This window comes from Lysobacter sp. CA199 (assembly GCF_052078715.1).
GTDB lineage: Bacteria > Pseudomonadota > Gammaproteobacteria > Xanthomonadales > Xanthomonadaceae > Lysobacter.
This window is the reverse complement of the sequence record NZ_JBQJIL010000014.1, coordinates 57901-173243: the sequence shown is the minus strand read 5'-3', so window position 1 is coordinate 173243 and position 115343 is coordinate 57901. Positions and strand designations below refer to the sequence as shown.

Below are 115343 nucleotides of genomic sequence, written 5' to 3'. Positions count from 1 at the left end.
GTAGACCTTCGGATCGTCTTCGTGCTTGACGATGGCCGGCATGTCGAGACCGCGCACGCCCTGGGTTTCCAGCAGCGCCAGGGTTTTTCGCACCGCGGTCAGCATGCCCAGGGCAAGGCAATCGACCTTGAGCAAGCCCATCGCGTCGAGATCGTCTTTGTCCCATTGCACGACGGTGCGCTCGTCCATCGCCGCGTTCTCGACCGGAACCAAGGTGTGCAGCGGGCGTTCGGACATCACGAAGCCGCCGGGATGCTGCGACAAGTGCCGCGGGAATCCTTCCCCGACCAGGATCGCGGTCAACGCCAGTACGTTTCGCAGCAGCGGCGATTCCGGGTCCAGGCCGCGTTCGCGCAGATGCTCGGCTTCGGGAACACCGCTGCTCCAGCGATCCAGCGTGCGCGCCAGTTCGCTGATCTGATCCTGCGGCATGCCCAGCGCGGCGGCGATATTGCGCACAGCGCTGCGGCCTCGATAGCTGATCGCCACCGCGGTCAGGGCGGCGCGCTCGCGGCCGTAGCGGGCGAATACGTACTGCAGCACTTCCTCGCGCCGCTCGTGTTCGAAATCGACATCGATATCGGGCGGCTCGTTGCGTTCCACCGACATGAATCGTTCGAACAGCATGCCCATGCGCGAAGGATCGATTTCGGTGATTCCCAGGGCATAGCACACGATGGAATTGGCGGCCGATCCGCGTCCCTGGCACAGAATGTCGAGCGAGCGCGCATGGCGGACGATGTCGTGAACGGTCAGAAAATACGATTCGTAATTGAGCTCGCCGATGATGCGCAACTCGTGTTCGATCTGCTTGCGCGATTGCGCCGGAACGCCGTGCGGCCAGCGCCGCGCGGCCCCGGATTCGACCAATTGCGGCAGCCAAGTCTTGGCGGTTTCGCCGGCCGGCACCAGTTCGTGCGGGTATTGGTAGTCGATGCCGCGCCTGAGATCGAAACCGACGCAGCGCTCGGCGATCTTCACCGTTTGCGCCAGCAACTGCGCCGGATAGATCGCTTGCAAGGCCTTGCGGATGCGCAGATGCCGCTCGCCGTTGGGGAACAGCAGGTCGCCGGCTTCGGCGACGGTGGTGCGGTGGCGCACCGCGGTCAGCACGTCCTGCAGCGGACGGCGTGCGCGTTGGTGCATGTGCACGTCGCCGGCGGCGACGGCCGGCAGGCCGTGCCGGGCGGCCAGTGCGGTGAGTGCGGCCAGGCGCGCATCGTCGTCGGGGCCGCGGTGCAGTTCGACCGCGAGCCACAGCCGATCGGCGAAACGTTCGCGCAACCACGCGGCATGGGCATCATCGTGTTCGGCGCCGTCGGGGATCCACAATGCGATCAGGTTGGCGCTGCGCTCGCGGAAATCGTCGGTCAGGCTGAGGTATTCGCCCTTTTTCGCGCGTCGCCGGGCTTGCGTGATCAGGCCGCACAAGTCGGTGTAGCCGGCCGAGTCGGCGACCAGCAGCACGATCTTCGGGCCGTCGTGCACGCGGATTTCGCTGCCGACGATCAGCGCAAGCTCCGTGCGTTTGGCGGCCTGCCAAGCACGCACGATGCCGGCGAGCGAGCATTCGTCGGTGATCGCCAACGCGCGATAACCCAGCGCCTTGGCGCGGTCGAACAATTCGTTGGCCACCGAGGCGCCGCGCTGGAAACTGAAAGCCGACAGGCAATGCAGTTCCGCGTACTCGGGCAAAGCGGCGGCGGACAGAGCGTTCATGCGAACCACCCATGCAGGATCAACGGGCCGTCGCCGCCCGCGTCGCGATAGGCCCAGGCGCGCTGGCCCTTGACGGTTTCGACCAGGTAATAGTCGCGGCGCACGTCGTCGTGATCCCACCAGCCCGATTCGACCCGCTCCGGACCTGCGAGGATGCGTGCGACCGGATCGCGCAACGGTTCGGGTGCGTCGAGCAGCCAGCCCGGGCGGGTCGCGCTGCGCATCGCGGCGTGGGCGGCGGCGCTTTTGTTCGCGCGCGTCGGCGCATCGCCGAGCACCCGCCGCCACGCGCGTTCGGGCCGATGATCGGCGTGCAGCGCCAGTCCGTGCACGTCCTCGTCGCCGAGCCGTGCGCGCAGGCGCTCGCGCAACTGCGCCCACGGCAGCGCCTGCTGCGGGCGCGGGTCGAACAGGTCGCGCCGCGCCGGCACGAACGGCGGCAATTGTTCGGCCAACAGGCGCAGGCCGATCACCGGCGCCGGCAGCTGCGCGTGCTGCAAGCGGCCGCGAGCGAGTTCGAACAGCATCGCCGCCTCGCGTTCGGGCGCGAGCAGGCCGACCACGACTTCGCTGTCGGCGATGCGATCGTGATGCGAATGGCGTTCGTGTTCGAGGATCAGCTTGAACCGCGCCACGCCGCCGTCGCGGCCGGACAGATACGCCGACAGATCAGCGGTGAGCCGGCGCAGCGGAAACAACAGGGCCAGACTGGATTCGACCTCATGACCGAGCTCGATGCGCGCGTCGAACACGTCCGGCGGTTGGAAATAGTTCAACATCGGCGAAGCTTCGCCGCGCAGCGCGTCGAGCCGGGTCAGCACGTCCTGTCCGAAACGCCGCGCCAACGGCGCGCGCGGCAAGGCGAACACCGCACCGAGCCTGCGCAGGCCCATGCGTTGCAGGGCCTGGACCACGTCGGCGTCGAGGCCGCAGCGCTCGATCGGCATCTTGGCCAGCGCCGGCAGCAGCATGTCGTCGTCGAAGAACAAACCGTCGGCGAGGTTGGTCAAGGCGCGCGCCGCATACGGATTCGGCGCGGCGGCCATGCGGTAACGGAAGCCCAGTTCGCGCAGTTCCTCGCCCAGGCGTTTGTACAATTGCGGCCACAGGCCGAACAGACTGCGGCTGCGGCCGATCTCCAGAACGATGGCGTGCTCGAATTCGATGCTGACCTGCGAGCTGTAGCGATAGGCCCAGGCGGCGAGCAACCGGCGCGCGTGTTCGACCGCCTGCGGATCGTGTTCGACCATCTGGAAACCGTCGACGATGGCGTGCGCGGCGATCAGCGTCATCCCCGGCTTGAGCCCGATCGCGCGCGCGGCGGCGTTGACCGCATACAGCCGGCGGCGCGCATGCGGGCCGTCGACCAGCACCAGCGGCCGCTCGGGATGCGGGTGATTGCGAAGGACCACGTCCATCGCCATTTGCGGCAGCAGCAGGCAGGCCCAGCGCATGGCGTTCGACTCAGCGCGGGGCGGTCGGAGCTGTTGCGGGAAGGCTTCCGGGCACGACGTTTTGCGGCCCGATCGCGGTGTCGGATCGGATGGCGTCGGGGCTGAAGCCCCTCCCACAAAAGACCTCGTCGCTTCGGGGTTCGTGTGCGAGCGACTTCGGGCTTGCGCTGTCGAGCGCGGCCGAGGGAGGGCTTTCGGGCACGATGTTTTGCGGCCCGATCGCGGCGTCGGATCGGATGGCGTCGGGGCTGAAGCCCCTCCCACAAAAGACCTCGTCGCTTCGGGGTTCGTGTGCGAGCGACTTCGGGCTTGCGCTGTCGAGCGCGGTCGTGGAAAGGCTTTCGGGCACGACGTTTTGCGGCCCGATCGCGGTGTCGGGTCGGATGGCGTCGGGGCTGAAGCCCCTCCCACAAAAGACCTCGTCGCTTCGGGGTTCGTGTGCGAGCGACTTCGGGCTTGCGCTGTCGAGCGCGGCCGAGGGAGGGCTTTCGGGCACGATGTTTTGCGACCCGATCGCGGCGTCGGATCGGGCGGCGTCGGGGCTCAAGCTCCGCGCACTGAAGAGGATGACGGAACTGTCGGCAGGGGGCGCGATGTCGACTGCGCCGCGTTCGCGCGACCGTCGCGCGAATGCCGATGCCGGCGCCTGCGCCTGCGCGGTGGACGTGGACGGAAACGGAATCGGTCGGGTCGGTACATTGCCGCCGCGGCATTTGAGCACACGCAATTGCCGCGGTGCGGCGTCGATGGCGATGCGCAGCGCGGCCGGCGAAGGGTTGAGCGCAGCGCGCGCGTCGCGCACGGCGAAGCCCAGACATTGCCCGGTCTCGGCGGCGACCTGCAATCGGCGCAGCGCGCGATCGTCGGCGCGCTGCGGCCAGCACAGCACCGCCGCGCAGGCGCCCGAACGCAGGCATTGCTCGGCCGCCCACAAGGCATCGCGGCCGTGCGCGCGGATCACCTGCAAACGCGGCAAGGCCACGCCGGCGTCGCGCCAGGCCGGCGCGTAGGGCAGGTACGGCGGATCGATCAATACGATCATGCCGCCATCGAGCGCATGCGCGGCCTGCGCCGATGCCGACTTCGACGGCGCGCCTTGCAGCGTCGGCCGCGACAGCCGCGCCAACGCCGGCCACATCAGTTCCAGTTCGCCCACGCCGTGCATCGGCAGCAACAGTTCGGTCAGCGCGGCCTCGGGCCATCCGCCGGTCGGCAGCGCGGCATCGAGCGCGGCGTGGCCGGTGGGCTGCGAGGACGGCGCCAGGTTCGCCGGCTGGCCGCGCCACAACCGGCGCGTGCCGATCAGATTTTCGATGGAGATCAACTGGCTCATGGCCGCGCTCAGGCGCTGCGTACCAGGCCGCAGTAGAGGCCTTCGATCGCGAAGTCGGCGTCGCGCGCCACCAGAATCGGCGCGTAATCGGGATTGCGCGGCAACAGCGCGATACCGTCGGCATCGATGCGCAGGCGCTTGACGGTGATTTCATCGTCGATGCGCGCGACCACCACCTGGCCGCTGCGCGCCTCGGTGGTGCGATGCACCGCGATCAGGTCGCCGTCGAAGATCCCGTCCTCGCGCATCGAATCGCCCTTGACCCGCAACAGGTAATCCGGACGCGGCGAGAACAGCCGGCGGTCGATCAATACATGGTTGTCGGGATCGGCGTCGGCGCCGATCGGCGGGCCGGCGGCGACCCGGCCGAGGATCGGCAGGGCCACGCGGCCGTCGTCGTTGGCGGCATGCAGGACGGGCGAGGGCGTCAACGCGCCGCCGCCGGTCTCGGCACGGAACCGGGCCACCTCGCGCACCCCCGCCTCGCGCAGACGGATCCCGCGCGCGCGTCCCGGCAGCCGCTCGATCAGCCCCTGCGCCTGCAAGGCCTGCAGGTGGTAACCGGCGGAACGGTTCTGGCGGAAGCCGAAACGCGCGGCGATCTCCTGCTGCGACGGCGGCAGGCCGTCGGCGGCGATGCGCTCGTGCAGGTAGGCCAACAAGGCGCGGCGGAGGTCGGTCAGGCTCATGTACTAATATTAGTAATAAAAGGGCGTGCCGGTCACCCGGCGTGGACATCGCCGACGGACGGCGGGTGCCGTGGGGTGGGGTGTTGGTGCAGATTGAGCGCCCTCAATCTCCCTGCCTGCGACGCCGGGCGCCGTCTGTAGGAGCGGCGCGAGCCGCGACCAACCGAAGCGACGTAGGTAAGCGCAGCCCTCCGAAGACCTAGAAAACGGCCGTAAATTCAAGTACCTGTGGAGTATCGGCTGCGGAAAATCGCGCTCTCGTACGTCACTGCGGTTGTCGCGGCTCGCGCCGCTCCTACAGTCTGAAACCGACTCGCCGACGAACGGACGCTGCGGCATATTGACGCGCTGCGGTTTGTTCTTTAATTTCTGTCTAAACAGAAATAAGAGAAGTCCATGCCCCTCAGCCCGCTCCAAGAACGTTTCATCCTGCACTGGGGCGAGATGGGCAGCCGTTGGGGCGTCAACCGCACCGTGGCCCAGATCCATGCGCTGCTGTTCCTCAGCGAACGCGCGATCACCGCCGACGAGATCTGCGAAACCCTCAATCTGGCGCGCTCCAACGTCAGCACCAGCCTCAAGGAACTGCAGGGCTGGAATCTGGCCCGGGTCAGCCACGTGCTCGGCGACCGACGCGACCACTTCGAAACCTACAAGGACGTCTGGGACATCTTCCGCGCGGTGGTCCAGGAGCGTCGCCGGCGCGAGATCGAACCGACCCTGAGCATGCTGCGCACCGCCGTGCTCGACGGCGACAACGCCGCCGTGGCGCCGGATCAGAACGATCCGCGCGACCGCCGCACGCTCGAACGCATGCGCGAAGTGCTGGAGTTCATGGAGACCGGCACGAGCTGGATCGACGAGATGAACCGGCTCGATCCCAAGACCCTGATCAAGCTGCTCAAGATGGGCGCGCGCATCCAGCAGTTCGTGCGTGGCCCGGTGCAGCCGTTGCCGCCGGCGCAGTCCGTGATGTTCGAGGACGAGGCCGACAACGATGCGCCCGCTCGCGACGAACCCGCCCAGGACGCAACCGAATCCAGGCCGGGCGAGCGCTCGCCCTGAGCGCTCGCCGGCCTTTTTTTGCCTATCAATTTCTGTAATTACCGAAATAACTGTAGGAGACGATCATGAGCAACGACGCCGTCCCGCTCCAAGTCATCGCCCTGTACGACCGCGCCTGCCCGCTGTGCCGCACAGAAATGCACCGGCTCAAGGCCGGCGACCGCCATAACCGTTTGCGGCTGGTCGATATCGCCGAGCCGGACTTCGATCCGGCGCAATGGGGTTTCGAACTCGATGCGCTGCGCAATGCCTTGCACGTGCGCTGCGCCGACGGCGAATGGCGGATCGGCGTGCCCGGCATCGCCGAGGCCTATCGCGCGGTCGGCCTGGGCTGGCTGACCTGGCCGCTGCGCGTGCCCGGCGCCGGCCGCCTGGCCGCGCGCGCGTACCGCTGGATCGCGCCGAACCGCCATCGCGTCTCGCGCTGGCTGGGCTATCGCGAAGCCGGTCAGGACGCGGCGCCGCATTGCGACGACGGTCATTGCCCCACGCACTACTGAGGCAGACGCGCCATGGAACGTTTATTCATCGCCTTGTTGCTGTTGCAGATCGTGTTGGGCGCGATCGACACCATCGCCCATCACGAACTGATGGAAAAACTCGCCAACCGCCGCAGCGCCGCGCTGGAGTTGAAGCTGCATTCGGCGCGCGGCTTCGTCTACGGTTTTCTGTTCCTGGTGTTCGCCTGGATCCAGCCGCAAGGCGCGTGGCTGGCAGCGGTGTGGGCGCTGGTGTCGATCGAGGTCGGCATCACCTTGTGGGACTTCGTGGTCGAAGACGCGACCCGACTGCTGCCCAACACCGAGCGCGTGCTGCACACGATCCTGGCGGTCAACGGCGGCGCAATGTTCGCGGTGTATGCGCTGGCGACCCGGCAGGACTGGTCGGCGCCGAGTGCGCTGCAGACGCATTCCTTCGGTTGGATGTCCTGGGCGCTGACCGCGGCGGCGATCGGTATCGCGATCTCGGCGATGCGCGACGGTCTGGCCGCGCGCGCCAACGCCGCCGAGCCGGAACCGCGGGCCTTGCTGCGCGATCATCCGCAGCAGGACTTTCTGATCAGCGGCGGTACCGGTTTCATCGGCACCGCGCTGGTCGAAGGGCTGCTGGCCGGCGGCCATCGGGTCACCGTGCTCAGCCGCGATCCGCGCCGCGCCGCGTTGCGCTTCGGCGGCCGCGCGCGCTGTATCGCCGATACCGCCGAACTGCGCGACGACGAAGCCGTCGACGTGGTGATCAACCTGGCCGGCGCGCCGGTGGTCGGTCCGCGCTGGTCGCCGGCGCGCAAGCGCGCGCTGCTGGCCAGCCGCATCGGCACCACCGATGCGCTGCGCGCTTGGTGCGAGCGTTCCCGGCGCAAGCCGGCGCTGTGGCTGCAAGCCAGCGCGGTCGGTCTGTACGGCGCGCATGCGCGCAGCGCGCCGGAACTGCGCGATCCGCAGCCGGTGCGCGGCGATTTCCCCAGCGAGTTGTGCGTGGCTTGGGAGCGAGCGGCGGCGAAAGTATCGGCGCAGGGCGTGCGTGTGGTGACGATGCGCCTGGGTCTGGTTCTGCATCGCAGCGGCGGCCTGCTGCCGATGTTGTCGCTGAGCGCCGCGCTCGGCGCCGCCGCTCGGCTCGGCGACGGCAGGCAATGGTTCGCCTGGGTACACCTGGACGATGTGCTGCGCTTCGTCGAACAAGCCGTCGAGCACGTCGGCATCCGCGGCCCCTACAACCTGGTCGCGCCGGGCGGTTGCACCCAGGCGCAATTCACCCAGGCCTTGGCGCATTCGCTGCATCGCCCCGCGTTCTTGCGCGTGCCCGCCGCGCCGCTGCGGCTGGCGTTGGGCGAGATGGCGACGATGCTGCTCGACGGCCCGGTGGTCGCGCCGCAACGCCTGCTCGATCAGCGTTTCAGTTTCCTCCATCCCGGCCTGGACAGCGCGTTGCGTTCCGGTAACGCCGGTTTGGACATCGATCCGCGTTCTTTCCATACGGGTGAGGGACACCCAAAGGACCAACATGGAACTGTTGCAACCCATTGACTTGCCTTGCGAGCGCATTGAAGGCGCGACGACCGCCGGCGGACTGGCCGGTGCCGACGACAAACCGCGTGGCCCGGCGGCATCGCACGATCTGGCCGCGTTGCTGCGGGCCGTGCTGGGCACGCGCTGGTCGCTGTTGCATCCGCATATCCAGGCGCGTTTCGAATTACCGCCCGGCCAGGCCCAGGCCGAATACGTCGGCAACATGCATCAGGTGCGCTGCACCCGATTGGGCGGCGTGTTCGCACGCTTGATCCGCTACGCGCGGGTGCTGCCGCATCACAACGCCGACGAGGTGCCGTTCCGTTTCGACGTGAAACCGATGGCGCGCGGCCTGGGTTGGATCAAGACCCGCACGTATCACTTCGTCGATGAAGTCTTCAGTTTCCGTTCGCGCATGTTGCTGGGCGAGAACGGCCAGCTGTTGGAGCATTTCGGCGGCGGCCTGGGCATGCGCGTGCGTCTGGAGGTGCTGCCCAACCGGCTGGTGTTCGTCGACGACGGTTATTTCCTGCACTGGCGCGGCCTGCGCCTGCCGCTGCCGAAACCGTTCTGGCCGGGACGTTTCGTGCTGGTGCACCGCGATCTGGATGCGGAGCATTTCGAAGTCAGCATCGACGTATCGCATCCGTGGTTCGGGCCGCTGTTCCATCAGGACGGCAGTTTCGAACGCATGGGTGGTCGGGTCGATTGAAGATCGTCGAGTCGTATCGGCAGGGACGCGAACGCGGCATGGAGGCCGGTGTGACAGGGAGGCGAGTGAAGCAGGGATGCAGGGATGCAGGTGGACCGGGAAGGTCGCGCGCATGGATGCGGCAGGTAAGGATGAAGCAAGCAAGGATGAAGCGAGGGCCATGGACGGCCGGGCAGGGAGGCAGATGGCGGGGTGGCTGCTTCAGCATCATCCTTCGGCCCGACATTTCCGCGAAGGCGGCTCCGCTTTACTTCGGCGGAGCAGAATATCCAGAGCCTTTAGCGTCATCCCTCCAGGCCGTCATTCCCGCGAAGGCGGGAATCCAGGGCCTTTCGTGCGAGAACGCTTGAAGTCACTGGATTCCCGCCTTCGCGGGAATGACGGTAGGTGAGTACGCTGTTTCCGAATTCCAACTTCCAGTTCCGTTCCGCCCCGACTGTGGACCTCATCCTCCAATCCCCGATCCCGCCCCCTCAAGGCGCCCGAAACACCACGTTGTACTGAAACTTGCGCCCCGCCGTAGCCCGCAGCTTCTTCGCATCGCGGTGCTCGGGATTGATCAATGCGTTGTACTCCTCCGGCACGATCACCGATGGCACCAGCAGCAGCGCCGAGGCGCCGCCGCTCAGCCATTGCGAGCCGATCCGCACGCTGGCCATGCCGGCCGGCACCGCGTCCCATCCGCCGGGCAGATCCTGCGGGGTAAGTTGGATGCGCGCCTTCCACACCGCCGAGGGCACCTCGATCGACACCACGTGCCGGTTCAACGGCAGGCCGTGCGAATCCACATAGGCCGCGGTCTCCAACGCCGCCAGCGCCAACGAAGTGGCGGTATAGAGCACGCGCTGGCCGTCGTCGTTCCAACGGCCGGGAAATTTGGCCGCGCCCGCGCCGCTCATGTCGTCGGCGCGATAAGCGCGGGTTTCGCCGGCGATACGCCAAAGTTTCATTGAAGCCTCATCCTTGCGGCGATGGTCCGGATTGTCGCTGCGGTGGCCGATCCCGGAGCGGGCCCACGCGAAGAAAGCGGGCGCGCGATCGACCGCGCGCCCGCGAGGGAGGAGTGCCGCGCCATCACTGGTAAGCGCCGCTTTCCAAAGAACCCAGCAAGCGCGCGACCACGCTCAGGCCGGTCGGCGTATCCAGCAGGTCGGCCGGCTTCTGTCCGCCCAAGGCCGCTTGCGGTTGCTCGATCCAGTTGCCGAGCCAGCGGGCCGAGTCGAAGTCCTGCGCGTCGGCATCGGTGCTGTCGGCGACGATGGATTCGGCGATGCCAAGCAAATGCATCACCCCCAGCGCGGCCTGACCGCTGGCGCCGGTAATGCGCGCATGCTGCGCGGCCTTGCTTTCGGCGGTGGCCTTGGCGACGCCGAGAATATTGAACATGCGCATCGCCGACAGATCCATGCTGCTGGCCATGTGCTTGACCACTTGCGCCGGCACGCCTTCGCGTTCGGCCTCCACGCGTTGCAGCGGGCTGGCGGTGCGCAGATAGGCGACGTACCCGTTGAGCGTGCCCGGGGCGTGGTACGACTCCAGCGGCCCGGGTTCCTTGACCGAGGCTCCGCGCTTGCGCCACGGCGGCTTGGGGTAGGCCGCTTCCTGCGTGCCGAGCCGGCTCTCGCGCAGCTCCGGCTTGGCGCGGTCGCTGCTCTTGGCGGCGGATTTTGCGGCGGAGCGGGGCGCGGCCTTGGCCGGCGTGGGGGTCTTGGCGGCTTTGCTCATGGGGGCTCGTCCTGTCCGATCAGTCTTAATCTGGACGGATCATAGCATCAAAATGTACAAAATGTGCGCGGCGTCGCGAACCGGGGCCCGGCCGCTGCATCCGTTCGCGGGCCCTGCGACGTAGATGGGTCATGCTGCACTCCTCGGCGACAGGGGGCGGTCGTCGCCGACACGAAATGGGCCATTTGCGGTTGCTATGCTGAGCATCCCCAAGGTCCCGCGGACCCCTGCCCATCCGCGCCGGGAATCGCAACTCGTCTATCGCAAGGAGTCATCCATGAACCGTCAATCGCGCATCTTCGGATCGTGCCTGGGCTTGATCGCCGCAACCGCCTTACCCGCCCAAGCACAGAAGGACCGCCAGGTCTACGAAGACGCGATGGCGCAATCGGCCGAAGCCTGCCCCGACCATTCCGCCGACCGCACCCGGCCCGGCGTCACCGCCGTTCCGGCCGCCGCGCTGAAGGCGCTGAAAAGCCACGACATGGTCTTGTGCCCGGACCGGCGCCTGGACACCACCACGCCGGTGGTCTGGTACGGCAGGCAGGGCGTGTTCGCCTGGAACCCGTCGGTCAAGGGCGCGCCCAAGGTGTTGGCCGCGCGCGTGGTCGCCGCCACGCGCAGCGAAGACTTCCCCAAGGAAACCATCGTGTGGAAGGCCAACGGCAAGCTCGCCGAAGGCGCCCTGGTGCCGGCGTTCCGCAAACGCTGAAGATAGAGACGATCGCGCGATGCGGCGCAGCGATGGCGCTGCGGAGCGGTCGCGATCGATACAGCGAAAGGCCGGCGTATGCCGGCCTTTTTGTTTGAGTCACGCGCCCCGTCGGAGCGAGCCGAGGCGAGCGGCGGCGCTTGGCGCCTTCGCCGGATCATGAACGCACGTTACACCGGCGGCACGCGCATCGCCGATGCAACGGAATTTTTATTCTCCCGCAGGTATCGCACTGGGTATCGTCGCGCTCACCGATCGGACGCCCGCATCGTTCGCGCATTCGGCCTGAACGGCGAATGCGCCGACGCGCCGCATCCACGGCGATCGCGTTCGTCGCGCCGCGCCGGTGATCCCGCGCAGCGCGCTGCACCGTGTCCTCGTCCCACCCGAACGATCCCGCGCGAGCGCGGACACGGCCGCCGCCGCGTCCGGGCTTGAAGCGATCGAACGCACGCTCCCGTTACCGCCTCGAAGGACGAATGAACAAAGCCGCTGCACCGCAAGAGGCCGGAATCCATGCGGGCGCGTTGCTGATCGCCATCGCGGTGACGCTGTTCACCGGCTGGCTGTTGTTCGCGGTGCCGGCGCCGTTGCCGCAGGCGGAGGAGATGGAGGTGGTGCTGATCGAATCGATTCGCGCGCCGCGCGCACCGGTCGAGCAGGCCGAACCGGTGGCCGCCGTCGAGCCGCCGCCGCGTTCGTCGCGATCGCCGTCTGCGCTGTCGCCGCCGGTCGCGCGTCCGCATGTGGCCGCGACGCGTTCGCCGCCGCCATTGCGCGCCGATGCCCCGCCTGCATCGACGGCCGCGCCCAGTCGGCTCTACACCGCCGACGGACGGGTCGCGTTGGGCGTGGCCCCGGAGTTCGATCCCATGCGCGCGCCGCAAGCGCGCCCGCCGGGCGATCCGGACGATCCGAAACTGGCGCGGGCCAAACGCCGCTTCGAGCGTTCGGTTCCGATCGAGCCGCAGGATTCCGCGTTCGCGCAGGACTGGGAAAGCGACGGCAATCTGGCCGGCGTTCTGTTGGAACGCGCCGGCAAGCGACTCAAGAAGATCGCCGACAAACTGCCGGGAAAAAAACAGATCCAATCGGCGCGGGCGCGGCCGCCGCCGGAGTTTCGCTTCAATCCGGCGCTGCACGAACGGCCTTCGGACCTGGGCAGCGAGGCCACCGGCGATGCCTACAAGGCCGCGCCGATCGCGTTCGAAAAAGCGCCGGGACTGCAAGGCGAGGCCAGCCGGCGCATCCGCCGGGCGATCGGCGATGTCGAAGCCGGCCACGCCGGTTGCGATCGCTCGCGGTTGCGCGATCTGCTGGCACCGGCGATCGTGCGATTGACCGAGTTGGAGCAGATCGAGCGCGCGATGGCCAGCGGGGTCGATCCGATCCGCGCCGAGCAATTGCTGCCGCGTTCGGCCGACATGGCCTACGACCAGGCGCGGCGGGCGATCTGGTACGCGCGCCAGCAGTTGGCGACCTGCGCCGCGTAGGACGGCGCGGCGCGTGCGACGTTGCGCGCGTAGTCGCGACCGATGCGATCTAACCGATGCGTTCGATGGGCGTATCGAGGCGTTTACACGCGCTATACGCGGGCGGCCGAGGGCGGAATGGAATGTTTACGGCGCTTGCGTGGACACTGGCATTTGTTCTGCGGGCCGCATCGAATCCGCGTCCGGGGTCCGCTCGTCGTCGTTTAGCTGGAGACACCCATGTCGATCGTTCTGTTGCGCGGGCCCAAGCGCCCCAACGGTATGTTCCGCGATCAATGCGACATCGATCGCCTGCTGCTGGTGCAGCTGATCATTCGCGCCAACCGCGCAGGCCGCCGCATCGCCGTGCACAATCTGGCCAGCGACAAAGCCCTCGTCGCCGCGATCGGAGCGCTGCGCACGCCGCAGACCGAGGCGATCTTGCTCGACACCGGTGCCTGCGTGCGCGACCGCCGCATCGTCCAGGCGCTGCAATCGAGCGCGTTGCCTTTTGTCGAGATTCGGCCCAGCCATCTTGCCGACGCGCGCTTGTGCGAACCCGAAGGCATCGAGAACCGCATCGCTCTGGTGCGCGGCGTGCAATCGCAGACCTATGTGCTGGCGCTGTCGATCGCATTGGAGCATCTGTGCCGCGGTTCGATGGACGACGCTCGCGCGATGGCGTGCTGATATCGCGTTCGCGCCGGATCGTCGCGGCGAGCCTCGACCGCGGATCGAGCGTCCGCGTCGCGAGCGGGCCATTCACAGTTGCACGCCGACGTGCACGAAAGTGGCGGCCCGCGAGGCCGACAATCGCATCCGATGGCATCGATGAACGCGTCGGACACGTTGAACTGAATGTGTGACACCGCGATGCTGCTTGTCCGCGACCATGGCCAAGCACTACACTCCGCCAGCCACAGGTGCCTTGCCGTCGGTCCATACCGGCACGCAGGGTGAAACGGGAAGCCGGTGCGGACGTGATCGTCCAATTCCGGCGCTGCCCCCGCAACGGTAGGCGAGAACACCCGACGTAACCACTGCGCTCGCGCGGGAAGGAGTCGGGGTGATGCCACGGCATCGCTCGCAAGCCCGGAGACCGGCCCGTGGCGGACATCGGGAGATGTCCTCCTCGGGTGTTGCGGCGGGCAACCGGACGAGCTGATGCGATGCGGCGTCCGTTTGCCCTCGTCTCGCCTTGTCTGATGTCTCCGCGGCACCCGCTTTCGCGGGTGTGCGATACGGAGACCGACCATGAACGAGATGCATCGCGTTGCGACCCAGGTCGCGACGGTCAAACTTTTGATCGACGGCGAGTTCGTCGAATCCACCAGCACCCAATGGCGCGACGTCGTCAATCCGGCGACGCAGGCGGTATTGGCGCGCGTGCCGATGGCGACCGCCGATGAAGTGAACGCCGCGGTCGAGGCCGCCGCGCGCGCCTTCAAGACTTGGCGCAAGACCCCGATCGGCGCGCGCGCGCGGATCTTCCTCAAGTATCAGCAATTGATCCGCGAGCACATGAGCGAGCTCGCCGCGATCCTCACCGCCGAGCAGGGCAAGACCTTGCCCGACGCCGAGGGCGACGTGTTCCGCGGCCTGGAAGTGGTCGAACACGCCGCGGCGATCGGCAATCTGCAATTGGGCGAGTTGGCCAACAACGTCGCCAATGGCGTGGATACCTACACGCTGCTGCAACCGCTCGGCGTGTGCGCCGGCATCACCCCGTTCAATTTCCCGGCGATGATTCCGCTGTGGATGTTCCCGATGGCCATCGCCACCGGCAACACCTTCGTGCTCAAGCCCTCCGAACAGGACCCGCTGGTGACCATGCGTCTGGTCGAACTGGCGTTGCAGGCCGGCGTACCCAAGGGCGTACTCAACGTCGTGCACGGCGGCGAGGAGGTGGTCAACGCGATCTGCGATCACCCCACGATCCAGGCGGTGTCCTTCGTCGGATCGACCAAGGTCGGCACCCATGTGTATCGGCGCGCCACGCTCGCCGGCAAGCGGGTGCAATGCATGTTGGGCGCGAAGAACCACGCCGTGGTGCTGCCCGACGCGAACAAGGAACAAACCCTCAACGCCATGGCCGGCGCCGCATTCGGCGCGGCCGGACAGCGCTGCATGGCCGCGTCGACCGCGGTGTTGGTCGGACAGGCGCGCGAGTGGATTCCCGAACTGGTGGCCAAGGCGCGCACGCTCAAGGTCAACGCCGGCACCGAGCCCGGTACCGACGTGGGACCGGTGATTTCCTGCGCCGCGCGCGAGCGCGTCGAGGGCCTGATCGCCTCGGGCGTGGAGCAGGGCGCGGTGCTGGAACTCGACGGCCGCAAGCCGACGGTTCCCGGTTACGCGCAAGGCAATTTCGTCGGGCCGACGATCTTCTCCGGGGTCAAGCCCGGCATGCGCATCTACGACGAGGAAATCTTCGGGCCGGTGCTGGTGCTGCTCGGCGCGGATACGCTCGACGAAGCGATCGCGCTGATCAACGCCAATCCCAACGGCAACGGCACCGCGATCTTCACCCAGTCCGGCGCGGCCGCGCGCAAGTTCCAGGAGGACATCGACGTGGGCCAGGTCGGCATCAACGTGCCGATTCCGGTGCCGGTGCCGCTGTTCTCCTTCACCGGTTCGCGCGCGTCCAAGCTCGGCGACCTGGGACCGTACGGCAAGCAAGTGGTGATGTTCTACACCCAGACCAAGACCGTCACCGCGCGCTGGTTCGACGATGAAACCCTGGGCCACGGCGTCAACACCACGATCAGCCTGAAGTGATGGCCGCCGTCATGGACTGGCAGGTCGCGGCGGCGTTGCCGACCGGGCTGAGCGAAGAGCAGGCCGCGTTCCGCGAGGCCGCGCGCGATTTCGCGTTGGCGCAACTGGCGCCGCACGCGGCGCATTGGGATGCGACCAGCGAATTTCCGCGCGAGGCGATCGCGCATGCGGGCGAGTTGGGTTTTTGCGGCCTGTACGTCGATGAAGGCGCGGGCGGTTCGGGCATGACCCGTCTGGATGCGGCGATCGTGTTCGAGGAGCTGGCCGCGGTCGATCCGTCCACCGCGGCGTTCATCAGCATCCACAACATGGCGACCTGGATGCTGACCGCGCACGCCGGCGAAGCGGTGCGCGCGCAATGGGGCGCGGCGCTGGCCAGCGGCCGACGCCTGGCGTCGTATTGCCTGACCGAACCGGGCGCGGGCTCGGACGCGGCCTCGCTGAGAACGCGCGCGGTGCGCGACGGCGACCATTACGTGATCAACGGCGCCAAGGCCTTCATCTCCGGCGCCGGTTCCACCGACATGCTGGTGGTGATGGCGCGTACCGGCGTGGAAGGCGCGCGCGGCATCAGTGCGTTCGCGGTACCCGCCGACAGCGACGGCATCGCCTACGGGCGCAAGGAAGAAAAGATGGGCTGGAACAGCCAGCCCACCCGCGGCATCGCGTTCCAGGACGTGCGGGTGCCGGCGCAGAACCTGCTCGGCCGCGAAGGCGACGGTTTCAAGATCGCGATGAAGGGACTCGACGGCGGCCGGCTCAATATCGCCAGCTGCTCGCTCGGCGCGGCCCAGGGCGCGCTCGACGCGGCGCGCCGCTACATGGGCGAGCGCCGCCAATTCGGCAAGAAACTGGCCGAGTTCCAGGCGCTGCAGTTCAAGCTCGCCGACATGGCGACCCAACTGGTCGCCTCGCGGCAGATGGTGCATACCGCCGCGCGCAAGGTCGACTCGGGCAGCAGCGACGCCACCGTGTGGTGCGCGATGGCCAAGCGTTTCGCCACCGACGCCGGCTTCGCGATCTGCAACGAGGCGCTGCAGATCCACGGCGGCTACGGCTACATGCGCGAATACCCGATCGAACGCCTGCTGCGCGACTGCCGGGTGCATCAGATCCTGGAAGGCACCAACGAAATCATGCGCGTGATCATCGCGCGCCATCTGCTGAACACCGACGAGGAATTGCGATGAGTCTTTCCGACAACGCCTACACCGGGCTGAAGCTGGAGATCGACGGCCACACCGCCGTGGTCACCCTGAGCAAACCGCCGGCCAACACCTGGACCCGCGACAGCCTGGCCGCCTTGCGCGACCTGGTCCGCGACCTCGACGGCGAGCGCGATGTCTACGCCCTGGTGATCGTCGGCGAAGGCGAGAAATTCTTCTCCGCCGGCGCCGACCTCAAGCAGTTCGCCAGCGGCGACAAAGCCCTGGCGCGCGACGCCGCGCGCCGCTTCGGCGAAGCCTTCGAAGCCTTGAGCGCGTTCCGCGGCGTGTCGATCGCGGCGATCAACGGTTACGCGATGGGCGGCGGGCTGGAATGCGCGCTGGCTTGCGATCTGCGCATCGTCGAGGAACAGGCGCAACTGGCGCTGCCCGAAGCGACGGTCGGCCTGCTGCCGTGCGCGGGCGGTACCCAGAATCTGCCGCGTCTGGTCGGCGAAGGCTGGGCCAAGCGGATGATGCTGCTCGGCGAGCGCGTCGATGCGGCCACCGCGCTGCGCATCGGTCTGGTCGAGGAAGTGGTCGGCAAGGGCGAGGCCAAGGCGCGCGCGCTGGCTTGGGCCAAGCAGGCCGAAAAGCAGAGCCCGACCAGTGTCGCCGCGTGCAAGGCCCTGGTGCAGGCCACGCGCGCGCAATCGCACGTCACCGCGCTGGTGCGCGAGCGCGAGGCGTTCGTCGATCTGTTCGACAGCGCCGATCAGACCGAAGGCGTGGCCGCGTTCCTGGAAAAGCGCGCCGCGCAATGGAAGAACGCATGAACGCCTCGATCCAGGAAGCCGTGACGCCGGCACCGGTATTGTTCGAGGAGCGCGCGGCCGCGGGCGGCCGCCGGATCGGCCTGGCCACGCTCAACGCCGCGGCGACCTTGAACGGCTTGTCGCTGGAGATGGCGAGCTTGCTCGACGCGCAATTGGCCGCGTGGGCCGAGGATGCCGCGATCGCCGTGGTGGTGCTGCAAGGCGCGGGCGAAAAGGCGTTCTGCGCCGGCGGCGATCTGCACGGCTTGTATCGTGGCATGCGCGAGTATCGCGACGCCGGCGGCGGCGATATCCGCAACAACACGCAGGCCAGCGAATTCTTCGCTACCGAGTACCGCCTGGACTATCGCATCCACACCTATCCCAAGCCGCTGCTGTGCTGGGGCCACGGCATCGTGATGGGCGGCGGCATCGGTCTGATGTCCGGCGCCAGCCATCGCGTGGTCAGCGAGCGTTCGCGTCTTGCGTTTCCCGAGATCACCGTCGGCCTGTATCCGGACGTCGGCGGCAGTTGGCTACTCAACCGCGTGCCGCGTCGCGCCGGACTGTTTCTGGCCCTGACCGGCGCGCCCTTGAATGCGGGCGACGCCATTTATGCGGGCCTGGCCGATCACTACCTGCCTGAAGCGCGACGCGAGGCGGTATTCGCCGATCTGGCCGCCCAGGCGTGGTCGGGCGATGCACGCAGCGATCGCGAACGTCTGAGCGCATTGCTGCTGGCGCAGGGCGAAGCCGCACCGGCGGGCCCGTTGCAACAGCATGCGGCGCTGATCGAAGGCCTGTGCGATGCGCAGGATCTGGACACCGTGGTATCGCGCATCGAAGCGATCGACGCCGACGACGCCTGGCTGCAGACCGCGCGCAAGACTTTGGCCGCGGGCGCGCCGGGTTCGGCGCGGCTGGGTTATGAGTTGCAGCATCGCGCGGCGGCCTTGTCGCTGGCCGACACCTTCCGTCTGGAGTATCTGGTCTCGCTGCGCTGCGCCGCGCACGGCGATTTCGCCGAGGGCATCCGCGCCTTGCTGATCGACAAGGATCGCAATCCACGTTGGAACCCGGCCGCTGTGCAGCAAGCCGATGCGGCCTGGGCCGCCGCGTTCTTCACCGCCCCCTGGTCCGACGGCGCGCATCCGCTGGCCGGTCTGGAACTGTCCACGGAGACTCGCGCATGAGCCGCATCGCTTTCATCGGTCTGGGCAACATGGGCGGGCCGATGGCCGCCAACCTGCTCAAGGCCGGACACGCGTTGAGTGTGTTCGATCTGTCCGCTCCGGCGGTCGAAGCCGCGGTCGCGGCCGGCGCCACCGCCGCGGCGAGCGCCGCCGAAGCCGTGGTCGGCGCCGAGGTGGTGATCTCGATGTTGCCGGCCAGCCGCCATGTCGAAGGTTTGTACCTGGGCGAGAATGGCTTGCTCCGTGCGATTCCGACCGGTGCCCTGGTCATCGACTGCAGCACCATCGCGCCGGCATCGGCGCAGAAGGTCGCGCAGGCGGCTGCCGCGGCGGCCATCGACATGATCGATGCGCCGGTGTCCGGCGGCACCGCCGGCGCGGCGGCGGGCACGCTGACCTTCATCGTCGGCGGCGAAACGGCCGCGCTGGAGCGCGCGCGCCCGGTGTTGCAGGCGATGGGCAAGAACATCTTCCACGTCGGCGCCAGCGGCGCCGGCCAAGTCGCCAAGCTGTGCAACAACATGGCGCTGGGCGTGATCATGGCGGTGACCGGCGAAGCGCTGGCGTTGGGCGTGGCGCACGGTCTGGATCCCAAGGTGCTATCGCAGATGATGGCGGTCAGCACCAGCCGCAGCTGGGCCACCGAAGTCTGCAACCCGTGGCCGGGCGTGCTCGACAATGCGCCGGCCTCGCGCGGCTACAGCGGCGGCTTCGGCAACGATCTGATGCTCAAGGATCTCGGCCTGGCCGCCGAGGCCGCGATGGGCGTGGGCGCTTCGATTCCGCTCGGCGAACTGGCGCGCAATCTGTATGCGATGAACAGCCGCGCCGGCCACGGCGGGCTGGATTTCTCCAGCGTGGTCAAGCTGGTCGCCAAGGACGCATGAGCGCGCCGCGCAAACCGGTGAGCCTGCCGGGCGAGGGCGGCAAGCTGCTGTTGCATTCGTGCTGCGCGCCGTGTTCGGGCGAGCTGATGGAGGCGTTCGTGGAGTCGGGCCTCGAGTATTCGGTGTTCTTCTACAACCCCAACATCCACCCGCTCAAGGAATACGAACTGCGCAAGGAGGAGAACATCCGCTTCGCGCAGAAGCACGGCGTGCCCTTCATCGATGCCGACTACGACACCGACAACTGGTTCGCCCGCGCCAAGGGCATGGAGAACGAACCCGAGCGCGGCATCCGCTGCACCATGTGCTTCGACATGCGCTTCGAACGCACCGCGCTGTACGCGCACGAACACGGCTTCGAGTGGATGACCAGTTCGCTGGGCATCTCGCGCTGGAAGAACATGGCCCAGATCAACGACAGCGGCCATCGCGCGGCCGCACCTTACGCCGGCTTGGCGTACTGGGACTTCAACTGGCGCAAGGACGGCGGCAGCCAGCGCATGGTCGAGATCAGCAAGCGCGAGCGTTTCTATCAGCAGGAGTACTGCGGCTGCGTGTACTCGCTGCGCGACACCAACCGTCATCGCAAGGCGAAGGGACGCGAGCGGATCAAGCTCGGCGTGATGTTCTACAGCGACGAGCCGCAATCCGACTGAGCGCGCGATCAAGCGGGCGCGAGAAGCAAGGGAACCGCCGATGAGCAAACCGACGTTCTTTGTCGAGGTCGTGCGCGCCGGGCGCGAACAGGACCATCACGATTACTGGGTGCTGGGCCGTCGCGCCAGCCGTTCGGGCGAGCCGCTGAGTGCGGACGCGGTGAGCTTCGTCGAAGCGGTCCGCGCCAGCAATCGCAGAGAGGCGATGGTGCTGGTCCGGCGCAAGTATCCCGGACACGCGCTGGCCGGAAAAATCGACAAGGCCTGAGGCCTTGCCGCGACGCGGCGGCGGCTTGTTACCATGCGGCGGCGATGCGGAGCGCCTCCGCGCCCGCGCAGCACCGCCGTCCGGTTCGCCAATCGCGCCGGCCGCATTCGCACTCGCACTCGCCCCTCGAGCCGCCGCCAGAGGACCGATCGTCTTCTACCCAGGTTCTTGAGTCATGCACATTCCCGTACCGATGGATCGACGTCGCAGCCGATGCCGTTCGGCCCGATACCGTTCGGCCCTGTTCGGCGTGATGTTCTCGCTCGGCGCGTGCCTGGCGTTGTCGCCGGTAGCCGCGCAGCCGCGCGATCCGCGCCAGACCATCGGCCCGACCGTCGCCGACGCGCCGTCGGCCGCGTACCGCTTCGAACGCTTCGTGATCGAAAGCGCCGACGGCCGACGCCGCTGGCGGGTGACCTTGGGCATTGCCCTGCAACGCGCGCCGCGCCACGGGTTTTCGGCGCTGTACATGCTCGACGGCAATGCGGCGTTGATGGAGTTCGACCAGGCCTTACTGGCCGAACTGGCGCGCGGCGCCGCGCCGGTGCTGGTGTTCATCGGTCACGACAACGATCTGCGCATCGACACGGCGGCGCGTACCCGCGACTACACCCCCAGCGCGGCCCTGGGCGAGGGCGGCGTGCGCAGCGGCGGCGGCGCGGATGCCTTCGCCGAGGCGATCGTCGAGCGCATCCAGCCCGAAGTTCGGCGCCGGGTGCCGCTGGACCGGTCGCGCGAAGCCGTCTGGGGCCATTCTTTCGGCGGCTTGTTCGTGTTGAATCTGCTGTACACCCACGGCGATGCGTTCGCGACTTGGCTGCCGGCCAGCCCTTCGCTGTGGTGGGATCAGGGCATGCTCCTGGGCGCGCCGGAGCGGGGCTTTTTCGAGCGCAAGCGACAGCGGCCGGTGAGCGTGCTGCTCATGCAGGGCGAACGCGAGCGCCGACCCGACGAGGCTGGGCGCGACCGCGGCGATCCGCGCGTGGCCGCGCATCTGGCGCGCATCGCCGCCGCGCCGGCCGACGCGACGCAGCGGTTGGCCGAGCGCCTGGATCGCAAACGCGGCGCGCAGGCCTGTTATCGATCGTTCGCCGGGCTCGATCACGGGCCGATGCTGCGCGCTTCGGTGCGCGCGGCAGCGCAGATCGTGGCAGCCGATGCCCGCGCGCCGTGCCGGCAGGGGCAGGCCGTGTCGCAGCTGCCCAAGGCGCGCGGCGCGTAAGCCGCCGCCGCCCTTCGCCAATGGCGTGGTGTGATTTATCCTTGCGCGCCATCCCTCAAGGAACAACGCACCGTGGATTTGGAAACGATCGGAACCGTGCAGGAAATCGACAGCGTCCAGGAAGTCAACCGACTGCTGGAAGAGGGCTGGGTGATCCTCGCCATCGCCACCGGCAAGCATAACGAAGGCGAGCCGTGGATCCGTTACTCGCTCGGTCTGGAATACGAGGACGAGGAAGAAGACGAGGACGAAGAGGGCGAAGCGGAGGAGTGATCCGCGGTGAAGGGGGTGACGCGCGTGGACCGCGCGCGTTCGGTCGCCTCTGCCCGCCGGCGGGGCTGCGCGCCCCGGCGGTGCCGGCGCGAGCAAGATGGCGGTGTTAACCGCCGTGCAAGATCCACCTGGACTCGTTCCAGAAAAAGGCCGGCATTCGCCGGCCTTTTGTTTGGCGATCCAACCACGGCGCGCGCGCCGGCGATTCAACCGCCGTGGCGATAGAGCTGAACCGGCTTGCCGGATGCGCGCTTGATCGCGCCCTTGGCTTCCAGGTCCAGTTGTACCGCCTTCAACCACCAGCCGGCGGTCTTGCCTTGCGGAAACAAGTCGTCCGGCAGCAAGGGCAACAGCGCTTGCTTGGCGTCGGCGACCTTCAGTCCGGGTGCCTGTGCCGGCAACACGGCCAGCAGCGCATCGCGCATCGCAGTGTATTTGGCGCGATCGACTCGCTCGGTCCGTCCCGGGCTGTTGACGTTCTCGATCTCGATCTTCTGCTCAGGCATCGATCTTCTGCGCGACTTCGATCTTCGGGTTGCGAAAGCCCATCGCGATCCACGCCCACAGCAGCTTGGCGTAGAACGAGGGCGTATGCGTCTTCAAGTTGGGAATGTCTTGCGGCAGCGCGCAGGCATCGGCCAGATCGCCGGTCATGGTCCGCAGTTCGGGTTTCGGCCGCGACTGGCTTGGCCACAGATGCAGATACAGGCTCAGCCAATGCGCACCCTTCATTTCCAGGAACACCGGCGTGTTGCAGCAGCGGGCCACCACCCGGCGCGAGCCCGCGCTCGGCGACAAGCGGAATTCGCCCAACTGCTCGGCGCCCGATACGATCCGCACCCGGTCCTTTCGGTATTCCGCGCTGGCCGTGGCGCCGTAAGAGGTCAGCAAATTGCCGGCGCCCGGAAGTTCGGCCAGACGCGCCGCGGCGGCGCGGCAGCTGTCGCACAGGCATTCGGAAACCAGGATCGGCGCCTGCCTCACCTCGAGTCGCGTTTGTCCGCAGGCGCATCCGATGTTGGTGATGGTCGTGGTTGCGTTCATTCCGGCGCGCCCTGCGCGATATGGAACAGGTGGCGGATGTATAGGTCCAAATGGTCCAGGCTTTCGCACGCAAGCTGAGGATCGTTGCCGGCCTTGGCCAGCACGAAGCCGCCCTGGATGACGGTCTGGGTGTGCCGGGCGAGGCTTGCGGCGCTCCATTCGGCGTCGATGCCGCGTTCGCGTCGCGCCGCCTCGATGTCGGCTTCCAGCGTGGCCGCGTGGCCGAAGATGCTGCGCCCGCAGGCATCGCGGATCTGCGGAGCGCTGGCGTGCACTTCCTGCGCCATGGTTCCGACCAGACAGGTGAACTGGGCGAAGTCGCCGGCGATGATCGCCTTGCGAAACGCGACGTATGCCAGCACGCGCTCGAGCGGATCGGCCGGCGCGTGATAGGGCGCGGCGCGGAAGAACGCGCTCGTGGTCTGTGCCCAGAACTCGGCCGCCGCGACGCCCAGCGCGTCCTTGCTGCCGAAGTGGTGGAAGAACGCGCCCTTGGTGACGTCGGCCGCCTTGCACAGATCGTCGACGGTGGTGGCCGCGAAACCCTTGGCGCGGACGATGTCGCGCGCCGCTTCGAGCAGGCGGATGCGGGCGCTGCCGCGTTCGGGGGATTGTTTGGTGAGTCTGGCCATGTCCGAAACATACCATACGGTCGGTATGTGTCAATCGACCGGTTCAGGAGGCTCGGCCAGCTTCGGACGCGGCCGGGCATTGCGGCCGATCGGCGCCAGGCGCAGAGTTCGGACAAATCACAGGAGCCGTGGCCATGGACCTGACCGCCGGGCCGAATACCCGATGGAGCGCCGTTCGGATCGCAGCGATGTCGGGGGCCGTGTCGTTGCACGCGGCGCTATTGCTGGCGCTGACCCTGCCGGTGGTCGCGTCGATACAGCACGGCGACGAATTCTTCGTTCCGTATGACGAGCACTGGTGCTATTACGAGTGTCAATTGCTGTCGGAGTTGGAGAGCCCGTATTACCACTACGCCGCCGACGGCGTGACGGTCCGATCGGTCACCGCGGTGCCGCTCGAGACGGAAAATTCAACCGCGTTGCCCGAAATCGCCGCGAGCGCGGACAGGCTTACCGCACCGGTCGATCCGTATACGCGTACCTTCGATGAGCGTGCGCGTACGGTGGAACTTCAGATCCTGGTGTCCGCGACCGGCGCCGTTTTGGCGGTGGACGTCCTGCGCAGCAGCGGCGATAGCGACCTGGACCGCCAAGCCAGAACCAACGCGTGGGAGCGCTGGCGATTCAAGCCGGCCTTCGATGGCGGCCGCGCGGTTCCATCGTCGGTGATCGTCGCCATCGAATTCGATTTCCGCGGCAAGAGCGAGAAAGAACTGCGGCACGAACCCTGGCGCAGGGTGGTTATCTAGGGCGGCTTGTGCGGTTGGCGGCACGAGGATTCGCGGCGAAGCTTGGACAGTGCCTGCACATGCACGGCCGATGCAGGGTCCGCGGCCGGGCGATAGCGAAATTCATGGCGAGGTTGTGTTGCTTGTCCGGCTCGGAGCGCTGGACCTCGACCGCCAACAAAAAAGGGCCGGAAACCCTTGAATTCAAGTGTTTCCGGCCTGTCTTGGACCCTTGCGGGTCAACCAATTGGTGGGGTGGGCTCTACCGAACATTGACCGGAAACGACCAATCTGCGCGGAATTGTCGCGGATGCCGAGGTGGGTTACCGCCAAAGTTACCGCCACGATGGCGCGGCTTGCCTCCTAGGCTCGCCGGGCGATGGCCTCGGCCACCCACTGCTCCACTTCGGCCGACACCCATCGAGTGGTGCGCATTGAGAGCTTGATTGGCTTGGGGAAGCTGCCAAGTCGGCTGCGCTCCCATATCGTGCTTTCGCCCAGTCCGACGATCTGTACGACTTCGGCGATTGGTAGTAGACGAGGGGCGGATCGGTTCGTGTGTTGTTCGTACATAGGTGTCCTCAGAAGTGATGAGGCCCACCGGCAGGGTCGCTGCGGATGGGCCTTAAGTGCTCGGCGGGTGCCGGCTATGGTGCGCCGGGAGGAGAGGGGGGATGGAGTGAACTTTCGAGGGTCAGATGCCCCCACGGAAATTTGCAGCGGATATTTCGGCTCTGCCCGGGGCGCACGCATGTCGGGACGAGGCGCTATTTCTTTACTGGCGGTCCCTTTGTCGCAGCTTGAAGCTCTTTACCCAATCGAGGAACTCGGGAAAGGGCTTGGTAGGAACCGCTTCTGATGCCTTGCCGATGGACGCAGCTTGCTCATCGGCCATCTGATCCATAACGCCTAAAGTTTCAACGGTGCCGTAGGCCACTGGCATCGGGCTGCTTCGGAGTTGCTGCTTGATTTCGTGGTTCCGGCGGACGGCGGCATCGCTGCGCTCGATCTCGAACTCTCGCAATAGCTGCGCGGCTTCTAAAGGATCGAATATCAATGCATCGCCACGGGGTGATGATGGATCAGTCACCGGAAACCCGTTTGGGAGCAGAACGACGAACTGCGATGGGTCATGCGGGTATGGAGCCGCGTAGATGCCGCGTATCAGGTCTGGCGACAGCGCTCCCTTTTTAGCTAGTCGTTCGGCCGTGACATTGGCGATGGTCTGGATTGCTGTCTCTGTGCCGGGCCGTGCGCCGCCGCGGGGGACCATGCGTCCATTCACCTCGATCAGGCCGCCCAGTACGCGACGCTCGGCCATGCGAAGGTTGTCCATGGATGTAGCGTTCGGGTTAGCAAGGGCCATGCGGATTGCCTGCTGCTCGATCTGCATCTGCACTTCGCGTGTACGAACGGAGCCGTTGGGAAGGGTGGGATTGTCCTTGTAGAACTGCGTCGTGGCCTGGCTGATCTCGAGCGCCACGTCAACGCGGCGGCCTTTCGTTGCACCGGTGGGCAGAGCTTGGATGCTCTCTTCCGGCGTCATGCCGAACTTCGACACGTTGTCGTGGTGCTGAGCGAACAGAGTTGCATTGCTCTCCGACAGGTAGCGGTCAGCAGCGATCGGGTCGATCTTCACCAGCTCGGCGTACAGGTTGTAATTCGCGGTCAGGTTGCGCGAGGTCGTGCGACCCAGCATGTCCTTGAGCTGCGGGACGACGATGCCGGCGCGGGTGTAGCGTTCGATGACGGCCTGTTGCACCTTGCGATCACCGCCGGTCACCGCTGCGGCCCATTCTTTCTCGGCCGACTTGTTGAGCTGCGAGTCGGTCAGCGACAGGGCATTGCCTGCGTTGATCGCGGCGATCACCTGCTTGTGCTCCTTGGCGCGGTTCGCCTCGCTCTGCATGTGCTTGAGGCCGGCGTCGTTCTGATCGATCCAGCGGCGCACGAAGGACAGACGGTCCTTGCCGTGCATGCCGACCTTATCGGCCAGTGCGTTGATGTCGCCGATCGCAAGTTGACCCTTCGAGGCCCGCCCCTGGAGCTGATACTCCATGCCGGACAGCATCTCGGCCTGCGCCTCTTCGAACTTGCGGGCACGCACGGTGGAACCAGCGGACACCGCGGTCTCGAACTTCTCGCCCCAGCCGGTGCGATCCCACAGGGCCGCCTTAGCGGAACCAATGGGCTTCTGGAGTGCCGCCTTTGCGTTCTCCGGGTCGATCTGGCCGGTCTCGATCAGGTCGATGTAGGCGCCCGACAGGATGTCGTCGGCGTCATTGTCCTCGAGGTAGGCGAACGCCTCGGTGTTGAGCGCGGCGCGGAAGTTGTTGACGCCCTCGGCCGTGAGCAGCGATCCGTCCTGCACACCATCGCGTGCGATCTGGCGTAGGTTCTCGGCCTGGCTGTCGAAGATTTCGGCCAGCTCGGTCTTTTGGCGGAACTCGACCACACCTTCCTGCATTTTCTGGATGGCCGGCTGCATCTCCTTGAGGATCGCCGCGTCCTGGAACTCAGGGGACTTGAGCATCTCGGCCATGCGTTCCTGCATGATCGGCGCGATGTCCTCGCCCGGCCGCAAGCCCGCCGTCGCCTTGGCGAGTTCGAGCTTGGTGGTGTGGATTCGGTTCGCGGCCTCGGTCAGGTAGTAGCCGCGCCGGTAGCCTGCGGTTTTGTCCGCGAGCGTCTCGGCCGGCTGCGCCGCGGTGCCCCCGAGGGATTCGACGGTGCGATCCGTCTGCCCCTGCGTCTGATCCTCGGCGTCCTTACGGACCGCGCGGTCGGTCTGGAGACGCGATGCAGCGGCGCCGAGGCGGCTGAAGACATCCACTGTGGCAGCACCGAGTGCGGAGTAGCCGCGCGACGAGTCGAGGTCTGCCTGCACATGAAGGGCCGGGTGTGCTGATGCTCGGGATGCGACTGTAATCCTGCGCAATATTTCGTGGCTCCTGATGCGTTGGCTCATGCTTTCGCGTCCTTTCCCGTTGCTTCTGCGCGCTGTCGGCGCTCGTCTATCGCGCGCGCGGCGCGTTGCATGGCTTTACTGCCGTAAGTGACTAGATATCCAGCGCCAAGACGAGAGCTGCGATGGGTGCAACAGCCGGAGTATCCGTATACGGCAATTGCTTCTTTGAGCTGATCCGGTGTCACAAATATCGTTCGCCAATCTGACAACAAGGGTTGCGGGGCTCGCATATTTCGATATTCCTTTTTGGCCGCATAAGGCAATATCCCGTCTGATTAGATCGGGGCTGAAGGGCAAGTAGGGCGACGATCTGGTCGCGGGCAGGTCTTTCAACGGGTAAACCGTCATATGGGTCTACGCATCCCAGCGAAAGAACATGCGTAAGGGCGCGGGGCTTGAGTGGCGAGGCTCAGCTTGTAGCCGAAGGTGTCAAAGGGCGCCTCGTTGAGCGCCTGCTCCGTCCAGAACCACTGATTTATCCAACGTGGTCTCAAAGCGTCTTGACCAGCCTCATTAGGCTGTCTGCGAAACGACGCGCGATTCATGTGGTGTCGATGAAAGCCCACGAAATCCGACGGACCTCTCGCTGAGAGGTTGTCCCATCTAGAACCACCGATTTATCCAGCTCGGTCTTGGAGAGTCCTGGTGGCTTCATCCAATGACAAAGCTAGCGGTTCCCCAAGTAGAAGGCCGTGGCGCATGATGAAGGGGAACGCGCGCCTTTTGCGACTTCAGGCTGAGTTGGGGCGGGCAAAGGGTAAAAGGCGCAGAGAGTTCTGGGCAGATGCAGCAATGAGGCTGTCCGCTGAACGTCCTGGGGCGCGGATGGATTCCAGCAGCAGCGATCGAATGCTACGGAACCTAGCGGTAGTGCCGCTCATTCGCGTGCTTACCGCACGCTAAGCAGGTGCGGTGCGGGCTGTACGGCTCGTACTTCTCTATCCCCAAAGGGCCGCCGCAGCGCGGACACAGGGGGCCGTCGCCACGCTCTGCTTGTACAAGTCGGTAGGTCACCCAACCACCGTAGAGCAATGCGAACCCAAAGCCCAGAAGCGGTATCCAGCGCAGGATGTCGAACATGCCGGCGGTTAAAGCGCCGCTCCTCAACGGAGCCAAGACAACCATCAGGAGACAAGACGTTACTGTGGCCACAACTGCAGGCCAGTAAGCGCGAGCCGTTTTGAACCAGTCCATAACAGCCTCCTTGTGCTAGACGCTATCCCGCCCCAGTCGCATAGACTGAGACAGGATAGCGAGCCATCGTCTTACGGTTCGATGGTAGGCCACTGACTTTCGATGTGCTGCGCCATGTCGTCCAGCATCTTTAAGGTTTCGTGCCTCATGGGCTGACCTTGGAAATACTTGCCGGAGAACAGGTCAATCAGTTCGAATTGATGCGGCTTGGCCTCAACGCTGTTCTGCGTCAATACCCAATACCCGAACTCCAGCGTAAGGCGAGCTTCTTCCGGGTCGCACTGAACACCCTTCTCATGGAAGTAGATGTAGCGCACCTCATCACCGTCGATCGCTACAACGTGCGGCGAGAAACGGACTTCAAGGCTGCGCACATACGCTTGGTAACGATGCCCGGAAATAATCCTCAAACGACGCTTCGCATGCGGTGAAGCGATGAATGACTCCAGCACCCGCATCGAATTGTTGCGGCGTGTTTCCTGAGCGATACCTTGCAGCTTTGCGCGCGCATCGATGATACCGGGGAAACCTCGTTTCATTACGTCACGAATGCCTGCGAGGGCCTTAGCGTAGTACGGCTGCATGAATACCTGAGGTGTGCCCTTGGGGTATTTCTGGTCGTGCAAGAACCGCATTTGCCGGCTAGCGGACATGCGCATGAAGCGCGCGAGGTTGCGATCAGAGAGACGGGGCTTCGGTACAACGGGGGAGAGCTTAGGGATGATGCTCATGTTGTTGTAGGTCCTATAGCAATCTACGAAAAAAAGAGGGGCGACCTTGCGGCCGCCCCTCCAGTTCCTCATTTCCCGCGCGATTTCGACGGCGAAGGCTTCGGAGCGTTGTTGCGCTCAGTGACCGTCGTCGACTTGTGCTTCTCGGCGTATTGCTTCGTTACGAATTCGCCGGTCTTAGCGCTGCGGTGTTGAGTGATCTTCTTGTCAGCCATTGCTGTTCACCTCTGGGTAGTTGGGATTGAGTCATTGCGACTGTCCAACGGGACATCGCCGGCTCCGCAGAAGGAGTCGTGGATGGCCCTGTTACCGGAGAGGTGGAAGACCTACGTAGATGCTTTACGAAGTAGCTCTTTGGGAGATATACTTCTGCGTCCGCCAAGACGCACAGCTTTGTAGGCTTCCACTATCCGTATTTGGACAGCTTTGTCCGGACTTCGGATTGTTGTTTTCTCCTTAAGCTGTGAGTTGCTGTACCCCGAACGCCTCGCCTGCAAGCGAGGCGTTTGCTTTTTGGGATGGATCGTTGCCGATTCTATCACCATTTAACAAGTTGGCAAGTGTGCGGGACGACTGCTAACCACAATATGTAGTCTCATAAATTGAGACTGACCACTACCTGCTGTGTTTTCGCGGAATCTGAGCGCGAAGCTGAGTGCACATTCTGCGACTCCTGCTGTCCCTTCCAGGCAGCCCCTTTTTTCGCAGATTGGGATGACGCTCAAGCTTTTCAAGGGCTATGAGAGGGGCTTGTCATCGAGCTATTCGGTCGCTTCGTCCGGGCACTCGACGACGACCAGGTCGGCGCCCACATCGGCAAGAACAACACCGGCAATATCGGCGTGTGCTACGTCGGCGGCATGTCGAAGGACATGAAGGCACCGAAGTACACTCGCACGCCACTCCAAAAGGTGGGCTTGCGAGACGTCGTGGTCCACTACAAGTGGAAGTGCCCCGGCATGGTCGTCCGCGACCACAACGAGTGGTCCGGCGTCGCGAAGGCGTGCCCTTCCTTCGACGTGTTCGAGTGGCTCAAGGCGGAAGGGTTGTGACCCGCAAGCAGGCGGTCTTCAAGGGCCTGTTGTTCGCACTGGAGCGGGCGCAGCGTTCTTGGCTGCGCTCGCCTTGTGCCGTGTCCTGTGAGCGCTGGTGGGCGCTCAGGGAGTCGTACTGAGCGCCAGCTGTGAGGCACATTGCACGGCATCGCCGTGATAGCTGAGCCATGCACCATGTACATACGTAGAAAACACAATACCCATTCCGAGTAATGCCGGAAGCATGATTGCGGCCAGAGCATAGGGCCACAGTTTCGCAACTTTAAGGGTGCTCAACAGCATGCGATAGGAGGCGCGCTGCACGTGCGTCATGCCTGAATCTTTGTCATCCAGCGCTTCCCGCAGGATCGCGGACGCCGACTTCAAATCCAGCGGCTCAGGCGACTCTAGCAGCCGAGGCGATGATTCGACCTGATTGACAAGCGACATCATCGCGATATTCAGGACTACCAGACCAAAGACCATCCACAGGACGTAAAGAACTGCCGATAGGGTAATACTCGCTCCCGCCAACATGTGCGACGTAGGCGTCGCACAGCCCCCAACGTTCTTCCACAACGCAAAAAACGTCACATAACCAGCTGCAATGAAAAGGGAGTTGAATGAAGCGCCCTTTTCCATGGCCTTAGCCATCAGTTCGAAGTGACGCACCTGATCTTCGTCAAACTTTGGCATGTAAGCCTCCCTGCGGCCACGAACAAGCGTGAGAACTGGCGGTCGAAGTAGGATTCGAGCTCAGAGAGGTATCGCTACTTCACTGGATTTCAAGACAAGACCAATGCCTGAAACCGATCGGCCATCCGTCCGTATCTGACCACCCCTTGGGGCTGTTGACAGCCCTGGTATCATATATAGAAACCTAAGGTGTACCTAAAGGTCTATCTTAGGTTTCCACCTTAGGTCTTCTATTTAGGTTCTAACCGTAGGTGGATCACTTAGGTAACACCTGAGGTACTCCACCGGTTCTCCTGAGGTTCTCTTGTGCTGCCCCGCATCGCCGCCGCCGCCGTGCTGATCCGGATCGTCTCACTCAAGAGGTTACTACGACCGTGGCGATCCCAAGCAAGACCTCGATCCTCGATCTAGAGGACGACTCGCCGGCCAAGCCGCCGAACATCCTTAAGCAGGTCGCCGAGGCCGAGAAGCGCAACGACGGTGGTTCCCGCCGCTCGATACAACGCCGAGCGAAAGAAGCGCGAGCAAGCCAAAGCTGAGGCGCACTGAGAGCCGCTTTACGCGATCCCGAGTGACACCCGCCACCATTTCGTCCGGCGCCGTGCGCGGCTCTCCTGCGCTATCCTGCTGCGATCTACAGGGACGCAGGGGATCATATGGCAGCTCCAGCTGGCGGGGGTACCGATTGGTCGATGTGGGCCGCCTGGGCGCAAATGTTAGTCGCCCTGCTCGCTCTAGCCTTCACTATTTCCGAAAGTAGACGCTCTCGCCGAGAGAGGCGCCTTGAGCGATTAGCTGCTGCTTCTCAACGGCGAGAAGAGCGCGCCGAAGCTGATCGCGACCGGTGCCTACGTTCAAAGCCGAGCCTATTTGGGGATTGGCGTCTTGATCCTCTGCCCGGCGCGGACACGGCGGAATTTATCTTAAAGAATGTGGGCCTGGGGCCTGCGAACGTCGTTGGGTACACGGTGGTCTTCGACGGGCGCCGGCTGGCCGACCTAGACGATGAGAATTTTGATTGGGTCTGCGACCAATTAGGCATCCGTGCCGACTCTGAGGGGCACTACCCCGCACTTGCGCCGCACAGCTCGATCGCACCAGGGGAAACCTTGAGATTAGTGTCCATACGCGTCACGCAGCGTGACGCCGAATCGGCATCGGTCAATGAACTGCCAGATCGCATGCGATTTCACATCGGTTACACGTCGATCTACGGGGAAGTATTCGGTGATCCCGAGTGAAATATTTCACCGCAAATTTCCGTGAGGCTGGGTAGGCAAAGGGCGGGCGCCTCGCAGTAACCAAGATCGAATTCGAAGGCCACTATCTTTCGTAAAGGGCGACTCAGGGCCTCCCAAAAATGTCTCGCGCTCACATTGATGAGGCTATCGGGGACTTCGACCCTTTAGTAAGAGTACGATCGGCTCAATTCTAGACAAATGGTTGGGAATCATCGATTCAGGGGGATCAAAATGAAGAAGCTGACCGTCTTTGCCGGACTGATGCTCGTTTCGGCCACGGCTGGAGCTGTTGTTTTTGGAGGTTCAAACCTCGGTTTGTTCGGTTACCCAGAGGCCAAATGTTACAAACCCACTCGGCCGTATGACCTAAGCGACGAATACGCGGTCAACCGCTACAACTCAGACATAAGGGAATACAAGCGCTGCCTGACTGAGTATGTCGAGAACGCCAATAACGACATGAAGAGGATCAGGGAAGCAGTAGAAGAGGCTCTTGACCAATAACGGGCTGATGAGTTGGCCTACGAGCCTCGAGTTCTTGATCACTACGCGTTACGGCATCGTTCCGCCGCCGCGGTTATAGAGCGGCCCGCTGCCCTGGAGTTACCGGTAGGGACCGAATGTGTTCTACCGCAAACTTCCGCAGAAGCATTGATCAATAAGGGCAGGTGTGCCCCCCCAGCCTCGCGCAGCGCTACATCAAACGCGCCGAAATTACCCCGCAAGCACGTCCGGGCCTAGTTCATCCAGAAGTTCCAGGCTCGCTAGAAATCGTCGTTAGATCATGGATTTATATGCTCTCGCTGGCGACTGTCACCTCTGTGCGCGTATCACTCGCTCGCGTGTTTTTCTTTGGCACTCTGAGTCGCTAGGCTCGCGCCTGCCGACACGTCTCCGGCGTCGAAAACTACAGATAGGGACGGGCAGACTCAGAAGTAAAACAGGGGCAGGCACATGGTCCATGGCGAAGCAGTGACGTTGTTCGAGGGGCTCGGAGTGGAGGTGTTCGTGGAACGTCCTTATCCGCAGCAGCGGGGCTTGTGGTTGGATCGAGAGCCCGGCCGTTGGTTGCGGCTTGGGCTTATTAGCTTGGTATTGGGTGTTTGCCGTCGCACTTGAGCTAGAGGGCTGTGCGCGGTATTGGGTCGCTACGAATCTGAATGCAGAAAGGGCGCCTCTAGGCGCCCTTTGTTGTTCTTGGCTTGCTCGGCCTTGTCTCAGGCGGCCTTAGGTTTGAACGGGACGACTACATTCCCAGCGTCAGCCTTGCGAGCATCCAAGTAGTCCGCCCACGCCTGCATCATCCGCTTACGCTCCGGCAGATGACTCGTGCGGTTGTACGCTCTGCCGTTTGGATCACGAACGGCGTGCGCTAGCTGATGTTCTATCAAGTCAGGTCGCCAGCTCAGTTCTTCGTCCAGCAACGTGCGCGCCGTGGCGCGGAAGCCGTGTGCAGTCATTGTGTGCTTGTCGAAACCCATGCGGCGCAGCGCGGCGGTGATCGCGTTGTCGCTTAAGGGGCGCTTAGGGGAGCGTCCACCCGGGAACACGAACTGTCGATGACCGGTGAGCGGTTGCAGGTCACGAATGATTTCCACGGCCTGAGAAGACAGCGGGACGAGATGTGGCTCTCGCATCTTCATCTTGTGAGCTGGGATGTTCCACTCGGCTTTGTCCAAGTCGATCTCCGACCACTCTGCCTGCCGCAGTTCACCGGGGCGAACAAACACCAACGGAGCAAGCCGCATCGCGGCGCGAGTGGTGGCGTCACCGGAGTAGTCGTCAATAGCTCGCAGGAGGCCGCCAAGCTGCCTTGGGTCGGTGATGGCTGCGTGGTGGCGTTCTACTGGGGACGCCAAAGCTCCCCGAAGGTCGGCCACGGGATTGCGATTGGGGCGGCCGGTGGCGATGGCGTATCGCATCACCTGTCCGCAGTTCTGCATGATCCGGTGAGCTGATTCGATCGCCCCGCGATCCTCGATCCGGCGGGCGACGCGGAGAAAGTCGGGAGCGGTCAGTTCGGCAATGGGGCGCCCACCGATATGCGGGAACACGTCGTTCGCCATCCACGCGATGATCTTTACTCGGTATTTCTCCACCCACGTCTGCTTACCAAGCCACTCTCTGGCGACGACCTCAAAGCTATTGGCAGCGCGCTCAACGCCAGCAACCTTTTCAGCCTTCCGGTGCTCGCCAGGATCGATCCCAGCGGCCAACTGGCGACGTGCTTCTGCGTGACGGTTGCGCGCATCCGCGAGCGAGACCTCGGGGTAGGTGCCGAGGCTCAGGGTGTTGCGCTTACTGGTAACGGGCCTGCGATAGTCCCAGCGCCACCACCTTGAGCCATCCGTGTTGATCAGGATGTATAGGCCGCCGCCGTCGCGGAGCTTGGCTGGCTTGGAGCCGGGTTTGGCCTTTCGTATGGCGGTATCGGTCAGCGGAGCAACGGTGCGCGGCATGGCGGTAACTGTTTTGGCGGTAGGCGAGTTACCGCCATTGTTACCGCCAGGAGGAACCAGATTGCAATAGACTCTGCGGGACTACTACAGGCATAAAAAAGGCCGGAAGCCCTGGTTTTCCAGGAATTTCCGGCCTTTCGTGGTCCTTGTGGGACCGTCTTATGGTGGAGGTGGGCGGAATCGAACCGCCGTCCGAAGGCACTCCATCCCCGGCACTACATGCTTAGCGCTCCGTTGGATCTCATCCCGGGACAGCACGGCGCGCAAAGCGCATCCAAGGACCAGCCTGTTAGAGGTTAATCAGGTGCTGACAGGCAGCCGCTCCCGACGATTCCGTGATAATGACTCTACGCTGCGAGCACGGACACAAGCAGTTTCGAGGCTTACGCCTTAAGCGGCGAGAGCGTAGTTGTCGTCGTTGGCAACTAGAAGTTTGCAGCTGGATTTACGAGGAAAGCTACCCCCTCGGCATGCACCAGGCGATTTCGCGACCCCCGTCGAAGCCAGTGCACCCCCGGGGACAGCATCACGCTGACTGGACCAGTATAGGGGCTGGGGGCGGGTTCACAAGCGCTGCGTGCGCGGCGCTCAGCTTGCGGTGTGGATGTGGTGGGTCGGTATTGGCAGCGTTGCGATGTTGTGTGGCGGCGTCGCTTCGTTCGTCGGGGCTGAAGCCCCTCCCACATAAAGACCTCGCGGCTTCCGCTATGGCGTGTCGACGGCGCTCTGCACGCGACCGCGTTATCTCGGGGTCTTTTGTGGGAGGGACTTCAGCCCCGACGCTCTTTCTCCAGCGAAAGAGCGAGATACCCGCGCACGCGCCAACCTTGCCACGCTCCTGCAAGCGTGGCGGACATCGCATCGAAATCGAACCGCGGCTCAGTTGCCGTCGAGCAGTTCGATCAGCGCCCGGCGCTTCTTGCGCGAAAGTTTGCGCATCAGGCCCATCAGCCGCAGTTCGTCGGGATCGCTGTATTTGGCCGCGTTTTCGCGCACCGACAGCGATTTTCCTTCGATGGTGCCGCGGCCGGTGGCCAGCCATTCGAAGCTGACGTGCTGCTGCACCGCGATCTGCAGCATGCGCTCCAGTTCGGGCAGGGCCAGACCGACCAGCCATTTGCGGGCGGTCTCGCGGCTGACGTCGTAATAGGCCGATAGGGCGCCGGTACGGGCTCGGCCCTTGGCGAATCCTGAAAAATCCAGGGCCTGGTGCAGCCGATTGGCGAATTCTTGATGGGGCGCGTTAGTCATAGGTCTCGCCGGAGCATCCTGCAGGGCTGAAACGTGGGCGCTCGCTCCTCGGTCCCGGCCTTCGGCCAAGCGAAGATAGCGCAACTCATTGTTGCGTATCCCCTCATAAAAAGATCACTCTTTTTGCTGGTTGAAAAGAGCAATTTCAAATGGTAGTTTGGTTCGGCATGGATGCCGAGCGAGAGGAGTTATGGAGCGACTCAAGCGTTTCAACGTCAGTACCCCAGCGGACGGAGACCGCGATTGCGCCCGTCCGCCGCGCGCCAAGGCGAAGGCGGGTGCGCAAACCGGAGAGCGCGTCACGCTCGCGGCCGAATCGCAGGCCGAAAGTGGCGTGGAATCACGCGATCGAGGTGGTAGCGGAGGTAGCGGAGACAGCGGCGGGCGCGGACGGCGCAAGCCGACCAGCCGTTCGCCGAACCCGATCGAGCGCTACATCGCTTGCTTCGCCACCGCGCGCGAAGCCGCGCAGGCGGCTGGGGTGTCCGCGGCGATGCTACGGCGCATGCGGGTGCGCGGTTATGTGTCGACCCGCCAGCGCGCCCTGCTGATGGCGCAGGCCTGCGGCTTCAAGCTCGAACCGGCCGAACTGATGGCGCTGACGGCCGGAGGTGGGTGATGGCCGCGACGGCTTTGGCGCTGTGGCTGCTGGCTGCCGGCGTGGTGTTGTTGGTCGCGGCGTTCCTGGCCTGGAGCTGGGTGCGCCGCATCTCCCATCGCGACCGGCTCGCGCGGCGCGCCGATCGCAACGGTCGCGCCTTGCTGGAACTGGCCGACGAGATCGAGCAGTACCTGCTGGCGCAGCAATTGTCCGGCGCGTCGATCCGGCCGCAACGGCATTGGCCGCGGCTGTGTCGGCGCATGGCGGTGGAGCATCTGGATTGCATCAATCGCCTGATGCTCGACGGCCTGCGCCGCGATTAGCGGCGCGGGCGGGCGCCAACGCGGTGTGATGCGGCACACGCGAGGTGGCTAGTATGCTAGGGCGGATGACGACGACCGATCCGGCCGCCCACGCCCCTGCGCCGAACGAGCCGGACTCCACGCCGGACTATGCCGATGTGTCCGGTCTGATGCCGCGTCGCGGCTATCTGCTCGCCTTCATCGTTTTCATCGTCGCCCTGGTGCTGGTGTTCACCGCCTGGCGGGTCGCGCGCGATCGCGAACAGCGCTCGGCTCAGGCCGAATTCGTCGGACGCACCGTGCAGGTGACCGAGCTGATCCAGCAGCGCCTGGTCAATTACGAACTGGTCGCGCGCGGCGGCGTATCGCTGTTCGCGTCGGTGCAACGGCCGACCGCGTCGCAGTGGAAGGCCTATGTGGAGGGGATGAACCTGCAGCGGCGCTTTCCGGCGACCCTGGGCCTGGGCTTCACCGGTTACGTGCCGCAGCGGTTGCTGGTGCAATTGCAGACCGAATGGCGCGATGCCGGTTATGGCTTGCTGACGGTGCGGCCGTTCGGCCAGCGCGAGATCTACGGCCCGATCCTTTATCTGGAGCCGAGGACGCCGGCCAATATCGAAGCCATCGGTTACGACATGTTCGCCGAGGCCACGCGCCACGCCGCGATGGAGGCGGCGCTGGAATCGGGGCAGGCGCGCCTGTCGGGCAAGATCGAGCTGATCCAGGACAAGCACGACGGCACCAAAAGCACCGGTTTGATCCTGGTGCTGCCGGTGTACCTGGGCGGCGGCCGTCCGCAAAGTCCCAGCCTGCGTCGCGCCGAGATGCAAGGTTGGGTGTACGTGCCGTTCCGGATGGAGAGCTTCGTCGCGACCTCGCTCGGCGACACGCATCGCGACATGCGTTTCCGCATCTTCGATGAGAGCGGCGGGCGCGACACGCTGCTGTTTCAGCCGGCCGGACTCCAGCCCGAGCAGCCGGCGGCGTTCGTGCACAAGGCGACCTTCGAGGTCTACGGCCGGACCTGGCGGATCGAATACGAATCCCCGCCGATCGAGCAAGCCGTGCCGCGCATGGAGAACCTGCGCAACATGTTCGCGCTGGGCATCTTCACCTCGCTGCTGTTGTACGGCATCGCGCTGGTGCTGGCGCACACCGAATCGCGCGCGCGCCAGATCGCCCTGCGCATGACCGAGGATTTCCGCCGCAGCGAGGCCCGGTTCCGCAGCGCGATGCAGTACTCGGCGATCGGCAAGGCCCTGCTCGACAGCGAAGGGCGCATCGTCGACGCCAACCCGTCGCTGTCGACCATCGTCGGGCTGCCGCTGGCGCAGTTGCTGGATCAACGTTTCGACAGCCTGCTCGAAGACGAAGAAGGCGAAGCGCCGGCGCTCGGCAACGAGGAAGGCGATGGCGACGGCGTGCATCGCGCCACCCGACGCCTGCGGCGTCAGCACGGGGTGGCGCGGCAGGTGCAGCTGACTTATTCGCCGGTGCCGGGCAAGGTCGGTCAGGACATCACCGGCCTGGTCCAGGTCGAGGACGTCACCGAGCGGCTGCGCGCGCAGGCGCGCGTGCACGCGCTCAACCGCACCCTGGAAGCGCGCGTGGCCTTGCGCACGCGCGAGCTCAGCCAGGCCAATCAGGAACTGGAGGCCTTCGCCTACAGCGTGTCGCACGATTTGCGCGCGCCGCTGCGGGCGATCGACGGTTTCAGCAAGATCCTCGGCGAGAAATACGCCGACCGCCTCGACGAGGCCGGCAGCGGTTATCTGGGGCGGGTACGCAAGGCCGCCGCGCGCATGGGCGATCTGATCGACGCCTTGCTCAAGATGTCGCGCCTGACCCGCAGCGAGCTCAAGCACGAGACCGTCGATTTGAGCCGCTTCGCCACCGAGTTGATCGACGAGTTGCGCATGGGCGATGGCCAGCGCGCGGTCGAGGTGCGGATCGAGCCGGGCCTGCAGGTGGTCGGCGACGCGTCGTTGCTGCGCAATCTGTTGGGCAATCTGCTCGGCAACGCCTGGAAGTTCACCCGTGATCGCGCGCCGGCGCGGATCGAGTTCGGCGCGGTCGAGGCGCACGGCACCCGCGAATTCTTCGTGCGCGATAACGGCACCGGGTTCCCGCAGGCTTATGTCGACAAATTGTTCCGGCCGTTCCAGCGTCTGCACAGCGTCGAGGATTTCGCCGGCCACGGCATCGGCCTGGCCTCGGTCAAGCGCATCGTCGAGCGCCACGGCGGAACCATCCGCGCCGAGGGCAGCGAAGGCGAGGGCGCGACGTTCTATTTCACCTTGCCCGGTGGTGGCCACGGGGGTTGATCGGGGTGTCGGCTTGCGAGGCGAGCCGCGATTGGGGTTCCGCGTGCGGTGTGAGTTGCGTCGTAAACGCAGTTGCGCGGTCGCGGCTTGCGCCGCTCCTACAAGAGCACGGCGTTGCTGCGATACCGACTGTAGGAGCGGCGCGAGCCGCGACAACCGCAGCGGTGCACGCAAGCGTTCTGACTGAAGCCCGAGATTCCCGCTCCAGCCGCGACCGATCCGATCCGCGGCGCCGTCAGGCGTTGCGGTTGTGTCGCCGCATCACCCGCTGCTTTTCGCGTGCCCAGTCGCGTTCCTTGCTGGCTTCGCGCTTGTCGTGGCTTTGCTTGCCCTTGGCCAGGTGGATCTCGGCCTTGACCTTGTTGCCCTTCCAGTACAGCGAGGTGGGCACCACGGTGTAACCGTCGCGCTGGATGCGGCCGATCAGGTTGTCGATTTCGTTCCTGTGCAGCAGCAGCTTGCGGGTGCGCCGCTCCACCGCCACGACGTGGCTCGAGGCCTGGATCAGCGGGGTGATCTGAGCGCCGATCAGGAATATCTCGCCATGCAGGACGACCGCATAGGCATCGGTGATGTTGGCGCGTCCGGCGCGGATGGATTTGAGTTCCCAGCCCTCCAGGGCCAGGCCGGCCTCGAAACGCTCTTCGAGGTGGTACTCGTGGCGGGCGCGCTTGTTTTGCGCGATGGTGCCGCCCGCGCTGCCCTTTCCTTTATCCTTACCGGCCTTGTTGTTGGTGTTGTTAGCCATGAGCCATTGTCTCCGATCCGAAGGCGGTTTGCGCAGCCGTCGTCGGTTTGGGGTGAAATCGGGCTTGCCGAGCGGTTTGGGCCGTAGGCGAGACTTCGTGTGTCGGCCGTATCGATGCGTGAGTGTCGATGGGCCGCAGCTGCATGGGGTGCGGTGCCGGTTCGGCGGGCGGTTTGCCGGTTCGGCCGTATCCGGTTTACATCACTTCGGTTGGCTTGAATCCCGCGCCGCGGACCACATTGCGATAACCACATGCCGACCATCCGCCGTTCCGCCCTGGTAGAGCACTCCGCCGCGCGCATGTTCGCGTTGGTCAACGACGTGGCGGCGTATCCGCGCCGTTTCGACTGGTGCGAGCAGGCGCAGATTCTCGAAGCCGACGATATGCACATGGTCGCGCGGCTGGACCTGGGCCTGGGCGCGCTGCGCACCTGGTTCACGACCCACAACACGCTGTCGCCGCCGCACCACATCGAGCTCAAGCTGGTCGACGGGCCGTTCCGCAAGCTCGGCGGGCGCTGGGAGTTCCATGCGCTGGACGAGTCCGCGTGCAAGGTGACCCTGACCTTGGAGTTCGAACCGGCGGTGAAACTGCTGGGGCCGGCGATGGCGCTGGGCTTCCAGAGCCTGGCCGATCGCATGGTCGACGATTTCGTGCGCGTGGCCGATCGCGGCGCCGAGCCTGGTACGCCGGTGGCGGGCGGCGCGACGGCGTGAAGATCGAGGTCGTCCGTGCCTGGCCGCACCGCTTCGACGCGGTCGTGCTGGAGTTGGACGAGACCGCCACGGTCGCGCAGGCGGTGGCCGCAGCCGGGTTCCAGGACGATCCGCAGATTACCGGCTACGCCGTGTTCGGGCTGCGCGTTTCGGCCGACACGCGGCTGTGCGAGGGCGACCGGGTCGAGTTGCTGCGGCCGTTGCAGGCCGATCCCAAGGACGCGCGACGCCGGCGGGCGGAAGACCGGCCGCTCAAGAAGAAATAGGCCTGGGAGCGAGGACGCATTACGCAGGACTTTTGTGGGAGGGCCTTCAGGCCCGACGCTTTTCGGCCGCGCCGTGGCGACCGGAACCAAAGGCGTCGGGCCTGAAGGCCCTCCCACAAAAGGTCCCGCACAGGCGAGGCCCCATGCGAAACAGCCGCCTCGCGGCGGCTGTATTCGGTGAGCGCGCAGGAGCGAGAGGGGCTCAGCGGCGGCGCTTCTTGTCCTTTTCCTTGGCCAGATTGCGGCCGAACTGCTTGACCGAGGCCTTGGCGATCTGCTCGTCCTGCTCGGCGAAGTAGTCGCCTTCCCACTTGGTCAGGGCGTCGTTTTCGAACCACAGGGTCAGATTCTTGCGGGTGGTGTGGCCCAGGCGGTCGACGCGCTGGGTCGAGGTGTAGTCCCAGCGGTTCTGGTGGAACGGGTCCTCGATCGACGGCGTGCCGATCAGCACCTGCACCTGCTGCTTGCTCATGCCGGTCTGAAGCTGGTCGACGGCGGTCTTCTCCAGCAGATTGCCCTGATAGATCGGCTGCTTGTAGATGACGCCGCAGCCGGCGGTGAGCAGGGAGAGCGAGAGAACGAGCAGGAGCTTACGCATCGTATGAGGGTCTGCGGCAGTCGAAGGCAACGGGGCCGATGATACACTGAAGCCAGACCCCTCCAAGGGCGGACAGCGGCGCGCGGCGACCCCTCGCGTTCATCCGCCATTCCGGCCCGCCCGCCCGGTGCGCCCCTCGCGGCGACGGCCAGCCGGTCATCATCGGGTCCGGTGCGCCGCCGGACCGAACAGCTCAAGGGACATCGTTTATGGAATCGCAGGATCTGCGTAACGCCGGGCTCAAGGTCACCCATCCGCGGATGCGGATTCTGGAGCTGCTGGAGCAATCCAAGCCGCGCCACATGACCGCCGAAGACATCTATCGGATGCTGCTGGAGAAAGGCGAGGACATCGGCCTGGCCACGGTCTACCGAGTGCTGACCCAGTTCGAGTCGGCCGGTCTGGTGCTCAAGCACAACTTCGAGGCGGGCCAGTCGGTGTACGAACTCGACCGCGGCCATCACCACGATCACATGGTCGATATCGACAGCGGCAAGATCATCGAATTCGAAAGCCCGGAGATCGAGGAACTGCAGCGCAAGATCGCGGCCTCGCACGGGTATGTGATCGAGGAGCATTCGCTGGTGCTTTACGTGCGCAAGAAGCGCTGAGACTCAATCGTGTCGGGTGAGCCGATGCGGCTTTGTTCGTGCTGCGGCGAACTGGTGCCGCTGTCGGAACTGGAATATTCCTTCGCCTATCCCGACGCTTACTACGCGCTGGACGAGGCGGCCCGGTTCGCGCCGGGAACCCGCTGCAACGACAATTTCTGTGTGATCGGGGAGCGTCGCTGGTTCGTGCGCGGCGTCATCCCCTTGCCGATGGAAAGCGGCGATATGTACCGTATCGGCGCCTGGGCCGAGTTGAGCGCGGACGACTGGCGCACGGTCTGGGACAGTTGGGACGAGCGGGGCAGCGATTTACTGCCGCCGCTTGTCGGCACGCTTGCCAACCATATTCCCTCGACCTACGAAGCCAGCACCCTCGGATTGAATCTGACGCTGCGTCTGCATGATCAGACGCGGCCGTCGTTTCATTTCGCCGGCACCGGCCATCCCCTGGAACGCGAACAGCTTCAGGAGATCACGCCGCATCGTGCGCGCTACTTCACCGGTCTGGGCTCGGGCGACAAGGCCTGAGCCGCCGCCTCAAACCACGTCCGCCAACAACCGCTTGGCCGCCGCGCGCACTTCCTTGGTCAGTTCGATGCCGCCGAGCATGCGCGCCAGTTCTTCTTCGCGCTGCTTGGACACGAGCACCTGCACCTCGCTCTGGGTCACGCCTTCGCTGGCGGCCTTGCTGACCCGGTAGTGGGCGTGGCCCTGCGCCGCGACCTGGGCCAGGTGGGTCACGCACAGCACTTGGCGGCCGCCGCCCAGGGCGCGCAGTTTTTGCCCGACGATTTCGGCGACCGCGCCGCCGATGCCCGAGTCGACTTCGTCGAACACCATCGTCGGCACCGCGTCCAGGCCGAAGGCGGCCACTTCGATCGCCAGCGAGATGCGCGAGAGTTCACCGCCGGAGGCGACCTTGCGCAGCGGCCGCGCGGGTTGGCCCGGGTTGGCGGCGACCATGAATTCCACGCGCTCGCCGCCCTGCGGGTCGGGGCGGTCTTCTTCGATCGCTTCGATCGCCACGTCGAAACGTCCGCCGCCCATGCCCAGTTCGCCTATCAGCTCGGTGGTCTTGAGCGACAGCGAGGCGGCCGCGTCGCGGCGCGCCTGGCCCAGCGCATCGGCGGCCTTGCGCCAGGTCTTGCGCGCGGCGTCGATCTCGAGGTCGAGCTTGTCCAGGCGCACGCCGGCGCCGCGCAGTTGCTCCAGCTCGGCGGCGATATGGTCGCGGGTGGTGGCCAGCTGCTCCGGGGCGATGCGGTGTTTGCGCGCCAATTCGTGCAGGCGGCCGATCTTGCTTTCGATCTGTTCGAACGCGGACGGGTCCAGATCGAGATCGTCGCGCACCCGGTCGAGCAGCGACAGCGCCTCGTCGATCTGGATCGCGGCGTTGTCGAGCAGGGCATCGACGTCGCGCAGGCGCGATTCGTGTTCGGCCACGCGCTGCAATTCGCCGCGCACCTGCTGCAGGGTGCGGGTCAGCGACGGGCCCTCGTCGCCGCCGATCCGCGCGAACGCGGTTTCGCACGCGGCGATCAGGCCGGCGGCGTGGGCGTGGCGGCGGTGGTCGGCGATCAGCTTGGCCAGCACTTCGGGTTCCAGCGCTTCGCGTTCGAGTTCGGTGTGCTGGTGTTCCAGCCAGCCGATCCGGTCGGAGACGTCGCCCTGGGCCATCAGCGTGTCGCGTTCGCGCAGCAGCGCGCTCCATTCGCGCGCGGCGCGGGCGACCGGCTCGCGCGCGGCCTCGGTACGGCCGTAGGCGTCGAGCAGGTCGAGCTGGCTGGATCTGGCCATCAGCGCCTGGTGTTCGTGCTGGCCGTGGATTTCGACCAGCCGCGAGGTTAGATCCGCCAATTGGTTCAAAGTCACCGGCCGCCCGTTGACCCAGGCGCGCGAGCCGCCATCTGCGCGGATCACCCGGCGGATCTGGCACACCGGCGTATCGCCGTCGCCGGTTTCGTCGAGTTCGTTGTCGCGCAGCCAGTCGCTGGCCTGCGGGGCGTCGTCGAGGGTGAAGTCGGCGACCAGTTCGGCGCGATCGGCGCCGTGGCGGACCACGCCGCTGTCGGCGCGCAGGCCGCTGAGCAGGCCCAGAGCGTCGACCAACAGCGATTTACCGGCGCCGGTTTCGCCGGAGATCACGGTAAGGCCGGGACCGAAACTGAGTTCGGCGGCGCTGACGACGGCGAATTGTTTGAGCGAGAGATGGGCGAGCATGCGGCGGCGATTGTGCCTGTGCGGGGCGGTGGCTGGGAATGGGAACGGCGGCGGGAGCGAGCGTAAGGGTAGGGTGGATCAAAGGCTGAGACGATTGCCCGGTGCCGGGGGCAGTGTGCGGCAACCTGGGTTACCCGGTTACCTGAAAGGTCCGAAGTCTTTTGTGGGAGGGGCTTGAGCCCCGACACCCGCAGCGATGTCACTCCATGTAATTGCGCGGCGACTCGAAGCCGTCGGGGCTGAAGCCCCTCCCACAAAAGACCTCGGGGCTTGGACCTCAATTCGGAACCCCAGATCCCTCGTCCCCAATCCTCAATCCCAAGCATCCCTTGCGCCCATACCGTTCCGCGCCTATATCGGTCCCATGAATCGCCGCGCTCCCGACCCCAGCCTCGATCCGCGCGCGCGCCAGTTGCTGCGCACGCTGATCGGCCGCTATATCCACAGCGGCGAGCCGGTCGGGTCGCAGACCCTGGCCAAGCACGCCGGGCTCGACGTCAGCGCGGCGACGATTCGCAACATCCTGTCCGACCTGGAAGACGCCGGCCTGCTGAGCGCGCCGCATTCCTCGGCCGGGCGCATTCCGACTTCGCAGGGCTACCGGCTGTTCGTCGACTCGCTGCTGCAGGTACGGCCGCTGCCCGACGGCGAGGTGGCGCGCCTGCGCAGCGAGCTGCCGTCGGGTTCCGGAACCCAGGCGCTGCTCGGCAGCGCATCGGAGCTGCTGTCGGCGATGACTCACTTCGTCGGTGTGGTCAGCGTGCCCAAGCGCGAGCAGTTCGCGTTCCGGCGGATCGATTTCGTGCCCTTGGACGCCCAGCGGGTGCTGGCGATCCTGGTCTTCGCCGATCAGGACGTGCAGAACCGGATCATCCAGACCCGCCGCCCGTACGAGGCCGGCGAACTGGAGCGGGTCGGCAATTACCTCAACGCCCATTTCGCCGGCCGTCCGGTGGCCGAGATCCGCGCCACCTTGCTGCTGGAACTGCGCAACGCCCAGTCGGAAATGCAGACGCTGCTGGCGCAGTCGGTGGAACTGGCCGAACAGGTGCTGGCGCCGGACAGCGATGACATGGTTCTGGCCGGGCAGACCCGGTTGATGGGCGTGCAGGAGCTGGCCGACCTGGACCGGCTGCGCGAATTGTTCGAGGCCTTCGCCCGCAAGCGCGAGATCCTGCAACTGCTCGAACGCACCGTGCAGGCGCCCGGCGTGCGCATCTTCATCGGCGAGGAAACCGGGCTGGCGCCGCTGGAAGGCGTGTCGCTGGTGACTGCGCCGTACACCGCCGGCGGGCGGGTGCTGGGCGTGCTCGGGGTGATCGGCCCGACCCGGATGGCCTACGACCGGGTGATCCCGGTGGTGCAGGCCGCCGCCGATGCGCTGGGGCACGCGTTCGATCCAACCGAAGCCGACTGACTCGCGGGCGAAATCGCTTCCGAAGCCGACCCAATCATCCCCCTCCCACAACAGACTTCAGAGGTCGCCGACCATGGTCGGCGGGTCCGTCACGCAACGCCCCAGCCCGCCCGATCGCCACCGAACCGCGTCGCTAGCCTCCGATCCTGCACGATCGGCGCAGATCCCGGCACTTGAATGCCCTAGCAAAGGCCCCATAGCTGGCCCTGTCGCGGAAACCCGCAAGGAACCAGCATGAGCCAAAACGATCCCAACCCCGATTTGAACCTCGACGCCCAGGAGCCGGCGACGGGCGCCGAGCTGTCCGAGGTGGATGCCCTGCGCTTCGAGATGAACAAGTTGCGCGAGGATTCGCTGCGCGAACGCGCTGAACTCGACAACCAGCGCAAGCGGGTGGCGCGCGACATCGATATGGCGCGCAAGTTCGCCAACGAGCGCCTGCTGGGCGACCTGCTGCCGGTGATCGACAGCCTGGAGGCCGGTCTGGCCGCCGCGGGCGAGGACGCCAGCGCGCTGCGCCAAGGCATGGAACTGACCCTGCGCCAGCTGCTCAAGGTCGCCGGCGACAACGGCCTGGTCGCGGTCGATCCGACCGGTCAACTCTTCAATCCCGAGCACCACCAGGCCATGAGCCTGGTGCCGGCACCGGGCGTCGCCCCCAATCACGTGGTTCAGGTCTACCAGAAAGGCTGGCTGCTCAATGAGCGCCTGCTGCGCCCGGCCCTGGTCGTGGTCGCCCAGGACGGCTGAGTCGCAACACGCATCCGCGCCGCGGCGGGGGCCGCGCAGGCGCCGGTTGCGGGAGTCTTCACGCGGTACCAGCGGTTAAGGGGCATGGGCACGGGCGCTTGAACTGCCCGGCACCGGGCCCCAGATAGCGAACATCGGCGGCCTGCAGCATCACGCGCCGCCCCCAACATTCAAGCATTGAGAGAGGGAGCAACACCTATGGGCAAGATCATCGGCATCGACCTGGGCACCACCAATTCCTGCGTGGCCATCATGGAAGGCGGCAAGGCCAAGGTCATCGAAAACTCCGAGGGCGACCGCACCACGCCTTCCATCGTCGCCTTCACCAAGGACGGCGAAGTCCTGGTCGGCGCGTCGGCCAAGCGCCAGGCCGTCACCAATCCGAAGAACACCTTCTACGCGGTCAAGCGCCTGATCGGCCGCAAGTTCAGCGACGCCGAAGTGCAGAAGGACATCGGCCTGGTGCCCTACGGCATCGCCGCGCACGACAACGGCGACGCCTGGGTGCAGACCCTAGACGGCAACAAGATGGCGCCGCAGCAGATTTCCGCCGAAGTGCTCGGCAAGATGAAGAAGACCGCCGAAGCCTATCTGGGCGAGCCGGTCACCGAAGCGGTGATCACGGTTCCGGCCTACTTCAACGACAGCCAGCGTCAGGCGACCAAGGATGCGGGCAAGATCGCCGGCCTTGAGGTCAAGCGCATCATCAACGAACCTACCGCGGCCGCACTGGCCTACGGCATGGACAAGAAGGGTGGCGATCGCAAGATCGCGGTCTACGATCTGGGTGGCGGCACCTTCGACGTGTCGATCATCGAGATCGCGTCGGTCGACGGCGAAATGCAGGTCGAAGTGTTGTCGACCAACGGCGATACCTTCCTGGGCGGCGAAGACTTCGACAAGCGCGTCATCGACTACTTGGTCGAAGAGTTCCAGAAGGACCAGGGCATCGACCTGCGCAAGGATCCGCTGGCCCTGCAGCGCCTGAAGGATGCGGCCGAGCGCGCGAAGATCGAGCTGTCGTCCTCGCAGCAGACCGAAGTCAACCTGCCGTACGTGACCGCCGACGCTTCCGGCCCGAAGCACCTCAACATCAAGCTGACCCGCGCCAAGCTGGAGTCGCTGGTCGAGGATCTGGTCAAGAAGACCATCGAGCCGTGCCGCATCGCGCTTAATGACGCCGGCCTGCGTGCCAGCGACGTGAGTGAGGTGATCCTGGTCGGCGGTCAGACCCGTATGCCCAAGGTCGGTCAGGCCGTGGCCGAGTTCTTCGGCAAGGAACCGCGCAAAGACGTCAACCCCGATGAAGCCGTCGCCGTCGGCGCGGCGATCCAGGGCGGCGTCATGGCCGGCGACGTCAAGGACGTGCTGCTGCTCGACGTGACCCCGCTGTCGCTGGGCATCGAAACCCTGGGCGGCGTGTTCACCAAGATCATCGAGAAGAACACCACCATCCCGACCAAGGCCTCGCAGACCTTCTCCACCGCCGAGGACAACCAGTCGGCCGTGACCGTGCACGTGCTGCAGGGCGAGCGCGAGCAGGCCCGCTACAACAAGTCGCTGGCCCGCTTCGACTTGTCCGGCATCGAACCGTCGCCGCGCGGCATGCCGCAGGTCGAGGTGTCGTTCGACATCGACGCCAACGGCATCATCCACGTCAGCGCCAAGGACAAGAAGACCAACAAGGAACAGAAGATCGAAGTCAAGGGCGGCTCGGGCCTGTCCGAGGAAGAGATCGCCAAGATGGTCGCCGACGCCGAGGCCAACCGCGAGGAAGACCTCAAGTTCCACGAACTGGTGCAGGCCCGCAACATCGCCGACGCACTGATCCACAGCACCCGCGGCGCGATCAAGGAACATGGCGAGAAGGTGCCGGGCGATGCGATCGGCCGCGCCGAATCGGCCATCGCCGAGCTGGAAACGGCGATGAAGGGCGACGACAAGGGCCAGATCGAGGCCAAGTCGCGCGCGCTGGAAGAAGCCGCGCAGTCGCTGTTCGCGGCGGCCGGTGCCGGCCAGCCCGACGGCGAGGCTCCGGCCGGCGACGCCGGCGCCTCGGCGAAGTCCGACGACGTGGTCGATGCGGAATTCACCGAGGTGAAGGACGACAAGAAGTAAGCCGGAATCGGGATAGGGGAATCGGGGCGGGTGATGCGGCCTGTGCTTGCGGCGGTCACCGACCCGGTTCCCCGTTTTTGTATTCGCGGTCTGGTTGCAGTGAGTGTCGATGAATGTGGTTGTTGTTGAAGTAACAACGGCTTTCGCTTTTTTGCTCGTCATTCCCGCCTTCGCGGGAATGACGGACTGGAAGATCAAGACTCTCTCCGCGGCCTTCGTTTTTATCTTTTTTTCGTTCTTCCGCTCCCGATTTCAGAGTCCCAGCCTTAGCCCATGAGCAAACGCGACTACTACGAAGTGCTGGGCGTTGCGCGCAACGCCGCCGACGACGACCTCAAGAAGGCCTATCGCCGCTGCGCGATGAAACACCACCCGGACCGCAATCCGGGCGACGCGGCCGCCGAGGCCGCGTTCAAGGAATGCAAGGAGGCCTACGAGGTCCTGGCCGACGCCAACAAGCGCCGCGCCTACGACCAGCACGGCCATGCCGCGTTCGAACACGGCATGGGCGGTGGCGCCGGCGCCGGTGGCCCCGGTTTCGCCGACATGGGCGATATCTTCGGCGACATCTTCGGCAACATTTTCGGTGGCGGCGGTGGCGGTCAGCGCGGCCCGCGTCGCGGCGCCGACATCGGCTACGTGATGGAGCTGTCGCTGGAAGAAGCGGTCGGCGGCGTCGAGAAGCAGATCGAAATCCCGACCCTGGACGAATGCGAGACCTGTAAAGGTTCCGGTTCGGCCGACGGCAAGGTCGAGACTTGCGATACCTGCAAAGGCCGCGGCCAGGTGCGTTTCCAGCGCGGCATCTTCTCGATGCAGCAGGCCTGCCCGCATTGCAGCGGCAGCGGCAAGACCATCGCCAGTCCTTGCGGCGACTGCCACGGCCAGGGCCGGGTGGAGCGCACCAAGACCTTGCAGGTCAAGATTCCGGCCGGTGTCGACAACGGCGACCGCATCCGTCTGACCGGCGAGGGCGAAGCCGGCCCGGCCGGTTCGCCCGCGGGCGATCTGTACGTGGAAGTGCGCGTGCGTGAGCACGATATCTTCCAGCGCGACGGCGACGACCTGCACTGCGAAGTGCCGATCCGTATTTCCCAGGCCGCGCTCGGCGACATCGTGCGGGTGCCCACGCTCGGCGGCGAAGTCGAGTTGCGCATTCCCTTCGAGACCCAGAGCGGCAAGCTGTTCCGTCTGCGCGACAAGGGCGTCAAGTCGGTGCGCAGCCGCAAGCCGGGCGATCTGTACTGCCGGGTGGTGGTCGAGACTCCGGTCAACCTGACTCCCGAACAGCGCGATCTGCTGGAAAAATTCGAAGCGACTTTCGTAGGCGACGGCGCACGCAAGCATTCCCCCCGTTCCTCGACCTTCCTCGATGGGGTCAAGGGATTTTGGGACCGGATGACGTCCTGACGTCGTTGCGGTGAAAATCGAAGTAATGCGAGAAAGGGGCTTCGGCCCCTTTTTTGTGGGAGTGGCCTCAGCGCCGACAGCATCCGCCCCTCGGGAAATCGCAGCCAGTCGAAAGGGGGCTCGTAGGGTTCCATGCCGGCTCCTCTTGATGGCCCATCGAAAACCCAGACTCCCGACGTCCGGATAGCTCAGCGATGGTTTCGAATCCATGCCACGCGCTCTTTCCCTCGCCAGCTGCAACGCGAGTCACAATGCGCGTGGCGATGTGGTAGAACGTACGCGCGCCCAACGACAGGCGCAGCGGCCCGGCCGCTCACCCATGCATGGATCAGGGGAAGGAAGGATGCCTACTACGACACTGCGGCTTCTCGCCGCCATCGCGCTGGCCCTGGCGAGTGCGACCGCTCTCGCGCAGACCGCGGCGCCGGCGAAGGCCGGGACAAAGCCCGCGAGCACGGCCAAACCCGACGTCGCTGGCAAGCTCGCCGCCGCCCAGCCCGAAGCCGCCGACGAGACGCCGGCGCGGATCGAACGCCAACACATCGCCTACGTCGTCCAAGCCGACGGCTCGTATACAGAGCAACGCGAGTCCGCGCTGAAAGTATTGCAAGCGCCGGCGATCGAACGCGCCAAGCACGAGTCGATCAGCTACAGCGCGAGCATCCAGACCCTGGATGTGACCGAAGCCTACACACTCAAGGCCGATGGTCGCCGCGTCGCGGTGCCCAAGTCGAATTTCCAGGTCGAAACCAACGAAGGCCGCGCCGGCGGCGGACCGGCGTTCTCCGATATCGCCACCACCAGCCTGGTATTTCCGGATGTCGAAGTCGGCGATACGGTCGTGGTCAATTACACGCTGACCGGCAAACAGCCGATGTTCGATCGCCAGTTCTCGGTGCTCGACAGCGTCAGCGCGCATTCGTATCAGGGCGATCTGAAGGTTCGCATCGATACGCCGGCCAGCCTGTGGTCGCAGAACCGGACCTTCGGCGCGATGAAACAGGTGCGCGACGAAACCGTCGGCGATCGCCACATCGTCGAATGGACGTACCAGAATCGCGCGCCGCTGAAAGATATGCGCAAGGATTACTCGGTCTACAAAATGGAGGATTTCCCAGGCTACGCGTTCTCGACCTTTCGCAGTTACGGCGAGATCGCCAAGGCTTACGGCGAGCGCGCGCTGCCCAAGGCGGCGCCGACGCCGCGCGTGCGTAAGCTCGCGGACGAGATCGCCGCAGGCAAGAAAGATCAGCGCGAAGTGGCCAAGGCGCTGTACGAGTGGGTGTCCACCAACATCCAGTACGCCGGCAACTGCATCGGTCTGGGCGCGGTGGTGCCGCGCGATCAGGATTTCGTGCTCGACAACCGCATCGGCGACTGCAAGGACCATGCGACCTTGCTGCAGGCCTTGCTCGCGGCCAAGGACGTGCCGGCCACGCAGGCCTTGATCAATGCCGGCAGCGTGTATCAACTGCCCGATATTCCGGTCGCCTCCAGCGTCAACCACGTGCTCAATTATCTGCCCGGGCTGGATCTGTATGTGGATGCCACCGCCAAGGGCATTCCGTTCGGCGATCTGGCGTGGGCGGTCGCCGGCAAGCCCGTGCTGCGCGTGGACCATCCCGAACTCAAGGCCGCGACGGCGCCGCAGTCGTCCACGCGTAATCGCCAGCGCATGGTCACGCATATGACCGTGCAGGAAGACGGCTCGGTCAAGGGTAAGGTCGAGGTCGAGCTGGACGGGCAGCCGGCGATCGAAACGCGTGCGGGTCTGCGCGAACTGCGCGAGAAAGATGCGCAGGAAATGATCAAGAAGTTCTTCGGAACCGGTGGTCTGAGCGCGGACGGTTCGTTCACGCAGGACGACCCCAAGGCCTTGCTCGACAAGCACCGCTACAGCGCGCAGTTCGAAGTCAAGCAGATGCTGCCGGTGCCGGGCGCGTTCGCGATCGGGCCCGTGTTCTTCAATCCCATGCCGGTATCGATGTTCGTTACCCCCGCTCAGTACGAGGACAACGTCTACCAAGGCGATGGGATCTGTATCGGCGGCAGTTCGGAAGAGATCTACCGGATCGAGTTCCCGGCGACGATGAAGGTCATCGCCGTGCCGCCGAATGTGCGTCTGGAATCGGATGGCTCCAGCTATGAGGCCCAATACACGCTCAAGGGCAATGTGCTGGAGGCCCGGCGAGTGATCGTTGACGCCAGTCAGGGGCCGGTGTGCACACAGGCGTTCAATCGCAGCTACCAGCAATTCGCCAAAAAAGTGCTGCCTAATCTCAAGGCGCAACTGGTGTATCAGTAAGCCAATACCGGTCGGAACGAACGAAAAAGGGAGCTTGTGCTCCCTGGTTTGTCCGAATTGGAGAAGAGGGCAGGAGTCGCCGAGGATAAGCCGCATCCCAAGACTGGATTGTGGGGCGGCGGCGCCCGGTAGTTGGCGATGAACGGCTGTGTAGAGATGCGAAACTTGGAACGCCGGACATGGCCGATCCGAACCGTGTTACGGGATCGGTCTGGTTGACGCAGATCGCATCATTCACGCGCAACGCTTGTTTTGCGGTACACGCAGCGGCTAGCCTGCGTACATGAACGAGCCCACCAAGACCCCGATCAAACTGCTGATCCACGGCGCCTCCGGGCGCATGGGCAAGGCACTGCTGCGCCTGGCTGCCGAGCGCGGCGATGTCAGCGTCGCAGCCGCGTACTCGCGCTCTTCGCCGGCGCAGCGGGTGATCGAGGGCGTGCCGCATTTCGCCGCCTCCGAACTGAGCGGCGCGCCAGAATTCGACGTCGCCATCGATTTCAGCCTGCCGGACGGTTTCGATCCGGTACTGGCGTTGTGCGCGCAACGCGGTAAGGCCTTGGTATCGGGCACGACCGGCCTGAGTTCGGCGCAGAACGCCGCGATCAACGAGGCCGCTTCGCGCATCGCGGTGGTATGGGCGGCGAACTACAGTCTCGGCGTCGCGGTGCTGACCGAACTGGTGCGCCGCGCTGCCGCCGCGCTGCCGGGTTGGGACTGCGATGTGATCGAGGCCCATCACACCCGCAAGCTCGATGCGCCGTCGGGCACGGCGCTGCATCTGGGCGCCGCCGCGGCGATCGGTCGCGGCGAGGAGCCGCATTACGCCAGCCTGCGTGCCGGCGACATCGTCGGCGAGCACACCGTGCAGTTCGCCTCGGCCGGCGAGCGCTTGGAACTGATCCACCGCGCGACCAACCGCGACATCTTCGCCCGCGGCGCGCTCGAGGCTGCCTTGCGCGTGGCCCATCAGGCGCCGGGCCGGTATGGGCTGGCGGAGTTGATGTTCCCGAATCTGTAAGCGCCCTCGTCCGGACGGGCAAGCGCGAGTAGATAGCGAATGCCGGACGAATCGACGCGATGCTGGCGCCGGGCGGGGCTCCGGCGGGTCCAGGGCGTTCACGTACTGGAGAGCGGGGCGGCGGAGCCGCGGGTCCGGGCGCATGCCCACGCGCAGCCGACGGTCGGGTTTATTACGGATCTGTGAGCGCGTCTGCGCTCCGTAACGTGTCGTTCGTCCGTTACAGCTATTTCGTATACTTTATACCTTCTCCAGATTGGGGTGGCCACGAGTCGCGTGGCGACCTCTTGGAGAGAGCTTCCGATGAACCGCAAACACTGGATGTACGCCACCGGCGCGGCGCTGACCCTGTCGGCGCTGGCGGCCGTGGCGCAGGACTCCGATTTCTCTGGCTCCGATTTCTCAGGCTCCGATCCCTCGGACCCCGATGCCTCGTCCGCCGTCACCGTGATCGCCACTTCGAACGGCTACCGCAAGCAGCCGTTGATCCAGATCCGCGACGAGAAAGGCATCGTTCGCCGCGGCCTGCGCTGCGGCGCGCCGTCGAGTACCCCGGCGCAGCGCCTGGAAGTCCAGCGCCGGTTGCAGCGGTGGCGCGCGCAGTCGGCGCTGCCGGGGGCTGGCGCTATCGGGCTGGGAGCCGCCAAGGCGACCAAGACCGTGCCGGTCTGGTTCCATGTGGTCACCGGCAGTAGCAATGCCGGTAACGTCAGCGACAGCCAGATACAGCAACAGATGCAGGTGCTCAACTCGGCCTATTCGGGCCGCGGCTTCCGCTTCGCCCTGGCCGGCACCACCCGCACCCGCAACAGCGGCTGGTACAACGATTGCGTGCGCAATGAGATGGCGATGAAGAACGCGCTGGCGGTCAGTCCGGCGCGCAATCTCAACATCTACACCTGCACGCCGCCGGGTTATCTGGGCTATGCGTATCTGCCCGACCAGTATCCGGAGTCGTCCAGGCGCCATGGCGTGGTGATGACCGGTTCGTCCTTGCCAGGCGGTTCGGCGACCCACTACAACCTGGGCGAGACCGCGACTCACGAGGTCGGCCACTACCTCGGCTTGGAGCACACCTTCGAAAACGGCTGCGACGCGCCGGGCGACTATGTGGCCGACACGCCGCCGCAGGACAGCCCGAGCGAAGGCTGCCCGGTCGGCCGCGACAGCTGCCCGGGCGGCGGCCTGGATCCGATCCGCAACTTCATGGACTACAGCTACGACAGCTGCATGACCGGGTTTTCGACCGATCAGAGCATCCGCATGCAGGACATGATCGCGGAGTACAAGCCCTCGCTGGGAACCTGAGCAGGCGCGGCGGCCCGGGGTATCGGGCCGCCGTTCGCTTGGGGGGCAAGAGCGAATCCCCGTTAATCTCCCTTTTCCACAGGGCGAAACAGCAACAGATCGGCGTCGGATGGGCTCCGGGCCCGCGTCCGGTCCAGCCTTCCACGCCAATTCAAGGCGCCTCCCCCCTTTGAAAAGGGGGACAGGGGGGGATTTGCTCCCGCCCGATCCCGCCACTTCCACCCCGAATCGAGCGATTCCCCGGCCCCGAACCGCCCTCGCCAAGCTGAAGCCGAGCCCGCGCCGGGACCGAAATCTTCCCGCGCCGCCACATTGAGGCTGGCGTCCGGGGCCCATCGCCGCTAGAATTCCGGCTCGCCTGAACCCCGCCCGCCGGACCGGTCCCGCACCGCGTCCGCGCTTTGCTGCAAGTCGGTTTTGCCGATGTCGCGCTCGGGGTCAGATCCTTCGGCAGCCAAGGCGACCCCCGTGACCCAACCCGCAATCCTCGCACTCGAAGACGGCACCGTGTTCGAGGGCGTTTCCGTAGGCGCGCCCGGCCTCAGCGTCGGCGAAGTCGTATTCAACACCGCGATCACCGGCTACCAGGAAATCCTCACCGATCCCTCGTACGCGCGCCAACTGGTGACGCTGACCTATCCGCATGTCGGCAACACCGGCATCACGGACCAGGACGACGAAGCGCGCCAAGTCTGGGCCTCGGGCCTGATCGTGCGCGATGTGCCGCGCCGTCCCAGCAACTGGCGCAGCCAGGTCGCGCTGCCGCAGTGGCTGTCCGATCGCGGCGTGGTCGCCATCTCCGACATCGACACCCGCAAGCTGACCCGACTGCTGCGCGACACCGGCGCGCAGAACGGCGCGCTGATGGCGGGCGAGATCAGCGTGGAAAAAGCGCTGGAAGCCGCGCGCAAGTTCCCCGGCCTCAAGGGCATGGACCTGGCCAAGGAAGTCTGCACGCGCGAGCGCTACGAATGGAGCGAAGGTCAGCTCGATCTGGACCGCAACGCTTTCGTCAGCGCCGATGCGCGCTTCCATGTGGTCGCGTACGACTTCGGCGTCAAGCTCAACATCCTGCGCATGCTGGCCGAGCGCGGTTGCCGGGTGACGGTGGTTCCGGCGCAGACGTCGGCTGCCGAGGTGTTCGCGCTCAAGCCCGATGGCGTGTTCCTGTCCAACGGCCCCGGCGATCCGGAGCCTTGCGATTACGCGATCGCGGCGATCAAGGAATTCATCGCCAAGAAGATTCCGACCTTCGGCATCTGCCTGGGCCATCAGCTGCTCGGCCTGGCCTCCGGTGCGAAGACGCTGAAGATGAAGTTCGGTCACCACGGCGCCAATCATCCGGTGCAAGACCTCGACAGCGGCCGAGTGATGATCACTTCGCAGAACCACGGCTTCGCGGTCGACGAAACTTCGCTGCCGGCCAACGTGCGGGTGACCCATCGTTCGCTGTTCGACGGCAGCAACCAGGGCATCGCCCTGACCGATGCGCCGGCCTTCAGCTTCCAGGGACATCCGGAAGCCAGTCCGGGTCCGCACGATGTGTCGCCGTTGTTCGATCGCTTCATCGCATCGATCGAACAGGCCCGCGCCTGATGAGCACTGCGCCGGCCTCGCCGCCGCGTCGACGCCGCTGGCGTCTACGCGTGTTGGCGATGCTGGTCGCGCTCGGCGCGTATCCCGCCTTCGTGCTGATCGCGGTGTACTCGCAATGGTTCGCCGCGAGTCTCCCCGGTGGTCGTAACGGGCCGGCCGATGCGTACCGCCACAGTCTGGCCAGCGCGGTCGTCGCCTACACCTTGTCGCCGCGTTGCGTGGAGTGGGTGACCGCGGTGATGGAGCGGGGCGGGGAAGGCAACGCGAGCCGGGCGATGGACGCCCACAACAACGCGATCGGCGCGCGCCTGGGCGCCGCCGCTGAAAACTGGACCGCGATGCAGCGCGATGTTCGCGCCGCGGTCGACCATGGGGCGATCGATGCGCGATCGCCCGAGCAAATCACCTGGCGCGCCCCCGAGGCGTGGCAGGACCGACTTTACTGAGGACGACATGCCCAAGCGTACCGACATCAAAACCGTCCTGATCATCGGCGCCGGCCCGATCGTGATCGGCCAGGCCTGCGAGTTCGACTACTCCGGCGCGCAAGCCTGCAAGGCGCTGCGCGACGAGGGCTACCGCGTGGTGCTGGTCAACTCCAACCCGGCCACGATCATGACCGACCCGGACATGGCCGATGCGGTCTACATCGAGCCGATCAACTGGCAGACGGTCGAGAAGATCATCGCCAAGGAAAAGCCCGACGCGCTGCTGCCGACCATGGGTGGCCAGACCGCGCTGAACTGCGCGCTGGACCTGGCCGATAACGGCGTGCTGGAGAAATACAACGTCGAACTGATCGGCGCCAAGCGCGACGCGATCCGCATGGCCGAAGACCGCGAACTGTTCCGCGTGGCGATGAAAGAGATCGGCCTGGAATGCCCGAAGGCCGAAGTGGCGCGTACGCTGGAAGAGGCGATCGACATCCAGACCCGCGTCGGCTACCCGACCATCATCCGCCCCAGCTTCACCCTGGGCGGCAGCGGCGGCGGTATCGCCTACAACCGCGAAGAGCTGATCGATATCGTCACCCGCGGCCTGGAACTGTCGCCGACCACCGAAGTGCTGGTCGAAGAATCGGTGCTGGGCTGGAAGGAATTCGAGATGGAAGTGGTCCGCGACACCGCGGACAACTGCATCATCGTGTGCTCGATCGAAAACTTCGACGCCATGGGCGTGCACACCGGCGACTCGATCACCGTCGCCCCGGCGCAGACGCTGACCGACAAGGAATACCAACGCCTGCGCGATGCCTCGATCGCGGTGCTGCGCAAGATCGGCGTCGACACCGGCGGTTCCAACGTGCAGTTCGGCATCAACGCGCAGAACGGCCGCGTGGTGGTGATCGAAATGAACCCGCGCGTGTCGCGCTCCTCGGCGCTGGCCTCGAAGGCCACCGGTTTCCCGATCGCCAAGATCGCCGCCAAGCTCGCGGTCGGCTACACCCTCGATGAGCTGCGCAACGAAATCACCGGCGGCGCGACCCCGGCTTCGTTCGAGCCGAGCATCGACTACGTGGTCACCAAGATCCCGCGCTTCGCCTTCGAGAAGTTCCCGCAGGCCGACGCGCGCCTGACCACGCAGATGAAGTCGGTCGGCGAAGTCATGGCGATGGGCCGCACCTTCCAGGAATCGCTGCAGAAAGCGTTGCGCGGTCTGGAAACCGGCAAGGTCGGCCTGGACCCGACCGGCCTGGATCTGAGCAGCGAACTCGATATGACCAAGTTGCGCCGCGAGCTCAAGGAGCCGGGTCCGGAGCGCATGTTCCATATCGGCGACGCGTTCCGCGCCGGCATGAGCGTGGAAGACGTGCACGCGCTGTCGTTCGTCGATCCGTGGTTCCTGGATCAGATCGAAGAATTGATCGCCACCGAGCACGACGTCGCCGACAGCGGCCTGGCCGCGCTTGACAAGGCGCGCATGCGCGCGCTCAAGCGCATGGGCTTCTCCGATGCGCGTCTGGCTCAGCTGACCGACACCGATGAGACCGCGCTGCGCACTCTGCGCCGCGCGCTCGGCGTGCGTCCGGTGTACAAGCGCGTGGACTCCTGCGCGGCCGAGTTCGCCACCACCACCGCCTACATGTACTCGACCTACGAGGACGAGTGCGAAGCCAATCCGACCAATCGCGACAAGATCATCGTGCTCGGCGGCGGTCCCAACCGCATCGGCCAGGGCATCGAGTTCGACTACTGCTGCGTGCACGCCGCACTCGCCCTGCGCGAGGACGGCTATGAAACCATCATGGTCAACTGCAATCCGGAGACCGTGTCGACCGATTACGACACCTCCGACCGCCTGTACTTCGAGCCGCTCACGCTCGAGGACGTGCTGGAAATCGCCGATCTGGAGAAGCCCAAGGGCGTGATCGTGCAGTACGGCGGCCAGACCCCGCTCAAGCTGGCGCGCGCGCTGGAAGCCAACGGCGTGCCGATCATCGGCACCACTCCGGACAGCATCGATCTGGCCGAAGACCGCGAGCGCTTCCAGAAACTGGTGCAGGAACTGGGTCTGGCCCAGCCGATCAACCGCACCGCGCGCAACCCCGATGAAGCCCTCGCGCTGGCCAACCAGATCGGCTACCCGATGGTGGTGCGTCCGAGTTACGTGCTCGGCGGCCGGGCGATGGAAATCGTCTACTCCGACGCCGATCTCAGCCGCTACATCCGCGACGCGGTCAAGGTCTCCAACGATTCGCCGGTGCTGCTCGACCGCTTCCTCGACAACGCGGTGGAAGTCGACGTCGACATCATCGCCGACCGCGAAGGCTACGTGCTGATCGGCGGGGTGATGGAACACATCGAAGAAGCCGGCGTGCATTCGGGCGACTCCTCGTGCTCGCTGCCGCCGTACTCGCTGTCGGCGGACACGCAGCAGCGTCTGCGTACGCAGGTGATCGCGCTGGCCAAGGCGCTCAAGGTCGTGGGCCTGATGAACACCCAGTTCGCGATCCAGACCGACGCCGAAGGCAACGACACGATCTTCCTGATCGAGGTCAATCCGCGCGCCTCGCGCACGGTGCCGTTCGTGTCCAAGGCTACCGGCATGGCGCTGGCCAAGATCGCCGCGCGCTGCATGGTCGGCCAGACGTTGGCCTCGCAGGGCGCGATGGAAGAAATCGTGCCCGACTATTACTCGGTCAAGGAAGCGATCTTCCCGTTCGCCAAGTTCCAGGGCGTCGACCCGATCCTCGGACCGGAAATGCGTTCGACCGGCGAAGTGATGGGCGTGGGCAAGAACTTCGGCGCGGCGATGGCGCGCGCGCAGGAAGCCGGCGGCATCAAGGCGCCGCCGGTCGGCAAGACCTTCATCTCGGTGCGCGATCCGGACAAGCAGCGCGTGCTGCCGGTGGCGCAGGAACTGGTGCGCCGCGGCTACACCCTGGTCGCCACCAGCGGCACCCAGGCCTTCCTCAGCGAGCACGGCGTGGCTTGCGAGGTGATCAACAAGGTCACCGAAGGCCGTCCGCACGTGGTCGATCTGATCAAGAACGGCGAGCTGGTCTACATCATCAACACCACCGAAGGCCGCCAGGCGATCTCCGACTCGTTCTCGATCCGTCGCGAGGCCCTGCAGCAGCGGGTCACCTACTCGACCACCGTGTCGGGGGCGCGCGCGCTGGTGGGTTCGCTGGACTACCGCGGCACCGGCCCGGTGTGGTCGCTGCAGGAGCTGCACGCGCAGATCGGCGCGGCTTGATGGGCTGAGGGGCCGGGATGGCGCGGCTGCGTCGTCCTGGCGTTCGTGCACGTTCCAGCTTGCCACGCACCTCCCCGACCGTCATTCCCGCGTTCGCGGGCTCCGCTTTACTTCGGCGGAGCCGAACATCCAGTGCCTTTCGTGCGAGAACGCCTGAAGTCGCTGGATTCCCGCGTTCGCGGGAATGACGGCTTGAGGATGGCGCTGAAGTCGGTGGATGCCGGATGCCGAGTAGGCCGGCCACCTGTCTAAAATCCCGTCTCGAGTACCGGCCCCGCAGACAGGATGCCTTCCGCCCGGGTTCCCGGCACAATGGGCCCAGGCATCGTCGAAACATCCGCGTCGGGCACCCAAGGATTCGCCCGGCGACGCATCACAGAGGAACCCTAAGGAATGAGAGCACCCATCACGTCCAAGGGCGCGCTGCGTTTGCGCGCTGAATTGGAAGAACTCAAGTCGGTCAAGCGGCCAGCGGTGATCAATGCGATCGCCGAAGCGCGCGCCCACGGCGATCTCAAGGAGAACGCCGAGTACCACGCCGCGCGCGAGCAGCAGGGCTTCATCGAAGGCCGCATCAAGCAGCTCGAAGCCGAGCTGTCGCACGCCGAGGTCATCGACATCAGCAAGCTCAACGCCGGCTCCAAGGTCGTGTTCGGCGCCACCGTCGAGCTGGCCGACGTGGATACCGAGGAAGGCAAGACCTACCAGATCGTCGGCGACCTGGAAGCGGACATCAAACTGGGACTGATCGCGATCTCCTCGCCGGTGGCGCGCGCGCTGATCGGCAAGAACGAGGGCGACAGCGTCGAGATCCAGGCGCCCGGCGGCGTGCGCGAGTACGAAATCGTCAGCGTCGCCTACAACGGCTGACCGGTCGAACCCGCCCATGGGCCTTCCGCGATGAACCGCGTCACCTTGCTGCTGCCCGAACGCGAGCGTTTCGGCGGCCAGCGTTTCGGCGAGGAGGTCGGGCGCCGGCTGGGCCGCGCCGAGCGCAGCGTCGAGGCGGCCGATCAGGCGTCGCGGGTGTTCGACATCCTGCCGCGCGGCTGGCCGGTCGCGGCGGTATCGCGTCAGCGCGACGTCGGTGATGCCTCCCTCGGCGCCTGGCTGCGCGCCGACCCGGCTTATGTGCGGCCAGACATCAACGGCGCGCGCCTGCTCGCTTACGGCGATGCGCTGGCCCTGAGCGAACGCGACAGCGCGGCCTTGCTGCCGGCGCTCAAGCCGCTGTTCGGCGACGCCGGGTTTCCGATCGACGCGCCGGTGCCGACGCGCTGGTATCTGTCGTTGCCGCGCGAGACACGCCTGCCGCGCTTCGCCTCGCCCGAACAGGCGCTGGGCGAGGACATGTTCCAGCATCTTCCCGGCGCCGAAGGCGAGGGCAGCGAAGGCCGTCGCTGGCGTGCGCTGCTCAGCGAAGCCCAGGTGGTGCTGCACAACCATCCGCACAACGCCCAGCGCATCGCCGCCGGATTGGCGCCGATCAATTCGCTGTGGTTCTGGGGCGCGGGCGTGCTGCCCGATCACGTGCGCACCGCCTACGCGCAGGTCTTCAGCGACGACGAAGCCTTGACCGCCTTCGCCTCCCAAGCCGGCACCGCCGCGGCGGCGCTGCCGGTGCGCTGGCCGGGCGGCGAAGGCGCGGACGATGGCGAAGCCTTGTTCGATCTGCGCGCGGCGCGCGATCTGACCCCGCTGCAGCGCGATTGGTTCGAACCCGTCGCGCACGCGCTGGACGCGGGCACGCTGGACCGCGCGGCGCTCGCCTTCGCCGACGGCGAACGCTTCGAACTGGCGCACTCGCAGCGCTGGCGCTTCTGGCGCAAACCGCTGCGTTCGCTGCTGGATTGAACGCCCGCATGCACGCTCTTCTTGCCGGACCGTCGCGATGAGCTCCTCAGCGCGGCTGCGCCGGCGCGAGTCCGCCGATATCGGCCAATGGCCCGATTCGATGCCGCCGCTGTTGCGCCGCATCTACGCCGCGCGCGGCGCCACCTGCGTGGAACAGGCGCAGCCCCGGCTGACCCAGTTGCTGCCGCCGGACGGCATGCTCGGGCTCGATGCGGCCACCACGCTGCTGCTCGATGCGATCGCCGCCGATCGCCACATCCTGGTGGTCGGCGATTTCGATTGCGACGGCGCCACCGCCTGCGCGGTCGGCGTGCGCGGTCTGCGCATGCTCGGGGCCAAGCGGGTGTCGCATGCGGTGCCCAACCGGATCGTGCATGGGTATGGCTTGTCGCCGGCGTTGGTGGAAGAACTGGCGAAGCTGCAGCCGGATCTGTTGGTCACCGTCGATCACGGCATCGCCTGCCACGCCGGCATCGCCGCTGCGCGCGAACGCGGCTGGCAGGTGCTGGTCACCGATCACCATCTGCCCGGCGACCGCCTGCCGCAGGCCGACGCCATCGTCGATCCCAACCAGCCCGGCGATACGTTCCCGAGCAAGATGCTGGCCGGTGTCGGGGTGATGTTCTATGTGCTGCTGGCCCTGCGCCGGCGCATGCGCGAGGCCGGCGCGTTCGGCGGCGGGCCGGCTTCGAATGGCCCCGACCTGAGTGTGCTGCTGGATCTGGTCGCCGTCGGTACCGTCGCCGATCTGGTCGCGCTCGACGCCAACAACCGCGCGCTGGTCGCCGCCGGTCTGCGCCGCTTGCGCGCCGGGCAGGGCAGCGCCGGGCTGCGCGCGCTGATCGAAGTTTCGCAGCGCGATTTCAGAAACCTCACTGCCGCCGACATCGGCTATGCGGTCGGGCCGCGGCTCAACGCCGCCGGGCGCCTGGAAGACATGGCGCTGGGCATCGAATGCCTGCTCACCGACAACGATGCGCAGGCGCGTTCGATCGCCGCCACGCTCAACCAGATCAATGCCGAGCGCCGCGCGGTGCAGCAGCAGATGACCGACGAAGCCGAGGCTGCGTTCGCGCGGATCAATCTGGACGCGTCGTCGCGGCCGATGGCGCTGTGCCTGTTCGATCCGGACTGGCATCCCGGCGTGGTCGGGCTGGTCGCTTCGAAGATGAAAGAGCGTCTGCACCGCCCAGTGATCGCGTTCGCGCCGGCCGAGCCGGGCAGCGACCGCCTGCGCGGTTCGGCGCGCTCGATCCCCGGTTTCCATATCCGCGACGCGCTGGCCGATGTCGCCGCGCGCCATCCGGACCTGATCGAAAAATTCGGCGGCCACGCGATGGCGGCCGGATTGTCGTTGCCGCTGGACGCTTTCGAAGCGTTCCGCGATGCGTTCGTGCACTGCGCGCGCATCGCCTTGACCCCGGAACTGCTGCAGGCCGACGTGCTCAGCGACGGCGAACTCGATGCGAGCGAATTCGACCGCGTCCACGCCGAATCGCTGCGCGACGGCGGCCCCTGGGGCCAGGGCTTCGCCGAGCCGCAATTCGACGGCGAGTTCGAAGTGCTGTCCTGGCGCGTGGTCAGCGAACGCCATCTCAAGCTCGAACTCGGCCGCGACGGCCTGCGCTTGAACGCGATCCAGTTCGGCGGCTGGGACGGCAACAAGCCGCCGCCGTGGGTGCGCATCGCCTATCGCCTGGAACCGGACGACTATCGCGGCGGCAACGCGGTGCAGTTGGTCGTGACGCACCGCGAAGCGCTCTGATTCCGCAGGCCAGACGGCCAAGCGATGCAGGTCGGGGCGCCGCGATCCGCGCCAAGAGCGCCGGGGTCAAGCCCCTCGCGCGGCGCGTGCAAAAAATGGCGAAACATTTCCAACAGCAGCTTCGGTTGCGCCTGCGCGCGGCGGCCGCTAGCGTGTCGCCAGTTACGCGGCTTACGCCGCTTACGCCGCGCACCGTCCTCGCCATCGCATCCCGGGCCGACTCAGATGACCTCACGCCGCCGTTTCCTGCAAACCTCGCTGCTCGCCGCCGGCGCCACCGCCTTGCCGGCGCTCGCCGCCGAATCCACCGCGCCGTCGTCGCCGGCCGCCATCGACGGCGCGCGCGTGGTTTCGACCTGGGACTTCGGCGTCGGCGCCAATCAGGCGGCCTGGCCGGTGCTGGAGAGCGGCGGTTCGGCGCTGGACGCGGTCGAGGCCGGCGCGCGCTGGGCCGAGGCCGATCTGTGCAACAGCACGGTCGGCCGCTGCGGCAATCCCGATCGCGACGGCGTGCTGACCCTGGACGCCAGCATCATGGACGGCGACGGCCGTTGCGGCGCGGTCGCCGCGCTGGAAGACATCGCTCATCCGGTGACCGTGGCGCGCCGGGTGATGGAACGCACTGCGCATGTTTTGCTGGTCGGCGCGGGCGCGCAGCAGTTCGCGATCGAGCAGGGCTTCGCCAAGCAAGCCTTGTTGACCGACAAGGCGCGCGCGGCCTGGAACGAGTGGCGCAAGACCTCCAAGTATCAGCCGCAGATCAACGCCGAGCGGCTCGATCGGGCCAAGCCCGGCGATAAATCCAATCACGACACCTTGGGCATCCTCGCCATCGACCGCAGCGGCAAGCTGGCCGGCGCCTGCACCACCAGCGGCATGGCCTGGAAGCTGCACGGCCGCGTGGGCGACAGCCCGATCGTCGGCGCCGGGTTGTATGTCGACAACGAGGTCGGCGCCGCCACCGCTTCGGGCGTCGGCGAGGAAATGCTGCGCAACGCCGCCAGTTTCCTGGTGGTCGAGCTGATGCGCCAGGGCCGCAGTCCCGACCAGGCCTGCCGTGAGGCGATCGATCGTCTGGTGCGCAAGCGCCCGCAGGCCAGCAAGACCTTGCAGGTGTGTTTCCTGGCGATCAACAAACACGGCGAAGTCGGCGCGCATGCGCTGCATCGCGGTTTCGTCTACGCGGTGTGCGATGCGGGTAAGCGTGACGCCTTGCTCGATTCGCGTTCGGTCTACACGACCGAACAGACCTGAGCGCGGCGATGAACGAAAAACTGCTGGAGATCTCCGCCAATTCGCTGGGTTCGGCCTTGGCCGCGCAAGCCGGCGGCGCCGATCGGGTGGAGTTGTGCGAGAACCTGGGCGAGGGCGGCACCACGCCGTCCTACGGCAGCCTGGCGGTCGCGCGCGACCGATTGCGCATCCCGCTGTACGTACTGATCCGTCCGCGCGCCGGCGATTTTCTGTACGACGAAGGCGAACGGGCGGCGATGCTCGCCGATATCGAAGCCTGCGTTCGCTTGGGTTGCGATGGCGTGGTGATCGGCGCGCTCGATGCCGATGGCGATGTCGATGCGGTGTTATGCCGCGAACTCATCGCCGCGGCCGGTTCACTTGGCGTGACCTTCCACCGCGCGTTCGATGCGTCGCGCGATCAAAACCGCGCCTTGGAAGCGGCGATCGAGCTGGGTTGCGAACGAATCCTCACCTCGGGCGCCGCCAGCGATGCATGGCAAGGCGCCGATCGAATCGCCGCGCTGGTCGAGCAGGCGGCCGGACGCATCGCGTTGATGGCCGGCGCCGGCGTCAGCGCGCAGAACATCGCCGTGCTCGCGCGACGCGCGCGGGTGCGCGAACTGCACGCGTCGGCGAAGGCACCGCGCGTTTCGGCGATGCGTTTTCGCAACGAGGCGTTGGAGGGGCTGTCGCCGGACTGGATTCAGAGCGATGAGCAACGCGTACGCGAGTTGGCGCGCGCGTTGCAGGCCTGATCTAGGAGGGGTAATGGGTTTCGAATACGAAGCGATCCCGAACGATGTCGACGATTATCGGCGTCGCCGCGATGCACTTGCGCTGCAGATAGAAATCCTGCCGACTTTCGCGCGCAGGTATGGGCCTTACGCGGTCGGACTTGACGATGGCCTGCCTTATGACGAGCGTTGGGGCGATCCGGTCCAGCTGGAGTTCGCAGAGGCCTGCGTGCAGATGACCTGCAGCAAACCCTTGCGCGGCGTCTTGCTCGCCGATATCGGCGAACTGCTGCGGATGATGGGTGCAGCGGAACTCGTCGAACTCTGATCTGCTTGGCGCGATCGCGTCACGCCAAGTGGTGAATCCGATCACGATTGCGCAACGTGACGGATATCTTGCGATCAACGCGATGAAATTCATCGCCGTCTGGCTCGCGCATAAAATACCGAAATAGGCGATTTATCTCGTGGATTCAGCGCATTCGAGCCGCACTCGGATCGAATATTCAGCATAGTTCGACAACGAGCGGACTTGGATCACGCGCTTAAGCGGAACGCGCCTGCGCATCCGAAAATTTGCGGTTGCCGCGCGCGATGCGCGCTGCTAATCGTGGCATCGCGGCTCGCGATTGCAACGCGTTGCCCGCGCGCGACGTCGCGATGGATCGCCGACCGTCCCATGGCCATTGCGTTCTGCGCGGCACCACTCCCCACGTCTTTCCTCTTAACCGCCATAGCGGAGCCATTGCCATGTCCAAGGATTCACGTTCCGACGCGAACAACGACGATCAATCTTCAACGCCAGCCGACAATCGCCGCCGGCGTTTTCTAGGCCAGGCCCTGGCGGTAGGCGCGGCCGGTGCCAGCGCGGCCTGGTGGCCCGCGTTCGCGGTCGAAGCGGCCAGCCCGCTGGTGACCTGCGCTGCGCCGCCGGCGTTTCCCGCGCAGATTCCGCTGTTTCAGCAGGCTTACAAAAACTGGTCCGGCGAAATTCAGGTCGATAACTTGTGGACGTGCTCACCGCGTACGGCCGAGGATGTCGTCACGATCGTCAACTGGGCACGGCAACACGATTACCGTGTGCGCCCGCGCGGCATGGGTCATAACTGGTCGCCGCTGAATCTGTCGCCGGATCAGACTTGCGACGAGCGCATATTGATGGTCGATACGCTCACGCATCTGACCGCGGTGTCGATCGATCGCAGTGTGCAACCGGCGCGGGTCAAGGCGCAGGCCGGCATCCTCATGCAGGACCTGCTCGCGCGCATGGAGGAGGCCGGGCTGGGTTTGGCGCACATGCCGGCGCCGGGCGATCTGAGTCTGGGCGGCGTGCTCGCCGTCGATGCGCACGGCACCGCCGTGCCTGCGCTCGGCGAAACCCGCCAGAGCGGACACAGCTACGGTTCGCTGAGCAATCTGGTGTTGTCGCTGACCGCGGTGGTGTGGGACTCCGCGCGGCAGGCATACGTGCCGCGCACGTTCCGCCGCGACGAAGCCGATTGCGCCGCGTTCCTGGCCCATCTGGGACGCGCTTTCATTGTTGAAGCGACGTTGCAAGCCGGGCCGAACCAGCGCCTGCGCTGCCAGAGCTGGGTCAATGTTTCGGCGAGCGAATTGTTCGCCGCGCCCGGATCGACGGGCCGCACCTTCGCCAGTTTTCTCGACAAGTCCGGGCGCGTGGAAACCATCCATTTCCCGTTTACGCGCAATCCCTGGCTCAAGGTGTGGACGCTCACTCCGAGCTTGCCGCCGATGGTGCGCGAAGCCGCCGCGCCGTTCAATTACCCGTTTTCCGACAGCATTCCGCCGGAACTGACCGATCTGATCCGCGACATCAACCTCGGCGATGTCAGCCGCACGCCGGCCCTGGGCGCGTTGCAGTACACCCTGGTCGGCGCCGGCCTGGTGTTCACCGCGAGCTTCGATCTGTGGGGCTGGTCGCGCAACCTCATGCTGTACGTCAAACCCAGCACGCTGCGCGTCACCGCCAACGGCTACGCGGTGATCACCTCGCGCGCGAACGTGCAGCGGGTGGTGCACGAGTTCGTGTCGTTCTATCAGGCCCGCGCCGATGCCTATCGCGCGCAAGGCAAGTTCCCGGTCAACGGGCCGGTGGAAATACGCGTGACCGGACTGGATCGCGCCGACGAGGTCGCCGTGCCCAACGCGGTCGAGCCCTTGCTGTCGGCGGTGCGGCCGGTGCGCGACCGGCCCGAGTGGGACTGCGCGGTCTGGCTGGATCTGCTGACCCTGCCAGGCACGCCGGAGGCCGAGCCGTTCTATCGCGAAGTCGAGCAATGGGTGTTCTCGCAGTTCTCAGGCGAGTACGCCTTGGCGCGGGTGGAGTGGAGCAAGGGCTGGGGCTACCACGCCACCCAGGGCGCGTGGAGCGATGCCACGGTGATCGGCCAGACCGTTCCGAATTCCCTGCGCTATGGGCAGGCGGCGGATTCGGCCTGGGATGCCGCGGTGGCGATTCTCAACCGCTACGACCCGGCGCGGGTGTACGCCTCGCCGCTGCTGGATCGGTTGTTGCCTTAGAGCCGTCAGTAAAAACACTTGAACGACAGCAGTGCCAATGAAGCCCTTCTCCCGTTTACGGGAGAGGGGTAGGGGTAGGGGTGAGGGCATGGGCTGTCGCGGAAATCCAGGCCAGAGCATTCGCGCCTGCGGCGCTCGGTCCTCACCGTCGCAGCTGCGCCCATTCCCCGCGCAACGGCGGGTTTTTCGCTCGAACCCGGCTCCTGGCCTGCCGCCTCGGCGACACCGCAGGCGCAGCGCCGCCAGATTCGGCAAAATAATCACTTAGCGCTCCCGCCTGGCGCAGACGTGGCCAGGATAGGGGCTCCGTCGTGACCTAACACACAGATATTGCTGCGCCGCGTCATGCAAGGCGCGGGTCGGTTGTGGTTAATTTAGATCGATCCAATTTGGGGATTGGATATGCCGGGGCGGCCTTTCGGGACCCTCGAGCCGATTGCTTAGATCGAGAGAAATGCGTTTCGAGCGATTTCGGGACCACGGACCGGTCGCCATTGCAGTCCACTATTCCATGGGGAGCACCGCGAAGATGAGTCATTCCACCTTGCGACGCAGCGCGCTGACATGCGCCTTGTTGTCGGTCCTGTTCGCGCCGCTGGCGCAGGCCGCACCCGATCAGGCGCAAGCGCCGGCCGATGCCGAGCCGGCGGCCGCCGCAACGGGTAAGCCGACCGATATCGACAAAGTCACCGTGACCGGTTCGCGCATCAAGCGCGCCGAAATCGAAGGCCCGGCGCCGGTGTTCACCATCACCGCCGCGCAGATCGAGAAAGAAGGTTTCAATACCGTCTACGACGCGCTGACCACCCTCACCGAGGCCATGGGCACGGTCGAATCCGACATCGCCTGGGGCCAGCACACCGTCAACGCCAGCCCGCTCAATCTGCGCAACATGGGGCCGGGCCGCAGCCTGCTGTTGATCAACGGCCGCCGCGTGGTGGATTACCCGCTGCCGTACCAGGGCAAGAGCAACTTCGCCAACTACAACAACATTCCCACCGCGATCGTCGAGCGCATCGAAGTGCTGGCCAGCGGCGCCTCGGCCATCTACGGCTCCGACGCGGTCGCCGGCGTGATCAACGTGATCTTGAAGAAGGAATACCAGGGCGATCAGGTCAAAATCCGCGGCGGCACCTCTACCCGCGGCGGCCGCGACGCGATCGATCTGTCCTGGGCCGGCGGACGCAGCGGCGACAACTGGAGCGTCACCTACGCGCTGCAGTACTTCAAGCGCGAAGCGATGCCCGCGGGCGAACGTCCGTTCATGGATTCCGAGTTCGATGCGCCGCCGCTTTCGCTCAATCCGCAGGATCGCAAGGTCGGCATTCTGCCCTCGGTCGGCATCCGCATGTTCAACGCCGGCACCGGCCAGCGGCTGATGCCGCCGCCGGGCGCCTGCGATCAGTACGACGGCGAGTTCTTCCTGCAGAACCGCCGCACCTACAACCGCAACACCGACACCATCAGCAACACCGGCTGGCAGTGCGGTCAGACCGCGACGTTCCAGCACTGGACCTTGCGCAACGGCAGCGAAGACCGTTCGGGTTACCTGTACGGCAACTACGACTTCGCCAACGGCATGAAGGGCTGGGCCAGCCTGGGCGTGTGGAGTTCGCGCGGCAGCAACATGACCTTCATGCCGGGCTGGAATTCCAACGGCACCTATCACGATGTCGGCCTCAACGCCGATCTGGATCTGGTCAAGAGCTTCAGCCCACGCGAAATCGGCGGGGCGCAAAGCGGTTATACCCATTCCGACGAGCTTTCCTGGGATGCCGCGGTGGGCCTGAGCGGAAAATTCGGCGAGCGCTTCGATTGGGATTTCAGTATCGGCCGCGCCGAATACACCGTCGACGAGAAATTTCCGGCGATCCTGCGGGCGGAGGCGGATCGTTATTTCCTCGGCCCCAACCGCGACCGCGTCGATCAGAGCCGTTTTTGGAATCCGATCTCGCCGCAGGACTACGCGTCCATCAGCACGCGCGGCAAGAACCGCGCCGAGTCGTGGCTGACCTCGGCCAACTTCATCGTCAGCGGCGATCTGTTCGAAGGCTGGGCCGGTCCGATCGGCTTCGCCGGTCAGCTCGAAGCGGCCAAGCAGGGCTACAGCCTGGCGCCGGATCCGAACACCATCGGCGATAACCGCCTCTACGACCAGACCGCCAACCTCGACCTGGGCTCGGGCTCGCGCAATCACTACGCAGTCGGCGTGGAGTTCAAGATCCCGCTGCTGAAGTCGCTGACCGCCTCGGTGGCCGGCCGTTACGACAAGTACGACGCGGTGTCCGGCGATGCCGCGAGCACCTACAACGCCGGTCTGGAATGGCGTCCGTTCTCCAATCTGTTGGTGCGCGGCACCTATGCCACCAGCTTCCGCGCGCCGGACATGCATTTCGTCTACGCCACGCCGAGCACCTCGGTCGCCGACCAGACCGATTATCTGAACTGCCTGCGCGCCGGCCAACAGGGCAACTGCAACTGGGACGCAGGCTTCAAGTCCGAGGACGTCGATATCGCCCGCCAGGGCACGCCGGATTTGAAGTACGAGACCGGCAATTCCTGGACCGTCGGTTTCGTCTGGGACATCGCCGACGGCCTGTCGGTGTCGACCGACTACTGGCGCATCGAACTGGAAGACGAGATCGACGACGTCGGCGCCAACGATGTGCTGCTCGACGAAGCCTACTGCCTGACCGGCAAGACCCCGTCCGGCGAGCCGCGGATCAGTCCGCCCAGTTCCGACCGCTGCAGATTGCAGCTCGGTCGCGTCACCCGCGGTCCCGATCCCGACGGCGCCGGCCCGCTGGTCGGCCAGGTCACCGACATCCGCACCGGTCCGATCAACCGCGCCGCGCGCAACGTCGAAGGCCTCGACGCCTCGCTGAAGTACCGCTTCACCACGCAGCGCTGGGGCGATTTCAGCGTCGGCCTGAACTACACCAACCTGCTCAAGCTGGAAACGCAAACCGACGAGAGCGCGGAGATGGAAGACAAGCGCACCGACGAGCCGCGCAGCAAGTTCCGTGGCAGCGTCAACTGGCAGCGCAACAAGTGGAACGCCACCGTCTACGCCGACCGCGTCGGCAGCGTGCCGAGCGTGCGCTTCCGCGGCTGCCGCGGCTTCGCCGACGGTTATGCGCCCGGCTCGGACGATTGCACGGACACCGATCCGGCCAGCCCGACCTTCGGCCAGAAGACCGAGAAGTACTGGGGCCGCGTGGGGCCGGCGATCACCTGGAACATGAGCGCGGGTTACCGCATCGCCGACAACGCCAAGGTCAACGTCTACGTCAGCAACATCTTCGACGAGGTCAACGAAGACAAGGATCCGTACAAGAAGGACTTCGCCTTCATCGCCGACCGCATCTTCAGCCCGGTCGGCCGCGAGATCGCCATCGAGTACGTGCTCGACCTGAAGTAAACCGCTGCACGCGCCGCGGCGGCGGCCGATGCCGCCGCGGCGCTTTCACTCCTCCAGCTAAGGACGCGACACACGATGACTCGCAATCCGGTTCGACGCAGGCGCGGTACGGTTTCTCAGATGGGCGCCAGGTTCTGGCCCCTCGCCGCGGCGTTGAGCGTCGTACTGGCATGCGGATCGGTCGCGCAGGCGGCCGATGCCGCGCGCGATCCGGTGCGCGAGGTCAACACCTTCATCGGCAGCAAGGACGACGGCAACACCTTTCCCGGCGCGTCCGCGCCGTTCGGCCTGATCCAGATCAGCCCGATCGGCGACCACTACTCGGGTTGGCGCTACGACGATCCCAAGATCCGCGGCTTCGGCCACTCGTTCCTGTCCGGCGCGGGTTGCTGGGAGCAGGGCGGTGTGTTGTCGGTGCTGCCGACCACCGGCGAAATCGGTCCGGGCAAGCGCTTCGACACCAAGGAGTTCAAGTCCTTCGATCAAAAGACCTACGCATCGGCTTACACCCACGACGGTGAAGTCGGCCAGGCCGGCTATTACAAAGTGCGCCTGACCGGCGAGGCGGCCGGCCCGATCGACGCGGAGGCCACTGCGCTCACCCGCGCGGCGGCCGAGCGCTACACGTTCCCGGCGGGCGCCAGGCAGGGCACGATCCTGGTCAACACCGGCCAGGCCAACGAACGCCATATGGTGGTCGGCAGCAATATCCAGGTGATCGGCGATCGCGCGGTCGAAGGCAAGATCGTCACCAAGAGTTTCTGCGGCGGCCAGCAGTACACCACCTGGTTCCGCATGGAGTTCGACCGGCCGTTCGCCAGCCACGGCACCTGGGACGAAACCGGCGGCCATCCCGGCGGCAACAACAGCATGCAGGGCGACACCCGTCCGCATGGCGCGTGGTTCACCTTCGACACGTCCAATGGCCGCGCGGTGACCGCGATCAGCGCGATCTCCCATGTCGATGCCGAAGGCGCGCGGCGCAATCTGCGCGATGAGGGCAGCAAGGGCGGCAAGGCATTGAGCTTCGACGCGATGCGCGCGCAGGCACAGACCGCTTGGCGCAAGGAACTCGATTCGGTGCGGGTCACCGGCGGCAGCGGCGACGACCGCACCGTGTTCTACACCGCGCTGTATCACTCGCTGCTGCAGCCCTTGACCGGCAGCGACAGCGACGGCCGCTATCGCGGCTACGACACGCAAATTCACAAGGCCGAAGGCTGGACCTACTACGAGTATTTTTCGTTGTGGGACACCTACCGCTCGCAGAACCAGTTGCTGGCGATGCTGCGTCCGCAGCGCGCGCGCGACATCGCCAACTCGGTGCTCAAGATCCACGAGCAGAACGGCTGGCTGCCGCGCTGGGGCTATGCCAATTACGACAGCAACGTGATGACCGGCGATCCGGTGACCCCGTTCCTGGTCGACCTGTGGCGCTTCGGAGCGCTGGAAGGCCGCGAGCAGCAGGCCTATGCGGCGCTGCGCGAGAACGCTTACGGCACGCCGCCGGCGCTGGTGCGCAGCAACGGCCGCGCCGGCAATCCGAGTTATCTCAAGGACGGTTTCGTCCAGTACGACCGCGCGTTCCCGGCCAAGAGCATGGACGTGGATCCGCATCACGGCGGTTCTTCGACCCTGGAATACGCGCTGGGCGACTGCTCGCTGTCGCAGATGGCGCAGGCGCTGGGCAAGAACGACGACGCGGCGACCCTGCGCGAACGCGGCCGCAATTGGCGCAAGGTGTGGGACAACGACGCCGCCGATCCAGAACTGGGCTTCAAGGGTTTCCCGCGGCCGCGCCTGGAAGGCGGCGCGTTCTACAACGAAACCGACGGCAGCTACAGCCCGCGCTCGCATCACGGTTTCCACGAAGGCACCGCCTGGCAATACCAGTGGCTGACCCAGCAGGACGTGCCCGGCGTGGTCGCGGCGATGGGCGGCGCGGAGCTGACCGGCAAGCGCCTGGATGCGTTCTTCGCCTACGAGGCCTTGCTGGCCGATCCGCTGGGCGCGGCGCGCAAGCAATGGGTGGTCGGACCGTACAGCTACTACAACCAGTACCGCTACAACCCCAACAACGAGCCCGATCTGCACAGCCCGTGGATGTACACGCTGATCGGCCAGCCGTGGAAGACCGCGACCGTGCTGCGTTCGGCGCAGGCCTTGTTCACCAACGCGCCCAACGGCGTCACCGGCAACGACGATCTTGGCACCATGTCGGCCTGGTATCTGTTCAGCGCGATCGGCCTGTATCCGGCGGTGCCGGGCAGCGGCGAGCTGCTGCTGCACACGCCGCGGTTCGAGAAGATCGAACTCGACCTGGGGCAGGGTAAGACCCTGAGCATCGAAGCACCGGGCGCAGATGGACGCGCGCTGCAGTACGTGCAGTCGGCGAGTTTCGACGGCAAACCGCAGGACAAGGTGTGGCTGGATTGGAGCGCGCTGCGCAACGGCGGCAAGTTGCGCTTCGAACTCGGAAAGACCCCGGCCGAAGGCGGTTGGGGGACGAAGGCCGATGCGCTGCCGACGTCGGCGTGCGCGTCGCCGCGGTGAACAGGCAAGAAGTCGGCGAGTACGGCGAAGCACGGCGATGAAGCCACGGTCTGGATGAGCTTGTTTCAGGCCGTCATCCCCGCGAAGGCGGGGATCCAGGGCTTCACCGCGACACGACTTTGAAGTCTCTGGATGTTCGGCTCCGCCGAAGTAAAGCTGAGCCCGACCTCGCGGCATGACGGAACCGAAGCAATCCAGGCAGTCCAAGGAATCGAACTCGATGAAACAAGCGCTGGCGAAAATCGGACGATCCAAACTGCGCCTGACGATGCTCGGGCTGATGGGCGCCGCGGTGGGCCTGACGCCGCTGGCGCATGCGCAGAACGCGGAGAACCGGAGCCTCAAACCGGCGACGACCAGACCGGCGATAACCACGCCCGAACTGGTCCCGCTTCCGTCCAGGCTGCAACGCGGCGAAGGCGAATTCGCTCTGGATGCCACCACCACGCTCTACGCCAACAACGCCGAGGCGCGTGCGATCGCGCAACTTCTGCGCGACGAACTCGCCGCGACCCAGCAATTGCAGCTGACCTTGCGCAGCGGCGCGCCGCAAGCGCGCAAGAGCGAGGTCGAGCCCAGCGGCTATGTGCAATTCGTCGCCGAGCCGGTAGCGGACAACGCCGATGCCAAGGCCCGCGAACGCTACACGCTGGACGTCACCGCGCGCGGCATTCGCCTGGCCGGCCCGCCGGCGGGTTTGTTCTATGGCTACCAGACCTTGCGCCAACTGCTGCCGGCCGCGCGCGACGAATCGATACGCGTGCCTGCGCTGAGCATCGAAGACCAGCCGCGTTTCGCCTATCGCGGCATGCATCTGGACGTCGGCCGGCATCTGTATCCGGTCGACTTCATCAAGCGCTACCTCGATATGATGGCGCGCTACAAGCTCAACACCTTTCACTGGCATCTGACCGAGGACCAGGGCTGGCGCATCGAGATCAAGCGCTATCCAAAGCTCACCGGCGTCGGCGCCCGGCGCAAGGAAACCGTGCTCGGCCGCAACATGGATCCCTATGTCGGCGACGGCAAGCCCTACGGCGGTTTCTACACCCAGGACGAGGCGCGCGAGGTGGTGGCGTACGCGCGTGCGCGCCACATCATGGTGATTCCGGAAATCGAGATGCCGGGCCATTCGCTCGCCGCCCTGGCCGCTTATCCGGAACTGGCCTGCACGGCCGGCCAGTTCGAAGTCGGCACCAACTGGGGCGTGTACGACGACATCTACTGCCCATCGGAGACGACCTTCAAGTTCCTGGAGAACGTGCTCGACGAAGTGGTCGCGCTGTTCCCCGCGCCGTACCTGCACATCGGCGGCGACGAAGCGCCGAAGACGCGCTGGAAGAGCAGCGAGACGGCCCAGGCGGTGATCCGCCGCGAAGGCCTGAAGGACGAGCACGAGTTGCAGAGTTACTTCATCCAGCGCATGGAGAAGTTCCTGCATTCGCGCGGCAAGCGCATCATCGGTTGGGACGAGATCCTCGAAGGCGGCTTGGCGCCCGACGCGACGGTGATGTCCTGGCGCGGCGAGGCCGGCGGCATCGCCGCGGCCCAGCAGGGCCACGACGTGATCATGACCCCGACCCAATGCTGTTATTTCGATTACGGCCAGGGCCCGGCCGCGCAGGAGCAATGGAACCTGGGCGGCGAACTCACCCTGGACAAAGTCTACGGCTACGACCCGGTGCCGCCGGTGCTCAGCGCCGCGCAGGCGCGCCACGTGCTGGGCGTGCAGGGCAATGTCTGGACCGAGTACCTCAAGACCCCGGCGATGGTCGAGTACATGGTGTTTCCACGCCTGCTGGCGCTGGCCGAAGTGGCGTGGACGCCGCAGGCCGATCGCGACTACGCCGATTTCCAGCGGCGTCTGCGCGGCCAGTTCCCACACCTGGATCGCGACCGGATCGGTTATCGGATTCCCGCGCCGCAGGGTCTGGCCGACGTGGTGCAGATTCAGCACGGCAACGAACGAGAATACGCGCACGTCTTCGAACTGACCCCGGCCGTGCCGGGCGCGACGATCCGCTACACCCTCGACGGCAGCGAGCCGGGCGATGCCTCGTCGGCCTACCAAGGCCCCATCGAAGTGATCGTGCCGCTGGATCAAACGCGTCAGCTGCGCACCGTGACCGTGCTCGCCGACGGTCGCCACAGTGGGGTGCACAGCGCCGAATTGCGTTATCGCAGTTATCTGCCGGCGATCGCCAAGCCGGCGCGCGCCACGGCGGGGTTGGGGTATCGGGTGTACGAAGGTCTGTTTTCGAATCTGGACGAGTTCGAACGCGCCGCCGCACCGGTGGCGCAGGGTGTGGCCTCGTCGCTGGACGTGGGCGCGTTCGGACGCAAGCAGCGTTTCGGCGTGCGCTACGAGGGGTATATCGAAGTGCCGGCCGACGGCGTGTATCGCTACGCGCTGCAGGGCGACGATCGTTCGGCCTTGTACATCGACGGCGAGCGGGTGATTCGCAACGACAGTTACGACCAGACTTCGGAAGCGTCGGTGCCGTTGCGTCGCGGCTGGCACCGGTTGCGGGTGGACTGGTATCAGCGCGAGGGCGGGTTGGGGTTGCGTTTGAGTTCGGCCGCGCCGAATCAGGCGTTGCAGGCTTTCGACGTGCGTGGAGCGGTGCATTGAGCGCCGTCCCGTGCGGCGATCGGGAGGCGGCCGAAAGGCGGCCGCCAGACGAAATGGCGGGATTTTTTTTGACGAAATTTTAGATCGATCCAAAATCGGCCGGCGCGGAGCACGCCGGTCCATACGACACGAACGCAACCTTGGCCGAGGGTTCGGCCGCGATTGGGAGGGGTAGCCAGTGAGTCAGCATCAGAACCGCAAGCCGAGCCAAGGCCATGCGCAAGAACAGACATCGAACCGCACGCGCGCCGCCGCCGCGCGCCGCAACGCCTTGAGCGCGGCGATGCTCGCCGCGTTGTACCTGCCGCTGATCGCGCAGGCGCAGCAGGCCGAGCCGGCCGGCTCAGGCGAGGTCAAGGCGATCGACAAGATCACCGTGACCGGTTCGCGCATCAAGCGCGCCCAGATCGAGGGCCCCGCGCCGGTCACGGTGATCAGCTCCGACCAGATCAAGCGCGAAGGCTTCGCCACCGTGTACGAAGCGCTGAGCACCCTGACCGAGGTCACCGGCTCCGTGCAGGCCGACGTCAACAAAGGGCCGACGCCGAACGCGAGCCCGTTGAACCTGCGCAATCTAGGCCCGGGCCGCACGCTGCTGCTGATCGACGGCCGCCGCGTCGCCGATTACCCGCTGCCCTACGAGGGCCGCGGCAACTTCGCCAACTTCAACAACATCCCGATGTCGGCGGTGGATCGGATCGAAGTGCTCGCCAGCGGCGGCTCGGCGATCTACGGCTCCGACGCCATGGCCGGCGTGATCAACATCATCATGAAGAAGAACTTCAATGGCGATGAGGTCCGCATCAAGGGCGGCACCACCACGCGCGGTGGCGGCGATTCCTACGACCTGTCGTGGACGGGCGGCCGCACCGGCGAGAAATGGAGCGCCACCTACGGCGTGCAGTTGAGCGGCCGCGAAACCATCTTCGCCGGCCAGCGCGGCTTCCTCGCCTCCGACCTGGAGCCGGCCGCGACGGTCAAGCCGCTGGTCAACGATCCCTGGCCGTGGGTGTGGGGCGTGGAACTGATCGACGCCGGCGCCAAGCGCCGCGTCACTCCGCCGGCCGGCGCCTGCGACCGCTTCCAGGATCTGCCGCTGCACAACTTCCTCGGCAACGACGGCAACGCGCCCGAATTCCCCGGTTACAGTTGCTCGCAGTCGCGCGGTAATTCGCTGTGGAGCCTGCGCAACGGTTCCGACAACCGTTCCGGCTTCGGCAACTTCACTTACGATTTCGACAACGGCATGCAGGCCTGGGTCAGCGCCTCGTTGTGGGACAGCGACGGCGAGTCGCGCCAGGACGAAGCGCTGCGCTTCGAACTCAATCGCGGCGGCGCGTTCTACGACCAGAACACCGGCGGCACCTATCAAGCGCGCCGCGCGTTCACCGTGCCCGAAGCCGGCAGCCGCGATCCGTTCCTGTTCAACACCAGCGAGCGTTCCTGGGACCTCGCCGCCGGCCTGCGCGGTCGTTTCGGCGAACGCTTCAACTGGGACGCCACGGTCGGGCGCACCGAGTACAAAGTCGACTTCAGCTTCCCGGGGATGCTGCAAAGCGCGGTCGACAGCTACTTCCTCGGCCCGCAACTGGGCACCAACAACGGCCTGCCGGTGTACGCGCTGGATCAGGGCAAGTTCTGGAGCCCGATGACGCCGGACACGTTCCGCCAGCTCACCACCCGCGGCAAGAGCAGCGCTGAGTCGTGGATGAACCAGGCCCAGTTCTCGGTCAGCGGCGAGCTGTTCGACTTGCCGGCCGGTCCGGTCGGCTTCGCCGGCGTGATCGAAGCCGGCTCGCAGGGTTACCGCCTCAACCCCGATCCGCTGACCTTCGGCCCGAACAAGCTCTACGACCAGCCCGGCGGCAGCAACCAGGGCGGCGGCGACCGCAAGCGCTACGCCGTGGGCGTCGAGTTCAAGCTGCCGGTGTTCAAGACCCTGGACCTGACCACGGCCGGCCGCTTCGATCGCTACGACGACGACGCGCGCAAGGAAAGCAACTTCACCTGGAACGCGGGCATCGAATGGCGCCCGATCGAAAGCCTGCTGGTGCGCGGCGCGTACAACACCACCTTCCGCGCGCCGGACATGCACTATCTGTTCGCCACCAGCGGCACCGGCACCCAGGAAGATTCCGACGTGGCCACCTGCATCAACCGCGGGCTCGGTCCGGATTGCAGTTCGCAGGCGCTGTACTACCGCCACAACATCGCCCGCACCGGCAACCTCAAGCTCGACAGCGAAACCGGCAAGTCGTGGAGCGCCGGCCTGGTGTGGGACGCGGCCGAAAACCTGTCCTTCAGCGCCGACTACTGGCGCATGACCATCGACAACCAGGTCCGCGATTTCGACATCGCCGACATCCTCGATCTGGAAAGCCAGTGCCGCAACGGTCGCACGCGCCGCGCCAGCGACCGCATGCAGGTGACCCCGGGCTCGTCGACCTGCGCCGACATCGTCTCGCGGGTGACCCGCAGTGCGCCGGGCACCAATTCGTTCGGCGTGGCCGATCCGAACTATCCACTCGGCCAGGTGGTGTCGGTGTTCAGCGGCCCGATCAACATCGCCTACCGCGAAGTGGCCGGCGTCGACTTCACCGCGCGCTACAAGATCCCGGACACCCGCTTCGGCGATTTCAGCTTCCAGTTCAACTACACCAACCAGCTCAAGAACAACGAACAGCGCGATCCGGGTGCGCCGATGCAGGAGAACCGCGACAAGGAAGTGCGCACCTTCGCCCGCGCCAGTGCCAGCTGGAGCCGCGGCCCGTGGAACGCGACCTTGTTCGCCAACCGCATCGGCCACGTCAACGGCGACGGTTACAACGAGTGCGCGCCGATCCTTCCCGGCCAGACCGACACGTCCTGCCGCATGGTCGGCAAGCTCAAGGCGCCGGTGTACTTCAACCTGACCGCGGGCTACCAGCTGACCGAACAGGCCCGGGTCAATCTGTACGTCGACAACCTGTTCGACGAAGCCGACTACAAGGACCCGTACAAGAAGTTCTTCGCCTACGCCAACGAACGTGTGTTCACCCGCGTGGGTCGTGAAATCTCGGCCGAATTCGTTTACAAGTTCGATTGATCGCAGCACATCGGCGCAAGCTGTCGAAACAAATCCTCGAAATTGGATGCACGGGCCGCCCGGGCCCGTGCATCCGGCGGTACCCCGCCGTGGGCAGGCACGCGCGTCCTCCAGTCTCGCGCACCGGTTCGGCGGCGGACCTCCCGGGCAAGGCGGTGTAAACCCTCATCATGCGTTTGGAATGCGTCATGGCGAGGTCTTGTCCGGAATCGGATCGGGAGCGCGGGAATCGCGCTCCCGCTTTTTCCGGCACCCGCGTAAGCGCAATTCCGAAGTCTTTTGTAGGAGGGCCTTCAGGCCCGGCCGCGACACCACATCCACAGCGCAAGTCCGAAGTTTCTTGTACGAGGGCCTTCAGGCCCGACCGCGACACCACAGCCACAGCGCAAGTCCGAAGTTTCTTGGGGGAGGGCCTTCAGACCCGACCGCGACACCACATCCACAGCGCAAGTCCGAAGTTTCTTGGGGGAGGGCCTTCAGGCCCGACCGCGACACAACATCCACAGCGCAAGCCCGAAGTTTCTTGTAGGAGGGCCTTCAGGCCCGACCGCGACACCACATCCACGACGCAAGTTTCCTGGGCCTGCGGGCCGTTCACGACAGGTGATGCTTCCATGTCCCAGACCGCACGGCCTTCATTCTCATGGCGCAGCCTCGCCGCCATCGCCCTGATGCTGCTCGCGGTCGCCGCCGCGGGCGCGGCGCAGGCCGCGCCGCTGGCCGCGCGCGAGCTGCACGCGGGCTGGCAGTTCCGCCTGCTGCCCGATGACCCGCAGGCTGCCGCGCACACCGATGCCGCGCAATGGCATGCCGCGCAGGTCCCCGGCCACGTGCATACCGATCTGCTCGCAGCCGGCCTGATCCCCGATCCCTATGTCGGCGCGCGCGAAGCGCAGCTGCAATGGATCGGTCTGGCAGGTTGGGAATATCGCACCCGCTTCGACCTCGATGCGGACACGCTCAAGCGCGCGCGCAACGAATTGGTGTTCGACGGACTGGACACCTTCGCCACCGTCTACCTCAACGGCCGCGAGTTGCTGCGCGCCGACAATACCTTCCGCACCTGGCGCGTCGCCGCCGACGGCCGCCTGCGCGAGCGCGGCAACGAGCTGCGGATCGTGTTCGAATCGCCGATCCGCAAGCTGTTGCCGAAAGTGCAGTCGATGCCGCACAAGATCGCCGGCAACTATCCCTCGCCCTACGGCGACGAGCCCAAGGACGCGATGACCGGCAATTTCGCGCGCAAGCCCGGCTATCACTATGGCTGGGATTGGGGGCCGCGCTACGTCACCGCCGGCATCTGGCGCGGTGTGCGCCTGGAGAGTTGGGACCGTTTGCGTATCGCCGATTTGCATGTGCGGCCGCACACGGTCGATCGCGAGCGCGCCGAAGGCGAGGTGGTGCTGGAGATCGAGAGCGTCGATACCGGCAGCGCCGCTATCGACGTCGAATACGTCGGCCCCGACGGCCGGACGACGACCCTGCGTCAGCCGGTGCGCTTGCGCGCGGGACGCAACACGGTGTCGTTGCCGCTGAAGATCGAGCGTCCGCGCCTGTGGTATCCGGTCGGCTACGGCGAACAGGCGCTGTACACCTTCAAAGCCAGCCTCGCCGACAGCGCCGGCGTGCAGGCCCAGGCGCAACGCCGCACCGGTCTGCGCAGCGTCGTGCTCAAGCGCGAGAAGGATGCGATCGGCCAGGGCTTCGCGTTCGTGATCAACGGCATCGAGGTGTTCGCCAAGGGCGCCAATGCGATTCCGTTCGACGCCTTCCCGGCACGGGTCACCCGCGAGCGTCTGCGCCGCGATCTGCAATCGGCGCGCGACGCCAACATGAACATGATCCGCAACTGGGGCGGCGGCTATTACGAATCCGACGATTTCTTCGAACTGACCGACGAGTTGGGCCTGCTGGTGTGGCAGGACTTCATGTTCGGCGGCGGTATGCAGCCGGGCTACGATCCGGCCTTCCGCGCCAACGTGGTCCATGAGGCGCGCGACAATGTGCGGCGCCTGCGCAACCATCCCAGCATCGTGCTGTGGTGCGGCAACAACGAAGAAGAGACCGCGTGGAAGGATTGGGGCCACAGCAAGAAGCTGATCGAGGCCGATCCCAAGTTCGCGCAGACGGTGTGGAACGGCTACGTGGCGCTGTTCGGCAAGGACCTGCGCGAAGTGGTGGCGCAGGAGGGCGCGGGCGTACCGTACTGGTCGAGTTCGCCGAGCAACGATCTGGCGGACAAGGCCAACGATTCCAACAACGGCGACAAGCACTACTGGGACGTGTGGGGCGGTCCGGCGCTGCCGGCCAGCGCGTATCTCGACGAAACCCCGCGTTTCATGTCCGAGTACGGCCTGCAAGGCTGGCCGTCGCTACGCACCATCGGCGCCTTCGCCGAACCTGATGAGCATGGCATCGATACCCCGGTGATCCGCGCCCACCAGAAATTCCTCGCCGGCGACGGCAACACCCGCCTGCTCAAATACATCCGCGGCGAGTACGGCGAGCCGCGCGATTTCGCCGACTTCGTCTATCTCAGCCAACAGGTGCAGGCCGAGGGCATCGAATTGGCGGCGCTGCACCACCGCGCCTCGCGGCCGCGCACGATGGGATCGTTGTATTGGCAGTTGAACGACGTCTGGCCGGGCGCGTCCTGGGCCAGCCTGGATTATTTCGGACGCTGGAAGCCGCTGCATTTCCACACCAAGCGTTTCTTCGCGCCGATCGCCGTCGCGCCGTTGCGGCGGGTGAAGGACGGCGTGGGACGCACCGAACTGCATCTGTTGTCGGACCGCACCGCGCCGGTGAACGGCGAATGGCGCGTGCGGGTGATGGACTTCGGCGGCCGGGTGCTGCGCGATGAGCGCAAACCGCTGGTGCTGGCGGCGCTGGCCTCCACGCCCGCCGGCGCCTGGAGCGATGCCGAACTGCTCGGCCGGGCCGATCCCAAGCGCACCGCGGCGGTGTTCGACCTGATCGTCGACGGCAAGACGGTGTCGCGCCGCGCGGTCTACTTCGGCGAATCGCGCACGTTGGCCTGGCAGAATCCGAAACTGCGCGCGCAACTGCGCGGCGATGGCGACGGCTATGTGCTGAGTGTGCGCGCGGACAAGCTGGCGCGCGCGGTGTGGATCGACTTCGGCCAGGCCGATGTCGCGCTGACCGACAATGCGCTGACGCTGTTGCCGGGGGAGACGGTCGAGATCGGCGTGCAGTCGAAGGCAGATCTGGAACAACTGCGGAGCGGTTTGAACTTGCGTTCGTTGTATCGGCCTTGATCGGTTGAGGCTGCCGGCGGTATGGCGGGGGCGGGGAGATCGAATCGCCCGCGCTTTGGTCGCGCGGTCCTTGGTGGTGTCGCCGGGTGCCGGCCCCCGCGACTTGCAAGCGCCCGCTCATTCGACGACGCTGCCATCGCCGCGTTCCAATCCCCGCACGGAAGCCGCTCACCCCTTTTCGCGTTCGCGCGCGTTAGGAAGAGTCGAAGCCCGCCCTCAAAGGAAGAGGTTGCCGATGAAATCCCCGTTCCAGCTCACCGTCCTGACCGGCTTGACCGGTGTGTTGCTGAGCCTGCTGCTCGCCCCGATCGTCTTCGCCGATGCCGATGCCCAGATCCGCGGGCCGGTCACCGCGCCGCGCCCGCCGCCGTTGCTGATCGTGCGCGGCGCCGAAAAACCGATCGAACTCGAATCGGCCCGGATCGAAGGCGAAATCATCGGCGGACTCGCCCGTACCTCGATCGAGCTGGTGTTCCGCAATCCCAACGCGCGCGTGCTCGAAGGCGAACTGCAGTTCCCGCTGCGCGCGGGCCAGCAGGTCGCCGGCTTCGCCCTGGACATCGACGGCAAGCTGCGGCCGGCGGTGCCGGTGCCCAAGGCCAAGGGCCAGCAGGTGTTCGAAGCCATCCAGCGCCGCGGCGCCGATCCGGCCTTGCTCGAACAGACCGCCGGCAACCAGTTCAAGCTGCGGATCTATCCCATTCCTGCCCGGGGCACGCGCCGGGTGAGGCTGGAACTGGATGAATCGCTGGTCCGGCACGAGGGCGAATGGCGCTACGAATTGCCGCTGGCCTTCGCCGCGCGGGCGCGCGATTTCGCCGCGGACATCCGCTCGGCGCAAAAACCCAAGCTCGAAGGGTTGGCCGGGCCGGCCAAGATCACCTCGCGCATCGGCGGCTACAGCGTGACTCTGGCGGCGCCGCCGCCGGGCGGAACGCTGGCGCTGAGCGTGCCGGCTTCGCGCAACGCGCGCGCCTACACCCAGGACTTCGGCGGCGAACGCTACTTCCTGGCCGAGGTGCCGCTGGAAGGCGCGCGCCAGCCGCGCGCGCTGCCCAAGTCGCTGGGTCTGCTGTGGGACGCCTCGGCCTCGGGCCGCAAGCGCGACAGCGCGAGCGAACTGGCCCTGCTCGATCGCTATTTCCGCGCCGTCGGCAGCGTGCAGGTCAGTCTGATCCGGCTGCGCGACCGCGCCGAACCGGCGCAAACCTTCGCCGTCGCCGGCGGCGACTGGTCGGCGCTGCGCCGCGAACTGGAAAAGACCGTCTACGACGGCGCCACCGATCCGGGCGGCTGGCAGCCGCAGGCCGGCATCGACGAGTACCTGCTGTTTAGCGACGGCTTGTTCAATTACGGCCAGCGCCGTTTTCCGCGGTTGCTGCCGAATCAGCGGCTGTATGCGTTGAACTCCGCCGGCGCGGCGGCGGATGCGGCGCGCTTGAGCGCGTTGGCTCAGGCGCACGGCGGACGTCTCATCAGTTGGCAGCGCGCTGGCGAACTCGATCGCGCGGCCGAGGCCTTGCTCAACGACGGCCCGCGGCTGCTCGGCCTGAGCGCGCTGGGCGCGAGCGAGGTGGTCGCCGATTCGCCGTTCGCCGACGGTGGACTGCTGCGCGTGGCCGGCCGTCTGAGCGATAGCAAGGCGCAGCTGACGCTGCGTCTGCGCGATGCGAGCGGCGAACGCGAACAGGTCGTGCCGATCGATGGCGAGGCCACCGCCAGTGCGTTTCCCGCCGGATTGTGGGGGCGCTATTCGATCGCCGCGCTGCAGGCCGATCCCGATCTCAACCGCGCCGCGATCGCGCGCCTGGGCCAGCGCCTGAGCATCGTCACCGGCGAGACTTCGCTGATCGTGCTCGACGACATCGCCGACTACGTGCGTTACGACATCGCCCCGCCGGACCGACTGGATGAGTTCAACCGCCTCAAATCCCAGCAGATCGCCGATCTGGACGGCGAGCGCAAAACCAATCTGGACCGCGTGGCCGCGCTGTACGACGAGCGCATCCAGTGGTGGCAGCGCGATTGGCCGAAGGGGGCGCCGCCGCAGATCGCCGGCGATCTCAAGGCAAACGGCGCCGGGGGTGCCCGGGACACGATGCACTACCGTTCTCGTATGGTCGCGCCGCCACCGCCGTCGGCCCCACAGCCGCCCGCGGCCGTCGTCGAAGCCCAGCCGATGCCCATGGCTGTGGCCGCGGCCGCCGATGCCACTGCGCTGGATAGGGTCGAGGTCACCGGCTCGCGGGTCGTGGCGACCGGGGCCGGTGGCGGTGCCGGTGCCGGTGCCAACGCCAGCATCGTCCTCAAGCCCTGGCAGCCCGATTCGCCGTATGCGCGCCGCCTGCGTCAGGCCCCGTCCGACAAGATCTATGCGATCTATCTGGACGAACGCGATTCGCAGGCCGGCAGTACCGCGTTCTATCTCGATGTCGCCGACGTGCTGATCGAAAAAGGTCAGCGCGACCTGGCCCTGCGGGTGCTGTCGAACCTGGCCGAGATGGATCTGGAGAACCGCCACATCCTGCGCGTGCTCGGCTATCGGCTGATCCAGGCCGAGCAGCCCGCGCTGGCGGTGCCGGTGCTGGAACAGGTGCTGCGCCTGGCCGAGGAGGAGCCGCAGAGTTTCCGCGATCTGGGCCTGGCCTATGCGGCGAACGGGCAGTACCAGCAGGCGGTCGATTCGCTGTACGAAGTTGCCTCGCGCGAATGGGACAGCCGTTTCCCCGGCGTGGAGGAGATCGCCCTGGCCGAGCTCAACGCGATCGCCACCGCCCATCCGGCCGGCCTGGACACCCGCCGCATCGATCCGCGCCTGCTGCGCAATCTGCCGCTGGACCTGCGCGTGGTGCTGAGCTGGGACAGCGACAACTCCGACATGGACCTGTGGGTCACCGACCCCAACGGCGAGAAGTGCTTCTACAGCCACAAGCTGACCTACCAGGGCGGCCGCATCACCAACGATTTCACCGGCGGCTATGGCCCGGAGGAGTTCTCGCTGCGCAAGGCCAAACCGGGCAAGTACAAGGTCGAGGCGAACTTCTACGGCGAGCGCCAGCAACTGGTGACCGGGGCGACCACCCTGAACCTGTGGCTGAGCACCGGCTTCGGCGCCGGCAAGCAGAAGGACCAGAAGGTGACCCTGCGGCTGAAAGACGCCAAGGAAGTCGTGCTGGTAGGCGAGTTCGAGGTCAAGTGACGGCCGCCCCCTGTAGGAGCGGCGCAAGCCGCGACAGCGCCACCGCAACCTCCGGCGCACGCGACGGGTTGCGTGCGGTGTGGGGCGTGAGCCGGGAGCAGGGATACGCGGGGCCGTGATGTTCGCGGTCGCGGCTTGCGCCGCTCCTACAGGGAGGCCATGCGGGTGTTTCAGGGCAGGGTGACTACGCCTAAAGCCCGCGGCTGCTAGAATTGACGGTTCATCCGCACCAAGACCACCGGACATGATCGAACTCAATCCCGTCCGCCAGCGAATCGCCGACCTCAAGGGCCGGCTGGATTCGCTCAGGGGGTATCTTTGACTACGACGCCAAGGTCGAACGTCTCGAAGAAGTAAACCGCGAGCTGGAAAGCCCGGACATCTGGAACAACGCCGAACGCGCCCAGGGCCTGGGCCGCGAGCGCGCCGCGCTGGAAAAGGTCGTCGACGGCATCCGCAGCCTCACCGAAGGCCTGGTCGGCGGCCTGGAGCTGCTGGAACTGGCCGAGATGGAAGACGACGAGTCGACCGCGCAGGCCGTGGTCGAGGACGTCGAGCGCTATGCCAAGGAAGTCGAAAAACTCGAATTCCGCCGCATGTTCTCCGGACAGATGGACGCGGCCAACGCCTTCGTCGACATCCAGGCCGGCGCCGGCGGCACCGAGGCCCAGGACTGGGCCGAAATCCTGCTGCGCATGTACCTGCGCTGGTGCGAATCGCGCGGCTGGAAGACCGAACTGATGGAAGTCAGCGGCGGCGACGTCGCCGGTATCAAGTCGGCCACGATGCGGGTCGAGGGCGACTTCGCCTACGGCTGGCTCAAGACCGAAACCGGCGTGCACCGGCTGGTGCGCAAGTCGCCGTTCGACTCCGACAACCGCCGCCACACCAGCTTCACCTCGGTGTTCGTGTCGCCGGAAGTCGACGACAACATCGACATCGAGATCAATCCGGCCGACCTGCGCACCGACGTCTACCGTTCCTCGGGTGCGGGCGGCCAGCACGTCAACAAGACCGAGTCGGCGGTGCGCATCACCCACATCCCCAGTGGAATAGTCGTTGCCTGCCAGACCGGCCGCAGCCAGCACCAGAACCGCGACAACGCGATGAAGATGCTGGCCGCCAAGCTGTACGAGCTGGAAATCCAGAAGCGCAACGCCGAGCGCGACGCGGTGGAGGCGACCAAGTCCGACATCGGCTGGGGCAGCCAGATCCGCAACTACGTGCTCGACCAGAGCCGGATCAAGGACCTGCGCACCGGCATCGAACGCAGCGACACCCAGAAGGTGCTCGACGGCGACCTGGACGAATTCGTCGAGGCCAGCCTCAAATCGGGCCTGGAAGTGGGCTCCAAACGCAGCGACGCGGTGTAAGCCGCGTCGGTTCGAGTCGAGCCGGTTCGCGGGTTAGCCCGTCCGGCTATACGCCGCGTTTCTCGACCAGTTTGCCGCGCCCTCCCAGGTTGTCATCCCCGCGAAGGCGGGGATCCAGGGCTTCACCGCGACATAGCTTTGAAGTCTCTGGATCCCCGCCTTCGCGGGGATGACGGTGGAAAGAGTGCCGCGTCGGGATGGAAGCGCGGCGGCAACGGGATGCAGCGCGGGCGGCGAGTGGCCTCGTTCCCCGCCAAGCCGCGGGCCCGTGACTGAATCCAGACGCCCGCAACCGAATCCAACGCCTGCAACGCCCCCACCCAAGCACCCGCCGCGCGACTTCAGTAATCTCCACCCTCACGCTTTCCCAAGCCCTACCTGAACGCCAGCGACCATGACCGACGACACCACCCAGCCGCCCATCGACGAGAACCATCTGATCGCCGAGCGCCGGGCGAAACTCAAGGCCCTGCGCGGCGAGGGCATCGCCTTCCCGAACGACTTTCGCCGCGGCGACTACGTCGGCGATCTGCAGTCGCAATACGCCGACGCCGAGCACTGGAACCAGGAGTCGCTCGATGCCGAGGCGCGCCGGGTCGCGGTCGCCGGGCGCATCCTGCTCAAGCGGGTGATGGGCAAGGCCAGCTTCGTGCAGATCCAGGACGAATCCGGCCGGATCCAGTTGTTCCTGCAGGCCAACGCGCTGGGCGAGACCTACGACAAGTTCAAGGGCTGGGACGTGGGCGACATCGTCGCCGCCGAAGGCACCGTCACCCGCACCAAGACCGGCGAGCTGTCGGTGCGCGCCGATAAGCTGCGCCTGCTGACCAAGTCGCTGCGGCCGCTGCCGGACAAGTTCCACGGCCTGGCCGACGTCGAGCAGCGCTACCGTCAGCGCTATGTCGACCTGATCGTCTCGCCCGACGCGCGCGAGGTGTTCGTCAAGCGTTCCAAGATCATCCGCTCGATGCGCGCCTGGCTCGATGCGCGGCGTTTCCTCGAAGTCGAAACGCCGATGATGCATTACATCCCCGGCGGCGCCGCGGCCAAGCCGTTCGTGACCCATCACAACGCCCTGGACCTGCAGTTGTACCTGCGCGTGGCCCCGGAGTTGTACCTCAAGCGCCTGACCGTCGGCGGCCTGGAGCGGGTCTACGAGATCAACCGCAATTTCCGCAACGAAGGCGTGTCGACCCGGCACAACCCCGAATTCACCATGCTCGAGCTGTACGAGGCTTACGCCACCTACACCGAGATCATGGACCTGACCGAGTCGGTGATCCGCCACGCCGCGCAGGACGTGCTGGGCGTCACCCAAGTCGAATGGGACGGCAACGCGATCGATCTGGGACCGGCGTTCCGCCGCTGGTCGATGACCGACGCGGTGCTCGAGCACAACCCGGAAATCAAGCGCGAGGAACTGCGCGATCTGGAGATCATGCGCGGCCACTGCGCACGCCTGAAGGTGCCGGTGAAGGCGTCCTACGGCTGGGGCAAGCTGCTGCTGGAGATCTTCGAGAAGACCGTCGAACACACCCTGATCCAGCCGACCTTCATCACCGACCATCCGGTCGAGGTGAGCCCGCTGGCGCGCGCCAACGACATCGATCCGGAGCTCACCGACCGCTTCGAGCTGTTCGTCGGCGGCAAGGAACTGGCCAACGGCTTCTCCGAGCTCAACGACCCGGAGGATCAGGCCGCGCGTTTCCAGGCCCAGGTCGAACAGAAGGCCGGCGGCGACGACGAAGCCATGCACTACGACGCCGATTACATCCGCGCACTGGAAGTCGGCCTGCCGCCGACCGGCGGCCTGGGCGTCGGCATCGATCGTCTGGTGATGCTGCTGACCGGTTCCTCGTCGATTCGCGACGTGCTGCTGTTCCCGTACATGCGCCCGGAAAGCGGCGGCTGAGCGAGGCCGGCCCGGATCGGCCCGGATTGGATCGGATCGAATCGGTTTCCCGATCCGGCCGCGCTCGCGGAGCAGGCGGACCAGCCTCTGGCTTGCGCAAGGCGAGTGCAGTGCGCGTTCGCCGGCCCGAAGCCAGCGCTCGTTTCAAACATCGGCGCCCGGCGCGAACCTGGGCCGCGGCAGGCCCAGGGCGGCGCCGGTCAAACGCGGCTTACACTGCGCGGCGGCCAGGCGGTTCTGGCCGTGTTCGCGCTGCGTTTACGTCTAAACCGTGATGAACCGCGCGCATTGCGCGCACTCGATCCCGCGGATGCGGCCTGAGCGAAACAGCGTCGGGACTTTCGGCGGCTGTCTTGAACAACGCGGCAGGGGTATGCTCCCAGGTCGGCCGCCGCAGGGGGCAGCCTCATTACGGGTACCGGTGTGTGAACGTCGTTATCGTCGATGACCAAACGTCCGCGCGGACGATGTTGCGCCACATCATCGAGGACATCGCGTCCGAGCTGTCGGTGCACGATTTCGGCGAACCCGAAGCGGCGCTGGCGTGGTGCGAGAGCCATCAGCCCGATCTGCTGCTGCTCGACTACCGCATGCCCGGTATCGACGGCCTGGAGTTCGCGCGCCGCTTTCGCCGCCTGCCGATGCACCGCGATATCCCGATCATCCTGGTCACCGTGGTCGGCGACGAGCCGGTGCGTCAGGCTGCGCTGGAGGCGGGGGTCATCGATTTCCTGGTCAAGCCGGTGCGCCCGCGCGAACTGCGCGCGCGTTGCCGCAACCTGCTGCAACTGCGCCAGCAGTCGGAGAACGTCAAGCAACGCGCGCTGTCGCTGGAGCAGCGGCTGCTATCGAGCATGCACGAGGTCGAGGAACGCGAGCGCGAAACCCTGTCGCGGCTGGCCCGCGCGATCGAGTTCCGCGATGCCGGCACCAGCGCCTATCTGGAACGCATGGCGCATATCGCCGGATTGATCGCCGAGCAGTTGGGCATGTTCGAGGATGAGATCCGGGTCATCGAAATGGCCGCGCCGCTGCACGACATCGGCAAGATCGCCATCCCCGACGCGGTGCTGATGAAACCCGGCCCGCTGACCGAGGAGGAGACGGCGATCATGCGTCGCCACCCCAAAATTGGCTACGAACTGCTCAGCGGCAGTCAGAACCGTTTCATTCAGGCGGGCGCGCTGATCGCGTTGCGCCATCATGAACGCTACGACGGCTCGGGCTATCCCGATGGCCTGATCGGCGATGAAATTCCGCTGGAAGCGCGCATCGTCGCGGTCGCCGATGTGTTCGATGCGCTCATTTCGCCGCGTCCGTATAAAAAAGCCTGGGACGTGGACGCCGCCTTGGGGTATATGTACGCCCAACGCGGGCGTCTGTTCGATCCGCGTTGCGTGGATGCCCTGATCCGCAGCCGCGCGCGCCTCGACGAAATCTGCCAACGCTATTCGACGAGTTCTACCCGCCCCGGCTTGGAGTAGCCGATGCTCGCGATTGTGCACACGGTCAGAAAGCGCCTCTCGCAACGGCCCGACAGCGAGCATGCGCAGAATCTGGTGCGCGTGGTCATCACCGCCTTGTTCATCACTTATCTGGGCTGGCGCTATCTGGGCCAGGACGTCGGCGACACTTTGCCGATCACCTGGTTGATCCTGATCGGCGAGCTGACGGTTTCGGTCGGGCTGATGATCGCCATCGTCATGCGCCCTGGCGTCTCGCACGTGCGGCGCTGGATCGGCATGCTCACCGACTACAGCGCCATGGGCGCGATCATGTGCATCGAGGGCGAGCCGGCCTCGCCGCTGTACGCGGTGTATCTGTGGGTGACCATCGGCAACGGCATGCGCTACGGCAACCGCTACCTGCGCATCGCCACCGCGCTGGCGTCGCTGTCGTTCTTCAGCGTGATCATGATCTCGCCGTATTGGCGCGCCAATCCGTATTTGTCCTGGGGCCTGCTGATCGGTCTGGCGGCGGTGCCGCTGTACTTCGATTCGCTGCTCAACGCGCTGACCCGCGCGGTCGAGGACGCGCGCCGCGCCAACGAAGCCAAGAGCCGGTTCCTGGCCAATATGAGCCATGAATTCCGCACGCCGCTCAACGGCCTGGCCGGCATGTCCGAACTGCTGGCGACCACCCGCCTGGACAGCGAACAGCGCGAATGCCTCAACACCATCCAGGCCTCGACCCGCAGCCTGTTGTCGCTGGTCGAGGACGTGCTCGACATCTCCGCGATCGAGGCCGGCAAGCTGCGCCTGGACCTGGTCGAATTCGAGCCGCGCGAACTGGTCGAGGGCATCGGCCTGATCCTGCAGCCGCAGGCGCGGGCCAAGCAGTTGCGCTATGAATCGCGGGTCGCCGACGAGGTGCCGCGCAGTCTGCGCGGCGACGTAGTGCATCTGCGCCAGGTGCTGCTGAATCTGGCCGGCAACGCGGTCAAGTTCACCGATGAGGGCCTGGTGGAATTGGAGGTGATGCTGGCCGGCCGCAGCGACGGCGGCGTGCGCCTGCGCTTTACCGTGACCGACACCGGCATCGGCATTCCGGTGGCGGTGCGCAAGCGCTTGTTCGAGGCCTTCGAGCAAGCCGACGTCGGTTTGTCGCGGCGTTACGGCGGCACCGGTCTGGGCACCACCATCGCCAAGGGTCTGACCGAGGCGATGGGCGGCAGCATCGGCTTCGAGAGCACCGAGCAGCGTGGCAGCCGGTTCTGGGTCGAGTTGCCTTTCGACAGCATCCTCGCGCCGGCGCCCGGCAAGAGCGAGCCGGATATGGCCGCGGCGGTCGCGCCCGCACGGGACACCCCGGAGAACGTGATCGCGTTCGCCGACCCGTTCCTGCGCCACCGCGCGCGCGTGCGCAGTCTGACCTTGCTGGTCGCCGACGACCACGAAGCCAACCGCATGGTCATCACCCGGTTGTTGCAGAAGGCCGGCCATCGCGCGATCTGCGTCGACGGCGGCGAAGCGGTGCTGGAGGCGTTGGCGACCTCGGATTACGACGGTGTGATCGTCGATCTGCACATGCCTGGGGTCAACGGGCTGGATCTGTTGCGCGAGCTGCGGGTGATGGAAGCCGGCAGCGGCGGCCGGCGCACGCCGGTGGTGGTGTTCAGCGCCGATGTCACGCCCGAATCGATCCAGGCCTGCGAACGCGCCGGCGCGCGCGCGTTTCTGTCCAAGCCGGTCTCGACCTCGCGCCTGCTCGACACGCTGGCCGAAATCGCCACCAGCGCGCGGCTCAACGGGCCGTTGATCGCACCGGTGGTGCGCAGTTCCTACCTCGGCGGCGACGAGGTGCTCGACAGCTCGATTCTCGACGAACTCGGCGCGCTGGGCATGGGCGAGGGCTTCGAGCGCGAATTCGTGCGCCAATGCCTGCGCGATGCCGAAGGTTGCGTGGCCGTGCTCGGCGCGACCGGTGCGACCGGCGATTGGGAGCGGGTGCGCGAGCATGCCCACGCGCTCAAGGGCGTGGCCAGCAATCTGGGCTTGATCAGATTGGCCGCGGCCAGCGGCGAACTGATGCACCTGGCCGATCAGCAGATGCCGCGCGAATGGCAGGCGCGGGTGGCGGGATTGGGCGAGCGGTTGGCCCAGGGGCGGGCGGCGCTCGACTCGCGCGAGCGGACCCGTCACGCTCGCGACGATAGCGAGCGTTCCCCCTGATCGTCCCCCTGATGCGGTAGCGCCTGGACGAAGCGCCGCCGTTCTATCAGGCGGCTTCGATGCCCGTGCGGCGCGACTGCGCGCGAACCAGGCGATCCATCGTGCGCAGCGACTTGTCGCCCAAGCGCAGCGCGGTGTCGACCCAGATCTCGGTGATCCGCATCATTTCCTCCAGGTTCACGCCCTGGGCCAGTTCGCGCACCTGGTGCATCGCCGCCAGCGCGCGCGGTGTGCGGCGGTTGGCGCGGACGACGTCCTCGACCGCCTGCCGGCCTTCGCCTCGCGGCACCACCGCGTCGATCACGCCGATCGCGTGCAGTTGCTCGGCGCTGTACATCTCGCCGTCGAGCATCAGTTTCTCGGCCACGCGCGGCGAGACCCGTTTGCACAGGAACGAATAAGCGCCCATGCCCGGGAACAGATCGAACAGCACTTCGGGCAGTCCCAACATCGCGCCTTGTTCGGCGATGATGGTGTGGCAGCTCAACGCGGCCTCGAAACCGCCGCCGAGCGCGCTGCCCTGGATCAGGGCGATGCTGTGCACGCCCGCGCCGAGGCCGGCGTGGAAGGCGTGCACGCCGCGCACGCACTGGCGCGCGTAGTCGAGCAGCCCCTCGCGTTCGCGTTCTCGGATCAGCCTGGAGAACAGTTCCAGATCGCCGCCGAGATTGAACACGTCGGTGTCCGAGGTCAGCACCACGTGGGCGACGCTGTCGCGATCGCGCTGGCGCATCCGTTCGCCGAGGTGACGCTGGTAAGACAGGATGTCGTCGATCAACGGCAGGGTGAAGCACGCGCGTCCCGGCGAACGCGCCAGGTTGGCGTGCATGTGGCACCAGTACACGTCCCGATCGAACTCCTCGACGACGCGCAAGGTGCGACCCGAGTGCGGGCGAGGGAAGGGCTGTACGACAGACATGGCGGTATCTCCGGTTAGAGAACCGTCCCGCCGGCCGCATCGGGACGGCTGTGTGTAGTGGTGGGCTGCGTCCGGGACCGAGGATTCTATGCACCTAAAATGAAGCCCCCGCAAGGAGGCGATCCTTGCGAGGGCCGGGTTGGGCGCCGACCGGCGCCCCGCGGGCGCCGGAAGGGCGGATTCAGTGTCCGGGCGGCGCGTCGCGCAGTTCCCGGCGCAGGATCTTGCCGACGTTGGTCTTGGGCAGTTCCTTGCGGAATTCGACGAACTTGGGGTGCTTGTAACCGGTGAGGTTGGCGCGCGCATGGGCCTTGACGTCCTCGGCGGTGAGCGCCTGGTCCTTCTTCACGATCACAACCTTGACCGCTTCGCCGGACTTGTCGTCGGGCACGCCGACCGCGGCGACTTCCAGCACGCCGGGCATCATCGCGATCACGTCCTCGATCTCGTTGGGGTACACGTTGAAGCCCGAGACCAGGATCATGTCCTTCTTGCGGTCGACGATATAGAAGAAACCCTTCTCGTCCATCTTGGCCATGTCGCCGGTGTGCAGCCAGCCGTCCTCGTCGATGACCTTGGCGGTCTCCTCGGGTTTCTGCCAGTAGCCCTTCATCACCTGCGGGCCCTTGATGCACAGCTCGCCGACTTCGCCCATCGCCAGCATGCGGCCTTCCTCGTCCTTGACGCAGGCGTCGGTGGAGGAGATCGGGAAGCCGATCGCGCCGTTGTAAGCCTCCAGGTCCATCGGATTGATGCACGCCGCCGGCGAGGTTTCGGTCAGGCCGTAGGCCTCGATCAGAGTGATGCCGGTGACCTGCTTCCAACGGTCGGCGACCGAGCGCTGCACGGCCATGCCGCCGCCCAGGGTCAGGTGCAGCTTGGAGAAATCGACTTCGCTGAAGCCCGGCGTGTTGAGCAGGCCGTTGAACAGCGTGTTGACGCCGGTGATCGCGGTGAACGGGGTCTTTTTAAGCTCTTTCACGAACGCCGGCATATCGCGCGGGTCGGTGATCATGTGGTTGAGCCCGCCGAACTTCATGAAGACAAGGCCGTTCGCCGTCAACGCGAAGATGTGGTACAGCGGCAGCGCGGTGATGATGATTTCCTTGCCCAGCTCGGCGTTGCCGCCGACCCAGGCCGCGGCCTGCTGCATGTTCGCCACCAAATTGCGGTGCGTCAGCATCGCTCCCTTGGCCACGCCGGTGGTGCCGCCGGTGTATTGCAGGAAGGCGATGTCGTCCGGCGAGATCTCCACCGTCGGCAGCTTGTGCATCTGTCCCAGGGTGAGGGTGTCGCGGAAACGCACGGCGCCCGGAATATCGTAGTCCGGCACCTTCTTCTTGATGTACTTCACCGCGAAGTTCAGGAACATGCCCTTAAGGCCGCCGACCATGTCGCCCAGGCCGGTGGTAATGACCTTTACGTCGGTGCCGAGGACCACGTCCTGCACGGTCTTGCCGAAGTTGTCGAGCACGAAGATCACCTTCGCGCCGGAATCGTCGAGCTGATGCTTGAGCTCGCGCGGGGTATACATCGGATTGGTGTTGACCACGGTCAGGCCGGCGCGCAGCACGCCGAAGGTCGCGATCGGGTACTGCAGGCAGTTGGGCATCATGATCGCGACGCGATCGCCCTTCTTGAGCTTGAGCTCGCCGAGCAGATAGGCCGCGAACTGCGCGCTGAGCCGGTCGATGTCGCCGTAGGTCAGCTCCTTGCCGAAATTGGAGAAGGCCGGACGGTCGCGGTAGTTCTCGATCGCGTTTTCAAGCACCGAAACGACGGACGGAAATTCGTCCACATCGATCTGCGCCGGTACGCCTTGCGGATAGTGGGCAAGCCACGGACGTTCGAAACTCATCGCGATCCCCTCGTTAATCGCTCGTCGATTCTGATCGTACGCCCCGCTGTGTGCGCCGGCGTACGGTGTTTTCTCGATTGGAGCATAGGCTCTAGCCAGTGGCAAGGCGGCGCCAGCCGGCGCGCTGGCGGCGTTGTCGACGGGCCCGGGAACCTGTCAGGATCGGCCTGGCCGCGGCCAGCGCGAACGGTCGTGCGATTCTTCGCCGGGCCTCGCGTGGCCAGCGCCGAGCCTCGCCACGCACCGGCGCACGGCCGCAAACAACCCTGGTCGGGAGAACCATCGCGATGACCCGCGCAACGCCATCGACCTCAACCGATCGACCCTTGCACGCGGCGTCCACCGACAGTTGCGTGAATCGCGCGCGATCGCGGCGGGCGCGATGGCCGGGTCTGGTCCGTCGCGCATGGCGCGCCGCGTGCTTGCTGGCCTTGTTCGCCGCGCTGGCCGCGTGCGGTGCGGCCGCGCCGCCGGAGCAACGCCTGCGCACGGCGATGGAGCAACTGCGCGAGGCGATCGACAGGCGCGACGCGGCGGCGATCGAGGAACATCTGTCGAAGGACTTCGTCGGCCCCGACGGCCTGGACCGCGCCAGTGCGCGGCGCCTGGCCGCGGCGAGTTTCCTGCGCTATCGCGACGTCTGGGCCAAGATCGCCGGGGTCGAGGTGAAGCTGCAATCCGGCCACGCCACGGTGCGATTCAATGCCGCGCTCGGCGGCGGTTCGGGCCAGGCCTTGCCGGATGCGGCGCAGATCTACGACGTCCAGACCGGATGGCGCGAGGAAGACGGCGAGTGGCGGATGACTTCGGCGCAATGGGCGCCGAGGTTGTGACCGCGCTCGCGCCCGACACATGCGCTCGGCTATGCTCAGGCACGGATAAGGACATTGCGCCGGTGGGGACCGGACAGGCATGGAATCAGCGCTGACAACCGACCAGGCCTTGGCGCTGGCGCCCGACGACGCTTCGGCCAAGGCCGCCGGCGCACTGGCGTCGCCGGGCAAATGGGCCACCCTCGGCAGCGATGCCGACGCCCTGTGGGGCGAATGCAAGGGCAGCGGCGCCAAGCCGTATCAGGCGCAGGTCGATCTGGCCGCCCTGGTCACGCGTTGTTCCTGCCCCAGCCGAAAATTCCCGTGCAAGCACGCCTTGGCGCTGTTGCTGATCCACGTCAAATCCGGCGTGCCCGCCGCGGCCAGGCCGAGCTGGGTGGAGGAATGGCTGAACTCGCGCCGCGACAAGGCGGCCAAGAAAGAACAATCCGCGGCCAACATCGCCGCCGCCCAGGCCGCCGACCCGCAGGCTGCCGAAGCGTCCGCGGCCAAGCGCGAAGCGGCGCGGTGGAAACGCATCGAAGCCGGCTCGGCCGAATTGCAGCGCTGGATCTGCGATCAGTTCCGCCGCGGCCTGGCCGCATTCGGCGAGCAACAGCGCGGCGAATGGAGCGCGATGGCCGCGCGCATGGTCGATGCGCAGGCGCCGGCCTTGTCCTATCAGGTGCTGGCCGCGCTGGAATCCATGCGCGGGGGGCTGGGCTCGATCGATGAAGTGGTCGAGCGCCTGGGCTTGCTGTGGCTGCTGCACGAAGGCGTCGGCCGGCGCGCGCAATTGCCGCCCGCGCGGCTGGCCGATCTGCGTACCGCGCTGGGCTGGAGCTACGACAAGGACGAGGTCGCCGGGTTCGGCGACAGCGTGAGCGACCGATGGGTCGTGCAAGGGCAATCGATCCAGGAGCGCGATGATCGCCTGTTCGAACGCCGGGTCTGGCTGCACGGCCTGGACAGCGGTCGCGATGCGCTGCTGCACGACTACGCTTACGGCGGCCGCGGCTGGGAACAGTCCTGGCTGAGCGGTCGCGCGTATCCGACCAGTCTCCAGTTCTTTCCCGGCAGCGCGCCGTTGCGCGCGCTCGCGTCCGGGCAGGGCGCCGCGAGCGCGGCGCAGGCCCGGGCGCAGCCGGCGGCTCAGGCGATCGACCGCGCCTCGCGCGCCTATGCCGATAACCCGTGGCTGCCGTTGTGGCCGCTGAGCCTGAGCGAGGCGCGCCCATTGCGCGACGGCGAGGCGTGGCGCGTGCATACCGACGCCGGGCGCCTGCCGTTGGAACTGCCCGATTTCGCCGGCTGGAGCTTGCTCGCCTACGGCGGCGGACAGGCGCTGAACCTGATGGGCGAATGGGACGGGCGCGCGCTGCGGCCGTTGAGCGCATGGCGCGAAGGCGCCGGCGAACGGATCTGGACGGTGGAGTCGGCATGAGCACGGAATGGATCAAGCCGGCGCTGATCGGCGTCGACGAAAACCGGCCGGCCGCGTTCGAACCGATGGTCGCCGGCTTGCTGGAGGAATCGGCCGACCCGGATGCCGCGATGCGCTACGCGCGGGGCGCCGCGGCGATGGCGGTGCTGCGGCTGGCGGCGGTCGAGATCGCCGCGGCCACGGCCGAACCGCCGGCGTCGGCGCCGCACGATCCGCGCGCGCTCGCCGACACTCATCCGCTCGGCGAAGCCTTGTCGGCGATTTTTCAAGAAGGCAGCGAACGCCTGCAGCAAGAGGCCTGCCTGCGTCTGGCCGCGCTCGGCGTGTGCCTGCCCGCGCGCGCGTTGCCGCATGCGCTGAGCGCCGGGCAGCGGCTGACCCGCCTGCGCGCGGCCTTGTTGCCGGCGCTGGGCGAACGCGGCCTGTGGCTGGCGCGGCTCAATCCGGATTGGCGCTACGCCAGCGATGGCGAGCGCGGCGACGACAGCGCCGACGATGCCGCGCGGCTGTGGCAAGAGGGCAGCTTCGATCAGCGCCTGATCGTGCTGCGTCGCGCCCGCGCCGCCGATACGGCCGTCGCGCGCGCGATGCTGCAGGCGCAACTGGGCGAACTGCCGGCCAAGGAACGCGTGGAGTTCGTCGCCGCATTGGATATCGGCCTGCATCAGGACGATCAGGAACTGCTCGCCGGCCTGCTCAAGGACCGCAGCCGCGAAGTGCGCCGGATCGCCGCTTCGCTGCTCGCGCGATTGCCCGGGTCCGAGCACGCGCGGCGGCTGACCGGCTGGATCGCGCCGTTGGTCGTCAGCGAGCGCGGCTTGCTCGGCCGGCGCTGGAACGTGGACGCGCCGCAGGCCGCCGATCCGGCCTGGGCTGCGGCCGCGATCGATACCGCGCGGCCGCAGCACGATCCGCTCGGCGAGCGCGCCTGGTGGCTGTACCAACTGGCGCGGCAGGTGCCGCTGGCCTGGTGGTGCGCGCACACCGGCATGGACCCGCCGCAGTTGCTGGTCTGGGCGGGCAAAAGCGATTGGAAGGATGCGTTGTATCGCGGCTGGCTCGAACGCGTGGGCCAGGGCGACGCCGACTGGGCGCAGGCGATGCTCGACGCGCCTGGCCGCAGTTTTCACGGCCACCACGCCGAATTGCTGACGCTGTTGCCGCCGGCCGAACGCGTGCGCCATTGGCCGCGCGATTTCGAACAGTTGTGCAAGACCGGACGCAGCGACGAGGTGGTCGGCGCCTGCGCGCCCGGCGAGTCGCTGCCGCGCGACTACTCGCGCGCGATCGTCGACGGGCTGCGGCTGGCGTTCGAGCGCGATCGACTGCGTCACGACTGGACCCTGCGTCCGGCGGTCCAGTCCCTGGCCGAAGTGTTGCACCCCGACATCCTGCGCGAGTGGCGGCCGCTGCCGCGCGTGGCCGACGAAACCTCGGCGATGAGCGAGTGCGTGCTCGCGGTCGAGCGCACCGTCGCATTGCGGCGGTTGCTGCATGCCTGACCGCGCGCGCCTTGCGACCCGCCTGACCGACATCCTCAAGACCCGAACCCGGAGCCGCCGATGAGCACCGCCGTCCTGCGCCAACACGCCGAACACCAATTCGCCGAAGAGCTAGAACAACTGGGCAAGATCGACGACCGCCAGCGGCCGGGCAACTGGAAACTCTCGCCGTGGGCGGTGGTGACCTATCTGATCGGCGGCAAGCTCGACAACGGCTTCGAGATCAGCCCCAAGTACATCGGCAGCCGCCGGTTGATGGAGATCGCGGTCGCCACCGTGGCCACCGATCGCGCCTTGTTGTTGTTCGGCGTGCCGGGCACGGCCAAGTCCTGGGTGTCCGAACACCTCAGCGCGGCGATCAGCGGCGATTCGACCCTGCTGATCCAGGGCACCGCCGGCACCAGCGAAGAACAGATCCGCTACGGCTGGAATTACGCGCAGTTGCTCGCCAACGGCCCCAGCGAGCAGGCCCTGGTGCCCAGCCCGCTGATGAACGCGATGCGGCTGGGCAAGATCGCCCGTATCGAAGAACTCACCCGCATTCCCGCCGACGTGCAGGACGCGCTGATCACCGTGCTGTCGGAGAAGACCTTGCCGGTGCCGGAACTGGGCAGCGAAGTGCAGGCCACGCGCGGTTTCAGCGTGATCGCCACCGCCAACAACCGCGACAAGGGCGTCAATGAACTCTCCAGCGCGCTCAAGCGCCGCTTCAACACGGTGATCCTGCCGGTACCGGCGAGCGAGGCGGAGGAAATCTCGATCGTGGTCAAGCGGGTGGGCGAACTCGGCCGCGCGCTGGAACTGCCGAGCGAACCGCCAGCGCTGAAGGAAGTCGCGCGGATCGTGCGGATCTTCCGCGAACTGCGCAACGGCCAGACCGAGGACGGCAAATCCAAACTCAAGTCGCCGTCCTCGACTTTGTCCACCGCCGAGGCGATTTCGGTGATCAACAACGGCATGGCCCTGGCCGGACATTTCGGCGACGGCGTGCTGCGCCCGGCCGACATGGCCGCCGGCATGATCGGCGCGGTGATCAAGGATCCGGTCCAGGATCAGGTGGTCTGGACCGAGTACCTGGAAACGGTGATCAAGGAACGCGCGGAATGGAAGGATCTGTACCGCGCCTTCCGCGAACAGCTCTGAGCCGGCGATGAGCGGCCCGGTTTCCTATTTCGGCATCCGCCACCACGGCCCGGGCTGCGCGCGCAGCCTGCTCAAGGGGCTCGATGCGCTGCGTCCCGATTGCGTGCTGATCGAAGGGCCGGCCGGGTGCGAGGCGCTGATCGAACACCTGCGCTCGGACGAACTGCGGCCGCCGGTGGCCTTGCTCTCGCACGGCGTGGACGATCCGCAATTGGCGGTGTTCCATCCCTACGCCGAGTTCTCGCCGGAATGGCAGGCGATGCGCTGGGCGGTCGCGCAGGGCGTGCCGGTGCGGTTCATCGACGTTCCCGCTGGAGCGACGTTGGCCTGGCAGCGCGAGGCGCAATCGCGGCGCGCGGGCGAGGGCGCGCCATCGCCGGTCGGCGATGAGGCGAGCGCGTCGCAGGCCGATGCGCTGCAGCCCGATACGAATGCGCCGTCGGCAGTCGAACCACCGACCGGCGATGCGGCCTTGTCGGCCGATACCAATAACCGTGCCGATGTCGATGCCAGTTCCGATGTCGATGCAGATGCAGATGCCGGCGACGAGGATGCGGACCGCACGCAAGTCGACGCCGGCGCGGATTCGCCGCACGATCTCCACCGCGACCCGCTCGACTGGCTGGCTCACGCCGCCGGCTATGCCGACGGCGAGAGCTGGTGGAACCACATGGTCGAAGAACGCGGCGACGGCGAGGATCTGTTCGACGCCATCGCCGAGGCGATGACCGAACTGCGCGAGCGCGCCGGGCTCGGCACCGGCCTGGATCCGCGCGAGGAAGCGATCCGCGAAGCGCATATGCGCAGCGGCGTGTGCGAGGCGATCAAACAAGGCCATGCGCGCATCGCCGTGGTCTGCGGCGCGTGGCACGTGCCGGCGCTGATCGGCAAGGCTTCGGTGGCGGCCGACAAGGCGCTGCTCAAGGACCTGCCCAAGCTCAAGGCCGCCGCGACCTGGGTGCCGTGGACCTATCGCCACCTCAGCAGTGCCAGCGGTTACGGCGCCGGCATCGACTCGCCGGGCTGGTACGAGCATCTGTGGCGGCACGGCGCGGGCGAACACCGTGCGATCGGCTGGTTCGCGCGGGTGGCCAAGCTGCTGCGTGAGCACGGGCTGGATTGCTCGTCGGCGCATCTGATCGAAGCCGCGCGCCTGGCCGACACGCTCGCCGCGCTGCGCGAGCGGCCCGCGCCGAGCCTGGAAGAACTCAACGAAGCCACCCGCAGCATTCTGTGCAACGGCGACGACGCGCCGATGCGGTTGATCGAGCAAGCGCTGATGATCGGCGAACGCCTCGGCGGCGTGCCGGCGGCGGTGCCGACCGTGCCGCTGCAGCGCGATCTGGATGCCCAGCGCAAACGCCTGCGGCTCAAGCCGGAGACCCTGTCCAAGGCCCTGGAACTGGATCTGCGCAACGACACCGACCTGCAGCGCAGCCAACTGCTGCATCGACTGTTGCTGTTGGATATCGGATGGGGCCGACTGGGCGGCGCGGGGCGCTCCTCGCGCGGCAGTTTCCGCGAAGTGTGGGAACTGGCTTGGCAGCCGTCGTTCGAGATCGAGCTGATCGTCGCCAGCCGCTACGGCCAGAGCGTCGAGCAGGCCGCCGGTGCGCGCGCCATCGAATGCGCGCGCGGCAGCGAGCGCCTGCCCGAGTTGTCGGCGCTGATCGATCGGGTGCTCTTGGCCAACCTGCCCGCGGCGGTAGAATCGGTGGCCGCGCAGTTGCACGCGCGCGCGGCCACCGACGCCGACCCCTTGCAATTGCTCCAGGCGCTGCCCTCGCTGGCCAACGTGCAGCGCTACGGCAACGTGCGCAACACCGACGCCGCGCAGGTGCGGCATTTGTTCGACGGCATGCTGTTGCGCGCCTGCATCAGCCTGCCGCTGGCGGTGTGCGATCTGGACGACACCGCTGCCGAACAGGCGCGCGAGACCGTGCTCGGCGCCGATCGCGCGGTGGAGCTGCGCGAAGCCGACGAGCAAAGCCAGACCTGGCGGCGCACGCTGCGGATCCTGGCCGTGTCCGAAAGCGCCACCCCGTTGCTGCGCGGCCTGTGCACGCGACTGCTGTTCGACGCGGGCGGCTTCGACGGCGAAGCGGTCGCGCGCGAGCTGGGCCTGAATCTGTCGCAAGGCGCCGAGCCGCTGCGCGCGGCGCAGTGGCTGGACGGTTTCCTCAATCGCAATGCGGCGGTGCTGCTGCACGATGACGCGGTGTGGAGCCTGATCGACGCCTGGATCAGCGAGCTGGGCCACGAACATTTCCTGCGCGTGGTGCCGTTGCTGCGGCGCAGTTTCTCCCGTTTCGAGGCGGCCGACCGGCGCGATCTGGGCTTGCGGGTCAAGCGGCCGGTGCGCGCGGTCCGCGCGCCCGCGGCGGCCGCTTCCTGGGACGGCGAACGCGCGGCGCGCGCGTTGCCGCTGTTGCGCGAACTGTTCGGCCTGAGCGCCGCCGGAGCCGATCATGGCCGCTGAGCTTCCTCCCGATTCGACCGGCGATACCGTCGATGTTTCCGCCGCGCCGAGCACGCGCGCCGAGCGTTGGCGCATGGTCTTGGGCAGCGAAGCGCAGGACAGCTGCGGCGGCCTGGCCGCCGGCTTGTCGGAAATGGACGCGGCGCTGGCCGCTTTGTACGAACCCAGCGGCCCGGGCGGACTGAGCCGGCGCGGCGGCCGCGGCGGCTCCTCGCCGAACGTGGCGCGCTGGCTCGGCGATATCCGCAAGTACTTTCCGACCAGCGTGGTCCAGGTCATGCAGCGCGATGCGCTGCAACGTTTGAACCTGCGGCAGATGCTGCTGGAAAAAGAAATGCTCGAAGGCATCCAGCCCGACGTGCACATGGTCGCCAACCTGATTTCCTTGTCGGGGGTGATTCCGGCCGAGACGAAGGACACCGCGCGCGCGGTGGTGCGGCGCGTGGTCGAGGAGTTGATGCGCAAGCTGGAGGAACCGATGCGTTCGGCGGTCAGCGGCGCGCTCGACCGCGCGCGGCGTTCGCGCCGGCCGCGCCATGCCGAGATCGACTGGAACCGCACCATCCGCGCCAATCTCAAGCATTGGCAGCCCAGCCTCAACACGGTGATCGTGCAGGAACTGGTCGGTTACGGGCGCAAATCGCGCCGACCGCAGCGCGAGGTGACCTTGTGCATCGACCAGAGCGGCTCGATGGCCGCCTCGGTGGTGTACTCGAGCATCTTCGGCGCGGTGCTGGCCTCGTTGCCGGCGGTGGCCACGCGCTTGGTGGTGTTCGATACCGCGGTGGTCGACATGACCGAACAGCTCGACGATCCGGTCGATCTGTTGTTCGGTGTGCAGCTCGGTGGCGGCACCGATATCCACGGCGCGGTGAGTTACTGCCAGGGCCTGATCCGCGAACCGCGCAACAGCATCCTGGTGCTGATCTCGGACCTGTACGAAGGCGGGGTGGAGACGAAGTTGTTGGCGCGTGCGCAGGAACTGATCGAAGCGGGTGTGCAGTTCATCGTACTGCTCGCGCTCAGCGACGAAGGCCGGCCGGCCTACGATCAAGCGCTGGCGGCCAAGCTCGCCGCGCTCGGCGTGCCCTCGTTCGCGTGCACGCCTGATGCGTTTCCGGGATTGATGGCCGCGGCGATCCGTCGCGACGATCTCAATCAATGGGCGGCGGGGAACGGTTTGGTGCCGACGCGGGCAGAGGGGTAGGGCGCATCGCCTCCGCCACAGTTCGAACTTAGCGCTGAGATAGTGGCGTGCAGTAGTCCCAACTTACCGTAGTGACGAACGTATCGCCATCGAGGAAACCGCGCCGTTGTGGGTTGAGTGTGCAGAGTTCGGCAGTACCGTCGTTTATCTGCAGCAGACCGTAATAGTCCTCGCCGACTTTCTGGCGCTTGCGGACAACGTACCAACCGCGATCGCTGTAGCCTTGGCCGTCCAATCTCGAGTAGTCCAGATATCCGTCTGCGCGCTCGCGCGTGGTTCTCGCCAGCCAGCCCTGCTCGGGCAGTCGCGCTGCGGCATGACGCAGGTCAGCTTCGACAACGCCCTCAGTGCGCCCATGCCAGACGCTGGCTTGTCGGTGCGTACCGGCGCCTGCACAGGCGGCGAGGCTGCCGATCAATGCCAGGATCATAGTTGGCTTGTGCATCCACTGGCTCGGTGCGGTGATTGCAGCGAGTCTAGCGGTTTGGCGGCTGGAGGCGCGGTGTGACGGTCAGGTCGTGATCTCTTCGACGGTTGAGGCAGAAAATCAGGCGTTTTCGCGCGAAAGTGCTGCCCCCCGCGCCGTCATTCCCGCGAAGGCAGGAATCCAGAGACTTCAGCGCCATCCTTCCAGATCGTCATTCCCGCGAAAGCGGAGCCCGCCTTCGCGGGAATGACGGCAGGAAGGGGCGCGGGAACTGCAGTTGTCGCGAGGCCTTTAGGCGACGCATGACAACAAAAAAATGAGCGACCGAAGCCGCTCATTTTTTCACTGGACCGCGCAGGGCGCTGAAGCAGACTGCGGCAAGTTACTCAGCGACTCGATCCAATCAAGCCGCTTTCTTCGCCGCCAACTGCCGCAGCACGTAATGCAGGATACCGCCATGACGGAAGTACTCGACTTCCTTCGGCGTCAGCAGCAGCACCTTGACCTCGAATTTCTGTTCGCTGCCGTCGGCCTTCTTCGCCACCACCGTCGCGGTCTTGGCCTTGCCGTCGTCCAGGCCGATCACCTCGATCGTTTCCGAGCCGTCCAGCCCATGGCTCTGCGCGTTTTCGCCGTCCTTGAACTGCAACGGCAGCACGCCCATGCCGACCAGGTTGGAGCGGTGGATGCGCTCGAAGCTCTCGGCGATCACTGCCTTGACGCCGAGCAGGTTGGTGCCCTTGGCCGCCCAGTCGCGCGAGGAACCGGTGCCGTATTCCTTGCCGGCGAACACCACCAGCGGCACGCCGTCGGCCTTGTACTTCATCGCCGCGTCGTAGATCGCCAGCTTCTCGCCCTGGCCGCCGTCCTTGCCGAAATACAGCGTGTTGCCGCCTTCTTCGCCGCCGAACATCAGGTTCTTGATGCGGATGTTGGCGAAGGTGCCGCGCACCATCACGTCGTCGTTGCCGCGGCGGCTGCCGTAGCTGTTGAAGTCGGCGGGCTGCACGCCGCGCTCCTGCAGGAAACGCCCGGCGGGCGAATCCTTCTTGATGTTGCCGGCCGGAGAGATGTGGTCGGTGGTGATCGAATCGCCGAACAGGCCCATCACGCGCGCGCCGTGCACGTCGTCGATGCTGCCCACTTCCATGGTCATGCCGTCGAAATAGGGCGGGTTCTTGATGTAGGTCGAGGACTCGTCCCACTGGAACGACTCGCCGTCGGGCGAGGCGATCTGGTTCCAGCGGGTGTCGCCCTTGAACACGTCGGCGTAGTTCTGCGCGAACAGCTCCGGGCCCACGGTTGCGGCGATCATGTCGCCGATCTCCTTGTTGGTCGGCCAGATGTCGCGCAGGTACACGTCGTTACCTTCGCTGCTCTTGCCGATCGGTTCCTGGGTCAAATCGATATTGACTGTGCCGGCGATGGCATAGGCCACCACCAGCGGCGGCGAGGCCAGGTAGTTGGCTTTGACTTCCGGATGCACGCGGCCTTCGAAGTTGCGGTTGCCCGACAGCACCGAGGCCACCACCAACTCGTTCTCGGCGATGCCCTTGGACACTTCGTCGGGCAGCGGGCCGGAGTTGCCGATGCAGGTGGTGCAGCCGTAGCCGACCACGTAGAAGCCGAGCTTCTCCAGGTCGTCGAGCACGCCGGCCTTCTTCAGGTAATCGGTGACCACCAGCGAGCCCGGTCCGAGCGAGGTCTTGACCCACGGCTTGGACTTGAGACCCAGCCTGGCCGCGTTGCGCGCGAGCAGGCCGGCGCCGAGCATCACCGCCGGGTTGGAGGTGTTGGTGCACGAGGTGATCGCGGCGATCACCACCGAGCCGTCGCACAGTTCGGCGTCCTGCTCCTTGATCCGGATCTTCGACACCGGTTTGGCGGCCAGGTGATTGGCCTGCGGCTGATCGCCGCCTTCGGCCTTCAATTCCTCTATCGCGCAGCCGACCTTGGATTTCCGGTTGGCGATCAGCGGGCCGAGGCTTTCGGCGAAGTTGCTGTGCACGTTTTCCAGCAGCACGCGATCCTGCGGGCGCTTGGGGCCGGCCATCGACGGACGCACCTCGCCCAGGTCGAGTTCGAGCGTGGCCGAGTAGGTCGCATGCGGCTGGTTGGCTTCGTGCCACAGGCCCTGGGCCTTGGCGTAGGCCTCGACCAGGGCGATCTGTTCTTCCGAGCGGCCCGACAGGCGCAGGTAGGTCAGCGATTCGCTGTCGATCGGGAAGATGCCGCAGGTCGCGCCGTACTCGGGGGCCATGTTGGCGATGGTCGCGCGGTCGGCCAGCGGCAGGTGCTGCAGGCCGTCGCCGAAGAACTCGACGAACTTGCCGACCACGCCGTGCTTGCGCAGCATCTGGGTCACGGTCAGGACCAGGTCGGTCGCGGTCGCACCCTCGGGCAACTGGCCGGTCAGTTTGAAACCGACTACCTGCGGAATCAGCATCGACGAGGGCTGGCCCAGCATCGCCGCCTCGGCTTCGATACCGCCCACGCCCCAGCCGAGCACGCCGATGCCGTTGATCATGGTGGTGTGGCTGTCGGTGCCGAACACGGTGTCGGGGAAGGCGAGCAGGTCGCCGTCGACCTCGCGGCCCATGACCACGCGCGCCAGGTTCTCCAGGTTCACCTGGTGGACGATGCCGGTGTTGGGCGGCACCACCTTGAAGTTCTCGAACGACTTCTGGCCCCAGCGCAGGAAGCTGTAGCGTTCTTTATTGCGCTGGAATTCGATCTTGCCGTTGAGGTCCAGCGCCTCGGGGCTGCCGAACACGTCGACCTGGACCGAGTGGTCGATCACCAGTTCCGAGGGGATCAGCGGATTGATCTGCGAAGGTTTGCCGCCGAGCTTGCTGACCGCGTCGCGCATCGCCGCCAGATCGACCACGCAGGGCACGCCGGTGAAGTCCTGCAGGACCACGCGCGCCGGCATGAAGGCGATTTCCTGGTCGGGTTCCTTTTTCGCGTCCCACTGCGCGACCGCTTCGATGTGGTCCTTGCCGACCGTGGCGCCGCCGTCTTCGTGGCGCAGCAGGTTCTCCAGCAGGATCTTCATCGAGTAGGGCAGGCGGCTGATGTCGTAGCGCTCGCCCAGGACCGGCAGGCTGAAGTAGGTGTAGTCGCGGCCGTTGACGGACAGCTGGCGGCGGGTGGAAAACGAGTCGCTCATGCGGTGAACTCCTATAGAGGTGCTGGCTCGCGCCTCGCGCCGGGCGAGGATCTGCTTGCGGTGGACCGGGCGGCGCTGTGCGTGGCGGGGTCTGTGGCCGGATTATCCATCAGTTGCCGAGCGGCCGATGTGCACACGGTGTCGACGTGATTTGACCACGGTGGCGGCCGGCCTCCCGGGGCGCCTGTGGTTTCGCAGGGTTTCGTCGCGTGTTTCGCGCGTCTTCGGGGTCTTTCCGCAATGGCTGCGTCGCCGCGGACAACGCAGTGTTGCGTGAGCATGCGATATCGGGTCGATGCGACCTGGACGGCAAGACGACGCGTGGCCCCGACACGTCTTTGCGTGCGCCGACTTGTCGAAGCCTTTCTTGCGCGGCGATCGCCCGCTGCCTGAGGCGGCACATGAGCTATTACGCGCGTTGTACCGATGCCCGAATCCGCATCGCCGACGAGCGCACCGCGCTGGCAGCGCTCCAGCGGGCCAATGCGAAAAAGTCGCTGACCCAGGCCTCGCAGTTCCGCAGCAGCGAAGACAATGCCCAACGGATCGCCCGCGCCGCGTCGTTGGACGACGCGCTCGCACAGCCGTTCTGGCCGGTCCGTCGTGGACCGGACGGACGGTGCGATCGTGGGGCTCGACCACCACAACGCGATCGACGCGTTCGCGACGGCGAAGGCAACGTGATCGCGCTGGCCGGGGACTGGGTTCCGCTGGTCGGCGATGCCGTATCCCGCGCGAGACCCTGCGGGTCGCGATCGAGTCGGACCGACTCCTCGCCACGCTGGCGCCCTTCGTGGCCCAGGACTCGTACGCCATCATCGAGGACGAGTTCGGACGGCGTTGGCGGGTGAGCTTCCAGGCGGGGCGCGTGCATACCGGGAAGCTGCGCGCGAGCTTGACCGATCGTGGCGACACCTGACTTACCGCTGGCGACACGTGTCTTCTTAGCGACAACGCTCTTGCTTGTCGCCGCCGGTTCGCGCGATGGTCGGCGCCCACCGCTGCCTGAACGGCGATGGCCCTATATGCCGGGGCTGGCATGTCGGCGACTGCCGAGACAACATTGGAAATAGAAGATAACTATTTGTAATAAATAAGATTTATAGTCGAAACGGGTTCACTTTCCGACTGATAAGAGCCGCCACACAAGCCGCCAACCAGATCGGTATGCCGGCTCAGGTATGTATAATGCGCGCATACCTTCTGGAGCGTACCCATGGAAGCCACTGTCGCCGAGCGGGGCCAGATCACCCTTCCCAAAGCGGTGCGCGATGCCCTCGGCCTGACCAAGGGCACGCTGCTGAAGGTCGAGTTGGACGGCAGCCGCATCATCCTGCGCAAAAGCGTCGACGACGCCATTTCCAAGGCACGAGGCAAGTTCGCCCTGGACGGTTTCGGCTCCAGCGAAGACGCCGCGCGCGCGGTGCGCGACGAGGAATGAGCCGGTGATCGCGGTCGATTCGCCGGTACTGATCGAACTGCTGAGCGATGGCCCGCAGGCGGACGCAGTCGAGTCCTGCCTGCGCCAAAGCCTGGTCGGCGGCCGCGTGGTGGTGTGCGACATCAGCCTGGCCGAGATCTGCGCGGCGCTGCGAGGCGGCGCCGAGGTGCAGGAGGCGCTGGAAGAAATGGGCATCCATTTCAGCGCGCTGGAAGCCAAGTCGGCGTTGCGGGCGGGCGAGATGCATCGGCGTCACCGCCAGCGCGGCAGCGGATCGCGCCGCCTCGGCGATTTTCTGATCGGCGCCCATGCCTTGCTGCAATGCGACGGCCTGATCACCTGGAACGACACGTTTTATCGCGATTACTTCAAGGGCCTGAAGCTGATCGTGCCGCAAGCCTGAGCAATCTTTACCATCCCGTTTCTTTATTGCCTTCACCACCCAGTTTCATCACCACCAAGATCCACGCGGAGAATTGTTCATGTTGGAAGCCTATCGCCACCACATCGCCGAGCGCGCCGCGCTGGGAATTCCGCCGCTGCCCCTGACCGCCCAGCAGACCGCCGATGTCATCGAACTGCTGAAAGCGCCGCCGGCCGGAGAGGAACAGTTTCTGCTCGACCTGATCACCTATCGGGTGCCGGCCGGTGTCGACGACGCGGCCAAGGTCAAGGCCTCCTACCTGGCTGCACTCGCCCTGGGCAGCGAAAAGAACCCGCTGATCAGCCGCGAACGCGCGACCGAACTGCTCGGCACCATGCTCGGCGGCTACAACATCCTGCCGCTGGTCGAGCTGCTCGACGATGCCCAGGTCGCGCCGATCGCCGCGGAAGCCCTGAAGAAGACCCTGCTGGTGTTCGACGCCTTCCACGACGTGCAGGAAAAGGCCGAGAAGGGCAATGCGCATGCCAAGGGCGTGCTGCAGAGCTGGGCCGACGCAGAGTGGTTCACCAGCCGTCCGGAAGTGCCGCAGAGCATGACCATCACCGTGTTCAAGGTGACCGGCGAAACCAACACCGACGACCTGTCGCCCGCGCCCGACGCGACCACGCGTCCGGACATCCCGTTGCACGCGCTGGCGATGCTCAAGAACGCGCGCGACGGCATCGTGCCGGAAGAAGACGGCAAGCGCGGTCCGATCGCTTTCATCGAATCGCTGAAAGACAAGGGCCATCTGGTCGCTTACGTCGGCGACGTGGTCGGTACCGGTTCCAGCCGCAAGTCCGCCACCAATTCGGTGCTGTGGTTCACCGGCGAAGACATTCCCTTCATTCCGAACAAGCGCTTCGGCGGCGTGTGCCTGGGTTCGAAGATCGCGCCGATCTTCTACAACACCATGGAAGACGCCGGCGCCTTGCCGATCGAGCTCGACGTGTCGCAGATGAACATGGGCGACGTGGTCGAACTGCGTCCCTACGAGGGCAAGGCGATCAAGGACGGGCAGGTCATCGCCGAGTTCGCGCTGAAGTCCGACGTGCTGCTCGACGAAGTCCGCGCCGGCGGCCGCATCCCGCTGATCGTCGGCCGCGGCCTGACCGCCAAGGCGCGTGAAGCGCTGGGCCTGCCGACTTCGACCTTGTTCCGCCTGCCGACCAACCCGGCCGACACCGGCAAGGGTTACTCGCTGGCGCAGAAGATGGTCGGCCGCGCCTGCGGCCTGCCGGAAACCAACGGCGTGCAGCCGGGCATCCGTCCAGGCACTTACTGCGAGCCGAAGATGACCTCGGTGGGTTCGCAGGACACCACCGGTCCGATGACCCGCGACGAGCTGAAGGATCTGGCTTGCCTGGGCTTCTCGGCCGACTTGGTGATGCAGTCGTTCTGCCACACCGCCGCGTATCCGAAGCCGGTCGACGTCAAGACTCATCACGATCTGCCGGCCTTCATCAGCAATCGTGGCGGTATCGCGCTGCGTCCTGGCGACGGCGTCATCCACTCGTGGCTCAACCGCATGCTGATGCCCGACACCGTCGGCACCGGCGGCGATTCGCATACCCGTTTCCCGGTCGGCATCTCGTTCCCGGCCGGCTCCGGCCTGGTCGCGTTCGCCGCGGCCACCGGCGTCATGCCGCTGGACATGCCCGAGTCGGTGCTGGTGCGTTTCAAGGGTGAAATGCAGCCCGGTGTGACCCTGCGCGATCTGGTCAACGCGATTCCGCTGGCCGCGATCAAGAGCGGCCTGCTGACCGTCGCCAAGCAGGGCAAGAAGAACATCTTCTCCGGTCGCATCCTGGAGATCGAAGGACTGCCGCAGCTCAAGGTCGAACAGGCTTTCGAACTGTCCGACGCCTCGGCCGAGCGCTCGGCCGCCGGTTGTACGGTCAAGCTCGATAAAGAACCGGTCATCGAGTACCTGACCAGCAACATCACCCTACTCAAGTGGATGATCGCCGAAGGCTACGCCGACCCGCGTTCGTTGCAGCGCCGGATCAAGGCGATGGAAGGCTGGCTGGCCAACCCGCAGTTGCTGGAAGGCGACGCGGACGCCGAGTACGCCGCGGTCATCGACATCGACCTCAACGAGATCGTCGAGCCGATCGTGGCCTGCCCGAACGATCCGGACGACGTGAAGACCCTGTCGGACGTGTCCGGCGCGGTCATCGACGAGGTCTTCATCGGCTCGTGCATGACCAATATCGGTCACTTCCGGGCCGCAGCGAAGTTGCTGGAAGGCAAGCGCGACATTCCGACCCGTCTGTGGGTCGCGCCTCCGACCAAGATGGACGCGTCCGAGCTCACCAAGGAAGGCCACTACGGCACCTTCGGTACGGCCGGTGCGCGCATGGAAATGCCGGGCTGCTCGCTGTGCATGGGCAACCAGGCGCAGGCGCGCGAGGGCGCGACCGTATTCTCGACCTCGACCCGCAACTTCCCCAACCGTCTGGGCCGCAACACCAACGTGTATCTGGGTTCGGCCGAACTGGCGGCGATCTGCTCGCGTCTGGGTCGCATCCCGACCCGCGAGGAATACATGGCGGACGTCGGCGTGCTCAAGGCCGACGGCGACAAGATCTATCGCTACATGAACTTCGACCAGATCGAAGACTACAAGCAGGTCGCCGACACCGTCGCCGCCGCCTGACCGGTCCGGCGGCGCGGCGCGCACCAAGAAGACCCCGGCCATCGCCGGGGTTTTTCTTTGCCGACGGCTGCATCGTTACCTGCAGCGCATCGGGACTGGAGCGCATCGATCCTCGCCAGCAGGCGAGTGGGGGATTCGGGCACGTCCGTTCGTCTTCAAGACACCTCGATAAGGATTTCGCAATGAACCCACGCTCGCTCCGTTTTGTACCGACCGCCGTGTTGGCGATGAGCTTCGCTCTGCCTTTGGCGGCCGCCGCCGAAGACGAAAAATACCGGGACGCGGCACAAGTGCAGGCCGAACTGGTCAAGGTGCTGACCTGCCAGGCCAGTCGCGCCGAGTTCGAACGATTGGGCAGCGCGCTGACTCCGGTGTATTACGAAAAGCCCGCGCAGCCGGCGCTGGCGGGATGGAGCCTGGTCAAGGACGAGAAGAACGCCTTCGTTGCCGTGTTCAACCTGCCCAAGCCGGTGACCGTATACGGCCATACGACCCAGCAGGTGATGATGCCGGCCCAAGCCCTGTTGGCGGTGCTGGACGGCGATCACGTCGATGCCTTGTCGACCAAGCTGAAACTCGCCCCGAGCACCGAGCCGTTGGCCAAGCACATCCGCACGCGCACCGTGCGGGTACAGCCGATCGGCGACGGCATCGAGGCCACGATCGTGCAGACCGTCAGCACGATCACGACCCATCCGGGCAAAACCATGGTGGGTTGCGAGTACCGCATGAATTACTGACGCGCCGGGTTGCGGCCCCGGCACCGCTGCCAAAGTCGCTCCGTCCCGAGGCGGTGCAGTTGGATAGCCTCCCTGTAGGAGCTGCGTAAGCTGCGACCACGCAGCCACCGGCGTCTGGCGCAACTATCGAAGTGCCGCGGTCGCGGCTCGCGCCGCTCCTACAAAGGCCACCCGCGGATTCGAAAGTCGGACAACCCGCTGTAGGAGTTGCGCAAGCTGCGACCTCGTGGCCACCGGCGTCTGGCGCAATTATCGAAGTGCCGCGGTCGCGGCTCGCGCCGCTCCTACAAAGGCCGCTCGCGGATTCGAAGGTCGGGTAACCCGCTGTAGGAGCTGCGCGAGCTGCGACCACGCAACCACCAGCGCGCGGCGCAGTTATCGAAGTGCCGCGGTCGCGGCTCGCGCCGCTCCTACAAAGGCCGCTCGCGGATTCGAAGGTCGGGTAACCCGCTGTAGGAGCTGCGCAAGCTGCGACCCTGTAGCCATCGGCGCGTGGCGCAACTATCGAAGTGCCGCGGTCGCGGCTCGCGCCGCTCCTACAAAGGCCGCTCGCGGATTCGAAGGTCGGGTAACCCGCTGTAGGAGTTGCGCAAGCTGCGACCTCGTGGCCACCAGCGCGCGGCGCAGTTATCGAAGTGCCGCGGTCGCGGCTCGCGCCGCTCCTACAAAGGCCGCTCGCGGATTCGAAGGTCGGGTAACCCGCTGTAGGAGCTGCGCGAGCTGCGACCTCGTGGCCGCCAGCGCGCAGCGCAATTATCGAAGTCTCGTGGCCGCAGCTGACGCCGCGCCTCCAAGCCGCCGGGGCCGAACCTCAGCCGAGCTGAGCTTCGACCGAATCCACCATCGCCCGCTTGCGCAGCAGAAAATCCCAATAGCCGCCGCCCAGTTGCCGCCACAGCACCGCCGAGCGCACGGCCGACAGCAGCACGGCGCGCACTTCGGCGACTACGCCGGGCTGGCCGAGGTAGTGCGGATTGCCCTGCACCAGCACGCGCGGGCGCAGATGGCTCAGGCTGTCGGCGTACAGCGTGCCCAGCGCGGCGATCACGTCCGGGTGGCTGCTGCCCAGGCGGTGCGCGGCGGTGGCTTGTTCGTGAATGCCGCGCAGAACCTTGTCGGTCATGGCCTGGTCGCGGACGAAGCGCCGCTCCAGTTGCAGCACCGCCAACGCCAGGCGCGGCAGATGCTCGTCCTTGGCGCGGTTGGTGAAATAGTCCTGCACCAGCACCAGGCCGGGGCGCAGATTGTCCAGGCCGCCGTAGACCGCGGCCGGCGAGGAGGCGTCGATGCGGAACACCGAGTCCAGGCAGGTGCCGAGCACGGCCGCATTGGCCTGTCCGGTGTCGGCGATACGCCGCACCTGGGCCAGGGCCTGGGCCAGGCCGGCGAGGGCGAGGACGCGTTCGGAAAGTTCGGCCATTACGGAGTCGTCGTCAGAAGAGAAGGGGTTGAAAGCGTGGAACCCGGGACTGGCGCGTCGGTGGCGGCGATCACCGCGCCGCCGAGGCAGACCTCGCCGTCGTAGAGCACCAGCGATTGTCCGGGCGTGACCGCGCGCTGCGGCTGGTCGAAGTGGACCTCCAGCGTGCCGTCGTCGCGCACCCGCACCTCGCATTCCTGGTCGGACTGGCGATAGCGGGTCTGCGCGCTGCAGCGCAAGCGCGTGGACGGCGGCGCGCCGTCGATCCAGTGCGCGGCCTCCGACCAAAGCGTGCGCGATTGCAGCCACGGGCTGTCGCTGCCTTGGTC

The 115343-nt window shown here is 66.1% G+C and carries 89 protein-coding genes, 1 other RNA gene, 1 pseudogene and 1 riboswitch (2 of these 92 only partly in view); of the genes and pseudogenes, 65 read left to right on the top strand and 26 right to left on the bottom strand.

The features are described 5' to 3' along the window. The 4 genes and pseudogenes from ACTOWJ_RS24445 to lexA form a co-directional block, all read right to left on the bottom strand. Nucleotides 1-1719, bottom strand: the 5' portion of a protein-coding gene (locus tag ACTOWJ_RS24445) for an error-prone DNA polymerase (protein ID WP_441337223.1). 1410 nt of this gene lie to the left of the window's left edge; 1719 of the gene's 3129 nt are visible here — the first part of the coding sequence; its start codon is at nucleotides 1717-1719; the stop codon falls past the left edge of the window. Further along, on the bottom strand, nucleotides 1716-3173 hold the full coding sequence (locus ACTOWJ_RS24440) for a Y-family DNA polymerase (RefSeq protein ID WP_441337222.1): 1458 nt from the start codon (nucleotides 3171-3173) through the stop codon (nucleotides 1716-1718). Before ACTOWJ_RS24440 ends, ACTOWJ_RS24445 begins: the two co-directional genes overlap by 4 nt. 676 nt (nucleotides 3174-3849) lie before the next feature. After that, nucleotides 3850-4506 (bottom strand): annotated as a pseudogene (gene imuA, locus ACTOWJ_RS24435) (translesion DNA synthesis-associated protein ImuA); the annotation flags it as partial. Between the two features lie 8 nt (nucleotides 4507-4514). Next, the gene (lexA, locus tag ACTOWJ_RS24430) at nucleotides 4515-5195 is read right to left on the bottom strand and encodes a transcriptional repressor LexA (protein WP_441337221.1); all 681 of its coding nucleotides are present in this window, start codon (nucleotides 5193-5195) and stop codon (nucleotides 4515-4517) included. A gap of 396 nt (nucleotides 5196-5591) precedes the next feature. On the opposite strand from lexA, the gene ACTOWJ_RS24425 reads away from it, so the two are divergent. The 4 genes from ACTOWJ_RS24425 (at nucleotide 5592) to ACTOWJ_RS24410 (ending at nucleotide 8981) form a co-directional block, all read left to right on the top strand. Next, the gene (locus tag ACTOWJ_RS24425; RefSeq protein ID WP_441337220.1) at nucleotides 5592-6260 is read left to right on the top strand and encodes a GbsR/MarR family transcriptional regulator; all 669 of its coding nucleotides are present in this window, start codon (nucleotides 5592-5594) and stop codon (nucleotides 6258-6260) included. Between the two features lie 65 nt (nucleotides 6261-6325). After that, entirely contained in the window at nucleotides 6326-6760 is a 435-nt protein-coding gene (locus ACTOWJ_RS24420; RefSeq protein WP_441337219.1) for a thiol-disulfide oxidoreductase DCC family protein, read from the top strand. Between the two features lie 12 nt (nucleotides 6761-6772). Then, complete coding sequence (locus ACTOWJ_RS24415) at nucleotides 6773-8287, top strand: TIGR01777 family oxidoreductase (protein WP_441337218.1); 1515 nt, start codon at nucleotides 6773-6775, stop codon at nucleotides 8285-8287. Next, complete coding sequence (locus ACTOWJ_RS24410) at nucleotides 8265-8981, top strand: DUF4166 domain-containing protein (RefSeq protein WP_441337217.1); 717 nt, start codon at nucleotides 8265-8267, stop codon at nucleotides 8979-8981. Before ACTOWJ_RS24415 ends, ACTOWJ_RS24410 begins: the two co-directional genes overlap by 23 nt. A gap of 473 nt (nucleotides 8982-9454) precedes the next feature. Here ACTOWJ_RS24410 and ACTOWJ_RS24405 read toward each other — a convergent pair whose 3' ends face one another. Beyond that, entirely contained in the window at nucleotides 9455-9931 is a 477-nt protein-coding gene (locus ACTOWJ_RS24405) for an RES family NAD+ phosphorylase (protein WP_441337216.1), read from the bottom strand. A gap of 124 nt (nucleotides 9932-10055) precedes the next feature. Then, the gene (locus ACTOWJ_RS24400) at nucleotides 10056-10706 is read right to left on the bottom strand and encodes an antitoxin Xre/MbcA/ParS toxin-binding domain-containing protein (protein WP_441337215.1); all 651 of its coding nucleotides are present in this window, start codon (nucleotides 10704-10706) and stop codon (nucleotides 10056-10058) included. 277 nt (nucleotides 10707-10983) lie between these two features. Here ACTOWJ_RS24400 and ACTOWJ_RS24395 point away from each other — a divergent pair, with 277 nt between their 5' ends. From ACTOWJ_RS24395 to ACTOWJ_RS24340, 12 genes are all read left to right on the top strand, one after another. Further along, nucleotides 10984-11418, top strand: a complete 435-nt coding sequence (locus ACTOWJ_RS24395; RefSeq protein WP_441337214.1) for a hypothetical protein — start codon at nucleotides 10984-10986, stop codon at nucleotides 11416-11418. 479 nt (nucleotides 11419-11897) lie between these two features. After that, nucleotides 11898-12911 carry a hypothetical protein gene (locus ACTOWJ_RS24390; RefSeq protein ID WP_441337213.1) on the top strand — a complete coding sequence of 338 codons (1014 nt, stop codon included), beginning with the start codon at nucleotides 11898-11900 and terminating at the stop codon, nucleotides 12909-12911. 219 nt (nucleotides 12912-13130) lie between these two features. Further along, nucleotides 13131-13580 (top strand): hypothetical protein, encoded by a 450-nt coding sequence (locus ACTOWJ_RS24385; protein ID WP_441337212.1) that lies wholly within the window; start codon nucleotides 13131-13133, stop codon nucleotides 13578-13580. A gap of 228 nt (nucleotides 13581-13808) precedes the next feature. Continuing rightward, nucleotides 13809-14012, top strand: a riboswitch (cobalamin riboswitch). Nucleotides 14013-14153: 141 nt separating this feature from the next. After that, on the top strand, nucleotides 14154-15668 hold the full coding sequence (locus ACTOWJ_RS24380; RefSeq protein WP_441337290.1) for a CoA-acylating methylmalonate-semialdehyde dehydrogenase: 1515 nt from the start codon (nucleotides 14154-14156) through the stop codon (nucleotides 15666-15668). A gap of 11 nt (nucleotides 15669-15679) precedes the next feature. Beyond that, a complete protein-coding gene (locus tag ACTOWJ_RS24375; protein ID WP_441337289.1) occupies nucleotides 15680-16858 on the top strand; it encodes an acyl-CoA dehydrogenase family protein in 1179 nt (392 codons plus the stop codon). After that, nucleotides 16855-17649: an enoyl-CoA hydratase gene (locus tag ACTOWJ_RS24370; protein ID WP_441337211.1), complete on the top strand. Its 795-nt coding sequence runs from the start codon at nucleotides 16855-16857 to the stop codon at nucleotides 17647-17649. Before ACTOWJ_RS24375 ends, ACTOWJ_RS24370 begins: the two co-directional genes overlap by 4 nt. After that, nucleotides 17646-18821 (top strand): enoyl-CoA hydratase/isomerase family protein, encoded by a 1176-nt coding sequence (locus tag ACTOWJ_RS24365; RefSeq protein ID WP_441337210.1) that lies wholly within the window; start codon nucleotides 17646-17648, stop codon nucleotides 18819-18821. Before ACTOWJ_RS24370 ends, ACTOWJ_RS24365 begins: the two co-directional genes overlap by 4 nt. Continuing rightward, complete coding sequence (gene mmsB, locus ACTOWJ_RS24360; protein WP_441337209.1) at nucleotides 18818-19708, top strand: 3-hydroxyisobutyrate dehydrogenase; 891 nt, start codon at nucleotides 18818-18820, stop codon at nucleotides 19706-19708. Before ACTOWJ_RS24365 ends, mmsB begins: the two co-directional genes overlap by 4 nt. After that, nucleotides 19705-20364 carry an epoxyqueuosine reductase QueH gene (locus ACTOWJ_RS24355; RefSeq protein ID WP_441337208.1) on the top strand — a complete coding sequence of 220 codons (660 nt, stop codon included), beginning with the start codon at nucleotides 19705-19707 and terminating at the stop codon, nucleotides 20362-20364. Before mmsB ends, ACTOWJ_RS24355 begins: the two co-directional genes overlap by 4 nt. Nucleotides 20365-20404: 40 nt before the next feature. After that, nucleotides 20405-20632 (top strand): hypothetical protein, encoded by a 228-nt coding sequence (locus ACTOWJ_RS24350; protein WP_441337207.1) that lies wholly within the window; start codon nucleotides 20405-20407, stop codon nucleotides 20630-20632. 175 nt (nucleotides 20633-20807) lie between these two features. Then, on the top strand, nucleotides 20808-21854 hold the full coding sequence (locus ACTOWJ_RS24345) for an alpha/beta hydrolase (RefSeq protein WP_441337206.1): 1047 nt from the start codon (nucleotides 20808-20810) through the stop codon (nucleotides 21852-21854). Nucleotides 21855-21926: 72 nt separating this feature from the next. Then, nucleotides 21927-22127, top strand: a complete 201-nt coding sequence (locus ACTOWJ_RS24340; RefSeq protein WP_441337205.1) for a hypothetical protein — start codon at nucleotides 21927-21929, stop codon at nucleotides 22125-22127. A gap of 206 nt (nucleotides 22128-22333) precedes the next feature. On the opposite strand, the gene ACTOWJ_RS24335 is transcribed toward ACTOWJ_RS24340, so the two are convergent. Genes ACTOWJ_RS24335 through ACTOWJ_RS24325 form a run of 3 tightly spaced genes read right to left on the bottom strand, consistent with a single transcriptional unit; the run spans nucleotide 22334 to nucleotide 23803 of the window. After that, nucleotides 22334-22633 carry a DUF6958 family protein gene (locus ACTOWJ_RS24335; RefSeq protein WP_441337204.1) on the bottom strand — a complete coding sequence of 100 codons (300 nt, stop codon included), beginning with the start codon at nucleotides 22631-22633 and terminating at the stop codon, nucleotides 22334-22336. Further along, nucleotides 22626-23171 carry a GFA family protein gene (locus ACTOWJ_RS24330; RefSeq protein ID WP_441337203.1) on the bottom strand — a complete coding sequence of 182 codons (546 nt, stop codon included), beginning with the start codon at nucleotides 23169-23171 and terminating at the stop codon, nucleotides 22626-22628. The genes ACTOWJ_RS24335 and ACTOWJ_RS24330 overlap by 8 nt, the downstream gene beginning before the upstream one ends. Then, entirely contained in the window at nucleotides 23168-23803 is a 636-nt protein-coding gene (locus ACTOWJ_RS24325) for a TetR/AcrR family transcriptional regulator (RefSeq protein WP_441337202.1), read from the bottom strand. The genes ACTOWJ_RS24330 and ACTOWJ_RS24325 overlap by 4 nt, the downstream gene beginning before the upstream one ends. 134 nt (nucleotides 23804-23937) lie before the next feature. Between ACTOWJ_RS24325 and ACTOWJ_RS24320 the strand changes: the two genes are divergently transcribed. Then, complete coding sequence (locus ACTOWJ_RS24320; protein WP_441337201.1) at nucleotides 23938-24552, top strand: energy transducer TonB; 615 nt, start codon at nucleotides 23938-23940, stop codon at nucleotides 24550-24552. Nucleotides 24553-24894: 342 nt separating this feature from the next. Here the strand turns inward: ACTOWJ_RS24320 and ACTOWJ_RS24315 are convergent, their stop codons facing one another. The 4 genes from ACTOWJ_RS24315 to ACTOWJ_RS24300 all read right to left on the bottom strand — a co-directional run bounded on the left by ACTOWJ_RS24315 (nucleotide 24895) and on the right by ACTOWJ_RS24300 (nucleotide 29639). Then, complete coding sequence (locus ACTOWJ_RS24315; RefSeq protein ID WP_441337200.1) at nucleotides 24895-25104, bottom strand: helix-turn-helix transcriptional regulator; 210 nt, start codon at nucleotides 25102-25104, stop codon at nucleotides 24895-24897. A gap of 202 nt (nucleotides 25105-25306) precedes the next feature. Then, nucleotides 25307-27499 (bottom strand): hypothetical protein, encoded by a 2193-nt coding sequence (locus tag ACTOWJ_RS24310; RefSeq protein ID WP_441337199.1) that lies wholly within the window; start codon nucleotides 27497-27499, stop codon nucleotides 25307-25309. Between the two features lie 1265 nt (nucleotides 27500-28764). Continuing rightward, the gene (locus ACTOWJ_RS24305) at nucleotides 28765-29424 is read right to left on the bottom strand and encodes a hypothetical protein (protein ID WP_441337198.1); all 660 of its coding nucleotides are present in this window, start codon (nucleotides 29422-29424) and stop codon (nucleotides 28765-28767) included. Nucleotides 29425-29492: 68 nt separating this feature from the next. After that, complete coding sequence (locus ACTOWJ_RS24300) at nucleotides 29493-29639, bottom strand: hypothetical protein (protein ID WP_191968982.1); 147 nt, start codon at nucleotides 29637-29639, stop codon at nucleotides 29493-29495. A 645-nt stretch (nucleotides 29640-30284) separates the two neighbouring features. On the opposite strand from ACTOWJ_RS24300, the gene ACTOWJ_RS24295 reads away from it, so the two are divergent. Continuing rightward, nucleotides 30285-30476 (top strand): hypothetical protein, encoded by a 192-nt coding sequence (locus ACTOWJ_RS24295; RefSeq protein WP_441337197.1) that lies wholly within the window; start codon nucleotides 30285-30287, stop codon nucleotides 30474-30476. A 105-nt stretch (nucleotides 30477-30581) separates the two neighbouring features. On the opposite strand, the gene ACTOWJ_RS24290 is transcribed toward ACTOWJ_RS24295, so the two are convergent. Then, nucleotides 30582-31154, bottom strand: coding sequence for a hypothetical protein (locus tag ACTOWJ_RS24290; RefSeq protein WP_441337196.1), 573 nt, complete (start codon nucleotides 31152-31154; stop codon nucleotides 30582-30584). Between the two features lie 1472 nt (nucleotides 31155-32626). Between ACTOWJ_RS24290 and ACTOWJ_RS24285 the strand changes: the two genes are divergently transcribed. Beyond that, nucleotides 32627-32899, top strand: a complete 273-nt coding sequence (locus ACTOWJ_RS24285; RefSeq protein ID WP_441337195.1) for a hypothetical protein — start codon at nucleotides 32627-32629, stop codon at nucleotides 32897-32899. A gap of 713 nt (nucleotides 32900-33612) precedes the next feature. Here ACTOWJ_RS24285 and ACTOWJ_RS24280 read toward each other — a convergent pair. From ACTOWJ_RS24280 to ACTOWJ_RS24270, 3 genes are all read right to left on the bottom strand, one after another. Then, nucleotides 33613-34854, bottom strand: a complete 1242-nt coding sequence (locus ACTOWJ_RS24280) for a tyrosine-type recombinase/integrase (protein WP_441337194.1) — start codon at nucleotides 34852-34854, stop codon at nucleotides 33613-33615. A gap of 162 nt (nucleotides 34855-35016) precedes the next feature. Next, nucleotides 35017-35370, bottom strand: a transfer-messenger RNA (tmRNA) gene (gene ssrA / locus ACTOWJ_RS24275). A 363-nt stretch (nucleotides 35371-35733) separates the two neighbouring features. Beyond that, nucleotides 35734-36105, bottom strand: coding sequence for a helix-turn-helix domain-containing protein (locus tag ACTOWJ_RS24270; RefSeq protein WP_031373591.1), 372 nt, complete (start codon nucleotides 36103-36105; stop codon nucleotides 35734-35736). A gap of 334 nt (nucleotides 36106-36439) precedes the next feature. Between ACTOWJ_RS24270 and ACTOWJ_RS24265 the strand changes: the two genes are divergently transcribed. The 3 genes from ACTOWJ_RS24265 to ACTOWJ_RS24255 all read left to right on the top strand — a co-directional run bounded on the left by ACTOWJ_RS24265 (nucleotide 36440) and on the right by ACTOWJ_RS24255 (nucleotide 39332). Beyond that, nucleotides 36440-36724: a hypothetical protein gene (locus tag ACTOWJ_RS24265; RefSeq protein WP_441337193.1), complete on the top strand. Its 285-nt coding sequence runs from the start codon at nucleotides 36440-36442 to the stop codon at nucleotides 36722-36724. Then, complete coding sequence (locus ACTOWJ_RS24260; protein ID WP_441337192.1) at nucleotides 36724-37029, top strand: hypothetical protein; 306 nt, start codon at nucleotides 36724-36726, stop codon at nucleotides 37027-37029. Before ACTOWJ_RS24265 ends, ACTOWJ_RS24260 begins: the two co-directional genes overlap by 1 nt. Before the next feature lie 65 nt (nucleotides 37030-37094). Further along, on the top strand, nucleotides 37095-39332 hold the full coding sequence (locus ACTOWJ_RS24255; protein WP_441337191.1) for a CHASE domain-containing protein: 2238 nt from the start codon (nucleotides 37095-37097) through the stop codon (nucleotides 39330-39332). A gap of 235 nt (nucleotides 39333-39567) precedes the next feature. On the opposite strand, the gene smpB is transcribed toward ACTOWJ_RS24255, so the two are convergent. After that, nucleotides 39568-40080, bottom strand: a complete 513-nt coding sequence (gene smpB, locus ACTOWJ_RS24250) for an SsrA-binding protein SmpB (protein ID WP_441337190.1) — start codon at nucleotides 40078-40080, stop codon at nucleotides 39568-39570. A 252-nt stretch (nucleotides 40081-40332) separates the two neighbouring features. Here smpB and ACTOWJ_RS24245 point away from each other — a divergent pair, with 252 nt between their 5' ends. Genes ACTOWJ_RS24245 through ACTOWJ_RS24235 form a run of 3 tightly spaced genes read left to right on the top strand, consistent with a single transcriptional unit; the run spans nucleotide 40333 to nucleotide 41244 of the window. Continuing rightward, nucleotides 40333-40797, top strand: a complete 465-nt coding sequence (locus ACTOWJ_RS24245) for a type II toxin-antitoxin system RatA family toxin (protein WP_441337189.1) — start codon at nucleotides 40333-40335, stop codon at nucleotides 40795-40797. Next, nucleotides 40794-41063, top strand: a complete 270-nt coding sequence (locus ACTOWJ_RS24240) for an RnfH family protein (RefSeq protein ID WP_441337188.1) — start codon at nucleotides 40794-40796, stop codon at nucleotides 41061-41063. The genes ACTOWJ_RS24245 and ACTOWJ_RS24240 overlap by 4 nt, the downstream gene beginning before the upstream one ends. Nucleotides 41064-41097: 34 nt before the next feature. After that, the gene (locus ACTOWJ_RS24235; RefSeq protein ID WP_441337187.1) at nucleotides 41098-41244 is read left to right on the top strand and encodes a DUF6053 domain-containing protein; all 147 of its coding nucleotides are present in this window, start codon (nucleotides 41098-41100) and stop codon (nucleotides 41242-41244) included. 21 nt (nucleotides 41245-41265) lie between these two features. Here the strand turns inward: ACTOWJ_RS24235 and ACTOWJ_RS24230 are convergent, their stop codons facing one another. Continuing rightward, the gene (locus tag ACTOWJ_RS24230; protein ID WP_441337186.1) at nucleotides 41266-41661 is read right to left on the bottom strand and encodes an outer membrane protein assembly factor BamE; all 396 of its coding nucleotides are present in this window, start codon (nucleotides 41659-41661) and stop codon (nucleotides 41266-41268) included. A gap of 209 nt (nucleotides 41662-41870) precedes the next feature. On the opposite strand from ACTOWJ_RS24230, the gene fur reads away from it, so the two are divergent. Together fur and ACTOWJ_RS24220 are read left to right on the top strand one after the other, a co-directional pair. After that, on the top strand, nucleotides 41871-42272 hold the full coding sequence (fur, locus tag ACTOWJ_RS24225; RefSeq protein ID WP_441337185.1) for a ferric iron uptake transcriptional regulator: 402 nt from the start codon (nucleotides 41871-41873) through the stop codon (nucleotides 42270-42272). Between the two features lie 9 nt (nucleotides 42273-42281). Next, nucleotides 42282-42800, top strand: a complete 519-nt coding sequence (locus ACTOWJ_RS24220; protein ID WP_441337184.1) for a DUF2199 domain-containing protein — start codon at nucleotides 42282-42284, stop codon at nucleotides 42798-42800. 9 nt (nucleotides 42801-42809) lie between these two features. Here ACTOWJ_RS24220 and recN read toward each other — a convergent pair whose 3' ends face one another. Next, complete coding sequence (gene recN / locus ACTOWJ_RS24215; RefSeq protein WP_441337183.1) at nucleotides 42810-44492, bottom strand: DNA repair protein RecN; 1683 nt, start codon at nucleotides 44490-44492, stop codon at nucleotides 42810-42812. Nucleotides 44493-44856: 364 nt separating this feature from the next. Here recN and hrcA point away from each other — a divergent pair, with 364 nt between their 5' ends. The 27 genes from hrcA to ACTOWJ_RS24080 all read left to right on the top strand — a co-directional run bounded on the left by hrcA (nucleotide 44857) and on the right by ACTOWJ_RS24080 (nucleotide 93370). Next, complete coding sequence (gene hrcA, locus ACTOWJ_RS24210; RefSeq protein ID WP_441337182.1) at nucleotides 44857-45909, top strand: heat-inducible transcriptional repressor HrcA; 1053 nt, start codon at nucleotides 44857-44859, stop codon at nucleotides 45907-45909. Nucleotides 45910-46143: 234 nt separating this feature from the next. Beyond that, complete coding sequence (gene grpE / locus ACTOWJ_RS24205) at nucleotides 46144-46659, top strand: nucleotide exchange factor GrpE (protein WP_441337181.1); 516 nt, start codon at nucleotides 46144-46146, stop codon at nucleotides 46657-46659. 198 nt (nucleotides 46660-46857) lie between these two features. After that, a complete protein-coding gene (dnaK, locus tag ACTOWJ_RS24200; RefSeq protein ID WP_441337180.1) occupies nucleotides 46858-48777 on the top strand; it encodes a molecular chaperone DnaK in 1920 nt (639 codons plus the stop codon). A 273-nt stretch (nucleotides 48778-49050) separates the two neighbouring features. After that, nucleotides 49051-50187: a molecular chaperone DnaJ gene (dnaJ, locus tag ACTOWJ_RS24195; RefSeq protein WP_441337179.1), complete on the top strand. Its 1137-nt coding sequence runs from the start codon at nucleotides 49051-49053 to the stop codon at nucleotides 50185-50187. Nucleotides 50188-50530: 343 nt separating this feature from the next. Then, nucleotides 50531-52492 (top strand): DUF3857 domain-containing transglutaminase family protein, encoded by a 1962-nt coding sequence (locus tag ACTOWJ_RS24190; RefSeq protein ID WP_441337178.1) that lies wholly within the window; start codon nucleotides 50531-50533, stop codon nucleotides 52490-52492. A 283-nt stretch (nucleotides 52493-52775) separates the two neighbouring features. Beyond that, nucleotides 52776-53513, top strand: coding sequence for a 4-hydroxy-tetrahydrodipicolinate reductase (gene dapB, locus ACTOWJ_RS24185; RefSeq protein WP_441337177.1), 738 nt, complete (start codon nucleotides 52776-52778; stop codon nucleotides 53511-53513). Between the two features lie 303 nt (nucleotides 53514-53816). After that, complete coding sequence (locus ACTOWJ_RS24180; protein WP_441337176.1) at nucleotides 53817-54821, top strand: zinc metalloprotease; 1005 nt, start codon at nucleotides 53817-53819, stop codon at nucleotides 54819-54821. A gap of 468 nt (nucleotides 54822-55289) precedes the next feature. After that, on the top strand, nucleotides 55290-56417 hold the full coding sequence (gene carA / locus ACTOWJ_RS24175; RefSeq protein ID WP_441337175.1) for a glutamine-hydrolyzing carbamoyl-phosphate synthase small subunit: 1128 nt from the start codon (nucleotides 55290-55292) through the stop codon (nucleotides 56415-56417). Then, on the top strand, nucleotides 56417-56863 hold the full coding sequence (locus ACTOWJ_RS24170; protein ID WP_441337174.1) for a DUF6973 domain-containing protein: 447 nt from the start codon (nucleotides 56417-56419) through the stop codon (nucleotides 56861-56863). The genes carA and ACTOWJ_RS24170 overlap by 1 nt, the downstream gene beginning before the upstream one ends. 7 nt (nucleotides 56864-56870) lie before the next feature. Next, the gene (carB, locus tag ACTOWJ_RS24165; protein ID WP_441337173.1) at nucleotides 56871-60116 is read left to right on the top strand and encodes a carbamoyl-phosphate synthase large subunit; all 3246 of its coding nucleotides are present in this window, start codon (nucleotides 56871-56873) and stop codon (nucleotides 60114-60116) included. Nucleotides 60117-60521: 405 nt separating this feature from the next. After that, nucleotides 60522-60986 (top strand): transcription elongation factor GreA, encoded by a 465-nt coding sequence (gene greA, locus ACTOWJ_RS24160; protein ID WP_441337288.1) that lies wholly within the window; start codon nucleotides 60522-60524, stop codon nucleotides 60984-60986. A gap of 30 nt (nucleotides 60987-61016) precedes the next feature. After that, nucleotides 61017-61970: a phosphoglycerate mutase gene (locus ACTOWJ_RS24155; RefSeq protein ID WP_441337172.1), complete on the top strand. Its 954-nt coding sequence runs from the start codon at nucleotides 61017-61019 to the stop codon at nucleotides 61968-61970. A 37-nt stretch (nucleotides 61971-62007) separates the two neighbouring features. Next, on the top strand, nucleotides 62008-63735 hold the full coding sequence (recJ, locus tag ACTOWJ_RS24150) for a single-stranded-DNA-specific exonuclease RecJ (RefSeq protein WP_441337171.1): 1728 nt from the start codon (nucleotides 62008-62010) through the stop codon (nucleotides 63733-63735). A 225-nt stretch (nucleotides 63736-63960) separates the two neighbouring features. After that, the gene (locus ACTOWJ_RS24145) at nucleotides 63961-64989 is read left to right on the top strand and encodes a N(4)-(beta-N-acetylglucosaminyl)-L-asparaginase (RefSeq protein WP_441337170.1); all 1029 of its coding nucleotides are present in this window, start codon (nucleotides 63961-63963) and stop codon (nucleotides 64987-64989) included. 8 nt (nucleotides 64990-64997) lie between these two features. Beyond that, entirely contained in the window at nucleotides 64998-65726 is a 729-nt protein-coding gene (locus ACTOWJ_RS24140) for a copper homeostasis protein CutC (RefSeq protein ID WP_441337169.1), read from the top strand. 13 nt (nucleotides 65727-65739) lie between these two features. Next, nucleotides 65740-66033 carry a hypothetical protein gene (locus ACTOWJ_RS24135; RefSeq protein WP_441337168.1) on the top strand — a complete coding sequence of 98 codons (294 nt, stop codon included), beginning with the start codon at nucleotides 65740-65742 and terminating at the stop codon, nucleotides 66031-66033. Between the two features lie 422 nt (nucleotides 66034-66455). Further along, a complete protein-coding gene (locus ACTOWJ_RS24130) occupies nucleotides 66456-68246 on the top strand; it encodes a cholesterol oxidase substrate-binding domain-containing protein (RefSeq protein WP_441337167.1) in 1791 nt (596 codons plus the stop codon). 529 nt (nucleotides 68247-68775) lie between these two features. Continuing rightward, nucleotides 68776-71667, top strand: coding sequence for a TonB-dependent receptor plug domain-containing protein (locus ACTOWJ_RS24125; protein ID WP_441337166.1), 2892 nt, complete (start codon nucleotides 68776-68778; stop codon nucleotides 71665-71667). 75 nt (nucleotides 71668-71742) lie between these two features. Next, nucleotides 71743-74220 carry a GH92 family glycosyl hydrolase gene (locus tag ACTOWJ_RS24120; RefSeq protein ID WP_441337165.1) on the top strand — a complete coding sequence of 826 codons (2478 nt, stop codon included), beginning with the start codon at nucleotides 71743-71745 and terminating at the stop codon, nucleotides 74218-74220. A 220-nt stretch (nucleotides 74221-74440) separates the two neighbouring features. Beyond that, nucleotides 74441-76852, top strand: coding sequence for a family 20 glycosylhydrolase (locus ACTOWJ_RS24115; RefSeq protein ID WP_441337164.1), 2412 nt, complete (start codon nucleotides 74441-74443; stop codon nucleotides 76850-76852). Between the two features lie 178 nt (nucleotides 76853-77030). Further along, complete coding sequence (locus tag ACTOWJ_RS24110) at nucleotides 77031-79937, top strand: TonB-dependent receptor plug domain-containing protein (protein ID WP_441337163.1); 2907 nt, start codon at nucleotides 77031-77033, stop codon at nucleotides 79935-79937. 614 nt (nucleotides 79938-80551) lie between these two features. Next, nucleotides 80552-83215, top strand: coding sequence for a beta-mannosidase (locus ACTOWJ_RS24105; protein ID WP_441337162.1), 2664 nt, complete (start codon nucleotides 80552-80554; stop codon nucleotides 83213-83215). A 235-nt stretch (nucleotides 83216-83450) separates the two neighbouring features. After that, nucleotides 83451-86414, top strand: a complete 2964-nt coding sequence (locus tag ACTOWJ_RS24100) for a VIT domain-containing protein (RefSeq protein WP_441337161.1) — start codon at nucleotides 83451-83453, stop codon at nucleotides 86412-86414. A gap of 244 nt (nucleotides 86415-86658) precedes the next feature. Continuing rightward, nucleotides 86659-87787, top strand: a protein-coding gene (gene prfB / locus ACTOWJ_RS24095) for a peptide chain release factor 2 (RefSeq protein WP_441337160.1) whose coding sequence is annotated in 2 segments (ribosomal slippage) — nucleotides 86659-86733 and nucleotides 86735-87787 — 1128 coding nt in all. Because the reading frame shifts where the segments join, the coding sequence is not laid out codon by codon here. 394 nt (nucleotides 87788-88181) lie between these two features. Then, a complete protein-coding gene (gene lysS / locus ACTOWJ_RS24090) occupies nucleotides 88182-89699 on the top strand; it encodes a lysine--tRNA ligase (protein WP_441337159.1) in 1518 nt (505 codons plus the stop codon). 425 nt (nucleotides 89700-90124) lie between these two features. Further along, on the top strand, nucleotides 90125-91183 hold the full coding sequence (locus ACTOWJ_RS24085) for a response regulator (RefSeq protein WP_057942810.1): 1059 nt from the start codon (nucleotides 90125-90127) through the stop codon (nucleotides 91181-91183). Nucleotides 91184-91186: 3 nt separating this feature from the next. Further along, nucleotides 91187-93370: an ATP-binding protein gene (locus tag ACTOWJ_RS24080; protein WP_441337158.1), complete on the top strand. Its 2184-nt coding sequence runs from the start codon at nucleotides 91187-91189 to the stop codon at nucleotides 93368-93370. A 46-nt stretch (nucleotides 93371-93416) separates the two neighbouring features. Here the strand turns inward: ACTOWJ_RS24080 and ACTOWJ_RS24075 are convergent, their stop codons facing one another. Further along, on the bottom strand, nucleotides 93417-94289 hold the full coding sequence (locus tag ACTOWJ_RS24075) for a crotonase/enoyl-CoA hydratase family protein (protein WP_441337157.1): 873 nt from the start codon (nucleotides 94287-94289) through the stop codon (nucleotides 93417-93419). Between the two features lie 181 nt (nucleotides 94290-94470). Further along, entirely contained in the window at nucleotides 94471-96147 is a 1677-nt protein-coding gene (locus ACTOWJ_RS24070) for a long-chain fatty acid--CoA ligase (RefSeq protein WP_441337156.1), read from the bottom strand. Nucleotides 96148-96569: 422 nt separating this feature from the next. Here ACTOWJ_RS24070 and ACTOWJ_RS24065 point away from each other — a divergent pair, with 422 nt between their 5' ends. The 6 genes from ACTOWJ_RS24065 (at nucleotide 96570) to ACTOWJ_RS24040 (ending at nucleotide 104734) form a co-directional block, all read left to right on the top strand. Then, complete coding sequence (locus tag ACTOWJ_RS24065; RefSeq protein WP_441337155.1) at nucleotides 96570-96980, top strand: nuclear transport factor 2 family protein; 411 nt, start codon at nucleotides 96570-96572, stop codon at nucleotides 96978-96980. Nucleotides 96981-97059: 79 nt separating this feature from the next. Next, nucleotides 97060-98403, top strand: coding sequence for an SWIM zinc finger family protein (locus tag ACTOWJ_RS24060; RefSeq protein ID WP_441337154.1), 1344 nt, complete (start codon nucleotides 97060-97062; stop codon nucleotides 98401-98403). Then, nucleotides 98400-99905 carry a DUF5691 domain-containing protein gene (locus ACTOWJ_RS24055; RefSeq protein WP_441337153.1) on the top strand — a complete coding sequence of 502 codons (1506 nt, stop codon included), beginning with the start codon at nucleotides 98400-98402 and terminating at the stop codon, nucleotides 99903-99905. The genes ACTOWJ_RS24060 and ACTOWJ_RS24055 overlap by 4 nt, the downstream gene beginning before the upstream one ends. A gap of 60 nt (nucleotides 99906-99965) precedes the next feature. Next, nucleotides 99966-101048: an ATP-binding protein gene (locus ACTOWJ_RS24050; RefSeq protein ID WP_441337152.1), complete on the top strand. Its 1083-nt coding sequence runs from the start codon at nucleotides 99966-99968 to the stop codon at nucleotides 101046-101048. A 7-nt stretch (nucleotides 101049-101055) separates the two neighbouring features. Then, nucleotides 101056-103527 carry a DUF5682 family protein gene (locus ACTOWJ_RS24045; RefSeq protein ID WP_441337151.1) on the top strand — a complete coding sequence of 824 codons (2472 nt, stop codon included), beginning with the start codon at nucleotides 101056-101058 and terminating at the stop codon, nucleotides 103525-103527. After that, nucleotides 103517-104734 carry a VWA domain-containing protein gene (locus tag ACTOWJ_RS24040; RefSeq protein ID WP_441337150.1) on the top strand — a complete coding sequence of 406 codons (1218 nt, stop codon included), beginning with the start codon at nucleotides 103517-103519 and terminating at the stop codon, nucleotides 104732-104734. Before ACTOWJ_RS24045 ends, ACTOWJ_RS24040 begins: the two co-directional genes overlap by 11 nt. A gap of 28 nt (nucleotides 104735-104762) precedes the next feature. On the opposite strand, the gene ACTOWJ_RS24035 is transcribed toward ACTOWJ_RS24040, so the two are convergent. Both ACTOWJ_RS24035 and acnA read right to left on the bottom strand, forming a co-directional pair. Continuing rightward, the gene (locus tag ACTOWJ_RS24035) at nucleotides 104763-105164 is read right to left on the bottom strand and encodes a hypothetical protein (RefSeq protein ID WP_441337149.1); all 402 of its coding nucleotides are present in this window, start codon (nucleotides 105162-105164) and stop codon (nucleotides 104763-104765) included. 400 nt (nucleotides 105165-105564) lie between these two features. Then, the gene (gene acnA, locus ACTOWJ_RS24030) at nucleotides 105565-108330 is read right to left on the bottom strand and encodes an aconitate hydratase AcnA (protein ID WP_441337148.1); all 2766 of its coding nucleotides are present in this window, start codon (nucleotides 108328-108330) and stop codon (nucleotides 105565-105567) included. 793 nt (nucleotides 108331-109123) lie between these two features. Here acnA and ACTOWJ_RS24025 point away from each other — a divergent pair. From ACTOWJ_RS24025 to ACTOWJ_RS24005, 5 genes are all read left to right on the top strand, one after another. Beyond that, a complete protein-coding gene (locus tag ACTOWJ_RS24025) occupies nucleotides 109124-109249 on the top strand; it encodes a hypothetical protein (RefSeq protein WP_441337147.1) in 126 nt (41 codons plus the stop codon). A gap of 297 nt (nucleotides 109250-109546) precedes the next feature. Continuing rightward, the gene (locus ACTOWJ_RS24020; protein ID WP_441337146.1) at nucleotides 109547-109771 is read left to right on the top strand and encodes an AbrB/MazE/SpoVT family DNA-binding domain-containing protein; all 225 of its coding nucleotides are present in this window, start codon (nucleotides 109547-109549) and stop codon (nucleotides 109769-109771) included. Nucleotides 109772-109775: 4 nt separating this feature from the next. Then, nucleotides 109776-110174, top strand: a complete 399-nt coding sequence (locus ACTOWJ_RS24015) for a type II toxin-antitoxin system VapC family toxin (protein WP_441337145.1) — start codon at nucleotides 109776-109778, stop codon at nucleotides 110172-110174. Between the two features lie 79 nt (nucleotides 110175-110253). Continuing rightward, nucleotides 110254-112854, top strand: a complete 2601-nt coding sequence (gene acnB / locus ACTOWJ_RS24010; protein ID WP_441337144.1) for a bifunctional aconitate hydratase 2/2-methylisocitrate dehydratase — start codon at nucleotides 110254-110256, stop codon at nucleotides 112852-112854. A 182-nt stretch (nucleotides 112855-113036) separates the two neighbouring features. Then, nucleotides 113037-113594, top strand: coding sequence for a hypothetical protein (locus ACTOWJ_RS24005; RefSeq protein ID WP_441337143.1), 558 nt, complete (start codon nucleotides 113037-113039; stop codon nucleotides 113592-113594). 811 nt (nucleotides 113595-114405) lie between these two features. On the opposite strand, the gene hflD is transcribed toward ACTOWJ_RS24005, so the two are convergent. Both hflD and mnmA read right to left on the bottom strand, forming a co-directional pair. Beyond that, entirely contained in the window at nucleotides 114406-115014 is a 609-nt protein-coding gene (gene hflD / locus ACTOWJ_RS24000; RefSeq protein ID WP_441337142.1) for a high frequency lysogenization protein HflD, read from the bottom strand. Further along, on the bottom strand, nucleotides 115014-115343 hold the final stretch of the coding sequence (gene mnmA, locus ACTOWJ_RS23995) for a tRNA 2-thiouridine(34) synthase MnmA (protein ID WP_441337141.1). The gene runs 861 nt beyond the window's last position; only the last 330 of its 1191 coding nucleotides appear in the window; its start codon lies off the right edge, out of view; its stop codon occupies nucleotides 115014-115016. The genes hflD and mnmA overlap by 1 nt, the downstream gene beginning before the upstream one ends.

Coding starts and splice junctions, on each gene's coding strand:
- ACTOWJ_RS24440 (WP_441337222.1), bottom strand. CDS start 3,173: ATGCGCTGGGCCTGCCTGCTGCTGCCGCAAATGGCGATGGACGTGGTC.
- lexA (WP_441337221.1), bottom strand. CDS start 5,195: ATGAGCCTGACCGACCTCCGCCGCGCCTTGTTGGCCTACCTGCACGAG.
- ACTOWJ_RS24425 (WP_441337220.1), top strand. CDS start 5,592: ATGCCCCTCAGCCCGCTCCAAGAACGTTTCATCCTGCACTGGGGCGAG.
- ACTOWJ_RS24420 (WP_441337219.1), top strand. CDS start 6,326: ATGAGCAACGACGCCGTCCCGCTCCAAGTCATCGCCCTGTACGACCGC.
- ACTOWJ_RS24415 (WP_441337218.1), top strand. CDS start 6,773: ATGGAACGTTTATTCATCGCCTTGTTGCTGTTGCAGATCGTGTTGGGC.
- ACTOWJ_RS24410 (WP_441337217.1), top strand. CDS start 8,265: ATGGAACTGTTGCAACCCATTGACTTGCCTTGCGAGCGCATTGAAGGC.
- ACTOWJ_RS24405 (WP_441337216.1), bottom strand. CDS start 9,931: ATGAAACTTTGGCGTATCGCCGGCGAAACCCGCGCTTATCGCGCCGAC.
- ACTOWJ_RS24400 (WP_441337215.1), bottom strand. CDS start 10,706: ATGAGCAAAGCCGCCAAGACCCCCACGCCGGCCAAGGCCGCGCCCCGC.
- ACTOWJ_RS24395 (WP_441337214.1), top strand. CDS start 10,984: ATGAACCGTCAATCGCGCATCTTCGGATCGTGCCTGGGCTTGATCGCC.
- ACTOWJ_RS24390 (WP_441337213.1), top strand. CDS start 11,898: ATGAACAAAGCCGCTGCACCGCAAGAGGCCGGAATCCATGCGGGCGCG.
- ACTOWJ_RS24385 (WP_441337212.1), top strand. CDS start 13,131: ATGTCGATCGTTCTGTTGCGCGGGCCCAAGCGCCCCAACGGTATGTTC.
- ACTOWJ_RS24380 (WP_441337290.1), top strand. CDS start 14,154: ATGCATCGCGTTGCGACCCAGGTCGCGACGGTCAAACTTTTGATCGAC.
- ACTOWJ_RS24375 (WP_441337289.1), top strand. CDS start 15,680: ATGGACTGGCAGGTCGCGGCGGCGTTGCCGACCGGGCTGAGCGAAGAG.
- ACTOWJ_RS24370 (WP_441337211.1), top strand. CDS start 16,855: ATGAGTCTTTCCGACAACGCCTACACCGGGCTGAAGCTGGAGATCGAC.
- ACTOWJ_RS24365 (WP_441337210.1), top strand. CDS start 17,646: ATGAACGCCTCGATCCAGGAAGCCGTGACGCCGGCACCGGTATTGTTC.
- mmsB (WP_441337209.1), top strand. CDS start 18,818: ATGAGCCGCATCGCTTTCATCGGTCTGGGCAACATGGGCGGGCCGATG.
- ACTOWJ_RS24355 (WP_441337208.1), top strand. CDS start 19,705: ATGAGCGCGCCGCGCAAACCGGTGAGCCTGCCGGGCGAGGGCGGCAAG.
- ACTOWJ_RS24350 (WP_441337207.1), top strand. CDS start 20,405: ATGAGCAAACCGACGTTCTTTGTCGAGGTCGTGCGCGCCGGGCGCGAA.
- ACTOWJ_RS24345 (WP_441337206.1), top strand. CDS start 20,808: ATGCACATTCCCGTACCGATGGATCGACGTCGCAGCCGATGCCGTTCG.
- ACTOWJ_RS24335 (WP_441337204.1), bottom strand. CDS start 22,633: ATGCCTGAGCAGAAGATCGAGATCGAGAACGTCAACAGCCCGGGACGG.
- ACTOWJ_RS24330 (WP_441337203.1), bottom strand. CDS start 23,171: ATGAACGCAACCACGACCATCACCAACATCGGATGCGCCTGCGGACAA.
- ACTOWJ_RS24325 (WP_441337202.1), bottom strand. CDS start 23,803: ATGGCCAGACTCACCAAACAATCCCCCGAACGCGGCAGCGCCCGCATC.
- ACTOWJ_RS24320 (WP_441337201.1), top strand. CDS start 23,938: ATGGACCTGACCGCCGGGCCGAATACCCGATGGAGCGCCGTTCGGATC.
- ACTOWJ_RS24315 (WP_441337200.1), bottom strand. CDS start 25,104: ATGTACGAACAACACACGAACCGATCCGCCCCTCGTCTACTACCAATC.
- ACTOWJ_RS24310 (WP_441337199.1), bottom strand. CDS start 27,499: ATGAGCCAACGCATCAGGAGCCACGAAATATTGCGCAGGATTACAGTC.
- ACTOWJ_RS24305 (WP_441337198.1), bottom strand. CDS start 29,424: ATGAGCATCATCCCTAAGCTCTCCCCCGTTGTACCGAAGCCCCGTCTC.
- ACTOWJ_RS24300 (WP_191968982.1), bottom strand. CDS start 29,639: ATGGCTGACAAGAAGATCACTCAACACCGCAGCGCTAAGACCGGCGAA.
- ACTOWJ_RS24295 (WP_441337197.1), top strand. CDS start 30,285: ATGTCGAAGGACATGAAGGCACCGAAGTACACTCGCACGCCACTCCAA.
- ACTOWJ_RS24290 (WP_441337196.1), bottom strand. CDS start 31,154: ATGCCAAAGTTTGACGAAGATCAGGTGCGTCACTTCGAACTGATGGCT.
- ACTOWJ_RS24285 (WP_441337195.1), top strand. CDS start 32,627: ATGAAGAAGCTGACCGTCTTTGCCGGACTGATGCTCGTTTCGGCCACG.
- ACTOWJ_RS24280 (WP_441337194.1), bottom strand. CDS start 34,854: ATGCCGCGCACCGTTGCTCCGCTGACCGATACCGCCATACGAAAGGCC.
- ACTOWJ_RS24270 (WP_031373591.1), bottom strand. CDS start 36,105: ATGACTAACGCGCCCCATCAAGAATTCGCCAATCGGCTGCACCAGGCC.
- ACTOWJ_RS24260 (WP_441337192.1), top strand. CDS start 36,724: ATGGCCGCGACGGCTTTGGCGCTGTGGCTGCTGGCTGCCGGCGTGGTG.
- ACTOWJ_RS24255 (WP_441337191.1), top strand. CDS start 37,095: ATGACGACGACCGATCCGGCCGCCCACGCCCCTGCGCCGAACGAGCCG.
- smpB (WP_441337190.1), bottom strand. CDS start 40,080: ATGGCTAACAACACCAACAACAAGGCCGGTAAGGATAAAGGAAAGGGC.
- ACTOWJ_RS24245 (WP_441337189.1), top strand. CDS start 40,333: ATGCCGACCATCCGCCGTTCCGCCCTGGTAGAGCACTCCGCCGCGCGC.
- ACTOWJ_RS24230 (WP_441337186.1), bottom strand. CDS start 41,661: ATGCGTAAGCTCCTGCTCGTTCTCTCGCTCTCCCTGCTCACCGCCGGC.
- fur (WP_441337185.1), top strand. CDS start 41,871: ATGGAATCGCAGGATCTGCGTAACGCCGGGCTCAAGGTCACCCATCCG.
- recN (WP_441337183.1), bottom strand. CDS start 44,492: ATGCTCGCCCATCTCTCGCTCAAACAATTCGCCGTCGTCAGCGCCGCC.
- hrcA (WP_441337182.1), top strand. CDS start 44,857: ATGAATCGCCGCGCTCCCGACCCCAGCCTCGATCCGCGCGCGCGCCAG.
- grpE (WP_441337181.1), top strand. CDS start 46,144: ATGAGCCAAAACGATCCCAACCCCGATTTGAACCTCGACGCCCAGGAG.
- dnaK (WP_441337180.1), top strand. CDS start 46,858: ATGGGCAAGATCATCGGCATCGACCTGGGCACCACCAATTCCTGCGTG.
- dnaJ (WP_441337179.1), top strand. CDS start 49,051: ATGAGCAAACGCGACTACTACGAAGTGCTGGGCGTTGCGCGCAACGCC.
- ACTOWJ_RS24190 (WP_441337178.1), top strand. CDS start 50,531: ATGCCTACTACGACACTGCGGCTTCTCGCCGCCATCGCGCTGGCCCTG.
- dapB (WP_441337177.1), top strand. CDS start 52,776: ATGAACGAGCCCACCAAGACCCCGATCAAACTGCTGATCCACGGCGCC.
- ACTOWJ_RS24180 (WP_441337176.1), top strand. CDS start 53,817: ATGAACCGCAAACACTGGATGTACGCCACCGGCGCGGCGCTGACCCTG.
- ACTOWJ_RS24170 (WP_441337174.1), top strand. CDS start 56,417: ATGAGCACTGCGCCGGCCTCGCCGCCGCGTCGACGCCGCTGGCGTCTA.
- carB (WP_441337173.1), top strand. CDS start 56,871: ATGCCCAAGCGTACCGACATCAAAACCGTCCTGATCATCGGCGCCGGC.
- ACTOWJ_RS24155 (WP_441337172.1), top strand. CDS start 61,017: ATGAACCGCGTCACCTTGCTGCTGCCCGAACGCGAGCGTTTCGGCGGC.
- recJ (WP_441337171.1), top strand. CDS start 62,008: ATGAGCTCCTCAGCGCGGCTGCGCCGGCGCGAGTCCGCCGATATCGGC.
- ACTOWJ_RS24145 (WP_441337170.1), top strand. CDS start 63,961: ATGACCTCACGCCGCCGTTTCCTGCAAACCTCGCTGCTCGCCGCCGGC.
- ACTOWJ_RS24140 (WP_441337169.1), top strand. CDS start 64,998: ATGAACGAAAAACTGCTGGAGATCTCCGCCAATTCGCTGGGTTCGGCC.
- ACTOWJ_RS24135 (WP_441337168.1), top strand. CDS start 65,740: ATGGGTTTCGAATACGAAGCGATCCCGAACGATGTCGACGATTATCGG.
- ACTOWJ_RS24130 (WP_441337167.1), top strand. CDS start 66,456: ATGTCCAAGGATTCACGTTCCGACGCGAACAACGACGATCAATCTTCA.
- ACTOWJ_RS24125 (WP_441337166.1), top strand. CDS start 68,776: ATGAGTCATTCCACCTTGCGACGCAGCGCGCTGACATGCGCCTTGTTG.
- ACTOWJ_RS24120 (WP_441337165.1), top strand. CDS start 71,743: ATGACTCGCAATCCGGTTCGACGCAGGCGCGGTACGGTTTCTCAGATG.
- ACTOWJ_RS24115 (WP_441337164.1), top strand. CDS start 74,441: ATGAAACAAGCGCTGGCGAAAATCGGACGATCCAAACTGCGCCTGACG.
- ACTOWJ_RS24105 (WP_441337162.1), top strand. CDS start 80,552: ATGTCCCAGACCGCACGGCCTTCATTCTCATGGCGCAGCCTCGCCGCC.
- ACTOWJ_RS24100 (WP_441337161.1), top strand. CDS start 83,451: ATGAAATCCCCGTTCCAGCTCACCGTCCTGACCGGCTTGACCGGTGTG.
- lysS (WP_441337159.1), top strand. CDS start 88,182: ATGACCGACGACACCACCCAGCCGCCCATCGACGAGAACCATCTGATC.
- ACTOWJ_RS24080 (WP_441337158.1), top strand. CDS start 91,187: ATGCTCGCGATTGTGCACACGGTCAGAAAGCGCCTCTCGCAACGGCCC.
- ACTOWJ_RS24075 (WP_441337157.1), bottom strand. CDS start 94,289: ATGTCTGTCGTACAGCCCTTCCCTCGCCCGCACTCGGGTCGCACCTTG.
- ACTOWJ_RS24070 (WP_441337156.1), bottom strand. CDS start 96,147: ATGAGTTTCGAACGTCCGTGGCTTGCCCACTATCCGCAAGGCGTACCG.
- ACTOWJ_RS24060 (WP_441337154.1), top strand. CDS start 97,060: ATGGAATCAGCGCTGACAACCGACCAGGCCTTGGCGCTGGCGCCCGAC.
- ACTOWJ_RS24055 (WP_441337153.1), top strand. CDS start 98,400: ATGAGCACGGAATGGATCAAGCCGGCGCTGATCGGCGTCGACGAAAAC.
- ACTOWJ_RS24050 (WP_441337152.1), top strand. CDS start 99,966: ATGAGCACCGCCGTCCTGCGCCAACACGCCGAACACCAATTCGCCGAA.
- ACTOWJ_RS24045 (WP_441337151.1), top strand. CDS start 101,056: ATGAGCGGCCCGGTTTCCTATTTCGGCATCCGCCACCACGGCCCGGGC.
- ACTOWJ_RS24040 (WP_441337150.1), top strand. CDS start 103,517: ATGGCCGCTGAGCTTCCTCCCGATTCGACCGGCGATACCGTCGATGTT.
- ACTOWJ_RS24035 (WP_441337149.1), bottom strand. CDS start 105,164: ATGATCCTGGCATTGATCGGCAGCCTCGCCGCCTGTGCAGGCGCCGGT.
- acnA (WP_441337148.1), bottom strand. CDS start 108,330: ATGAGCGACTCGTTTTCCACCCGCCGCCAGCTGTCCGTCAACGGCCGC.
- ACTOWJ_RS24020 (WP_441337146.1), top strand. CDS start 109,547: ATGGAAGCCACTGTCGCCGAGCGGGGCCAGATCACCCTTCCCAAAGCG.
- acnB (WP_441337144.1), top strand. CDS start 110,254: ATGTTGGAAGCCTATCGCCACCACATCGCCGAGCGCGCCGCGCTGGGA.
- ACTOWJ_RS24005 (WP_441337143.1), top strand. CDS start 113,037: ATGAACCCACGCTCGCTCCGTTTTGTACCGACCGCCGTGTTGGCGATG.
- hflD (WP_441337142.1), bottom strand. CDS start 115,014: ATGGCCGAACTTTCCGAACGCGTCCTCGCCCTCGCCGGCCTGGCCCAG.